Annotated in this window: 98 protein-coding genes and 1 tRNA gene (2 of these 99 cut by a window edge); 59 read left to right on the forward strand and 40 right to left on the reverse strand. The window is 66.1% G+C overall.

Annotation, left to right across the window (positions count from 1 at the left end):
• Both dbpA and EDF74_RS04985 read right to left on the reverse strand, forming a co-directional pair.
• Positions 1-1,242, reverse strand: the 5' portion of a protein-coding gene (gene dbpA, locus EDF74_RS04980; RefSeq protein WP_123729043.1) for an ATP-dependent RNA helicase DbpA. 141 nt of this gene lie to the left of the window's left edge; the window shows 1,242 of its 1,383 coding nt (coding positions 1-1,242); its start codon is at positions 1,240-1,242; the stop codon falls past the left edge of the window.
• Positions 1,243-1,275: 33 nt separating this feature from the next.
• On the reverse strand, positions 1,276-2,352 hold the full coding sequence (locus tag EDF74_RS04985) for a YeiH family protein (protein ID WP_123729044.1): 1,077 nt from the start codon (positions 2,350-2,352) through the stop codon (positions 1,276-1,278).
• 104 nt (positions 2,353-2,456) lie between these two features.
• Between EDF74_RS04985 and EDF74_RS04990 the strand changes: the two genes are divergently transcribed.
• Positions 2,457-3,353 (forward strand): LysR family transcriptional regulator, encoded by an 897-nt coding sequence (locus tag EDF74_RS04990; RefSeq protein ID WP_123729045.1) that lies wholly within the window; start codon positions 2,457-2,459, stop codon positions 3,351-3,353.
• 35 nt (positions 3,354-3,388) lie between these two features.
• The gene (locus EDF74_RS04995) at positions 3,389-5,272 is read left to right on the forward strand and encodes an ATP-binding cassette domain-containing protein (protein WP_123729046.1); all 1,884 of its coding nucleotides are present in this window, start codon (positions 3,389-3,391) and stop codon (positions 5,270-5,272) included.
• A 177-nt stretch (positions 5,273-5,449) separates the two neighbouring features.
• Here the strand turns inward: EDF74_RS04995 and EDF74_RS05000 are convergent, their stop codons facing one another.
• Positions 5,450-5,911 (reverse strand): c-type cytochrome, encoded by a 462-nt coding sequence (locus EDF74_RS05000; RefSeq protein ID WP_019183110.1) that lies wholly within the window; start codon positions 5,909-5,911, stop codon positions 5,450-5,452.
• Positions 5,912-5,919: 8 nt separating this feature from the next.
• Positions 5,920-6,312, reverse strand: a complete 393-nt coding sequence (locus tag EDF74_RS05005; protein ID WP_123729047.1) for a c-type cytochrome — start codon at positions 6,310-6,312, stop codon at positions 5,920-5,922.
• A gap of 204 nt (positions 6,313-6,516) precedes the next feature.
• Here EDF74_RS05005 and EDF74_RS05010 point away from each other — a divergent pair, with 204 nt between their 5' ends.
• The 3 genes from EDF74_RS05010 to EDF74_RS05020 are packed head-to-tail and all read left to right on the forward strand — an operon-like array spanning position 6,517 to position 14,266.
• On the forward strand, positions 6,517-7,662 hold the full coding sequence (locus tag EDF74_RS05010) for an efflux RND transporter periplasmic adaptor subunit (protein ID WP_123729048.1): 1,146 nt from the start codon (positions 6,517-6,519) through the stop codon (positions 7,660-7,662).
• Positions 7,659-11,168, forward strand: coding sequence for an efflux RND transporter permease subunit (locus EDF74_RS05015; RefSeq protein WP_123729049.1), 3,510 nt, complete (start codon positions 7,659-7,661; stop codon positions 11,166-11,168). Before EDF74_RS05010 ends, EDF74_RS05015 begins: the two co-directional genes overlap by 4 nt.
• The gene (locus tag EDF74_RS05020; RefSeq protein WP_123729050.1) at positions 11,165-14,266 is read left to right on the forward strand and encodes an efflux RND transporter permease subunit; all 3,102 of its coding nucleotides are present in this window, start codon (positions 11,165-11,167) and stop codon (positions 14,264-14,266) included. Before EDF74_RS05015 ends, EDF74_RS05020 begins: the two co-directional genes overlap by 4 nt.
• A gap of 161 nt (positions 14,267-14,427) precedes the next feature.
• Here EDF74_RS05020 and EDF74_RS05025 read toward each other — a convergent pair whose 3' ends face one another.
• The 6 genes from EDF74_RS05025 to ykgO all read right to left on the reverse strand — a co-directional run bounded on the left by EDF74_RS05025 (position 14,428) and on the right by ykgO (position 19,147).
• A complete protein-coding gene (locus EDF74_RS05025; protein ID WP_428999132.1) occupies positions 14,428-15,660 on the reverse strand; it encodes a TraB/GumN family protein in 1,233 nt (410 codons plus the stop codon).
• Positions 15,653-16,183 carry a GNAT family N-acetyltransferase gene (locus EDF74_RS05030; RefSeq protein ID WP_123729052.1) on the reverse strand — a complete coding sequence of 177 codons (531 nt, stop codon included), beginning with the start codon at positions 16,181-16,183 and terminating at the stop codon, positions 15,653-15,655. Before EDF74_RS05030 ends, EDF74_RS05025 begins: the two co-directional genes overlap by 8 nt.
• A 19-nt stretch (positions 16,184-16,202) precedes the next feature.
• Positions 16,203-17,090 (reverse strand): carbon-nitrogen hydrolase, encoded by an 888-nt coding sequence (locus EDF74_RS05035; protein WP_121042130.1) that lies wholly within the window; start codon positions 17,088-17,090, stop codon positions 16,203-16,205.
• A 342-nt stretch (positions 17,091-17,432) separates the two neighbouring features.
• Complete coding sequence (locus EDF74_RS05040; RefSeq protein ID WP_121042132.1) at positions 17,433-18,467, reverse strand: agmatine deiminase family protein; 1,035 nt, start codon at positions 18,465-18,467, stop codon at positions 17,433-17,435.
• A gap of 46 nt (positions 18,468-18,513) precedes the next feature.
• The gene (locus tag EDF74_RS05045) at positions 18,514-18,840 is read right to left on the reverse strand and encodes a hypothetical protein (RefSeq protein WP_123729053.1); all 327 of its coding nucleotides are present in this window, start codon (positions 18,838-18,840) and stop codon (positions 18,514-18,516) included.
• A 181-nt stretch (positions 18,841-19,021) separates the two neighbouring features.
• Positions 19,022-19,147 (reverse strand): type B 50S ribosomal protein L36, encoded by a 126-nt coding sequence (gene ykgO / locus EDF74_RS05050; RefSeq protein WP_057628212.1) that lies wholly within the window; start codon positions 19,145-19,147, stop codon positions 19,022-19,024.
• Positions 19,148-19,341: 194 nt separating this feature from the next.
• On the opposite strand from ykgO, the gene cmk reads away from it, so the two are divergent.
• The 8 genes from cmk to galU all read left to right on the forward strand — a co-directional run bounded on the left by cmk (position 19,342) and on the right by galU (position 27,650).
• Positions 19,342-20,022 carry a (d)CMP kinase gene (gene cmk / locus EDF74_RS05055; protein ID WP_046273768.1) on the forward strand — a complete coding sequence of 227 codons (681 nt, stop codon included), beginning with the start codon at positions 19,342-19,344 and terminating at the stop codon, positions 20,020-20,022.
• A 193-nt stretch (positions 20,023-20,215) separates the two neighbouring features.
• Positions 20,216-21,901, forward strand: a complete 1,686-nt coding sequence (gene rpsA, locus EDF74_RS05060; RefSeq protein ID WP_121042136.1) for a 30S ribosomal protein S1 — start codon at positions 20,216-20,218, stop codon at positions 21,899-21,901.
• An 87-nt stretch (positions 21,902-21,988) separates the two neighbouring features.
• Positions 21,989-22,294 carry an integration host factor subunit beta gene (locus EDF74_RS05065; protein ID WP_019183098.1) on the forward strand — a complete coding sequence of 102 codons (306 nt, stop codon included), beginning with the start codon at positions 21,989-21,991 and terminating at the stop codon, positions 22,292-22,294.
• A gap of 103 nt (positions 22,295-22,397) precedes the next feature.
• On the forward strand, positions 22,398-22,682 hold the full coding sequence (locus EDF74_RS05070; protein ID WP_123729054.1) for a LapA family protein: 285 nt from the start codon (positions 22,398-22,400) through the stop codon (positions 22,680-22,682).
• A 6-nt stretch (positions 22,683-22,688) separates the two neighbouring features.
• Positions 22,689-23,867 (forward strand): lipopolysaccharide assembly protein LapB, encoded by a 1,179-nt coding sequence (lapB, locus tag EDF74_RS05075; RefSeq protein WP_123729055.1) that lies wholly within the window; start codon positions 22,689-22,691, stop codon positions 23,865-23,867.
• 3 nt (positions 23,868-23,870) lie between these two features.
• Positions 23,871-24,845, forward strand: a complete 975-nt coding sequence (locus EDF74_RS05080; RefSeq protein WP_123729056.1) for an MraY family glycosyltransferase — start codon at positions 23,871-23,873, stop codon at positions 24,843-24,845.
• Positions 24,846-24,861: 16 nt separating this feature from the next.
• Positions 24,862-26,769: a polysaccharide biosynthesis protein gene (locus EDF74_RS05085; protein WP_184997066.1), complete on the forward strand. Its 1,908-nt coding sequence runs from the start codon at positions 24,862-24,864 to the stop codon at positions 26,767-26,769.
• On the forward strand, positions 26,769-27,650 hold the full coding sequence (galU, locus tag EDF74_RS05090; RefSeq protein WP_123729057.1) for a UTP--glucose-1-phosphate uridylyltransferase GalU: 882 nt from the start codon (positions 26,769-26,771) through the stop codon (positions 27,648-27,650). Before EDF74_RS05085 ends, galU begins: the two co-directional genes overlap by 1 nt.
• A 251-nt stretch (positions 27,651-27,901) precedes the next feature.
• On the opposite strand, the gene EDF74_RS05095 is transcribed toward galU, so the two are convergent.
• The 3 genes from EDF74_RS05095 to EDF74_RS05105 are packed head-to-tail and all read right to left on the reverse strand — an operon-like array spanning position 27,902 to position 32,211.
• Complete coding sequence (locus EDF74_RS05095; RefSeq protein ID WP_121042146.1) at positions 27,902-29,110, reverse strand: acetyl-CoA C-acyltransferase; 1,209 nt, start codon at positions 29,108-29,110, stop codon at positions 27,902-27,904.
• A gap of 22 nt (positions 29,111-29,132) precedes the next feature.
• Positions 29,133-31,505, reverse strand: a complete 2,373-nt coding sequence (locus EDF74_RS05100) for a 3-hydroxyacyl-CoA dehydrogenase/enoyl-CoA hydratase family protein (RefSeq protein WP_123729058.1) — start codon at positions 31,503-31,505, stop codon at positions 29,133-29,135.
• 43 nt (positions 31,506-31,548) lie between these two features.
• Positions 31,549-32,211 carry a TetR/AcrR family transcriptional regulator gene (locus tag EDF74_RS05105; RefSeq protein ID WP_123729059.1) on the reverse strand — a complete coding sequence of 221 codons (663 nt, stop codon included), beginning with the start codon at positions 32,209-32,211 and terminating at the stop codon, positions 31,549-31,551.
• Positions 32,212-32,532: 321 nt separating this feature from the next.
• Here EDF74_RS05105 and ndk point away from each other — a divergent pair, with 321 nt between their 5' ends.
• From ndk to EDF74_RS05185, 16 genes are all read left to right on the forward strand, one after another.
• Positions 32,533-32,958 carry a nucleoside-diphosphate kinase gene (ndk, locus tag EDF74_RS05110; RefSeq protein WP_008265389.1) on the forward strand — a complete coding sequence of 142 codons (426 nt, stop codon included), beginning with the start codon at positions 32,533-32,535 and terminating at the stop codon, positions 32,956-32,958.
• A gap of 10 nt (positions 32,959-32,968) precedes the next feature.
• Positions 32,969-34,174, forward strand: coding sequence for a 23S rRNA (adenine(2503)-C(2))-methyltransferase RlmN (gene rlmN / locus EDF74_RS05115; RefSeq protein WP_123729060.1), 1,206 nt, complete (start codon positions 32,969-32,971; stop codon positions 34,172-34,174).
• Positions 34,161-34,958, forward strand: coding sequence for a type IV pilus biogenesis/stability protein PilW (pilW, locus tag EDF74_RS05120; protein WP_123729061.1), 798 nt, complete (start codon positions 34,161-34,163; stop codon positions 34,956-34,958). The genes rlmN and pilW overlap by 14 nt, the downstream gene beginning before the upstream one ends.
• Before the next feature lie 6 nt (positions 34,959-34,964).
• Positions 34,965-35,828: a helix-turn-helix domain-containing protein gene (locus EDF74_RS05125; RefSeq protein ID WP_123729062.1), complete on the forward strand. Its 864-nt coding sequence runs from the start codon at positions 34,965-34,967 to the stop codon at positions 35,826-35,828.
• A gap of 59 nt (positions 35,829-35,887) precedes the next feature.
• Entirely contained in the window at positions 35,888-36,526 is a 639-nt protein-coding gene (locus tag EDF74_RS05130) for a YfgM family protein (protein WP_123729063.1), read from the forward strand.
• Complete coding sequence (gene bamB / locus EDF74_RS05135; protein WP_123729064.1) at positions 36,526-37,734, forward strand: outer membrane protein assembly factor BamB; 1,209 nt, start codon at positions 36,526-36,528, stop codon at positions 37,732-37,734. The genes EDF74_RS05130 and bamB overlap by 1 nt, the downstream gene beginning before the upstream one ends.
• Before the next feature lie 12 nt (positions 37,735-37,746).
• Complete coding sequence (gene der, locus EDF74_RS05140) at positions 37,747-39,138, forward strand: ribosome biogenesis GTPase Der (RefSeq protein ID WP_121042160.1); 1,392 nt, start codon at positions 37,747-37,749, stop codon at positions 39,136-39,138.
• A 137-nt stretch (positions 39,139-39,275) separates the two neighbouring features.
• Complete coding sequence (gene moeB, locus EDF74_RS05145; RefSeq protein WP_123729065.1) at positions 39,276-40,412, forward strand: molybdopterin-synthase adenylyltransferase MoeB; 1,137 nt, start codon at positions 39,276-39,278, stop codon at positions 40,410-40,412.
• Positions 40,413-40,652: 240 nt separating this feature from the next.
• Positions 40,653-42,479, forward strand: coding sequence for a monovalent cation:proton antiporter-2 (CPA2) family protein (locus EDF74_RS05150; protein WP_123729066.1), 1,827 nt, complete (start codon positions 40,653-40,655; stop codon positions 42,477-42,479).
• Between the two features lie 137 nt (positions 42,480-42,616).
• On the forward strand, positions 42,617-43,498 hold the full coding sequence (gene folD, locus EDF74_RS05155) for a bifunctional methylenetetrahydrofolate dehydrogenase/methenyltetrahydrofolate cyclohydrolase FolD (protein WP_123729067.1): 882 nt from the start codon (positions 42,617-42,619) through the stop codon (positions 43,496-43,498).
• Between the two features lie 268 nt (positions 43,499-43,766).
• Entirely contained in the window at positions 43,767-45,224 is a 1,458-nt protein-coding gene (gene guaB, locus EDF74_RS05160; protein WP_123729717.1) for an IMP dehydrogenase, read from the forward strand.
• Between the two features lie 111 nt (positions 45,225-45,335).
• Positions 45,336-46,901 carry a glutamine-hydrolyzing GMP synthase gene (gene guaA, locus EDF74_RS05165; protein WP_123729068.1) on the forward strand — a complete coding sequence of 522 codons (1,566 nt, stop codon included), beginning with the start codon at positions 45,336-45,338 and terminating at the stop codon, positions 46,899-46,901.
• Positions 46,902-47,104: 203 nt separating this feature from the next.
• A complete protein-coding gene (locus EDF74_RS05170) occupies positions 47,105-47,755 on the forward strand; it encodes a hypothetical protein (protein WP_123729069.1) in 651 nt (216 codons plus the stop codon).
• Between the two features lie 179 nt (positions 47,756-47,934).
• The gene (locus tag EDF74_RS05175; protein ID WP_221180326.1) at positions 47,935-49,149 is read left to right on the forward strand and encodes a DUF6361 family protein; all 1,215 of its coding nucleotides are present in this window, start codon (positions 47,935-47,937) and stop codon (positions 49,147-49,149) included.
• Positions 49,149-50,951, forward strand: coding sequence for a phospholipase D family protein (locus EDF74_RS05180; protein WP_123729071.1), 1,803 nt, complete (start codon positions 49,149-49,151; stop codon positions 50,949-50,951). The genes EDF74_RS05175 and EDF74_RS05180 overlap by 1 nt, the downstream gene beginning before the upstream one ends.
• A complete protein-coding gene (locus EDF74_RS05185; RefSeq protein ID WP_123729072.1) occupies positions 50,948-53,956 on the forward strand; it encodes a helicase in 3,009 nt (1,002 codons plus the stop codon). The genes EDF74_RS05180 and EDF74_RS05185 overlap by 4 nt, the downstream gene beginning before the upstream one ends.
• A gap of 268 nt (positions 53,957-54,224) precedes the next feature.
• Here the strand turns inward: EDF74_RS05185 and EDF74_RS05190 are convergent, their stop codons facing one another.
• A complete protein-coding gene (locus tag EDF74_RS05190; protein WP_123729073.1) occupies positions 54,225-55,112 on the reverse strand; it encodes a LysR family transcriptional regulator in 888 nt (295 codons plus the stop codon).
• Between the two features lie 97 nt (positions 55,113-55,209).
• On the opposite strand from EDF74_RS05190, the gene EDF74_RS05195 reads away from it, so the two are divergent.
• Both EDF74_RS05195 and EDF74_RS05200 read left to right on the forward strand, forming a co-directional pair.
• Entirely contained in the window at positions 55,210-55,632 is a 423-nt protein-coding gene (locus EDF74_RS05195) for a PACE efflux transporter (protein WP_123729718.1), read from the forward strand.
• Between the two features lie 174 nt (positions 55,633-55,806).
• Positions 55,807-58,272: a M20/M25/M40 family metallo-hydrolase gene (locus EDF74_RS05200; protein ID WP_123729074.1), complete on the forward strand. Its 2,466-nt coding sequence runs from the start codon at positions 55,807-55,809 to the stop codon at positions 58,270-58,272.
• A 195-nt stretch (positions 58,273-58,467) separates the two neighbouring features.
• On the opposite strand, the gene lpdA is transcribed toward EDF74_RS05200, so the two are convergent.
• Genes lpdA through EDF74_RS05220 form a run of 4 tightly spaced genes read right to left on the reverse strand, consistent with a single transcriptional unit; the run spans position 58,468 to position 63,502 of the window.
• Positions 58,468-59,874 carry a dihydrolipoyl dehydrogenase gene (lpdA, locus tag EDF74_RS05205; protein WP_046273751.1) on the reverse strand — a complete coding sequence of 469 codons (1,407 nt, stop codon included), beginning with the start codon at positions 59,872-59,874 and terminating at the stop codon, positions 58,468-58,470.
• Between the two features lie 3 nt (positions 59,875-59,877).
• Complete coding sequence (locus tag EDF74_RS05210) at positions 59,878-61,236, reverse strand: dihydrolipoamide acetyltransferase family protein (RefSeq protein ID WP_123729075.1); 1,359 nt, start codon at positions 61,234-61,236, stop codon at positions 59,878-59,880.
• Positions 61,237-61,239: 3 nt separating this feature from the next.
• Complete coding sequence (locus EDF74_RS05215) at positions 61,240-62,283, reverse strand: alpha-ketoacid dehydrogenase subunit beta (RefSeq protein WP_123729076.1); 1,044 nt, start codon at positions 62,281-62,283, stop codon at positions 61,240-61,242.
• A gap of 4 nt (positions 62,284-62,287) precedes the next feature.
• Positions 62,288-63,502: a 3-methyl-2-oxobutanoate dehydrogenase (2-methylpropanoyl-transferring) subunit alpha gene (locus tag EDF74_RS05220; RefSeq protein ID WP_260232183.1), complete on the reverse strand. Its 1,215-nt coding sequence runs from the start codon at positions 63,500-63,502 to the stop codon at positions 62,288-62,290.
• Between the two features lie 298 nt (positions 63,503-63,800).
• On the opposite strand from EDF74_RS05220, the gene EDF74_RS05225 reads away from it, so the two are divergent.
• Complete coding sequence (locus EDF74_RS05225; RefSeq protein ID WP_123729078.1) at positions 63,801-64,712, forward strand: LysR substrate-binding domain-containing protein; 912 nt, start codon at positions 63,801-63,803, stop codon at positions 64,710-64,712.
• Here EDF74_RS05225 and EDF74_RS05230 read toward each other — a convergent pair.
• The 8 genes from EDF74_RS05230 to EDF74_RS05265 form a co-directional block, all read right to left on the reverse strand.
• Positions 64,682-65,833, reverse strand: a complete 1,152-nt coding sequence (locus tag EDF74_RS05230) for a YkvI family membrane protein (RefSeq protein ID WP_123729079.1) — start codon at positions 65,831-65,833, stop codon at positions 64,682-64,684. The two genes, EDF74_RS05225 and EDF74_RS05230, sit on opposite strands and share 31 nt — an antisense overlap.
• A gap of 26 nt (positions 65,834-65,859) precedes the next feature.
• Complete coding sequence (gene bla / locus EDF74_RS05235; protein WP_123729080.1) at positions 65,860-66,834, reverse strand: class A beta-lactamase; 975 nt, start codon at positions 66,832-66,834, stop codon at positions 65,860-65,862.
• Complete coding sequence (locus EDF74_RS05240; protein WP_123729081.1) at positions 66,831-67,874, reverse strand: DUF1611 domain-containing protein; 1,044 nt, start codon at positions 67,872-67,874, stop codon at positions 66,831-66,833. The genes bla and EDF74_RS05240 overlap by 4 nt, the downstream gene beginning before the upstream one ends.
• Before the next feature lie 143 nt (positions 67,875-68,017).
• Entirely contained in the window at positions 68,018-70,225 is a 2,208-nt protein-coding gene (locus EDF74_RS05245; protein WP_123729082.1) for a TonB-dependent receptor, read from the reverse strand.
• A 513-nt stretch (positions 70,226-70,738) separates the two neighbouring features.
• Positions 70,739-72,070 (reverse strand): peptide MFS transporter, encoded by a 1,332-nt coding sequence (locus tag EDF74_RS05250; protein WP_123729083.1) that lies wholly within the window; start codon positions 72,068-72,070, stop codon positions 70,739-70,741.
• Positions 72,071-72,089: 19 nt separating this feature from the next.
• Complete coding sequence (locus EDF74_RS05255) at positions 72,090-74,096, reverse strand: serine hydrolase domain-containing protein (protein WP_184997068.1); 2,007 nt, start codon at positions 74,094-74,096, stop codon at positions 72,090-72,092.
• Positions 74,093-75,091, reverse strand: coding sequence for a dipeptide epimerase (locus EDF74_RS05260; protein WP_123729085.1), 999 nt, complete (start codon positions 75,089-75,091; stop codon positions 74,093-74,095). Before EDF74_RS05260 ends, EDF74_RS05255 begins: the two co-directional genes overlap by 4 nt.
• Positions 75,092-75,124: 33 nt before the next feature.
• A complete protein-coding gene (locus EDF74_RS05265; protein WP_123729086.1) occupies positions 75,125-77,107 on the reverse strand; it encodes a serine hydrolase domain-containing protein in 1,983 nt (660 codons plus the stop codon).
• A gap of 324 nt (positions 77,108-77,431) precedes the next feature.
• On the opposite strand from EDF74_RS05265, the gene EDF74_RS05270 reads away from it, so the two are divergent.
• Positions 77,432-78,067 carry a helix-turn-helix domain-containing protein gene (locus tag EDF74_RS05270; RefSeq protein ID WP_123729087.1) on the forward strand — a complete coding sequence of 212 codons (636 nt, stop codon included), beginning with the start codon at positions 77,432-77,434 and terminating at the stop codon, positions 78,065-78,067.
• Positions 78,068-78,070: 3 nt separating this feature from the next.
• Here the strand turns inward: EDF74_RS05270 and EDF74_RS05275 are convergent, their stop codons facing one another.
• From EDF74_RS05275 to EDF74_RS05285, 3 genes are all read right to left on the reverse strand, one after another.
• Positions 78,071-81,190 (reverse strand): discoidin domain-containing protein, encoded by a 3,120-nt coding sequence (locus EDF74_RS05275; RefSeq protein WP_123729088.1) that lies wholly within the window; start codon positions 81,188-81,190, stop codon positions 78,071-78,073.
• Positions 81,191-81,325: 135 nt separating this feature from the next.
• Entirely contained in the window at positions 81,326-82,633 is a 1,308-nt protein-coding gene (locus EDF74_RS05280) for a type II toxin-antitoxin system HipA family toxin (RefSeq protein WP_123729089.1), read from the reverse strand.
• A complete protein-coding gene (locus EDF74_RS05285; RefSeq protein ID WP_123729090.1) occupies positions 82,630-82,980 on the reverse strand; it encodes a helix-turn-helix domain-containing protein in 351 nt (116 codons plus the stop codon). The genes EDF74_RS05280 and EDF74_RS05285 overlap by 4 nt, the downstream gene beginning before the upstream one ends.
• Before the next feature lie 232 nt (positions 82,981-83,212).
• Between EDF74_RS05285 and EDF74_RS05290 the strand changes: the two genes are divergently transcribed.
• On the forward strand, positions 83,213-84,379 hold the full coding sequence (locus EDF74_RS05290) for a nucleotide sugar dehydrogenase (protein ID WP_123729091.1): 1,167 nt from the start codon (positions 83,213-83,215) through the stop codon (positions 84,377-84,379).
• 11 nt (positions 84,380-84,390) lie between these two features.
• Here EDF74_RS05290 and EDF74_RS05295 read toward each other — a convergent pair whose 3' ends face one another.
• The 9 genes from EDF74_RS05295 to EDF74_RS05335 all read right to left on the reverse strand — a co-directional run bounded on the left by EDF74_RS05295 (position 84,391) and on the right by EDF74_RS05335 (position 91,763).
• A complete protein-coding gene (locus EDF74_RS05295) occupies positions 84,391-85,278 on the reverse strand; it encodes a DMT family transporter (RefSeq protein WP_123729092.1) in 888 nt (295 codons plus the stop codon).
• Positions 85,279-85,310: 32 nt separating this feature from the next.
• Complete coding sequence (murB, locus tag EDF74_RS05300; RefSeq protein ID WP_123729719.1) at positions 85,311-86,348, reverse strand: UDP-N-acetylmuramate dehydrogenase; 1,038 nt, start codon at positions 86,346-86,348, stop codon at positions 85,311-85,313.
• A gap of 8 nt (positions 86,349-86,356) precedes the next feature.
• Positions 86,357-87,412, reverse strand: coding sequence for a quinone-dependent dihydroorotate dehydrogenase (locus EDF74_RS05305; RefSeq protein WP_123729093.1), 1,056 nt, complete (start codon positions 87,410-87,412; stop codon positions 86,357-86,359).
• A 9-nt stretch (positions 87,413-87,421) separates the two neighbouring features.
• On the reverse strand, positions 87,422-88,192 hold the full coding sequence (locus EDF74_RS05310; RefSeq protein ID WP_123729094.1) for a class I SAM-dependent methyltransferase: 771 nt from the start codon (positions 88,190-88,192) through the stop codon (positions 87,422-87,424).
• A gap of 7 nt (positions 88,193-88,199) precedes the next feature.
• Positions 88,200-88,484, reverse strand: a complete 285-nt coding sequence (locus EDF74_RS05315; RefSeq protein WP_123729095.1) for a DUF4190 domain-containing protein — start codon at positions 88,482-88,484, stop codon at positions 88,200-88,202.
• 50 nt (positions 88,485-88,534) lie between these two features.
• Positions 88,535-89,320 carry an SDR family NAD(P)-dependent oxidoreductase gene (locus tag EDF74_RS05320; RefSeq protein WP_123729096.1) on the reverse strand — a complete coding sequence of 262 codons (786 nt, stop codon included), beginning with the start codon at positions 89,318-89,320 and terminating at the stop codon, positions 88,535-88,537.
• The gene (gene amaB, locus EDF74_RS05325; protein WP_123729097.1) at positions 89,320-90,852 is read right to left on the reverse strand and encodes an L-piperidine-6-carboxylate dehydrogenase; all 1,533 of its coding nucleotides are present in this window, start codon (positions 90,850-90,852) and stop codon (positions 89,320-89,322) included. Before amaB ends, EDF74_RS05320 begins: the two co-directional genes overlap by 1 nt.
• A 183-nt stretch (positions 90,853-91,035) precedes the next feature.
• Positions 91,036-91,112: transfer RNA gene (locus EDF74_RS05330), tRNA-Arg, on the reverse strand.
• Positions 91,113-91,370: 258 nt separating this feature from the next.
• Positions 91,371-91,763, reverse strand: a complete 393-nt coding sequence (locus EDF74_RS05335; protein WP_123729098.1) for a hypothetical protein — start codon at positions 91,761-91,763, stop codon at positions 91,371-91,373.
• A 156-nt stretch (positions 91,764-91,919) separates the two neighbouring features.
• Here EDF74_RS05335 and EDF74_RS05340 point away from each other — a divergent pair, with 156 nt between their 5' ends.
• The 9 genes from EDF74_RS05340 to EDF74_RS05380 all read left to right on the forward strand — a co-directional run bounded on the left by EDF74_RS05340 (position 91,920) and on the right by EDF74_RS05380 (position 98,196).
• Entirely contained in the window at positions 91,920-92,408 is a 489-nt protein-coding gene (locus EDF74_RS05340; protein WP_123729099.1) for a DUF421 domain-containing protein, read from the forward strand.
• Positions 92,409-92,500: 92 nt separating this feature from the next.
• Positions 92,501-92,740 carry a hypothetical protein gene (locus tag EDF74_RS05345; RefSeq protein ID WP_184997070.1) on the forward strand — a complete coding sequence of 80 codons (240 nt, stop codon included), beginning with the start codon at positions 92,501-92,503 and terminating at the stop codon, positions 92,738-92,740.
• 183 nt (positions 92,741-92,923) lie between these two features.
• Positions 92,924-94,087 carry a zinc-dependent alcohol dehydrogenase gene (locus EDF74_RS05350; protein WP_123729100.1) on the forward strand — a complete coding sequence of 388 codons (1,164 nt, stop codon included), beginning with the start codon at positions 92,924-92,926 and terminating at the stop codon, positions 94,085-94,087.
• 1 nt (position 94,088) lies between these two features.
• Complete coding sequence (locus EDF74_RS05355) at positions 94,089-95,081, forward strand: acyl-CoA dehydrogenase (protein ID WP_123729101.1); 993 nt, start codon at positions 94,089-94,091, stop codon at positions 95,079-95,081.
• Entirely contained in the window at positions 95,078-95,827 is a 750-nt protein-coding gene (locus tag EDF74_RS05360; RefSeq protein WP_123729102.1) for a PIG-L deacetylase family protein, read from the forward strand. Before EDF74_RS05355 ends, EDF74_RS05360 begins: the two co-directional genes overlap by 4 nt.
• Entirely contained in the window at positions 95,824-96,411 is a 588-nt protein-coding gene (locus EDF74_RS05365; RefSeq protein ID WP_123729103.1) for an SAM-dependent methyltransferase, read from the forward strand. Before EDF74_RS05360 ends, EDF74_RS05365 begins: the two co-directional genes overlap by 4 nt.
• The gene (locus EDF74_RS05370) at positions 96,408-97,121 is read left to right on the forward strand and encodes a glycosyltransferase (protein ID WP_123729104.1); all 714 of its coding nucleotides are present in this window, start codon (positions 96,408-96,410) and stop codon (positions 97,119-97,121) included. The genes EDF74_RS05365 and EDF74_RS05370 overlap by 4 nt, the downstream gene beginning before the upstream one ends.
• Before the next feature lie 178 nt (positions 97,122-97,299).
• Positions 97,300-97,749 carry a PA2169 family four-helix-bundle protein gene (locus EDF74_RS05375; protein WP_019183020.1) on the forward strand — a complete coding sequence of 150 codons (450 nt, stop codon included), beginning with the start codon at positions 97,300-97,302 and terminating at the stop codon, positions 97,747-97,749.
• Between the two features lie 159 nt (positions 97,750-97,908).
• On the forward strand, positions 97,909-98,196 hold the full coding sequence (locus tag EDF74_RS05380) for a hypothetical protein (RefSeq protein ID WP_046272599.1): 288 nt from the start codon (positions 97,909-97,911) through the stop codon (positions 98,194-98,196).
• A 54-nt stretch (positions 98,197-98,250) separates the two neighbouring features.
• Here EDF74_RS05380 and EDF74_RS05385 read toward each other — a convergent pair whose 3' ends face one another.
• Positions 98,251-98,718 carry a GNAT family N-acetyltransferase gene (locus EDF74_RS05385; protein WP_260232184.1) on the reverse strand — a complete coding sequence of 156 codons (468 nt, stop codon included), beginning with the start codon at positions 98,716-98,718 and terminating at the stop codon, positions 98,251-98,253.
• Between the two features lie 110 nt (positions 98,719-98,828).
• On the opposite strand from EDF74_RS05385, the gene EDF74_RS05390 reads away from it, so the two are divergent.
• From EDF74_RS05390 to thrC, 5 genes are all read left to right on the forward strand, one after another.
• Positions 98,829-99,518, forward strand: a complete 690-nt coding sequence (locus EDF74_RS05390) for a helix-turn-helix domain-containing protein (protein WP_123729106.1) — start codon at positions 98,829-98,831, stop codon at positions 99,516-99,518.
• A gap of 66 nt (positions 99,519-99,584) precedes the next feature.
• Positions 99,585-100,532, forward strand: coding sequence for a DMT family transporter (locus tag EDF74_RS05395; RefSeq protein WP_123729107.1), 948 nt, complete (start codon positions 99,585-99,587; stop codon positions 100,530-100,532).
• 347 nt (positions 100,533-100,879) lie between these two features.
• Positions 100,880-103,402, forward strand: coding sequence for a bifunctional aspartate kinase/homoserine dehydrogenase I (gene thrA, locus EDF74_RS05400; RefSeq protein WP_184997072.1), 2,523 nt, complete (start codon positions 100,880-100,882; stop codon positions 103,400-103,402).
• Positions 103,403-103,413: 11 nt separating this feature from the next.
• Positions 103,414-104,331, forward strand: a complete 918-nt coding sequence (locus EDF74_RS05405; protein WP_123729720.1) for a homoserine kinase — start codon at positions 103,414-103,416, stop codon at positions 104,329-104,331.
• 31 nt (positions 104,332-104,362) lie between these two features.
• The gene (thrC, locus tag EDF74_RS05410; protein WP_123729109.1) at positions 104,363-105,655 is read left to right on the forward strand and encodes a threonine synthase; all 1,293 of its coding nucleotides are present in this window, start codon (positions 104,363-104,365) and stop codon (positions 105,653-105,655) included.
• Positions 105,656-105,662: 7 nt separating this feature from the next.
• Here thrC and EDF74_RS05415 read toward each other — a convergent pair whose 3' ends face one another.
• Positions 105,663-106,424 carry a Crp/Fnr family transcriptional regulator gene (locus EDF74_RS05415; RefSeq protein WP_019183011.1) on the reverse strand — a complete coding sequence of 254 codons (762 nt, stop codon included), beginning with the start codon at positions 106,422-106,424 and terminating at the stop codon, positions 105,663-105,665.
• 141 nt (positions 106,425-106,565) lie between these two features.
• On the opposite strand from EDF74_RS05415, the gene hisS reads away from it, so the two are divergent.
• From hisS to hisIE, 11 genes are all read left to right on the forward strand, one after another.
• The gene (gene hisS / locus EDF74_RS05420; protein ID WP_123729110.1) at positions 106,566-107,963 is read left to right on the forward strand and encodes a histidine--tRNA ligase; all 1,398 of its coding nucleotides are present in this window, start codon (positions 106,566-106,568) and stop codon (positions 107,961-107,963) included.
• A 23-nt stretch (positions 107,964-107,986) separates the two neighbouring features.
• Complete coding sequence (locus EDF74_RS05425) at positions 107,987-108,253, forward strand: hypothetical protein (RefSeq protein ID WP_260232185.1); 267 nt, start codon at positions 107,987-107,989, stop codon at positions 108,251-108,253.
• A gap of 168 nt (positions 108,254-108,421) precedes the next feature.
• Positions 108,422-108,742 (forward strand): YerC/YecD family TrpR-related protein, encoded by a 321-nt coding sequence (locus EDF74_RS05430; RefSeq protein WP_123729112.1) that lies wholly within the window; start codon positions 108,422-108,424, stop codon positions 108,740-108,742.
• Between the two features lie 11 nt (positions 108,743-108,753).
• Positions 108,754-109,665 (forward strand): ATP phosphoribosyltransferase, encoded by a 912-nt coding sequence (hisG, locus tag EDF74_RS05435; RefSeq protein ID WP_121036643.1) that lies wholly within the window; start codon positions 108,754-108,756, stop codon positions 109,663-109,665.
• On the forward strand, positions 109,662-110,957 hold the full coding sequence (hisD, locus tag EDF74_RS05440) for a histidinol dehydrogenase (protein WP_123729113.1): 1,296 nt from the start codon (positions 109,662-109,664) through the stop codon (positions 110,955-110,957). The genes hisG and hisD overlap by 4 nt, the downstream gene beginning before the upstream one ends.
• Positions 110,954-112,042 (forward strand): histidinol-phosphate transaminase, encoded by a 1,089-nt coding sequence (gene hisC / locus EDF74_RS05445; RefSeq protein ID WP_123729114.1) that lies wholly within the window; start codon positions 110,954-110,956, stop codon positions 112,040-112,042. The genes hisD and hisC overlap by 4 nt, the downstream gene beginning before the upstream one ends.
• A complete protein-coding gene (gene hisB, locus EDF74_RS05450; RefSeq protein WP_123729115.1) occupies positions 112,039-113,112 on the forward strand; it encodes a bifunctional histidinol-phosphatase/imidazoleglycerol-phosphate dehydratase HisB in 1,074 nt (357 codons plus the stop codon). Before hisC ends, hisB begins: the two co-directional genes overlap by 4 nt.
• Entirely contained in the window at positions 113,109-113,711 is a 603-nt protein-coding gene (hisH, locus tag EDF74_RS05455) for an imidazole glycerol phosphate synthase subunit HisH (RefSeq protein ID WP_123729116.1), read from the forward strand. Before hisB ends, hisH begins: the two co-directional genes overlap by 4 nt.
• On the forward strand, positions 113,708-114,442 hold the full coding sequence (hisA, locus tag EDF74_RS05460; RefSeq protein ID WP_123729117.1) for a 1-(5-phosphoribosyl)-5-[(5-phosphoribosylamino)methylideneamino]imidazole-4-carboxamide isomerase: 735 nt from the start codon (positions 113,708-113,710) through the stop codon (positions 114,440-114,442). Before hisH ends, hisA begins: the two co-directional genes overlap by 4 nt.
• Positions 114,436-115,212 (forward strand): imidazole glycerol phosphate synthase subunit HisF, encoded by a 777-nt coding sequence (gene hisF / locus EDF74_RS05465; RefSeq protein WP_123729118.1) that lies wholly within the window; start codon positions 114,436-114,438, stop codon positions 115,210-115,212. Before hisA ends, hisF begins: the two co-directional genes overlap by 7 nt.
• On the forward strand, positions 115,202-115,343 hold the start of the coding sequence (gene hisIE, locus EDF74_RS05470; RefSeq protein WP_123729119.1) for a bifunctional phosphoribosyl-AMP cyclohydrolase/phosphoribosyl-ATP diphosphatase HisIE. It continues 497 nt past the right edge of the window; the window shows 142 of its 639 coding nt (coding positions 1-142); its start codon is at positions 115,202-115,204; its stop codon lies beyond the right edge, outside the window. The genes hisF and hisIE overlap by 11 nt, the downstream gene beginning before the upstream one ends.

Consider the following 115,343-nt stretch of genomic DNA (forward strand, 5'->3'; position numbering starts at 1 on the left):
GGCCGCCAGCCCGGCATCGCCGGTCAGTGCGCCGAGGATGTCGCCCGGGCGCAGCTTGTCGGTCTTGCCGCCATCGATGCGCAGCGTGGTCATCGCGGCCTGCGGCAGCACCGGCGGGCGTGCGGTGGCCAGCGGCGTCTTCTGCCAGTCCAGCGGCTTGCCCTGTGCCAGTTCCAGCGCATCGGCGCGGTTGCGCTCGCGGTGCGTCACCAGGCTGATCGCCAGGCCCGTGGCACCGGCGCGGCCGGTACGACCAACGCGATGCTCGTAGGTTTCGATATCGGTCGGCAGCTCGTAATTGATCACCGCGGCCAGGTCCTGCACATCCAGGCCACGCGCGGCCACGTCGCTGGCAACCAGCACGTTGCAGCTGCGGTTGGCGAAACGCACCAGCACTTCGTCGCGGTCGCGCTGTTCCATCTCGCCGTGCAGCGGCAGCGCGGAGAACCCGAACTGCTGCAGCGAAATGGCGACATCGTCGACATCGCGGCGGGTGTTGCAGAACACCACGGCCGATTCCGGCGTGTACTTGAGCAGCAGGCCGGCCAGCGCCTTCTGCTTCAGCGCCAGCTCGGTCTCGCAGAACAGGTGGCGGATCGCCGGCGCATGATCGGCGCCTTCCACGGTCACTTCCACCGGATCGCGCAGCAGCACGCGGGCGATCTCGCGGATCTCATCCGGGAAGGTCGCCGAGAACAGCAGCGTCTGGCGGTCCTTGCTGGTACGCCCGGCGATCTCGCGGATCGGCTCTTCAAAGCCCATGTCGAGCATGCGGTCGGCTTCATCCAGCACCAGCGTGGTCACGCCGCCCAGATGCAGCACGCGCTTGCGGCCCAGTTCCTGGATGCGCCCGGGGGTACCGACGACGACCTGCGGGTCGTGTGCTTCCAGCGAGGCCAGCTGCGGGCCCAGCGGCATGCCGCCGGTCAGCACCAGCAGCTTCAGGTTCGGAATGCCGGTGGCCAGCTTGCGGATCTGCTTGCCGACCTGGTCGGCCAGCTCGCGGGTCGGGCACAGCACCAGCGCCTGGGCGCGGGTCACCGATGGGTCCAGCGCCTGCAGCAGGCCCAGCCCGAAGGCCGCGGTCTTGCCGCTGCCGGTCGGGGCCTGTGCGATGACATCGCGGCGCTCAAGGATGGCCGGCAGGCTCTGGGCCTGTACGGGGGTGAGCGAGGTATAGCCCATGGCATCGATGCCGGGCAGCAGCGCTGGTTTCAGCGGCAGGGAGGAGAATTCAGACATGCGGTAGTGTCGCAGAAGTCCGCCCGGCGTGCCTCAGCCGAGCAGCGCATGCACGCCCCGGTTGATCCCCAACCCACCCGCCAACAGCCAGCCGAACAGCAGCAGCGCCAGCAGCAGCGGCGTCATCCCGGCCTTGCGCAGCGCCGAGGCATGCGTGGTCAGACCGAGCGCGGCCATCGCCATCGCCAGCAGCACGGTGTCCAGATCGATCGCCGCGCTGACGACGGCCGCCGGCAGCACCTGCAGCGAATTGAGCCCGGCCACCGCGACGAAGCCGAACGCGAACCAGGGCACCACGATCCTGGCGCGCTGGCCGGGCGCCCCAGGCGCACCACCGCGCGCCAGCAGCATCGACAGCCCGATCAGGAACGGTGCCAGCATCATCACCCGCACCATCTTGGCGATCACGGCGGTGTCGGCCGCAGCTGCGCTCACGGCGCGGCCGGCCGCGACCACCTGCGCAACCTCGTGCACGGTCGAGCCGGTGAACACGCCGTAGGCCTGCACTGTCATCGGGATCCACCCGTGCGCGAGGTTGAGCTGGTACAGCAGCGGGTACACGAACATCGCGAGCGTGCCGAACACCACCACGGTGGACACGGCCACGGTCACCTGTTCGGCGCGGCCGCGCACCACCGGCTCGGCCGCCATCACCGCCGCCGCCCCGCAGATAGAGCTGCCCGCGCCGATCAGCAGGGCGCTCTCCTTGTCGAGGCCGAACCATCGCGTCCCGGCCCACCAGGCCAGCGCGAACGTGCTGGTCAGCACCAGCGCATCGATCAGCACCCCGCTGATACCGACCTGGCCGATGTCCTGGAAGGTCAGGCGCAGGCCGTACAGCACGATGCCCGCCCGCAGCAGCCAGTGCCTGGAAAAGCCGACCCCGGCGTTGGCATGGGCCGCCAGCCGCGGGTAAAGGGTATTGCCCACGGCGATGCCGAGCACGATGGCCAGGGTCAGCGCGCTGATGCCGTGTGCCTGCAGCCACGCCAGCGGCGCCAGTCCCATGGCCGCGGCCGCAACGGCGCCGGTCAGCAGCAGCCCCGGCAGGCGGTCGCGCCAGCGCTGCGCGGTGGTGGGTGAGGGCAAGGCGGCGGCAAAGATGTTCACAAGGGTCTCCAGTCAACGCACAGCCATAGCCTGCGCGTCGCCGACGAACCTGTAAAACGCATTGTTCGTGTCACTTCGACCTGTTTAGTGCGTTAATTGTCGTCATGCACCTCACCCTCCGCCAATGGCAGGTTTTCGTCTCCATTGCCGACGCCGGCACCACAGCTGCGGCGGGCGCGCAGCTGGCGCTGTCGCAGTCGGCCACCAGTGCCGCGCTCAACGAACTGGAAAGCCAGCTGGCCAGCCCGCTGTTCGACCGGATCGGGCGCCGGCTGGTGCTCAACCCGCAGGGGCGGGCGCTGCTGGATCCGGCCCGCGCGCTGCTGGTCGCCGCCGCCGATCTGGAGCGGCTGGCCGGCGCAGGGCAGTCCAACGCCGGCGCGCTGCCTCTGCTGCTGCGGCTCGGGGCCAGCACCACGATCGGCAACTACCTGCTGCCGCCCCGCGTCGCCGTGCTGCTGGCCGATAACTCGCAGGCGCAGGTGGACCTGCGGATCGGCAACAGCGCCGACGTGGTTGCAGCCGTACAGCGCCTGGAGGTCGACCTGGGCCTGATTGAAGGCCCGTGCCATGAAAGCGGCCTGCAGGTGCTGCCGTGGCAGCGCGATGATCTGGTCATCGTGGCCGCGCCGGGAACGGCGCCCATGAGCATGGATGTCGCGGCGCTGGCGCAGGCCCGCTGGCTGCTGCGTGAGCCGGGTTCGGGCACCCGCGAGGCGGTCGAGCAGGCGCTGCTGCCGCACCTGCATCACTTTGCCCGCGCCATGCAGCTGGGCAGCACCGAGGCGATCAAGCAGGCGGCTGCGGCCGGGCTTGGCCTGGCGTGCCTGTCGCGGCATGCGGTGGCCGATCTGCTGGCGCTGGGCAGCTTGAGCGTCGTGGAAACGCCGGTGCCGCCGATGTCGCGCCAGCTGTGGGTGGTACGCCATCCGGGCAAGCGGGTGCCCGCGGCGCTGTGGGCGCTGCTGGGGCTGCCTGCGGACGCGTTCGGTCAGGAGTAAGCGACGCGGTTGCCGCCAGACCGTACAATGGTCGGATGCCTCTGATTACTCTGCAAAACGTCGACTTCAGCGTCGGCGGCCCCCTGTTGCTGGAAAAAGCCGAACTGTCGATCGAGCCGGGCGAGCGTATCGCCCTGATCGGGCGCAACGGCGCCGGCAAATCGACCCTGCTCAAACTGCTGTCCGGCGATCACAAGCCCGATGATGGCGAAGTCCGCGTGCAGCAGGGGGTGCGCATCACCCGCCTGGAACAGGAGGTGCCGCACGGTGCCGCCGGCAGCGTGTTCGACGTGGTCGCCGATGGCCTGGGCGAACTGGGCCAGTGGCTGGCCGAGTTCCACCACCTGAGCATGGCCGACGATTTCGACGGCGATGCGCTCTCGGCCGTGCAGGCCAAGATCGATGCCGCCAACGGCTGGGGCCTGGATCAGCGCGTCAGCGAGACCCTGACCAAGCTGGACCTGGACGGCGATGCCGAATTCGCGCGCCTGTCCGGCGGCATGAAGCGCCGCGTGCTGCTGGGCCGCGCGCTGGTGTCCTCGCCGGATCTGCTGCTGCTCGACGAACCGACCAACCACCTGGACATCGAAGCCATCGACTGGCTCGAAATGTTCCTCAAGAACTGGAACGGCAGCGTGGTGTTCGTCACCCATGACCGTCGCTTCCTGCGTGCACTGGCTACCCGCATCGTCGAGATCGATCGCGGCCAGGTCACCAGCTGGCCGGGCGACTGGGCCAACTACGAACGCCGCCGCGAAGAGCGCATGAACGCGCAGGCGCAGGAGAACGCGCGCTTCGACAAACTGCTCGCGCAGGAAGAAATCTGGATCCGCCAAGGCATCAAGGCCCGCCGCACCCGCGACGAAGGCCGTGTGCGCCGCCTCAAGGCAATGCGCAACGATCGCTCGCAGCGCCGCGAACTTGGCGGCAACGTGCGCATGGAAGCTGCGCAGGCGGAGAACTCCGGCAAGAAGGTGATCGACGTCAAGGACATCTCGTTCGCCTTCGGCGAGCGCGTGATGGTCAAGGACTTCAGCACCGTCATCCTGCGTGGCGACCGCATCGGCCTGATCGGGCCGAACGGCAGCGGCAAGACCACGCTGCTCAAGCTGCTGCTGGGCGACCTGCAGCCGCAGAGTGGCGAAGTGCGTGCCGGTACCAACCTGCAGATCGCGTATTTCGACCAGTACCGTGCGGTGCTGCGCGAAGACTGGACCGCGATCGAGAACGTGGCCGAGGGCCGTGATTTCATCGAGTTCAACGGCAAGCGCAAGCACGTGCATGCCTACCTGCAGGACTTCCTGTTCTCGCCCGAGCGCGCCCGCGCGCCGATCACCCGGTTGTCCGGTGGTGAGCGCAACCGCCTGCTGCTGGCCAAGCTGTTCGCGCAGCCGTCCAACCTGCTGGTGATGGATGAACCGACCAACGATCTGGACGTGGAAACCCTCGAGCTGCTCGAAGAGCTGCTGAGCGATTACACCGGCACGTTGCTGCTGGTCAGCCATGACCGTGACTTCCTGGACAACGTGGTGACCTCCACGATGGTGATGGAAGGCGATGGCGTGGTCGGCGAGTACGTGGGCGGCTATACCGATTGGCAGCGCCACGCTGCACGCGTGGCCGCCGCGGCTGCGTCCGCGCCCGTGGTGTCCGCCAAGCCGGTTGCTGCGGCCGCTGCCGCTGCCGCGCCGGCCGAGCCCAAGCGCAAGCTGAGCTACAAGGACGCGCGCGAGCTGGAACAGCTGCCGCTGAAGATTGAAACGCTGGAGAAGGACGTCGAAGGCCTCACCGCCGCGATGAACGACCCGGCGTTCTATCAGCGCAGTGCGCCCGACATGGCCGCGCACAATGCGAAGCTCGCCAAGGTGCAGGCCGAGCTGGATGCCGCGTACGCGCGCTGGGAAGAGCTGGACGCCTGATCCAGCGATCGGGCAGGGGCAGCCACGCATGGCGTGGCTCTACCCCCCGAACACCGCAGCAAACGGTAGAGCCACGCCATGCGTGGCTGAACAACCGTCACGCACCGGTAGAGCCACGCCATGCGTGGCTGATGGCGGCCGACCAACGGTCGGCTCTACACGTGACGGCTCTCGCCGTCACTTCAACCCGTGCAGATCCCGAAGCTGGGTCGGCCGTGAGCCGAAATACGCGGCCAGATCGGCGATGTCCTGATCACTCAGGTCGGTCGCCTGCGGGGTCATCAGCGCGTGCTGGCGATCCCCCGCGCGGTAGGCCTGCAGGCTGTGCGCCAAGTAATCCCCGTACTGCCCACCCAGTTTCGGATAGGTCGGGTCGATCGGCTTGTTGCCGTCCGCCCCGTGGCAGTCGATGCAGCTTTGGCCGGTGGCTTTGCCCTTGACCTGGGCACGCGCCTCGCCGGCGGCGATGCGGCCGGCCGGCAGGCCGGCGGAGGAGCCGGACCCGTGTTCACCACTGGCGTGGCCCGGATCGGCGGCGGAATCTGCGCTGTTCTCCACCTGTGACTGCGAGCATGCAGTCATCAGCAGGGCAACGGACAGGGCGATGGCGTAACGCTGGAGTGGCGTGGCTTTCGACATGAGCGCGCTTATTTGACGGTGGACAGGTAAACAGCGAGATCGGCGATCTCCTGTTCGCTGAAACTCATCGACTGCGCCTGCATCGTCGGATGCTTGCGCTTGCCGTGGCGGTACTCGGTCAGCGCCTGGCTGAGGTACTCACGGGTCTGCCCGCCGATCTTGGGCACTTTGTAGCTGGGGTAGGCGTTCTTGTACCCGGTGATGCCGTGGCACCCCTGGCACGTGTAGGCCAAGACCCGGCCATTGTCGAACCGGCCGGTGACGGCGGCTGGCGCCGGCCCGGTGGCGGCCGGAGCGGTGGGGACGGGCACTGCTGGAGCAGGTGTTGCGGCCTGTGCGGCGGCCCCGAGGGGCAGGAGGACGGCCAGAACGAGACAAGCGGCGAGCGGCTGCGGGCGCATGATGTCCTTTTCCGATAAACGGGTCTGGTCGTTCCGGCGTGGGGTACGGAACTGGGCCGAGTATAGCCTGCCATTTCATCTAGCTGAAACCGGGCCCGGGAAGCCATCGCCGCAGGTCACCATGACCTTTGGGATATGGTGTAGTCGTGACGTGGTGCATTACTTTGCTACCACACCTGCCCACGCATCCTTAGGGACACGACGATGTCGCGACATTCTTTCCTGCTCGGCCGCACCGGACGCTGTGCCGCTGCATTGCTGATCACCTCCACCCTGCTGCTGAGCGGCTGCGGTGGCGCCGGCCCCGCCGAAGCCAACGCCGCTGAAAAGGACGGCAAGGCCGAGAAGAAGGTCGATGCGGTACCGGTCGAAGCCGTTGCCGCCAGCCATCGCGCCGTCGCCGCCAGCTACACCGGCACGGCCGCACTGGAGCCCAGGGGGGAGTCGCAGGTGGTCGCCAAGACCTCCGGCGTTGCGCTCGCGGTGCTTGTCGAGGAAGGGCAGCAGGTACGCGCCGGGCAGCCGCTGGTGCGGCTGGATCCGGACCGTGCGCGCCTGGCGGTCGCCCAGAGCGAGGCGCAGATGCGCAAGCTGGAGAACAATTACCAGCGCGCCCAGAAGCTGATCGGCCAGCAGATGGTCAGTGCCTCGGACGTCGACCAGATCAAGTACGACCTGGAGAACGCCCGCGCGCAGTACCGGCTGGCCACGCTGGAGCTCTCCTACACCACGGTGATCGCGCCGATCTCGGGGGTGATCGCCTCGCGTTCGATCAAGACCGGCAACTTCGTGCAGATCAACACACCGATCTTCCGCATCGTCGACAACTCGCGCCTGGAAGCCACGCTCAATGTCCCCGAGCGCGAGTTGGCCACGTTGCGTCCCGGCCAGCCGGTGACGCTGATCGCCGATGCGCTGCCGGGCAAGACCTTCCCGGGCACGGTGGATCGCATCTCGCCGGTGGTCGATGCCGGCAGCGGCACGTTCCGCGTGGTCAGCGGGTTCGGCGAAGATGCTGAAGGCCTGCAGCCGGGCATGTTCGGCCGCATCCGGATCGACTACGACCAACGCGCCGATGCCCTGGTCGTGCCGCGCATCGCATTGCTCGACGATGGCGAGCCGGCGGTGTTCCGCGTGCGCGAGGGCAAGGCCGCGCGCGTGCCGGTCAAGCTCGGCTATGCCGAAGGCCCGTGGGTGGAAATCCGCGAGGGTCTGGCCGCCGGTGACCAGGTGGTGACCGCCGGCAAGGTGGCGCTGCGTGACGGCACCGCGGTGCAGGTGATCGGTGCCAAGCCGGCCGCCACTGCCGTCGCCAAGCCGGCACCGGCCAAGGCGGAGAGCCGTCAATGACAGCGGCCGGCAACGACCACGGCAATGATCCGCACCAGGGCGATCGCCCGGGTACCCAAGGCGGCGGCCTGGTGGAATTCGCCACCCGCCGGCGCGTCACCATCGCGATGTTCACCGTCACGCTGATGCTGTTCGGGTTCATCGCGCTGGGCAACCTCAAGGTCAACCTGCTGCCCGACCTGAGCTACCCGACCCTGACCGTGCGCACCGAATACACCGGTGCGGCCCCGGCGGAAATCGAAACGCTGATCACCGAGCCGGTCGAGGAAGCCGTCGGCGTGGTCAAGAACCTGCGCAAGCTCAAATCCATTTCGCGTACCGGGCAGAGCGATGTGGTGCTCGAGTTCGCCTGGGGCACCAACATGGACCAGGCCAGCCTGGAAGTGCGCGACAAGATGGAAGCGCTGAACCTGCCGCTGGAGGCGAAGTCCCCGGTGCTGCTGCGCTTCAATCCGTCTACCGAGCCGATCATGCGCCTGGTGATCTCGGCGAAGACCGATCCATCCAGCGATGCCGAGGCCGTGCGCCAGCTCACCGAGCTGCGCCGCTATGCCGATGAAGATCTGAAGAAGAAACTGGAGCCGGTCACCGGCGTGGCGGCGGTCAAGGTTGGCGGCGGTCTGGAGGATGAAATCCAGGTCGACATCGACCAGCAGAAGCTGGCCCAGCTCAACCTGCCGATCGACAACGTCATCAAGCGGCTCAAGGAAGAGAACATCAACATCTCCGGCGGTCGCCTGGAGGAAGGCTCGCAGCGTTACCTGGTGCGTACCGTCAACCAGTTCGCTGATCTGGAGGACATCCGCAACCTGCTGGTGACCACCCAGAGCAGCAACGGCAGTGCCGCCGATGCAGCGATGCAGCAGATGTTCGCCATCGCCGCGTCGACCGGCTCGGATGCCGCCATCGCGGCTGCCTCGGCGGCACAGAGCGCGTCCAGCAGCAGCTCCACCAACATCGCCAATGGTGTGCCGGTGCGGCTGAAAGATGTCGCCACCGTGCGCCAGGGCTACAAGGAACGCGAAGCGATCATCCGTCTGGGCGGCAAGGAAGCGGTCGAGCTGGCGATCTACAAGGAGGGCGATGCCAACACGGTCTCGACCGCCGAGGCGCTGCGTGCGCGTCTGGAGCAGATCAAGGGCCAGGTGCCCGGCGATGCCGAACTGACTACGATCGAAGACCAGTCGCGCTTCATCGAACATGCCATCAGCGACGTCAAGAAAGACGCGGTGATCGGCGGCATCCTCGCCATCCTGATCATCTTCCTGTTCCTGCGCGATGGCTGGAGCACGTTCGTGATCAGCCTGTCGCTGCCGGTCTCGATCATCACCACGTTCTTCTTCATGGGCCAGCTCGGCCTCAGCTTGAACGTGATGTCGCTCGGCGGCCTGGCGCTGGCTACCGGTCTGGTGGTGGATGACTCGATCGTGGTGCTGGAGAGCATCGCCAAGGCGCGCGAGCGTGGCCTGAGCATTCTGCAGGCCGCGATTGAAGGCACCCGCGAAGTCAGCATGGCCGTGGTCGCCTCGACCCTGACCACCATCGCGGTGTTCCTGCCGCTGGTGTTCGTGGACGGCATCGCCGGCCAGCTGTTCCGCGACCAGGCGCTGACCGTGGCGATCGCGATCGCGATCTCGCTGCTGGTCTCGATGACCCTGATCCCGATGCTGAGCTCGCTCAAGGGTCGTCCGCCGCTGGCCTTCCCGGAAGAACCCACGCATCAGCCGTGGCAGCCGGACAGCCGCTGGCTGAAGCCGGTCGCCGGCAGCCGTCGTGGCGTGGGCACGCTGGTGCGCTGGATCTGCTTCGGGATGGCCTGGTCGGTGATCCGCGTCTGGCGCGGCCTGGTGGCCGTGGTGGGTCCGGTGATGCGCAAGGCCAGCGATGTGGCGATGAAGCCCTACGCCGGTGCCGAACGTGGCTACCTCAAGCTGCTGCCGGGCGCGCTGCATCACCCGGGCAAAGTGCTGGGTCTGGCCGCGCTGGCGTTCATCGGCACGATGGCGCTGGTGCCGATGCTGGGTGCGGATCTGATCCCGCAGCTTGCGCAGGACCGCTTCGAAATGACCGCCAAGCTGCCGGCCGGCACGCCGCTGAAGCAGACCGATGCGCTGGTGCGCGAGATGCAGCTGGCCCATGCCAAGGACGACAGCATCGCCTCGCTGTACGGCGTCAGTGGCAGCGGCACCCGCCTGGATGCCAGCCCGACCGAGAGCGGTGAAAACATCGGCAAGCTGACCGTGGTCATGGCCGGTGGCGGCAACGCGCGCACCGAAGCGGCGATCACCGAGCGTCTGCGCGAATCGATGCAGCAGCACCCTGGCGTGCAGGTCGACTTCGCCCGCCCGGCGCTCTTCAGCTTCTCCACCCCGCTGGAAGTGGAACTGCGCGGCCAGGACATGGCCACGCTGGAAACCGCCGGCAAGGCGCTGGCTGCGATGCTGCGCAACAACCCACACTACGCCGACGTCAAATCCACGGTGGAAGAGGGCTTCCCGGAGATCCAGATCCGCTTCGACCAGGAGCGCGCCGGTGCCCTCGGCCTGACCACGCGCCAGATCGCCGATGTGGTGGTCAAGAAGGTGCGCGGTGACGTGGCTACGCGCTACAGCTTCCGCGACCGCAAGATCGACGTGCTGGTGCGGGCCCAGGAAGGTGACCGGGCCAGCGTGGACAGCATCCGCCGCCTGATCGTCAATCCGGGCAGCAACCGGCCGGTGACGCTGGATTCGGTGGCCGAGGTGGTGGCCACCAACGGCCCGAGCGAGATCCATCGCGCCGACCAGACCCGCGTGGCGGTGGTCTCGGCCAACCTGCGCGACATCGACCTGGGCGGTGCGGTGCGCGAAGTGCAGGACATGGTCGCCAAGCAGCCGCTGGGTGCGGGTGTGGGCATGCACATCGGTGGGCAGGGTGAGGAGCTCGCCGATTCGGCGCGCTCGCTGATCTTCGCCTTCGGACTGGCGATCTTCCTGGTCTACCTGGTGATGGCCTCGCAGTTCGAATCGCTGCTGCACCCGTTCGTCATCCTGTTCACCATTCCGCTGGCCCTGGTCGGCGCGATCCTGGCGCTGATGCTGACCGGCAAGCCGATTTCGGTGGTGGTGTTCATCGGATTGATCCTGCTGGTGGGGTTGGTGACCAAGAACGCGATCATCCTGATCGACAAGGTCAACCAGCTGCGCGAGGCCGGTGTGCCCAAGCGCGAGGCGCTGGTGGAAGGCGCGCGTTCCCGCCTGCGCCCGATCATCATGACCACGCTGTGCACGCTGTTCGGCTTCCTGCCGCTGGCGGTGGCGATGGGCGAGGGCGCCGAAGTGCGCGCGCCGATGGCGATCACCGTGATCGGTGGTCTGCTGGTCTCCACGCTGCTGACGCTGGTGGTGATCCCGGTGGTGTACGACCTGCTGGATCGTCGTGGCGATGCCTACTACCGCGAGCGCGGGCGCCACCTCAAGACGCGCGTGTCCGGGACGGACCCTGACGCTGCACAGGAGCCGGCATGAGCATTGCCGAGTTCTCCATCCGCCGGCCCATCACCACGATCATGTGCTTTGTATCGTTGGCGGTGGTGGGCCTGATCGCCTCGTTCCGGCTGCCGCTGGAGGCGCTGCCGGACATCTCCGCACCGTTCCTGTTCGTGCAGGTGCCGTATACCGGCTCCACCCCGGAGGAGGTCGAGCGCAACATCATCCGGCCGACCGAAGAGGCGCTGGCGACGATGACCGGGATCAAGCGCATGCGCTCCTCGGCCACCTCCGAAGGCGCCAGCATTTTCATCGAGTTCACCGACTGGGACCGCGACATCGCCATCGCCGCCTCCGATGCCCGTGAGCGTATCGATGCGATCCGCAGCGACCTGCCTGACGACCTGCAGCGTTACAACGTGTTCAAGTGGTCCAGCAGCGACGACCCGGTGCTGAAGGTGCGCCTGGCCAGCGCCACCGACCTGACCGGCGCGTACGACATGCTCGACCGCGAGTTCAAGCGGCGGATCGAGCGCATCCCGGGCGTAGCGCGGGTCAACATCTCCGGCGCACCGCCGAACGAGGTGGAGATCGCGATCAGTCCGGACCGGTTGACCGCGCACAACCTGAGCATCAACGAGCTCAGCGACCGCCTGCGCACGCTGAACTTCTCGATCTCGGCCGGGCAGATCGACGACAATGGCCAGCGCGTGCGGATCCAGCCGGTGGGCGAGATCACCGACCTGCAGGAACTACGCGATCTGGTGATCGATACGAAGGGCCTGCGCCTGGGTGACATCGCCGAGATCCGGCTCAAGCCCACCCGCATGAACTACGGCCGCCGCCTGGACGGCAACCCGGCCGTGGGCCTGGACATCTTCAAGGAGCGCAGCGCCAACCTGGTGGAAGTCTCGCGTGCGGCGCTGGCTGAGGTGGAGGCGATCCGCAAGCAGCCTTCGATGCGCGATGTGCAGATCAAGGTGATCGACAACCAGGGCAAGATGGTCACGTCCTCGCTGCTGGAGCTGGCCGAGGCCGGCGCGGTGGGCCTGCTGTTATCGGTCACGGTGCTGTTCTTCTTCCTGCGCCACTGGCCGTCCACGCTGATGGTGACCCTGGCGATCCCGATCTGTTTCGTGATCACGCTGGGCTTCATGTACTTCGCCGGTGTCACCCTCAACATCCTGACCATGATGGGCCTGCTGCTGGCGGTCGGCATGCTGGTGGACAACGCCGTGGTGGTGGTGGAGAGCATCTACCAGGAACGCGAACGCATGCCCGACCAGCCACGGCTGGCCTCGATCATCGGCACCCGCAACGTGGCCATCGCGCTGAGCGCCGGCACCCTGTGCCATTGCATCGTGTTCGTGCCGAACCTGTTCGGCGAGACCAACAACATCAGCATCTTCATGTCGCAGATCGCGATCACGATCTCGGTCTCGCTGCTGGCCTCCTGGCTGGTCGCGGTGAGCCTGATCCCGATGCTGTCCGCGCGCATGCAGACGCCCAAGCTGGTGCATTCGGAGACGGGCGTGATCGCGCGCCTGCAGCGCCGCTATGCCAAGGTCCTGCAGTGGACCCTGGAGCACCGTGGCTGGAGCGTGTTCGGCATCGTGATGGTGGTGCTGATCAGCCTGGTGCCCATGAAGCTGACCAAGATCGACATGTTCGGTGGCGAGGGCGGCCACGAAGTGTTCATCGGCTACAACTGGAAGGGGGCTTACACCTTCGGGCAGATGTCCGATGAAGTGGCGCGCGTTGAACGCTACCTGGACGATAACCGCCAGGCCCTGCACATCACCCAGGTGTATTCCTGGTACAGCGAGCAGGAAGGCAGCAGCACGATCGTGACCTTCGATACCGCGCACGCCAAGAACATGCCGGCCGTGCAGGAAGCCCTGCGCAAGGGGCTGCCGCGCTCGGCGCGTGCCGATTACGTGGTGGGCAACTCGGGTGACGGCGGCGGCAGCGGCGGTGGCAACAACCAGGTGCAGGTGCAGCTGGTCGGTGACTCGACCAAGATGCTGCAGGAGATCGGCGAGGAAGTCGTGCCGTTGCTGGCCCAGCGCAAGGAACTGCGCGATGTGCGCATCGACAACGGCGAGAAGGGCAGCGAGCTGTCCATCCATGTGGACCGCGAGCGCGCGGCCGCCTTCGGCTTCAATGCCGAGCAGGTCGCCAGTTTTGTCGGCCTGGCCCTGCGGGGCGCGCCACTGCGCGAATTCCGCCGGGGTGACAGCGAGGTGCCGGTGTGGGTGCGTTTCGCCGGTGCCGAGCAGAGCAGCCCGGAAGATCTGGCCAGTTACACCGTGCGCACCGGTGACGGTCGTTCGGTGCCGCTGCTGAGCCTGGTGGACGTGGCGATCAAGCCCTCGGCCACGCAGATCGGTCGCACCAATCGGCAGACCACGCTGACCATCAAGGCCAACCTGGCCGAGAAGGTCACCGTGCCGGAAGGGCGCAAGGCCATGGAGGAGATGCTCAAGCCGATGAGTTTCCCGGCCGGCTACACCTTCAGCTTCGACGGCGGTGACTACGGCGACGACGACCAGGCGATGTCGCAGATGATGTTCAATCTGGTGATCGCGCTGGTGATGATCTACGTGGTGATGGCGGCCGTGTTCGAATCGCTGCTGTTCCCGGCGGCGATCATGAGCGGCGTGCTGTTCTCGATCTTCGGCGTGTTCTGGCTGTTCTGGATCACCGGCACCTCGTTCGGGATCATGTCCTTCATCGGCATCCTGGTGTTGATGGGCGTGGTGGTGAACAACGGCATCGTGATGATCGAGCACATCAACAACCTGCGCCGCCGTGGCATGGGCAGGACCCAGGCCCTGGTGGAGGGCTCACGCGAGCGCCTGCGCCCGATCATGATGACGATGGGCACCGCCATCCTGGCGATGATTCCGATCTCCCTGACCGACACCCAGCTGCTCGGCAATGGTCCGCCGTACTACCCGATGGCCCGCGCCATCGCCGGCGGCCTCGCGTTCTCCACGGTGGTCAGCCTGCTGTTCCTGCCGACCATCTACGCCATGCTCGATGACATGAGCACGGCGGTGTCACGGATCATCCGGCGCGCACGTGGCCGCGGCGTGGATGCTCCGGTGGTCGAGCCGGGTGCGGAATCGGTTTGAGGGTGCGGGGAGGCCCGTTGGGCGGGCCTCCCTTTTTTTGCGAACCGCATTCGACTGGACACAGGAGCCGGCCAGCGGCCGGCACTACCTGCGGTTCCCACATTCGTGCACAAAAAAGGCCACGCATTGCGTGGCCTTTCGATTCACAGCCGGCGCGGGAATCACCCCGCGACCTTGCCCCACACCTGGAACCCGGTCAGCCACAACCCGAGCATGCTGCCCAGGTTGGTGAGCATGAAGGTCAGCACCACGCGGGTCACCCGGTTGCGGTACCAGCCCTTGACGCTCTGCGCATCGTCGCGCAGCTTCAGGAAGTCTTCGTAGGCCGGCTTGCGCAGGCGCGCTTCCACCAGGGCCGAGAACGCGCCGGTCGGGATGCTCAGCCGGAACGGTTTGAACGGCGCGACCACGATCGCGGTCAGGATGCTCAGCGGGTGGCTGCCGGCCAACAGGCAGCCCAGGCCGGCCAGTCCGCCGGTGTACATCGCCCAGACCGCCAGCAGTTCGCTGCCGACACCCAGGCCACCGCGATAGAACCCGACGCCGATACCGGTCAGCACGATGGCGAGGATCGCCAGCGTGATCCAGGGAATGTTGCGCTTCTTCGGCACGTCTTCCAGCGACTCGCGCAGCGGGCCCGGCGCGTCGGTGTCGGTTTCAAGGTACCTGGCCAGACCGGCCAGATGACCGGCACCGACCACGGCCAGCACTTCGCGCTGGGCCGGATCGTGCACCTCACGCAGGCGCGTAGCCATGTAGCGGTCGCGCTCGCCGATGATGGTTTCGTACAGGGCAGGGCTCTCGCTGGCGAACTCGCCGAAGCTGGCTTCGAGCATGTCGCCCTGCTTGAGCTTCTCGATCTCGTCTTCGCCGACTTCCTCGGACGCGAACAGGCCAGCGCCCAGGCCCATCACCAGCTTGATCTTGCCGAAGAAGCCCAGGCGCTGCGAGGCTCGCCGGAAGGTCAGGCCGACCTCGCGGTCGATCAGATGCACGGGCAGGTTGCGTTCGTTGGCCAGGGTGACCGCGCGCTTGAGCTCGGCACCCGGCTCGATCTCGAGCTGTTCGGCCAGGCGGCGCTGGTAGGCGGCCAAGGCCAGGTTGGCGGCGAACAGGGCGACGCGGCCCTTGCGGATCACCTCGACCAGGTCCAGCTTGGCCAGCGCATCCGGATCGGTCAGTGCCTGCAGGCGCTGCGCGTCCAGTTCCACCGCGACCGCATCGAAGCGGCCACTTTCGATCGCACGTTCCACCGCTTCCACGCTGGCCTGCGAGACGTGCGCGGTGCCCAGCAGGGTGTAGCGCACGCCATCGCGTTCGACGATGCGGACGGGCTGGCCGGCGAACAAGGTGTCGCCGGCGTCAATCAGGGTATCGGTCATTGCATCATTCATTCGAAGGGGCGCTGTCGGCACCATCGCCGAGCGCGCGCTGCATCTGGACGGTATCCAGCCAGCGGCCATGCTTGCGGCCGAGGCCGCGGAAAACGCCGACGGTCTGGAAACCGAAACGCTCATGCAGTTTGATGGAGGCGGTGTTGGTGGGCTCGCCGATGACGGCCACCATCTGCCGGTAACCGCGCGCGACGCAGGCATCGATCAGGCCCTGCATCAGCGCCGTGCCGACGCCGCGGCCCTGGAATGCCGCATCCACATAGACCGAGTTCTCCACGGTCCACTGATAGGCGATCCGGCCGCGGTAGGTATTGGCGTAGGCATAGCCGGCCACCTGGCCATCGACCTCGGCCACGATGTACGGAAAGCCGCGGCCGACGATGTCCTGCATGCGGCGGCGCATTTCCGCCGCCTCCGGGATCTCGTACTCGTAGGTGTTGACGAAGTCGGTCACTTCCACCGCATAGATCGCGGTGATGGCCGCGATATCGGCATCGGTGGCATCGCGCAGGTGCACGGTCACGGTGGGGTGTCCTGGTCGGTCAGTCGATGTAGCGCTTGAGCAGATCGCCGTATGCATCGATGCGGCGGTCACGCAGGAACGGCCAGATGCGGCGGACGTGTTCGCTGCGCTGAAGGTCGACATCGCAGACCAGCACGGTCGGCTCGCCACCGGCTTCGGCGATGAACTCGCCCTGCGGGCCCAGCACGTGGCTGTTGCCCCAGAACTGGATGCCCGAGGCTCCCATCGGCGAGGCCTCATGGCCGACGCGGTTGCAGCTGAGCACCGGTACGCCGTTGGCCACCGCATGGCCGCGGTGACTGAGCACCCACGCATCACGCTGGCGGCCCTGTTCGTCGCGCTGGTCGTCCGGATCCCAGCCGATCGCGGTGGGGTAGAGCAGCAGCTCGGCACCGGCCAGCGCCATCAGGCGCGCCGCTTCCGGGTACCACTGGTCCCAGCACACGAGCACGCCGAGGCGACCCACGGAGGTATCGATCGGGGTGAAGCCCAGATCGCCCGGGGTGAAGTAGAACTTCTCATAGAAGCCCGGATCATCCGGGATGTGCATCTTGCGGTACTTGCCGAGCAGGGTGCCGTCTTTCTCGAAGACCACCGCGGTGTTGTGGTACAGCCCGGCAGCGCGACGCTCGAACAGCGACCCGACGATCACCACGCCATGCTTCTTGGCCAGCGCGCCCAGGCGCTCCGTGCTCGGGCCGGGGATCGGCTCGGCCAGATCGAATTCATCCACTGACTCGTGCTGGCAGAAGTACGCACCGTTGTGCAGTTCCTGCAGCAGGATCAGCTTGGCACCCTGCGCGGCCGCTTCAGCCACGCGCGCTTCGATGACGGCCAGATTGGCCTCGGCATCGCCGTGGTTGCGCTCCTGGATCAGGGCGACGGAAAGGGTGTGGCGTGAGCTCATCCGGAGACGGTCCTGCAAGGGGAAAAACGCAGTTTATCGCGGATGGGTGCACGCAGCGTGCTGGCTGCTAAATGGGCAACACCCGCACCGGTAGTGCCGGCCGCTGGCCGGCTCCGCAGGATGATCAGGGCATCAGAGGTCAGGTCACGCGCATCGGCGTGGCCTGTCGCTCTTCCGTTGGCCGCCAGTGCACTGTCGAAGGGATGGCGGGGGCGGAGGTGCGGGACCGTCAGGGCGCCATGGATGGCGCCCACGAGCCCCCAGGGATGGGTTTACGGCGCGTCCCGCACCTCCGCCCCCGCCAGCCCAGCCTCCGCAGCCTTGAGGCCACGTGCTTGGCTGTCAGGCCAGCAACCCCGCCGGCAGCTGCATCGTGATGCAGTGCAGGCTGCCGTTCTGCCAGATCAGCGAACGGCACGGCACCGGCACGATCTCGCGGTCCGGATAGGCCTGGGCCAACACCGCACGCGCAGCCTCGTCCGCCGCATCGCCATAGGCCGGCATCAGCACTGCGCCGTTGAGGATCAGGTAGTTCGCATACGAAGCAGCCAGGCGGCGGCCTTCGTCAATCACCGGCTGCGCCCACGGCAGCGGGAACAGGCGGTACGGCTGGCCGTCGGTGGTACGCAGCGCCGCCAGCTCGGCACCCATCGCCTGTAGTTCGGCGTAGTGCGAATCGCCGGCATCGTCGCAGGCCTGGTAGACGATGCTGTCGGTCGAGGCGAAGCGGGCCAGGGTATCGATGTGGGCGTCGGTATCGTCGCCTTCCAGATAACCATGATCCAGCCACAGCACACGGTCCTGAGCCAGCCACGTGGCCAGGTCGGCGCTGAGCGATTCGCGGCTGCGGTCCGGATGACGCTCGTGCAGGCACTGCCAGGTGGTCAGCAGGGTGCCGGCGCCGTCGGTCTCGATGCCGCCGCCTTCCAGCGCGAACGGAATGCTCTGCAGTTCGGCGTTTGCGAAGGTGCCGGCCGCGTGCAGCACGCCCACCAGCTGATCATCCAGGCTGGCGTCGAACTTGCCGCCCCAGCCGGTGAAGCGGAAGTCCAGCAGGCGGAAGCCGCCATCGGCACGCTTGAGCGTGATCGGGCCGGAGTCGCGCAGCCAGGTGTCGTCGTACTGGGCGGTCACGAACCGCACGCGGTCCGTGTCGATCCGGTTCGAACGCAGGCGCGCATCGGCGTACGCCTCCAGGTCGTCGTCGGCGACGATGATCACCACCGGCTGGAAGCGGGTGATGGCCGCGACGAGCGCGATGTAGGTGTCCTCGACGTCACCCAGGCGGTCGGCCCAGTCGGTGTCGGCGTGGGGCCAGGCGATCAGGATGGCGGACTGGGATTCCCATTCGGCCGGAAAGCGGAGCGTGTCGTTCATGATCTCGATGCGATGGCCCGCCGGCTGGCGGGCAAAGGGAAAGGGGTCAGCGGATCGGTGGTTTCGGTCCGATCTCGTTGGCGTCGGCGCGGTTGGCCACCACGTCGATCACCTTCTGCTTTTCGAAGTAGACGGTGAACTGCGGGTAGACCCAGCGGTTGATCGTCGGCCATTGGCGCTTCTGCCCGCCGCGCGGTTCCAGACGTTCGCCCGGGTCGCCGAACTGGGCCTGGACCTGCTGCATGCTCTGGCCGCGGACGGGCAGGGCGACAGCGGGCTTTTCACGGCTGCGGTCAATCAGCAGCGTGTCGGCGTGGGCACTGGAAACGGCCAGTACGGCCAGCAACGGCAAGGTGGTCAGGTAACGCTTCATCTCGATCTACTCCCCAGTGGTCAAGAATGCGGAAGGCCCCAGGGTCACAGGTCTGATGACCGACGGCCGTGGGCTACCCGGCGATTACAACAAAAATGGCAGCAAAAAGCCGCCCGTAGGCGGCTTCTTGTTCATCACCCGGCCCGGTGAGGGGCCGGTGGCGGCCGTGAGGCCGGCCGGCTCAGCGCTGGCGAGCCTTGAAGCGCGGGTTCGACTTGCAGATCACGAAGATCTTGCCGCGGCGACGGACGACCTTGCAGTCGCGGTGACGGGTCTTGGCCGACTTCAGGGAAGACAGGACTTTCATTGCATACCTCGGCGTAAACGTTGGATTCGGTTGGAGCGCGGCCGCGATATGCAGATGACAATCGGCAGGTGACGCCCGTTCAAGCCCGCCATTCTACCGGGCTTTTTCCCATCCTTTCAAGTGGTTGGGCCAAAAAAGTCTCAAGCCGCCCCGGGCAGGGGCTAGAATGGGCGGTCACATCTACCGGGAAACCCATGAATCAGCTTCCATCCGTGCTCACCATCGACGGTCCTTCCGGGGCCGGCAAAGGCACTGTCAGCCGCATTGTCGCACGCCGCCTGGGCTGGCATTACCTGGATTCGGGCGCCCTGTACCGGGCGGTGGGCGTGGCCGCCAGCTGGGCTGATATCGATACTTCCGACGCCTCGGCGCTGGTGCGCTGCACCTTCGACACCCACGTGCGCTTCGTGGAATCGGCCGATGGCGGGCTGCGGGTGCTGGTCAACGAGACCGATGCCACCGACGAGCTGCGCCTGGAGACCACCGGGGCGCTGGCCTCGGCCATTGCCGCCATCCCGGAGGTCCGGGCGGCGCTGAAAGAGCGCCAACGCGCATTCAGGATGGAGCCGGGCCTGGTCGCCGACGGACGGGACATGGGCACGGTCATCTTCCCGGACGCCCCATTCAAGGTGTTTTTGACCGCCAGCGCCGAGGAACGGGCCGAACGGCGGCATAAGCAGTTGAAAGACAAGGGTGTTTCGGTTAACTTTGACGACCTCCTGCGCGAGATCATGGCCCGCGACGCCCGTGATGCACAGCGCACAGTGGCGCCCCTGAAGCCGGCAGACGATGCCGTCGTCATCGACACCAGTGGTATTGGCATCGACGCTGTCGTTGCCAAGGTATTGGATCTGCTTCCGGTTTCGGGTGCCTGATCCGTTGTAAAGGAGGCCGTCAATCCATCGACGGTGTCGCACCATCGCAAGGCAACAAAAGCTCCGTCCCGCAATGATGCGTGGCGGTTTTCCTACTTAACACACGACCTGCGTTTCCGGGGTCGACCAACAGGCGGGCAGTAAGCGGTTCCCTTCGGGGGCCAATGCCCATGTGTCCAACAGAGTAAATCTAATGACCGAATCATTTGCAGAGCTGTTCGAAGCCAGTCAGGCCAATCTGGCCAAGCTGAAGCCGGGCTCGATCGTCAGCGGTGTCGTTGTTGAAGTCCGCGGCGATGTCGTGGTGATCAACGCCGGCCTGAAGTCCGAAGGCATCGTGCCGATCGAACAGTTCCGTAACGACGCTGGCGAGATCGATGTCGCTGAAGGCGACGTCGTCAAGGTTGCCCTCGATTCCATCGAGAACGGCTTCGGTGAAACCGTTCTGTCGCGTGAGAAAGCCAAGCGCGCGATGGTGTGGGACGAGCTGGAAGAAGCGTTGGAAAAGAACGAAACCATCACCGGCCGCATCAGCGGCAAGGTCAAGGGTGGTTTCACCGTGGACATCAAGGATGTCCGCGCGTTCCTGCCCGGTTCGCTGGTGGATGTGCGCCCGGTGCGCGACCCGGCCTACCTGGAAGGCAAGGAGCTGGAATTCAAGCTCATCAAGCTGGACCGCAAGCGTAACAACGTCGTTGTGTCCCGTCGTGCAGTCGTCGAAAGCGAGCATTCGGAAGAGCGCGAGCAGCTGATGGACAAGCTGCAGGAAGGCGCGATCCTGAAGGGTGTCGTCAAGAACCTGACCGATTACGGCGCATTCGTGGACCTGGGCGGTATCGACGGCCTGCTGCACATCACCGACATGGCCTGGAAGCGCGTGCGCCATCCGTCCGAAGTCGTGAACGTCGGCGACGAGCTGGACGTCCGCGTGCTGAAGTTCGACCGCGAGCGCAACCGCGTTTCGCTGGGTCTGAAGCAGCTGGGTGAAGATCCGTGGGACAACATCGCCCGTCGTTACCCGGCCAACAGCCGCGTCTTCGGCAAGGTCTCCAACGTCACCGATTACGGCGCATTCGTCGAGATCGAGCCGGGCGTCGAAGGTCTGGTGCACGTGTCCGAAATGGATTGGACCAACAAGAACGTCAACCCGTCCAAGGTTGTGCAGGTCGGTGACGAAGTTGAAGTCATGGTCCTGGACGTCGACGAGGAGCGTCGCCGCATCTCGCTGGGCATGAAGCAGGTTGCCGCCAATCCGTGGGAAACCTTCGCTGCCATCCACAAGAAGGGCGACAAGGTATCGGGCCAGATCAAGTCGATCACCGACTTCGGCATCTTCATCGGCCTGGACGGCGGTATCGATGGCCTGGTGCACCTGTCCGACATCAGCTGGAACACCACCGGCGAAGACGTGGTCCGCAACTACAAGAAGGGCGACAACCTGGACGCAGTGGTCCTGGCCGTCGATCCGGAGCGCGAGCGCATCAGCCTGGGCGTCAAGCAGCTGGAGCAGGATCCGTTCGGTCAGTACATGGCTGCCAACCCGAAGGGTTCCAAGGTCGAAGGCGTGGTCAAGGAAGTGGACGCCAAGGGCGCTACCATCGAACTGGCTGACGGCATCGAAGGCTACGTGGCCGCTCGCGACGTTGCGAACGAGCGCGTGGACGACGCGACCCAGTTCCTGAAGGTCGGCGACAAGGTTGAAGCCAAGTTCGTGGGCATGGATCGCAAGGGTCGTACCCTGCAGCTGTCGATCAAGGCCAAGGACGATGCGGAAATGCGCGAAGTGCTGGAGGAATACCAGTCCTCTTCGGCTTCGAGCGGCACCACCCAGCTCGGCGCGCTGCTGCGTGCACAGCTGAACGGCAACAAGTCCGAGTAATCGGTCTGTCGCTGTCGTAGTTTCCTGGGCGGCCCGGACATCAGTCCGGGCCGTTTCAGGGTCTGAGTTCCTCCCCAAGAGCCCGTAATGACCAAATCCGAGCTGATCGAAATCCTGGCGCGCCGACAGGCGCATTTGAAGTCGGACGATGTCGATCTGGCCGTGAAGTCGTTGCTGGAAATGATGGGTGGGGCGCTGGCCGGCGGGGATCGCATCGAGATCCGCGGGTTCGGCAGTTTTTCGTTGCACTACCGGCCTGCACGGCTGGGGCGCAATCCCAAGACCGGGGAATCGGTCGCATTGCCGGGCAAGCATGTCCCGCACTTCAAGCCGGGCAAGGAACTGCGTGAGCGCGTCAGCGCCGTGGTGCCGCTGGAAAGCGATCCTGCCTGAGTGTCCATCCGCCAAGGGGCGGATGCGTGATTTCCATGGAGTCGGCTGGTAGAGCGGAGTGTTAGTCCGCTACTCTTGAGCCCTACGGAACTGGAGCTGCTGCATGAACATCGTACGTCTGCTGATCCTGCTGGCGGTTCTGGTCGTGGGTCTGATCATCGGCGCCCTCAACTCGCAACCGATCATCATCAGCCTGGGCTTCACCCAGATCAATTCCACCACCGGCGTGGCGATCATCATCGCCTTGTTGTCCGGTGCGCTCATCGGCGGCGGCCTCGTGCTTGCCAGCATGGTGATCCCGCTGTACGCCAAACTGCGCCGCGCGCAGAAAGCCGCGCCTGCCGTGGTCGTGGCACCCCCTTCTTCTTCTACATTCGACGGACGCTGAGCGCCGATGGAATTTGTCTCCGAGTGGTTCTGGTTCTTCCTGTTCCTGCCCCTGGCCGCGCTGTCCGGTTGGGTGATCGGGCGTCGCGGCGGTCAACGCCATGGCGACAACCAGGTCAGTCATCTGTCCAGCACGTATTTCCGTGGCCTGAACTATCTGCTCAATGAGCAGCCGGACAAGGCGATCGAGCTGTTCCTGCACATCGCCGAGCTGGACAAGGAAACCTTCGAAACCCAGGTCGCGCTGGGCCATCTGTTCCGTCGCCGCGGTGAGGTCGATCGCGCGATCCGCCTGCACCAGGGCCTGGTCAACCGCGCCGATCTCACCGATCAGCAGCGCGTCCAGGCACTGCTGGCGCTGGGCGAGGACTACATGAAGTCCGGCCTGCTCGATCGCGCCGAAACCGTGTTCACCGAGCTGGCGCAGATCGATCAGCGCGCCCCGCAGGCGCTCAAGCACCTGATCGGCATCTACCAGGCCGAACGCGATTGGGAAAAGGCGATCGACAACGCCAGTCGCTTCGAAGAAGTCACCGGCGAGCCGATGGGCAAGCTGATCGGGCAGTTCGAATGCGAGCTGGCCGAGCGTTACCGCGGTGCCGGCAAGATCGACGAAGCGCGCGCCGCAATCGCGCGTGCCTACCAGGCAGATGCGATGTCGGTGCGTGCCGGCATCATCGAGGGGCGCCTGGAGAACGACGCCGGCAATGCCGAAGCGGCCGTGCGTGCCTACGAGCGTGCCGCGCGCAACGATCCCGAGTACCTGCCCGAAGTGCTGCAGTCGCTGATGCAGAACTACCGCAAGGTTGGTGACCTCGGTGGCGCGCGCGCGTTCCTGTCGGAGATGACCGAGCACTATCGCGGCATTGCCCCGGTACTGGCCTTGACCCAGTTGATGGAAGAACAGGAGGGCGTCGCTCCGGCACGCGCCTACCTCGGCCGTCAGCTCAAGGACCGCCCGTCGGTGCGTGGCGAATCGGCGCTGATCGACCTGACCCTGGCCGAAGGCGCGGATTCCACCGCGACCCTGCACGACCTCAAGCACATCACCGACCAGTTGCTGGTCCGCAACCCGGCCTACCGCTGCACCCGCTGTGGCTTCGGCGCGCGTACGCATCACTGGCAGTGCCCGAGCTGCAAGGAATGGGGCACCGTCAAGCCGCTGCTCAACTACGCGGTACTCTGACCCATGATGGTCGCCTGGATGGCGGGGCTGCTGGCAGTGCTGGCGGTATCGGCAGGGCTCACCTGGGGCGCACGCGCCTATGCGCTGCGTCGCAACCTGCTGGATGAGCCCGGCGAGCGCCGCAGCCACGGGGTGGCGACGCCCCGCGGCGGCGGCATCGCGATCGTGCTGACCCTGCTGCTGACGTGCGTGGTGGCCGCGGTCATCTGGCCCAAGGCAGGGATCACCCTGGCGGTATTCGCGCTGGGGCTGGTGCTGGTCGCGGGCATCGGTTGGTGGGACGACCATCGGCCGCTTCCAGCGATTCGCCGTCTGCTGGTCCATGTCCTGGCATCCGCGTTGCTGGCGGGCTTGGTCTGGCATGCCACGGGCAATGCCTGGCAGGCGCTGCTGGCACTGCTGTTCGCAACCTCGTTGATCAACATCTGGAACTTCATGGATGGGATCAACGGAATTGCCACCACCCAGGCGATCCTGGCCGGCATTGCGTTCGCCATGGTGCTGCCGCCTCCCTACGGGCTGGCCGGTGTGGTGCTGGGGCTGGCCTGTCTGGGCTTCCTGCCGTTCAACTACCCGCAGGCACGCATCTTCATGGGTGACGTGGGGAGCGGGGCGCTGGGCTATGCCATCGCGGCCCTGGTGTGTCTGGTCAGCGTGCGCACCGATGTCCACTGGTTGCTGCTTCTGGTGCCGCTTTCGGCGTTTCTTGTGGACGCGGGCTTCACATTGCTTTCGCGCATCCTGTCCGGACAGCGCTGGATGGAACCCCACACGCAGCATCTCTATCAGCGCGCGGTGAAAGGTGGCGCAAGCCACACTTTCGTCACCGCGGTGTATCTTGTTTTTGGAATATTCAGTGCGGCAGTGTTTAATGCATGCACGAATTTGCAGCCGAGGTGGGAGGCTGCCGTGGCCGTCGCGTGGTTGATCTTCGCGACCGGCCTTTGGCTGCTCCTGCGCAAGGGAATGCGCAACTAGAAGGATTACGCTGTTTATGACGCCTTGGCAGGACCGAATCACCGGCTTGATGCCGCGAGCGGCCATCGTCGCCCACGACCTGTTCATGGTCTGGGCGTGCTGGCAGCTCCTGCACGCCGGACGCTACTCGATGCTGGCCGATGCGCCGGCGTTGCCGCTCTGGAACATCGATACCTCGCTGGTCCTGGTCATCCAGGCCGTGGTGTTCTGGCGGGTCGGCCTGTATCGCGGCCTCTGGCGCTTTGCCAGCGTCGCCGATCTGCTCAACATCTTCAAAGCCAGTTTCATCGGCCTGCTCGCCATCGTGGTGGCCTTGGCGTACAAGCGCTTCGAAGGCGTGCCGATGTCGGTGCTGGTCATCTACCCGTTCGCGCTGTCGGCGCTGCTGGGCGCGCCGCGCCTGCTGTACCGCGCGTGGAAGGACTACCAGGCACTGCAATCGGACGTGACCGCCCGCCGCGTGCTGATCCTCGGTGCCGGCCAGGCGGCCGAAGCCCTGGTCCGCGATCTGCGCCGTTCCGGTGACTTCGAGCCAGTTGGCCTGCTTGACGACGCCCCGCACCTGCAGGGCGCCAAGCTGCAGGGGCTGCCGATTCTCGGCACGCTGGAAGATGCGCCTGCCGTGGTCCGTGAGACCGCCGCCAAACTTCTGGTGATTGCCATTCCGTCGCTGGATGCCGTCGGCATGCAGCGGGTGGTGGCCATCTGCGAAAGCACCGGCGTGCCGTTCCGCATGGTGCCCAAGCTCAACGACATCCTGCTCGGCCATTCGCTCCCGGGCGAACTCAAAGAGGTGGCGATCGAAGATCTGCTCGGTCGCAAGCCGATCCTGCCGGACTGGGCGCTGATCCGCGGTTGGCTGGGCGGGCGTACCGTGCTCGTCACTGGCGCCGGCGGTTCGATCGGTTCGGAACTGTGCCGCCAGTGTGCCCGTCATGGGGCAGGGCGCATCGTGCTGGTCGAAATGAGCGAACTGCTGCTGCTGACCATCGAGGCCGAACTGCAGCGCAGCTTCCCGGATCTGGAAGTGGAAGCGGTGCTCGGCGACTGCGGCGACCCTGCGGTGATCCGTCATGCGCTGTCGCTGTCGCGCGTGGACTCGGTCTTCCATGCCGCCGCCTACAAGCAGGTGCCGGTGCTGGAGCGCCAGCTGCGTGAAGCGGTGCGCAACAACATCCTCTCCACCGAGACTGTCGCCCGCGCCTGTGTCGAGGCGAAGATCGAGCACTTCGTCTTCATCTCCACCGACAAGGCGGTCGATCCGGTCAATGCACTGGGCGCCAGCAAGCGCTACGCGGAGATGATCTGCCAGAGCCTGGACCAGAAGACCAGCCACACCCGTTTCGTGACCGTGCGCTTCGGCAACGTGCTGGCCTCGGCTGGCAGCGTCGTGCCGGTGTTCCGCGAGCAGATCCTCAAGGGTGGCCCGGTCACCGTGACCGACCCGGAAGTGACCCGTTACTTCATGACGATCCCCGAGGCCTGCCAGTTGATCCTGCAGGCGGCCGCCTCGGCCTCGCACGGTGCCATCTACACGCTGGACATGGGCGAGCCGGTGCCGATCCGCGTGCTGGCCGAGCAGATGATCCGCCTGGCCGGCAAGCAGCCGTACAAGGACATCGCGATCGTCTATACGGGCCTGCGCCCGGGCGAGAAGCTGCACGAGACGCTGTTCTATTCGGATGAGGACTATCGCCCGACCGCGCATCCCAAGATTCTGGAAGCCGGCGTGCGTACCTTCGCCCGCGAGCAGGTGCTGGCCAATGTGCCGAAACTGCGTGAGGCGATCGCCACCTACGACACCGATGCGATCAACAGCATCCTGTTCTCGACCATGCCGGAGTTCTCGCCGCTGCAACAGGACGATCACGTCAGCTCTGCTAAAGTTCTCGCCTTTCCGGCGCGTGAGGCCAACAGGTTCTGATGAGCAAGCGTATTCGCAAGGCGGTATTTCCTGTCGCAGGGTTGGGAACGCGATTCCTTCCCGCCACCAAGACCGTTCCGAAGGAAATGCTGCCGATCATTGATCGGCCGCTGATCCAGTACGCCGTTGATGAGGCGATCGAAGCGGGCTGCGACACCCTGATCTTCATCACCAACCGCTACAAGCATGCCGTTGCCGATTACTTCGATAAGGCCTACGAGCTGGAACAGAAGCTCGAGCGCGCCGGCAAGACGGAACAGCTTGAGCTGGTTCGCCACGTCCTGCCCAATGGCGTTCGCGCGGTGTTCGTGACGCAGGCCGAAGCACTGGGCCTGGGCCATGCGGTGCTGTGCGCCAAAGCCATTGTCGGTGACGAGCCGTTTGCCGTGCTGCTGCCGGACGATCTGATCTGGAACCGTGGCAACGGTGCCTTGAAGCAGATGGCCGACGCCAACGAAGCCACCGGCGCCAGCATCATCGCGGTCGAAGATGTGCCGCATGACAAGACCGGCAGCTACGGCATCGTGGCCACCGAGGCTTTCGACGGCCGCCAGGGCAAGATCAGCGCCATCGTCGAGAAGCCCAAGCCGGAAGATGCCCCGAGCGATCTGGCGGTGGTCGGTCGCTACGTGCTGAGCCCGAAGATCTTCGAGCTGCTCGAAGCGACCGGGACCGGTGCAGGCGGCGAGATCCAGCTGACCGATGCGATCGCCGAGCTGCTCAAGAGCGAACGCGTGGACGCGTTCCGCTTCGAAGGACGTCGTTTCGACTGCGGTACCCATCTGGGTCTGGTCGAAGCCACGATCCGCTTCGCGCTCGACAACGAGAAGCTGGCGGGTCCGGCACGCGAAGTGCTGCGGAAGATGCTGGCCGAAGGCTGAGGACGGGCGGCCGCCGCGCGATGCAGCGGTGGTAGTGCCGGCCGCTGGCCGGCTCCTCAAGCAGCCAGGGTAGTGCCGGCCGCTGGCCGGCTCCCGACAGAACAGAAAAGGGCAGCCGTGAGGCTGCCCTTTTCGTTTCCCGCCGTGCACCGACCAACGGTCGGTGCCTACGTGTTGCATTGGTGCCACCGGTTGCACCGGTGATACCCGCTGCATCGGTGCCGGCCCGAGGGCCGGCACCGATCAGTGGCTTACAGCGATTCGAAGATACCCGCCGCGCCCATGCCGGTGCCGATGCACATGGTCACCATGCCGTACTTCTGCTGGCGGCGGCGCAGGCCGTGCAGCAGGGTGGCGGTACGGATAGCGCCGGTGGCACCCAGCGGATGGCCCAAGGCGATCGCGCCGCCCAGCGGGTTGACCTTGGACGGGTCCAGGCCGCAATCGCGGATGACGGCCAGCGACTGCGCGGCAAAGGCCTCGTTGAGCTCGATCCAGTCCAGCTGGTCCTGGGTCAGGCCGGCCTGCTTGAGTGCCTTCGGGATCGCAGCGATCGGGCCGATGCCCATCACTTCCGGGCGCACACCGGCGACCGAGAAGCTGACGAAGCGGGCCAGCGGGGTCAGGCCGTAATCCTTGATCGCCTGCTCGGAGGCCAGCAGCACCGCACCGGCACCATCGCTCATCTGCGAGGAATTGCCGGCAGTAACCGTGCCACCGAACTGACCATTGCGGAACACCGGGCGGAGCTTGGCCAGGCCTTCAGCGGACGAATCCAGGCGCGGGCCTTCGTCGGTATCCACGATCTTGTCGCGGGTGATGATGCGGCGGCCGTCGGCCAGGTCCGGCTGGCGGGTGCGCACGTCGTACGGGCTGATCTCGTCCTTGAACTCGCCGTTCTGGATCGCGGCGATGGCCTTCTGGTGCGAGGCGAGGGCGAAGGCGTCCTGCTCCTCACGCGAGACCTTCCATTCTTCGGCGACCTTCTCGGCGGTGATGCCCATGCCGTAGGCAATGGCGACGTGGTCGTTGTCGAACACGCTCGGCGCCATCGCGATCTTGTTGCCCATCATCGGCACCATCGACATCGACTCGGTACCACCGGCCAGCATCAGGTCCGAATTGCCCAGACGGATCTGGTCGGCGGCCATGGCCACGGCCTGCAGGCCGGAGGAGCAGAAGCGATTGACGGTCTGCGCGGCGATGGTGTCCGGCAGGCCGGCCAGCAGCACGCCGATGCGCGCCACGTTCATGCCCTGCTCGGCTTCCGGCATCGCGCAGCCGATGATCGCGTCATCGATGCGGTTGAGGTCGATGCCAGGCGCCTGTGCGACCACGGAGCGGAGCACATGGGCCAGCATGTCGTCGGGACGGGTATTGCGGAACACGCCCTTGGGCGCCTTGCCCACCGGGGTGCGGGTGGCGGCGACGATGTAGGCGTCCTGGATTTGCTTGGTCATTGCAGTGATCTCTCTAAAAGGGTCAGTTACGCAGCGGCTTGCCGGTCTTGAGCATGTGCGCGATGCGGGCCTGGGTCTTTTCCTGCTGGGCCAGTTCGACGAAGTGCTTGCGCTCCAGCGTCAGCAGCCACTCTTCGTCCACCAGCGTGCCGCGATCCACTTCGCCGCCGCACAGCACGGTGGCGATGCGCACGGCGATCTCGTAGTCGTACGGGCTGATGAAGCGTCCTTCCAGCATGTTGACCAGCATCATCTTGAACGTGGCGATGCCGACGTCACCGGCGACCTGGATGCGGCGGGCCGGCATCGGCGGACGGTAGCCGCCTTCGGCCAGCGCCAGCACTTCGGCCTTGGCGATGTGCAGCGTCTCGAAGCTGTTGAACACGACCTTGTCGGTCGCGCGCATCAGGCCCAGTTCCTTGGCGTTGACCGCGGAGTTGGAGACCTTGGCCATCGCGACGGTTTCGAAGGTCTTCTTGAGCTCGGCGAACACGTCACCGCCGGGGCCTGCGGCCTGCGAGGCGCGCACGGCCAGTTCCTTCAGGCCACCACCGGCCGGCAGCAGACCGACGCCGGCTTCGACCAGACCGATGTAGCTTTCCAGCGCGGCCACGCTCTTGGCACTGTGCATCTGGAACTCACAGCCACCCCCCAGGGCCAGGCCGCGCACGGCGGTCACCACCGGCACCAGCGAATACTTGATCGCCTGGCTGGTGCGCTGGAAGTTGTGCACCATCTCTTCGAACTGGTCGACCTTGCCGGCCTGCAGCAGGCCGAGCGCACCGGCCAGATCGGCACCGGCGGAGAAGGGCTCCTTCTGCTGCCAGATCACCAGGCCCTTGTAGTCCTGCTCGGCGCGCTTGATCGCTTCCTGCAGGCCGTTGAGCACGTGGTCGGACACGGTGTTCATCTTGGTCTTGAAGCTGACCACCGCGATGCCGTCGCCGTCGTGCCACATGCGCACGCCGTCGTTCTCGAACACCGTTTCGCCCGGGCTGAAGGTCTCGCCCAGCAGCGGATCCGGGAAGCGCTGGCGCTGGTACACCGGCAGCGCCGAACGCGGCAGCTTGGCGTTGCGCGACGGGCTGTAGCTGCCTTCGGCGGCGTGCACGCCGTCGCGGCCATCAAACACCCAGTCCGGCAGCGGGGCATTGCTCATGCTCTTGCCGGCGACGATGTCATCGGCGATCCACTGGGCGACCTGCTTCCAGCCGGCAGCCTGCCAGGTTTCGAACGGGCCCAGCGACCAGCCGTACCCCCAGCGGATGGCCAGATCCACGTCGCGCGCGGTCTCGGCGATGTCGGCCAGGTGGTAGGCGCTGTAATGGAACAGATCGCGGAAGGTCGCCCACAGGAACTGCGCCTGGGGGTGCTGGCTCTCGCGCAGCTTGGCGAACTTCTCGGCCGGGTTCTTGATCTTGAGGATCTCGACCACTTCCGGCGCGGCGGCGCGGTCGGCGGGGCGGTAATCCTGCTTGTCCAGGTCCAGCACCATGATGTCCTTGCCGACCTTGCGGAAGATGCCGGCACCGGTCTTCTGGCCCAGCGCGCCCTTGGAAATCAGCGCGTCCAGCCACGTCGGCGAGGTGAAGAATTCATGCCACGGATCGTTGGGCAGGGTGTCGCCCATCGTCTTGATCACGTGCGCCATGGTGTCCAGGCCGACCACGTCGGAGGTGCGGTAGGTCGCCGACTTCGGGCGGCCGACCAGCGGGCCGGTCAGGCCGTCGACTTCATCGAAGCCCAGGCCGAAGGCCTGCGTGTGGTGGATGGTGGACAGGATCGAGAACACGCCGATGCGGTTGCCGATGAAGTTCGGGGTGTCCTTGGCGTACACCACGCCCTTGCCCAGCGTGGTGACCAGGAACGCTTCCAGGCCTTCCAGCACGGCGGCATCGGTGGTGGTGGCCGGGATCAGCTCGGCCAAGTGCATGTAGCGCGGCGGATTGAAGAAGTGCACGCCGCAGAAGCGGTGGCGCAGCTGCTCCGGCAGCACGTCGGCGAGCTTGTTGATGCCCAGGCCCGAGGTGTTGGAGGCCAGCACGGCGTGATCGGCCACGAACGGGGCGATCTTCTTGTACAGGTCCTGCTTCCAGTCCATCCGTTCGGCGATGGCTTCGATGATCAGGTCGCAGTCCTTCAACTGCTCCAGGCCGGTCTCATAGTTGGCCGGCGTGATCGCCTCGGCGTAGGACTTGCTGGCGAGCGGGGCAGGGCTGAGCTTGCCCAGATTGGCGATGGCTTTGAGCACGATGCCATCGGCCGGACCTTCCTTGGCGGGCAGGTCGAACAGCACCGTGTCGACGCCGGCGTTGGTCAGGTGGGCGGCGATCTGGGCACCCATGACGCCGGCACCCAGCACGGCGGCACGGCGGACTAGCAGGGAATTGGACATGTCGATAAGCCTTTGTTGTCTGGAAGCCGGTCAGCGCCCGGCTCTACGGGGTGGAAAGGGAGGTCGTCGAAGCGCTCGAGGCCGCGCTGGCGCGGAATCCGGCTTCGGCGAAATGAATCAGTTCCTGGGCGGCATGGGCACGATGCGCCGCTTCGGTGACACCGGCGGGTCGCTTGATCAGGCCGAAGTCGGCCATCGCGTAGGTCAGCGAGCCGGCGAGGAAATCCAGGCGCCAGTACAGCTCTTCCTTGCTCAGCCCCGGCACGCAGGCGGAGATCGCCTTGCCGAAGTCGCGCAGGACGTGGCCGTAATGGTCGGAAAGGAACTTGCGCAGGTTGTCGTTCTTTTCGGCGTAGGCGCGGGCGATGACCCGCACGAACGCGCCGCCGGTCTGGCGGTCCTGGGCCATCGCCAGGGCCGGTTCGACGAAGGCGGCCAGCACCGGGCGCAGTTCACCGGGATGCTCGCGGCGGGCGGCCTCCAGCTGGGCGAGGCGGGCCGAGGTCATTTCATCCATCCGGCGGCGGAAGACCTCGTTGACCAGGTTCTCCTTGGAGCCGAAGTGGTAATTGACCGCGGCGATGTTCACATCGGCCTGGCTGGTGACCTGGCGCAGCGAGGTGCCCGCGAACCCGTGCAGGGCGAACAGTTCCTCGGCAGCGCCGAGGATGCGGTCCTTGGTGGAGAAGTGGGCAGGTTTGGCCATGGGGCAGGGCAGTTCAATCAAACGATTGTTTGATATTAGACCTGCGGCTGCGCCACCGCATTGTGCGGCGCAGCAGAAATGGGGGTTCGTTCATCCGCCGTCCCGGTAGTGCCGGCCGCTGGCCGGCCACCACGCCATTGCCTGAACAGGCCGATCACCCGCGGCACACAGGGCGTTGCCGGCCAGCGGCCGGCACTACCGTACGGCGGGGTTACACGTTAGAATTGGCGCACGTATATCAGGCTAAGCCCGCGTTTTGACGCGGGTTTTTTTCATGTTAACCTCGGGCCGATCAAGTGGCCCGCCCAACGGAGTATTCCCATGGCGCTGGAGCGCACCCTTTCCATCATCAAGCCGGACGCCGTCGCCAAGAACGTCATCGGTGAAATCTACGCCCGCTTCGAAAAGGCCGGCCTGAAGGTCGTCGCCGCCAAGTACAAGCAGCTGTCGCGTCGCGAAGCCGAAGGCTTCTACGCCGTGCACCGCGAGCGTCCGTTCTTCAACGCGCTGGTCGAGTTCATGATCTCCGGCCCGGTGATGATCCAGGCCCTGGAAGGCGAGAACGCCGTGCTGGCCCACCGCGACCTGCTGGGCGCCACCAACCCGAAGGAAGCCGCCGCAGGCACCATCCGCGCCGACTTCGCTGAATCCATCGATGCCAATGCCGCCCACGGCTCGGACTCGGTTGAGAATGCCGCGATCGAAATCGCCTACTTCTTCGCCGCGACTGAAGTCGTCTCGCGCTGAGAGTGATGCCGTGAACGAGGTCGTACAGCCAACCGCCATCCCATCCGTGCTCGTGTCGAGCCCGGTTGTGGCCAAGCAGAACCTGCTCGACCTCGATCGCGAGGGTCTGGAGCGCTTCTTCGCCGAGACACTCGGCGAAGCGCGCTACCGTGCCCATCAGGTGATGAAGTGGATCCACCATCACTACGTCACCGATTTCGATGACATGACCGACCTCGGCAAGGCGCTGCGCGCCAAGCTCAAGCAGCATGCCGAGGTGCTGGTCCCGAACATCGTGTTCGACAAACCCTCCACCGACGGCACCCACAAGTGGCTGCTGGCGATGGGGACCGATGGCAAGAACGCCATCGAAGCGGTCTATATCCCGGACAAGAACCGCGGCACGCTGTGCGTGTCCTCGCAGGTCGGCTGCGCGCTGAACTGCACGTTCTGTTCGACCGCCACCCAGGGCTTCAACCGCAACCTGTCCACCGCCGAGATCATCGGCCAGGTGTGGGTCGCGGCGCGCCATCTGGGCAACATCCCGCACAAGCAGCGTCGTCTCACCAACGTGGTGATGATGGGCATGGGCGAGCCGTTGATGAATTTCGACAACGTCGTGCGCGCCATGAGCGTGATGCGCGACGATCTGGGCTACGGCCTGGCCAACAAGCGCGTGACGCTGTCCACCTCCGGCCTGGTGCCGCAGATCGACCGCCTCTCCACCGAGAGCGACGTGTCGCTGGCGGTGTCGCTGCATGCGCCCAACGATGCACTGCGCGAGACCCTGGTCCCGCTCAACAAGAAGTACCCGATCGTCGAGCTGATGGCCTCGTGCGCACGCTATCTGCGCGCCAACAAGCGCCGCGAATCGGTGACCTTCGAATACACCCTGATGAAGGGGATCAACGACCAGCCCGAGCACGCCCGCCAGCTGGCGCGGCTGATGCGCCAGTTCGACAACGCCGTGCAGGCCTCGAACTCGGGCAAGGTCAACCTGATTCCGTTCAACCCGTTCCCCGGCACGCGCTATGAGCGCTCCGGCGAAACGGAGATCCGCGCCTTCCAGAAGATCCTGCTCGATGCGAAGGTGCTGACGATGGTGCGGCGTACCCGCGGCGACGATATCGATGCCGCCTGTGGCCAGCTCAAGGGCCAGGTCATGGATCGCACACGCCGCCAGGCCGAGTTCAACAAAACGCTGCAGGACGGGAAAGACCGGAATGCCGCTGCCTGATCGCCGATTGCCAGCCGTTGTCTTCTTCGCGCTGGCATTGGCCGGCTGTGGCAAACAAGGTGTCAAACCACCGTCAGGTCCGCTCGAGGTCGCGCCGACCTACGAGGCCCGTGACAACCCCGAGATCCGCAAGCGCGTGAACTACCAGGACCAGATGGTCCTGGCCGGCGAGTCGATGCGCGCCGGCGCACTGGACGCCGCCGAGAAGCGGGTCCGCGCGGCCACGAAGATCGACGCGCGACGTCCTGAGGCATACATGATGCTGGCGGCCATTGCCACGCAGCGTGGCAACGAGGCCGGTGCCGGCCCGCTGTATGCCAAGGCCGCCGAGCTGGCCCCGGATCGGGGTGATGTCCTCAATAATTATGGCGCTTGGCTATGTGCTCATGGCCGGCCGGCCGAGTCGCTGGTCTGGTTCGACCGGGCGCTGCAGGCGCCCGGGTACACCACACCGGCGTCCGCGCTGGCCAATGCCGGCGGCTGCGCCCTTGAGGCGGGCCAGTCCGAACGGGCCACGCCGGACCTGCGCCGGGCGCTTGAGATAGATCCCGTCAATGCCTACGCACTGGAGTCGATGGCCCGCAGCGAGTACGCCCAAGGGCGCTATTTCGAGGCCCGCGCCTTTGCGCAACGGCGTCTGGCGGCTGCACCGGCCACACGTTCCGTGTTACAACTTGCCTCTCAAATCGAGGCGCGGCTTGGCGACAACGTGGCATCCGGTCGCTATCTGCAGCGAATTCATGATGAATTTCCGCAGGATGCGGCACCTAATCCCCGGGGTTGAAGCACTGTGATTGATGACCAGACTGTGAACGCTTTTGATACTGCGGCCGGTTGCGGAGCCCGTCTTCGCCAGGCCCGTGAAGCGGCCGGCCTGACCCTGGAAGCGGTGGGGCAGCAGCTGCACATGCCCGTTCAGGTGGTCAAATCGCTGGAAGAAGAGCAGTGGCAGCGCCTTGGCGCGCCGGTCTTCGTCCGCGGCCAGCTACGCAGCTATGCCCGCCTGCTCAAGGTGGACATCGGTGAGATCCTCGAGCAGTCCCACATCGGCCCGATCGTGCCGCCGCAGCTGATCAGCCACACGCACACCCCGCGCGCGCGCCGCATCGCCGAGAGTCTCGGGCGCCGTGTGCTGTATGTCGGTATCACCGCCGTGCTGGCCGTGCCGGTCTGGTTTGCCACCCGCGGCCATTTCGATGGCACCGCCAACACCCCCAATACCGCGTCGCTGGATGTCATCCCGGCGGCGGTACCGGTGGCCGGTGGCGACACGCCACCCGCACCGGCGCCAGCGACGGCCGAAAGCGCCAAGCCTTCGGCACCGTCCGCACCGTATCTGGCGTCGCTGACGCCGGTCCCGCGTCCTGCCGCCGCACCGGCGGCCGTGGGCGGTGGTCTCACCCTGCAGTTCAATGGCGACAGCTGGATCGACATCACCGCGCCGGATGGCACGACGGTCGAGAAGGCATTGCTGAAGTCGGGCGAGACCCGCAGCTTCGCACCGGGGCAGGTGGCCCGCATGGTGCTGGGCAATGCATCGGCGGTCGAGGTTCAGCAGGGCGGCACTATCGTCGACCTTTCGCCGTACCAGCGAGCCAACGTGGCACGCTTTACGGTATCCTCTGACGGCTCCGTGGCCCCAGTTTCGCACTGAGCCGCGTTTCCCCAATCCAATTCAAATAGCTCCTCCTAATGGGCGGGGCGAGAGTACGCATGGCGATCGACGACCTGCTCGACGAGCACGAACAAAGTGAACGCGTCCGCGGCTGGCTGCGGAAGAACGGTGTCAGCATCCTGGCCGGTGTCGCGATCGCGATCGGCGGCATCTGGGGCTGGAAGGAATGGCAGACCCGGCACAGCAACAGCCTGGCCGGCGCCAACGTCCAGTATCAGGTCGTGCTCAAGAGCCTGGAAGACAAGGACCTGGAGCAGGCTGCCAAGGGCGTGAAGGAGCTGGAAAGCGGCAAGGCCAATATCTATGCCGATCTGGCTGCGCTGCAGCTGGCCAAGGCCCAGGTCGATGCCGGCAAGAATGACGACGCGCTGGCGACCCTGCGTGCGATCAAGGCCGACCCCGAATTCAAGCCGGTCATCGAGCAGCGTGTTGCACGCCTGCTGGTGGCTACCGGCAAGACCGAGGATGCGATCAAGCAGCTCGGCACCGCGACCGACAGCACCAGCCTGGAAATCCATGGCGATGCGCTGATGGCGCAGGGCAAGCGTGATGCGGCCCGCGAACAGTATGAGAAGGCGCTCAAGACGCTGGACGTGGCAGCGCCCCAGCGGCGGCTGCTGGAAACCAAGTTGACGGATGCCGGTGGCACCGTCACCGATCCTGCGGAGTCGGTGTAATGAATCAGATGGTCATGATCAAGCGCGTTGCCACGGTTGCCCTGTTGGGCATGGCCCTGACCGGCTGCAGCACGATGAAGGGCTGGTTCGCCGGCAAAGATGCGGCGGCCAAGAAGGCGCTGGAACCGGCCGAACTGGTCAAGTTCGATGCCACCACCAAGGTGGACCGGATCTGGTCGGCCAATGTGGGCAAGGGTGAAAAGCGCATCGGCGTCCGTCAGGGCCCGGTGGTTGCCGATGGCCGCGTCTATGCCGCCGCCATCTACGGTGGCGTGCACGCCATCGACCTGCAGACCGGCAAAAAGGTCTGGACCTACGAGCCGGCCAAGGAAAAGAAGAAGCCGAAGCTGCGCTTGTCCGGTGGCCCGGGCGTGGGTGAAGGCCTGGTCGTCATCGGCACGCTGGACGGTCAGGTCATCGCCCTGAACGCGGCGGACGGCACTGAAAAGTGGCGCGCCAAGGTGCCGGGTGAAGTGATTTCCGCCCCGGCCGTCGGCCAGGGCATGGTGTTCGTGCGCAGCAACGACGGTCGCGTGACCGGCCTGGATGTCGAGAACGGCACCCAGCGCTGGTTCAACCCGCGTGAGTTGCCGGCGCTGACCGTGCGTGGCAATGCCCCGGTCGTGACCGGCCCGGGCGTGCTGTTCATCGGCAACGATGACGGCTCGATCGCCGCGCTGGCCATGCAGGACGGCCGCACGCTGTGGGACCAGATGGTCGGCACCGGCGAAGGCCGCACCGAGCTGGAGCGCATGGCCGACATCGACGGCGCCCCGGTGCTGGAAGGCAACACGCTGTACGTCAGCAGTTTCAAGAACCAGACCATGGCGATCGAAGGCCCGACCGGCCGTCCGCTGTGGGCGCGTGATCATGGTGGCGCCGGTGGCGTGGCCCTGACCTCGAGCAATGTGTTCGTCACCGACAACAAGGGCGGCGTGTTCGGCCTGGACAAGACCAGCGGTTCGGCCATGTGGTCGCAGACGGGCCTGGCCCGTCGTTCGCTGACCGGTCCGGTCATCCACGGCGATTACGTTGTGGTCGGTGATTACAAGGGGTATCTGCACTGGTTGCGGACCGATAACGGTGAGTTCGCGGCGCGCGCCAAGAGTGGCGGCGACGCCCTCCTGGCACAGCCGGTGGTCGCTGATGGGATTCTGCTGGTGCAGAACGTTGATGGAAAGCTGACCGCATTCCGGTTGGCACAATAAGGAGTTACCGCGATGCTGCCCTTGGTCGCCCTGGTTGGACGGCCGAATGTCGGCAAGTCCACGCTGTTCAATGCGTTTACCCGTACGCGCGACGCGCTGGTCCATGACCAGCCCGGCGTGACCCGGGACCGTAATTACGGTGTTTGTCGTCTTGATGAAGATCACCCGTTCCTGGTGGTCGATACCGGTGGTATCGCCGGTGAAGAAGAAGGTCTGGCCGGCGCTACCGCTCGCCAGGCCCGCGCCGCCGCTGCAGAAGCGGATCTGATCCTGTTCGTGGTCGATGCCCGTGAGGGCCCGATGGACGACGAGATCCTGTCCTGGCTGCGCAGGCTGGCCCGTCCGACCCTGCTGCTGATCAACAAGATCGACGGCATGAACGAAGACACCGTGCGTTCGGAATTTGCCCGTTACGGCTTCAGCGAAATGCTGACCGTCTCGGCCGCGCACCGTCAGGGCCTGGATGATCTGCTGGACGAGGTCGTGGAACGGTTGCCGGAAGAGGGCACCACCGAGACCCTGGACACCGATCCGAACCGCATTCGCATCGCCTTCGTCGGCCGCCCCAACGTGGGCAAGTCGACGCTGGTCAATCGTCTGCTCGGCGAAGAGCGCATGATCGCCTCCGAAGTGCCCGGTACCACCCGTGATTCGATCGCGGTGGACATGGAGCGCGACGGGCGTGAGTACCGCCTGATCGACACCGCCGGCCTGCGTCGCAAGGCGCGTGTCGAGGAAGTGGTCGAGAAATTCAGCGTCATCAAGACCCTGCAGGCCATCGAGCAGTGCCAGGTTGCGGTGCTGATGCTCGATGCCTCTGAAGGCGTCACCGATCAGGACGCCAGCGTGCTGGGTGCGGTGCTCGATGCCGGCCGTGCATTGGTGGTGGCGATCAACAAGTGGGATGGCCTGACCGATTACCAGCGCGAGCAGGCTGAAGCGCTGGTGTCGCGCAAGCTCGGCTTCGTGCCGTGGGCGGAAGTGGTGCGCATCTCGGCCAAGCATGGCTCGGGCCTGCGTGAGCTGTTCCGCTGCATCCACGCCGCGCACGCCTCGGCAACGCATGAGTTCAGCACCAGCGAAGTCAACAAGGCGCTGGAAACGGCCTACGAGACCAACCCGCCGCCGGCGATCCGTGGTCACGTGTCCAAGCTGCGCTATGTGCATCCGGGCGGCTCCAACCCGCCGACCTTCATCGTCCACGGCACCCGTCTGAAAGACCTGCCGGAGTCGTACAAGCGCTATCTGGAGAACTTCTTCCGCAAGCGCTTCAAGCTGGTCGGCACGCCCGTGCAGTTCATCTTCCGCGAGGGTGTGAACCCGTACGAGGGCAAGAAGAACGTGCTCACCGAACGTCAGCTCAAGCGCAAGCGCCGCTTGATCAAGCACGTCAAGGGCAAGTGATCCAAGGAAGAGCCGGCGAAAGCCGGCTCTTTTCATTGGCGCTGCCGGCCAGTGGCCGCACGCAGCGGTAGTGCCGGCCGCTGGCCGGCAACCCGGACAAACCGACCGCCGCCACGCCCGTGCGCGATAATCCCCGCATGAGCACGATCCCCGAACTCACTCCGGCGCAGGCCCGCGAGCGCCTCGCCCATGGCGCGCTGCTGATCGACGTCCGTGAGGCACACGAACGTGCCACCGGCATGGCTGAAGGCGCCCTCGGCATTGCCAGGGGCGATCTCCAGGCCGGACCCGGCACGCACCTGCCGGTAGCCGACCGCGAGGTCGTCCTGATCTGCCAGAGCGGCAGGCGTTCGATGGAGGCCGCGGTGTTCCTGTCTGACCTGGGCTACACGAATATTGCCTCCGTGAGCGGCGGCACCACCGCTTGGCGCGCTGACGGCCTGGCGCTGGTGCAGCCGATGCAGAGCGACGCCGAGCGTGACTTCAACGAGCGTTACTCGCGCCACCTGCTTTTGCCGCAGGTCGGTGTCGAAGGCCAGAAGACGCTGCTCGCCTCACGCGTGCTGGTGCTCGGCGCTGGTGGTCTGGGCGCACCTGCCAGCTTCTACCTGGCCGCGGCCGGGGTAGGGCACCTGCGCATCGCCGATGATGACGTCGTCGACCGCAGCAATCTGCATCGGCAGATCATCCACACCGACGCCAGCGTCGGCGAGCCCAAGGTGCTCTCCGCCCGCGCGCGCCTGCTCGCGCTCAATCCTTCGCTGGACGTGGAGGCCGTGCAGGCACGGGTCACCTCGGACAACATCGATGCGCTGCTCGACGGTGTCGACGTGGTTCTGGATGGCTCGGACAACTTCCCGCTGCGTTACCTGCTCAACGATGCCTGCCTCCAGCACGGCATCCCGCTGGTGTATGGCGCGGTGGAGCGCTTTACCGGCCAGGTCAGCGTATTCGATGCCGGTCGCCAGCGTGGCACTGCGCCGTGCTACCGCTGCCTGTTCCCCGAGCCGCCGCCGCCCGAGTTCGCGCCCAACTGCTCGGAGGCGGGTGTCCTCGGCGTGTTGCCGGGCATGGTCGGCCTGCTGCAGGCCACCGAAGTGCTCAAGCTGCTGCTCGGCATCGGCGAGCCACTGATCGGCCGCCTGCTGACCTTCGATGCGCTGGGCATGCGCTTCCGCGAGACGCGGCTGCGTCCGGATCCTGCCTGCCCGCTCTGTGCCCCCGGGCGCGAGTTCCCGGGGTACATCGATTACGCCGCCTTCTGCAGCGCCTGAGAGGTGGGGCGTAGATCCACGCCATGCGTGGATGCCGTTCGCGAGGGGGGGGGGGCGGGTGAGGGCAGCCACGCATGGCGTGGCTCTACCGCCGGGATCGGCTGGGATTTCAGGACGATCTGGCACCCAGGTTCAATATCGTTCTGAATTCAGCACGATAAAACGCATCATCCGCGCTACTGCCCTTCAACGCTTTGCCCTATCGTTGACGCATCTTTTGTAGTCCGGGGAAACAACCGCATGGCGGTGGAAGCAGGTGCCAGTGAACTGGTGAAAGTGGTCGCCCTGCTGGGTGCGGCAGTGGTCATGGTGCCGCTGTTCCGCCGGCTCGGGTTGGGCTCGGTGCTGGGCTATTTCGCCGCGGGCCTGGCCATCGGCCCGTTCGGGTTCGGCTGGTTCTCCGATCCACAGGCCATCCTGCATACCGCCGAGCTTGGCGTGGTGATGTTCCTGTTCGTGATCGGCCTGGAGATGCGGCCCTCGCATCTGTGGAGCCTGCGCAACGAGATCTTCGGTCTGGGCACGCTGCAGATCGTGGTCTGCGGCACGGTGCTGACCGGCGTGTGCATGCTGCTCGGCTTCCCGCTGCCGGTAGCCTTCATCGGCGCCGCCGGGTTCGTGCTGACCTCCACCGCTGTGGTGATGCAGTTGCTGGCCGAGCGCGGCGACATCGCGCTGCCGACCGGCCAGAAGATCGTCTCGATCCTGCTGTTCGAAGATCTGCTGATCGTGCCGCTGCTGGCGGTGGTGGCGTTCATGGCGCCGGTGCACAGCGATGCCGGCGAGACGTCGCGCTGGGTCACCGTCGGCGTCGCCGCCGGTGCCATCGTCGGGCTGGTGCTGGTCGGCCGCTTCCTGCTCAATCCGCTGTTCCGCATCCTCGCCGCCGCCAAGGCGCGCGAGGTGATGACGGCCGCTGCCCTGCTGGTCGTGCTCGGCGCCGCGCTGCTGATGCAGCTGGGCGGACTGTCGATGGCGATGGGCGCGTTCCTGGCGGGCGTGCTGCTCAGCGAATCCACCTTCCGCCACCAGATCGAAGCGGACATCGAGCCGTTCCGCGGCATCCTGCTCGGCCTGTTCTTCCTCAGTGTCGGCATGGCGCTGGACCTCACCGTCGTCGCCAACAACTGGCCGCTGATCGTCTCCGGCGTGTTCGCGCTGATGCTGGCCAAGGCGGTCTGCATCTACGTGGTCGCGCGCATCCTCGGCAGTGATCATCGCCAGGCGCTGGATCGCGGCGTGGTGATGGCGCAGGGCGGCGAGTTCGCCTTCGTGCTGTTCTCCGCTGCGGCGGTGGCCGGCGTGATCGATGTGCAGGTCAACGCCAACCTCACCGCGATCGTGGTGCTTTCGATGGCGCTGACCCCGCTGTTCGTACTGCTGCACGACAAGCTGATGCCGGATCGTGAAGTCTCGCTCGATGGCGTCGAAGAAGCCGACGGTCTGTCCGGCAGCGTGCTGCTGATCGGCTTCGGCCGCTTCGGCCAAGTGGCCAGCCAGTCGCTGCTGGCGCGCGATGTGGATGTGACCATCATCGACAACGACGTGGACATGATCCACAACGCCGAGCGCTTCGGGTTCAAGATCTACTACGGCGACGGTACCCGCCTGGATGTGCTGCATGCCTCCGGCGCAGCGACCGCCCGTGCGATCGCGGTGTGCGTCAACAGCGACCAGGATGCCGATCGCATCGTGGAGCTGGTCACCCACCAGTTCCCGCAGGCCAAGCTGCTGGTGCGGTCGTTCGACCGCGAGCATTCGTTGCGCCTGATCCATGCCGGCGTCGATTTCCAGATTCGAGAAACCTTCGAATCCGCACTGCAGTTCGGCCAGGCGGCGCTGATGGAGCTGGGTGCCGATCCGGATGATGCGCGGGAGATCGCCGAGCAGATCCGCGAACGCGACGCCGAACGCTTCGAGCTGGAGATGGCAGGCGGAGACCTGCGCGCCGGTGCGCACATGGTGTTCGGCAGCGCGCTGCCGGGCGTGCCCACGCCGACCCCGTTCACCGCGCCGAAGCGGAAGGCGCGCACGCTCAACGCCGACCAGGTGCCCGAAGAAGAATGAGGCTGGTAGTGCCGGCCGCTGGCCGGCACCCAGGTGGGCCCATCCCACGTGCCGGCCAGCGGCCGGCACTACCGGTGTCCGCCGCCGGCTGAATCGGGGACAATAGACAACCGTCGCCCCCACGCCTGCTGCCCTCGATGAGCTCACCGACTTCCGACACCGCTTCTTCCGCCCGCATTCTCGACGGCCGCCGCATCGCCGAAGACCTGCTGGACAGCCTCAAGGTCCGGGTCGATGCCCGCCTGGCTGCCGGCGGCAGCCGTCCGGGCCTGGCCGTGGTGCTGGTCGGTGGCGACCCGGCCTCGACCGTGTACGTGCGCAACAAGCGCCGCGCGGCCGAGAAAGTGGGTATCGAAGCCTTTGATTACGATCTCCCGGCCGGCACCACCGAGGCCGAGCTGCTGATCCTGATCGACCAGCTCAACGCCGATCCCAAGATCCACGGTATCCTGGTCCAGCTGCCGCTGCCGGGTATCCCGGACGCCAACCGCCTGATCCACCGCATCGACCCGCGCAAGGACGTGGACGGCTTCCACCCGGAAAACGTCGGCCATCTGGCCCTGCGTGAGTTCGGTCTGCGCCCGTGCACCCCGCGCGGCATCGTGACCCTGCTGGGCCACACCGACCAGCCGGTCCGTGGCCGCAACGCCACCATCGTCGGCGTCAGCAACCACGTCGGCCGCCCGATGGGGCTGGAGCTGCTGATCGCCGGCTGCACCGTCACCAGCTGCCACAAGTTCACCCCCAAGGACGTGCTGGAGCAGTCGGTGCGCAACGCCGACATCCTGGTGGTCGCCGTCGGGCGCCCGGGCATCGTCCCCGGTGAATGGGTCAAGCCGGGCGCCGTGGTGATCGACGTGGGCATCAACCGCCTGGATGACGGCCGCCTGGTCGGCGATGTCGGCTTCGAGGCCGCCGCCCAGCGCGCCAGCTGGATCACCCCGGTCCCGGGCGGGGTAGGGCCGATGACCGTGGCCACCCTGATGCAGAACACCATCGAGGCGGCGGAAGCGTTCTGACCCGGGTAGTGCCGATCGCTGGTCGGCAGCCCGTAAAGCTGCCCTGTAGTGCCGGCCGCTGGCCGGCAACCCCGTAGCGCCGCCGAAGGGTCATGAGGAGCCGGCCAGCGGCCGGCACTACCGCGGGTGGGCTTTGGCGGCATTCTCGGCTGCCTGCCACCGTCCTGAACCGGTCTTTGCCCACGCGACACAGCGTCGCATCCGACCCCTGCCAAAGACGCCCGAATCAGGGTAAAATGTCGCGCTTCCCCACATCTCGGGTATGCCGATGCTGCGCATCCAGGCTGAAGCTCTCACCTACGACGACGTCTCTCTCGTCCCCGCTCATTCCATCATCCTGCCCAAGGATGTCAGTCTGGAAACGCGCCTGACGCGCGACCTGCGGCTGAAGCTTCCGATCCTCTCGGCTGCCATGGATACCGTCACCGAAGCCCGCCTGGCCATCGCCATGGCCCAGCTCGGCGGCATGGGCATCATCCACAAGAATCTGAGCGTCGAGCAGCAGGCTGCCGAAGTGGCCAAGGTCAAGAAGTTCGAGGCCGGCGTCATCCGCGACCCGATCACCGTCGGCCCGGAAACCACCATCCGCGACGTGCTGGCCCTGACCCAGGCGCGCAACATCTCCGGCGTGCCGGTGGTGGACGGCGGCGGCCAGCTGGTCGGCATCGTCACCCACCGTGACATGCGCTTCGAGACCGAGCTGGACGATCCGGTCCGCCACATCATGACCAAGAAGGATCGCCTGATCACGGTCAAGGAAGGCGCGGCCTCCGATGAAGTGCTGCAGCTGCTGCACCGCAACCGCATCGAGAAGATCCTGGTCGTCAACGATGAGTTCGCCCTGCGCGGCCTGATCACCGTCAAGGACATCCAGAAGAACACCGATTACCCCAACGCCGCCAAGGACACCGCCACCCGCCTGCTGGTCGGCGCGGCCGTCGGCGTCGGTGGCGATACCGACCGCCGGGTCGAGGCGCTGGTCGCCGCCGGGGTGGACGTGCTGGTGGTCGACACCGCGCACGGCCACTCGCAGGGCGTGCTGGATCGCGTCAGCTGGGTCAAGAAGCACTTCCCGCAGGTGCAGGTCGTCGGTGGCAACATCTGCACCGGTGAAGCCGCACTGGCGCTGCTGGACAGCGGCGCGGACGCGGTCAAGGTCGGCATCGGCCCGGGCTCGATCTGCACCACGCGCGTTGTCGCCGGTGTCGGCGTGCCGCAGATCACCGCGATCGACCTGGTCGCCGAGGCGCTGCAGGACCGCATCCCGCTGATCGCGGATGGTGGTATCCGTTACTCCGGCGACATCGGCAAGGCGCTGGCCGCCGGTGCCTCCACCATCATGATCGGTGGCTTGCTGGCCGGTACCGAGGAATCGCCCGGCGAGACCGAGCTGTTCCAGGGCCGCTCCTATAAGAGCTACCGCGGCATGGGCTCGCTGGCCGCGATGGAAAAGGGGTCCAAGGACCGCTACTTCCAGGACGCCTCCAGCGCCGACAAGCTGGTGCCCGAAGGCATCGAAGGCCGCGTGCCGTACCGCGGCCCGGTCGGCGGCATCATCCACCAGCTGATGGGCGGCCTGCGCGCCACCATGGGTTACGTGGGCTGCGGCACCGTCGAAGACATGCGCAGCAAGCCGAAGTTCGTCAAGATCAGCGGCGCCGGCCAACGTGAGAGCCACGTCCACGACGTGCAGATCACCAAAGAGCCGCCGAACTACCGCGCCTGATGCGGCATGAGCAAAGAGGAACGAGGAAGCTGATTCCCGTTCCTCTTTCTCTATCCGCCGCCGGTAACGACGCTGTGTTTCCCGTATTTACTCCTGCATTGCCCGGGCACCATGACCAACATCCATAACGACAAGATCCTCATCCTCGATTTCGGCGCCCAGTACACCCAGCTGATCGCGCGCCGCATCCGCGAGCTCGGCGTGTACTGCGAGATCTGGGCATGGGACCACAACCCGGCCGACATCGCCGCGTTCGGCGCCAAGGGCATCATCCTGTCCGGTGGCCCGGAATCGACCACGCTGCCGGGCGCGCCTGCCGCGCCGCAGGAAGTGTTCGACAGCGGCCTGCCGATCTTCGGCATCTGCTACGGCATGCAGACCCTGGCCGCCCAGCTCGGTGGTGCCACCGAAGCGGCTGACCAGCGTGAGTTCGGCCATGCTGAAGTCAACGTCATCGCCCCGGATGCGCTGTTCAAGGGCCTGAGCGACCATGGTGGCGAGCCGAAGTTGAATGTCTGGATGAGCCATGGCGACCACGTCTCCGTCGCGCCCCCGGGCTTCACCGTCACCGCCGTGACCGATCGCATCCCGGTGGCCGCGATGGCCAACGAAGAGAAGCGCTGGTACGGCGTGCAGTTCCACCCGGAAGTGACCCACACCCTGCAGGGCCAGGCGCTGCTGCGCCGCTTCGTGGTGGACGTGTGCGGCTGCGAGACCCTGTGGACCGCGGCCAACATCATCGACGACCAGATCGCCCGCGTGCGCGAACTGGTCGGCGATGACGAAGTGATCCTGGGCCTGTCCGGCGGCGTCGATTCGTCGGTCGTGGCCGCGCTGCTGCACAAGGCGATCGGCGACAAGCTGACCTGCGTGTTCGTCGATACCGGCCTGCTGCGCTGGCAGGAAGGCGACCAGGTGATGGCTATGTTCGCCGAGCACATGGGCGTCAAGGTGATCCGCGTCAACGCGGCGGACCGCTACTTCAGCAAGCTGGAAGGCGTCAGCGACCCGGAAGCCAAGCGCAAGATCATCGGCAACCTGTTCGTGGACATCTTCGATGAAGAATCCACCAAGCTGAAGAACGCCAAGTGGCTGGCGCAGGGCACCATCTACCCCGACGTGATCGAGTCGGCCGGCAGCAAGACCGGCAAAGCGCATGTGATCAAGAGCCACCACAACGTCGGCGGCCTGCCCGAGCACATGAAGCTGGGCCTGGTCGAGCCGCTGCGCGAGCTGTTCAAGGACGAAGTGCGTCGCCTCGGCGTCGAACTCGGCCTGCCGCGCAGCATGGTCTACCGCCATCCGTTCCCGGGCCCGGGCCTGGGCGTGCGCATCCTCGGCGAAGTGAAGCGCGAATACGCCGAACTGCTGGCCAAGGCCGATGCGATCTTCATCGACGAACTGCGCAAGGCCGATCTGTACGACAAGACCAGCCAGGCGTTCGCGGTGTTCCTGCCGGTGAAGTCGGTGGGCGTGGTGGGGGATGCGCGTGCGTATGAGTGGGTGATTGCGCTGCGTGCGGTGGAGACGATTGACTTCATGACGGCGCATTGGGCGCATCTGCCGTATGAGTTCCTGGGTACGGTGAGCAACCGGATCATCAATGAGTTGCGGGGGGTTTCAAGGGTTGTCTATGACATCTCGGGGAAGCCGCCGGCTACTATTGAGTGGGAGTGATTCCAAGTCCCGCACTGTCTGGCAAAATCTAGCAAAAAATGCCTCGGAGCCCGCGTAAATGCGGGCTTTTGCTTTCTAGGTGTGGCAAATCCAGATATCGTTGTGCATTGTCAGGCACGGCATTTCGGTGGCACTGGCGTCCGCGAGCTGGTGACGCACGCTCGCTAAAATACAATGACGCCGCTAACTCCAAGAGGCTCCAAATGCTGATGGATTTGTGGAAGTTCATGAACGACCGGCGGTTTGCCGGCAGTGTCATGCCAATTGCCCGCAATCCACAACAGGGCTTCGGTTCATGGTCGGATGGGGAGACTCTGATCGACTTGTTTTGTAGTCTAAGAGACAGGGACTACTGCCAACCGTTCATTTACGAATCCGAATTACTAGGGCTCCTTGAAAAGGCGCTCATGGACTCGATACGTTGGGGTTCATGTGACATGCTCTCCACGTTTGTCGATTCGGTGGACGCAGCGAATGGGCTGCCCCCTAGCATCATTAGTGCATTGCACGCTGCTGTGCTGGAAGATTTCGAGCAGAATACCAGCCGCATTCGCGAGGATGATATCGAATCCTCCTTGTCGGACCGGATCGATGCTCTGGAGAAGCTCGGGTCGCGTTTCGTTGTGTCGGATTCTGTGTTGGATAGTGCCGTTTCAGCAATCGAGAATTGCATAGGGGAGTTGAAGAGCGAAGTAGTCGCGCCTCCTCTCCGAGTTTTCCATCTCCGAATAAGTGTGATCGAGAGACGTTTGATGACAGAGCTCTTCGAGACCTTTTCATCCCTCTCCTTGATCGCTGGGAAGACTTGGAGAACGGTGCGCAGCCCTTCGTTCAGATGTGCTGGGCAGTTATGAAAATTCCTCGGATTGTGAGGTATATCGCTGCTTTCGGATCACCGTAATCAGCCGCGGAACGCGTGGATAATGTGGTTGATCACGGCGCTGCGCTGGTCAATACTGTGAGCCTGGGAACTGGTGCTCTATTTGGGTATAAAAGATCTAGCTAATTTGTGGAATTCATAGGGAACAGGCTCTTGTCATCTTTTGGCTTTACGTTTCTTTCGAGAAAGGCACTTGGGCAGGCAGAGCAGGTGATGTTTGGCGCCAGCTCCGGCGTCCGCGATGAGGTTGGCTTCCTAATTGTTCACCAACGTTACGCAGACCATTTCTTCCCGGGTACCTCAGTCTTGCACACCCGACTCCGATACGCGCTTCTCATCCCTTGGATATATCAGAGCCTTAGGGCGAAGCGCTCGGCCCCCAGAGATTTTGCAAATGCATTTATTGATCTAGAGCATAGGCTGACTGGCCGCCTTCAGTTCAAAGACAATGAAGGCGAGCCCGATGGAGTTATTGGTGGTGAGGTCTATCCGCGCGCCATAAGTCAGCCGCCTGCCTATGTCTACTGGACGGCGCTCACGAAATGGGGGCTGATCGGCGCCAGCCCCGACGGACGTCCTTGGAGCCGCCCGGACATGGCGCGACTGCTCGCAGCCGGGAGCAGGCGGTCGATGCACGATGACGACGGCAAGCCCATCGAAACGGTCGCATGGCCGATCACGGGATTAATTGAAGCACCGACGGGATGGGATGGAGACAGCAAGTTGACGCTCGAACTCTCTGCACGTGAACAGGAATTTTTGGCACGCAAGCTCCGCGCTGTCCGTTCACCGAGCAACCCGAGTGAGCCATCCCTTCTTGCCAAACTCGTGGGGCGCTCTCTGGACCATATTGTGCATTGCTGGGGCGACGAGATCCTTAGCTTTGCGGGTAAGGACGCCGCCCCCATAAAGCGAGCCGGACAAGCCGCCGCACTCTCGGCGATTGGTAGGGCTGTCTACGCTGCACTCGTCGAATCGTTGAAGGAAACTCGTGACAAGCGTCCCCAGGAGAAGTTGCACCGCGCGGGGCTCGGTGACGTCGTTGATGAATGGGGCGCGCAGGCGGTGGGGCTCGATTTCGCTAAGTTCCTCCAAGATGTCGGCCACCTCCCCGCGGCCGTCGAAGCCGTGCTTCGCGAGACGCTCGCCTGGATCCGTTCGAGGACGAAGAATCCGGCTTCCCTGCTCGATGTCTATAGTAGGGCCGAGTACAGCCGAAAAGGTGATCGGTCGCGCCTCGCTAACAACCAGTTCGGTGTGGATCGGCGCATGGAGTGGCAGGCCGAGAATCATGGCTTTGCGCATCCGCTTCACTACCGCTGGGGCAATGTAAAACGACTTCTACGGGACTTGGAGGGCGTCGTGTAATGGAGCGCCCGCCAGCATGGGACGGACAGCCCTATCTTGACGAGCTTCGCCCAGAGCGCGGCGAGACCGTCCGTCTGGCGCTGTTCGCGACCTATTCGGTGGACCTTTCGGCCATCGCAGCGATGCTGCTGGCGCTGATCGGTCGTAATAACGAGAAGGGCTCGGGCGCGGCGATCGATTTCGCAGAAGCGGTTGATCAGTTGCGGCACCGTGTGCGGATCATAGTTCAGCGCGGGAGAATCGTGCGGCCGGTTGCGCTACCGAGGGTCGCGGGTATTCTCGACCAATTCGTGATTGAGCAGGCGCATGACGAGCGTGTCCGCAGTTGGCATCCAAAGATCGCACTCGTGGAATACGAAGGCGAGAAGGGGCCGACCCACTGGAAGCTATGGATTGGGAGCCGGAACCTCACCCGGTCACAGGACCTTGAGGTGGGCGTGCTTCTCGACGGGTATGGAAAGCGTGGAAAAGGTCGAATGCGCCTCGACGGCATTGGTGATCTTGGCGCTAACCTTGCCAGAGCGGCCGGTCGGGCGGATGCCTCGGCCATAAGTGAGCAACTCGACTCTGTCTGGTGGGAGGCACCGGAGGGCTTTCGACTGCGGGGTCTTCTCGACGGTCTCGAAGACGGTGTCGCTCTTGCCGTCGAGCCTCCCGCGGGCACTATCGATGGCATCACGATCGTTAGCCCGTTCCTCTCCCCGAATTTTCTGAAAGCAGCGGGGCGCTGGGGCCCGACCGGCGCGCGAACCTTGGTCTCCTCGATGCCGGCGCTAGTCGACATTGCGAACCGGTCGAGGTCGTCGCTCGCGGCCTTCTCACGTGTCCTCGCCTATGCGGCACCAGATGAGACCATTGAGGAGAAGGCTCCGGAGGTACCCAAGACCTCGATGTCGGACGACGAAGCCGAGCCGCAGCCTCTTGCGCTTCATGCCAAGCTCGTCGCTTTTCATCAGGGTGACACCACAATCGTCCGCGTTGGCAGCGCCAACGCCACTGACCGCGCTTGGGCTGGCAGGAATTCCGAAGTAATGGTCGAGCTCGAAGCGGGCGACGCGTTCAATGCCGGCCTCGATTTCTTGATCGGCAAGGCCACCCCCGTCACGATCGAGGCACTTGCGCAGACCAATCCCGCCGACACCAGCCAGGCGGATGCGCTAGAAGAATCACGCAAGGCGCTCATGGCATCGTGGGATCCGATCCTCCGCCGCGATGACGATCGCTTCGTCCTCGATGCGAGGGCAGAGCCGCAACTCACGGATGCGAGCCACCGCCTGTCCGCCGGGCATGCCAATGGCGATCTTCTCGAGTGGCCCCAGGACGGTGTCCGGCTCGATCTCGGGGCTATTCCGCTGTCGATCCAATCAGCGTTCATCCAAGTCCGGATATCCTCAGCCGGGGAATCAGCGCGGTGGATGCAGCGCGTGACGATCGATCCTCCGCTCGATGAAAAGCGCGACCTCGCCGCTCTCGCCAGTCATATGGGGCTGCGGGCTTTCCACGATTGGATGCGGGCGATGCTAGGCGGAGAAACCATTCCGATCCGCGACGTTGCCTGGGACGAAGAAATGGAAGCGCCGGCCAGTGGGCGCAAGGCGCTAAGCTACAGCCGTTTGACGCTCGAAGACATTCTCACCGCTTGGGCTCGCGATGAGAGGGCGTTCACAAGGGTTGATAAACACTTCGGGCCCTATGTCGAAGCGCTACTTGCCCATGACGAGAACCTTACCACTGCGGAGAAGAAAGATTTGCACGAGCTCGCGCAAATTTGGGCGATCGCCCGCATGCAACTCGCCTCATGAGTGCCAGGTCCAAGCCGTTCCAGCAAGCGACGGTCGCAGCGGCTACAAAAGCTCTTGTCGGTGGAAATCCGCTTCGCCGGTACCTCGTTGCTGACGAGGTTGGCCTCGGCAAGACCGTCGTCGCTCGCGACACGCTCGCGGCGCTCGCGTACAAGGCCCGCAAGTTCACGGTCTATTACATCTCGAGCGGTCACAAGGTCGCTGATCAGAACAAGGTCGAACTGCTGCGCTTCCTAGACGAGGATGCCGCCGACGCGGCGCTCTCGAAGATTGATCGCGTCGGCCTCATCCCTATCGAGGAGAAACGTACCGGCAGCCTGCGGCTCTACGCGTTCACGCCCCACACTTCCTTCTCCAGCAAGAAGCGCCTCTACGGCGGCAAAGCGGTCGAACGTGCCTTTATCAAACTGTTGCTCGATGAGATCTATCCTGGGCTGACAAGCACGTTCCCGGAAAAATTCATTGAGCACGGCGCGACGACAGGCTGGGACTGGGCTCTCGCCGAAGCCCAACGAAAGTTCGAATACGCCTCAGTTGCCTTCAAGACCGCCTATGGCCGGGCGCTCAGAGGAGAATTTGGCAGGGCTGCGCGCAAGACCATCTCGCAGGCGGCCAATGACGAGATGATCTCGGACGGCCACACGATCGGTCTAATGCGCAAGGCTCTGGCGCAAGCGGCGCTCGACTCCGCGAGGCCGGATCTTTTGATCCTCGACGAGTTCCAGTGCTACCGCGAGCTGCTCGATGCGCGCGCGGACAATCCACTCGCGCGCCAGATGCTCCAAGGCAAGGACGGCGCCTCGCCACCGCCAATCCTGTTGATCTCGGCCACGCCATACCGCTTTTATGCGGAGCGTTGGGAGACCGGCGCGGGCGGGTCGCCGCACGTCGAACTGTTCGATCTCATCGCGTTTCTGGGCGGTGCTGATGTTCGCTCCAAGGCTGAGACCCAATTCCGCCGATTCGGAGATCTGCTGCACGCGATCGGCCGCCTGCCGGTCGAGAGCCGTGGGGCGGCGATCGGCGAGGCTGAGACGATCAAGCATCGGTTAGAGAGACTGCTGACGCCGCTCATGTCTCGGACGGAACGTCCCGCCGTTCGAGAAAGCAGCGAACCACCGCCCAAGCCCGTGCGGATCGAACCGCATGACCTAGACGTGTATCGCCACTTCACCGCTGGAGTGCCCAAGAACATGAAGACAGCCACGATTGCCTATTGGCTGTCGGTCCCTTTGCCTGCACAGACTCTCGGCGACCGCTATCAAATTACACGGGGTGTGGAATTCCCCGCGAAGCGCAGCGTCCCGCGTCTTGGCGTCACGACTTGGTCCAAGCCACCGAAAGATGCCTGGGGGAGTGCCAAGCTTCGGGCGCTCGGCGAGATCTTGCCAACCGATGCGCTCGCTCTACCTTGGATGCTGCCGTCACTGAGTTGGTGGGATCCTGCAGGCCCTTGGGCTAAGGTGGGACGGCCCCAGAAGATGATGATCTTCAGCCGATTTAGGGCAACGCCGCAAAGCGTAGCGGCGCTGGTCAGCCTGGAGGTAGAGCGCAAGTTCGTAGGGAGAAACTCTCTGGCCTATGCGAACGCTTGGAAGAAGCGCCACCTCAATCCTAAGCCTAATCAGGGGCCGACCTTCGCGCTCTTTCACCCGAGCCCGTTCCTGATTCGCGCTGTCGATCCGCTCGACGTCCGCGACGGCGCTTCTATCAAGCAGGTTCGTGCTCGGGTAAAGCAGCAGATAATTCGGGCGCTTCCGGTATCCGTTGCGCCCGGGGCGCCGAACAAGCGTGATGGTCGTCGTCGCAAGCCAGCTTGGGCGGTGCTCGCATCAATCGAAGCTGCGAAGTTGCAGCCACACTTTCGCGATTTTGCAGCGGTCCAAAAGGAGTGGGGACGTGTGGCGCCAAAGGACGCGGTTCTCCAATCCCTCCTCGAACAGCGTCAGCAGGCGGAGTCGATTAGCTGGATTAGCAAGTGGGAGCTCGACGCGCTGGTCGACATGGCGCTCGGCGCACCGGGTATTGTCGCTGGCCGCGCGCTCTATCGCCACCTCCCGGAGCTCTTCGACTATAAGGGTCAGCATTATCGTAAGTTGGCGCGGTTCTGCTGGACCAAGCTACGCACCTACCTTGATCGTCCGGTCTTTTGGTCGGTATTGCCGGGAGACGACGCGACGGCCAAATATCAGCGCGCCTGCGTCGAGGGTTGTCTCGAAGCGGTGCTCGACGAGCATTTCTGGCTGCGCAAATCTAAGGTAGGAGGTATCGGCCTCATCGACGACCTGTCTGGAGCGCTTTCCGCAAGTGTTGGGACGTTTGGCTTCAAAGGGCGGACGAAGAAAGAGAAGATCCGCATCCGTTGCCATGCAGCTGTGCCGTTCGGCGGCACTGAGAGCGAGACGCAGCGTCAGGATCTGGGCGACGACAACCAGACGCCCGCGCGCTCGGAGGAGATTCGTCGCGCGTTCAATACTCCGTTCTGGCCCTATGTTCTCGCGACCACCTCAGTTGGCCAGGAAGGTCTCGATTTCCATAGCTGGTGCGACCGTCTCGGGCATTGGGACCTTTGCTCAAGCCCGGTTGATCTCGAACAGCGCGAGGGTCGCGTTCAGCGTTTTGGTGGCCTCACCGTCCGCCGTCCGCTCGCAGACAAGCTCGGAAAGGACGCCTTGACCACGGCCCGGCGCGACCTGACCTCTCCTTGGGACGCGATAGCAAAAGGTGCCGACGAGGCTTTCAAAGATGACGAAACCGGCCTCACACCTTGGTGGACGCTTCCCGGTGCCGACCTCAAACGCCACCTGTTCGCCCTGCCGCAGAGCCGCGACATCGATCGATTCGCCAGGCTTAAGACGCAACGCCTCCTATATCGCGTGGCGCTTGGGCAGCCTGACCAAGAGGATCTTGTCGAGCTTCTCACGGACAACGATCCAGAGGTCCTGCGGGTACTGCAGGGCTTGGCGTTGAATCTGTCAGCCTTCGCACATCGACGGCTTGGTTAGGTCTTGCATGCGATCAGCAAGGGAATTGCTCCTGCGTGCGACGGCATAGTCTGCGACAGATAAAGAACAATGCGCTGATGTGTAAAGTGTTGTTTTTCTTGGTCTCGTGCGATTTACTTCTGCAGAAGCGCCGTTTTCACTGAAATCTAGCTGCTTGTTTATAACTAAGTGGGAATTAGTCTGTGGCCAGCCCTGGGTGGTATCTGGCCGTACGGATGTACAAGTAAGTCCACGAAAATGCGGGCTTTTTTGTTTCTTCGGGTATTGGTCAGCGGTGGTCCTGACGCATCAGCGCAATGATGTCCCCAGCGGCCAGTCGCACCGGCTTTCTGCGCAGCCACACCAGATGCACTGGCATCGTGACGCCGTTGGTCAGGTTGTCGAACGCGAGCACTCTCACGCGGCCAGCAGCGGTGGCTACCTCAACAACATCCACAGGCAGGTTGGCCCAGCCGGCGCCGCGCTCTACCAGGCCCAACGCCGCTTCCACCGAGTCCACGTGCCATCGGGCATCGGAGACCAGAAGCCGCCGGTCTGCGACGGCGTCATCGGGTCCAGCAATGACGATCTGGCGGCTGCCGCTGAGATCTTCCAGACGCCGAAGGTCCGCCGGGAGACCGGGCGTGTCCGCCGTGGCCGAAGCGACGGCGACGAAAAGCACGTTGGTGACATAGGTGAAGGCCTCTTCTCGATCCACCTCCGTGGAGACAGGCAGCAGGACCAGATCGGCCCGCTCCTGGTGCAGCATCTCGCGAACCTGGTCCTGGGGCAGTCGAAGCAGGTTCACCCGCAGCAGAGGGTACCGACAGCCCACCCGGGCCAGCGCCTCCAGCAACGTCTGGTCCGGAACGCCGGCGGCGACAGCGACGGTCAGAGTGCTCTCCAGATTCTGCGAAAGCTCCACGGCATGGTTCTGCAACAGCCGCAGCCTGCTGGCGACGGATCGCGCGTGCGGCAGCAGGGCCAGTGCTTGTGCTGTCGGTAACGCCTCGCGGCGCGAGCGGTCAAACAGTGGATAGCCCAATCCGGCCTCGATGTTGGCGATACCCATGCTTACTGCGGAGGGCACCCGACGCAGCGCGCGGGCCGCGCCGGAGAAGGAGCCGTGGTCGACCACAGCGAGGAAGAGATCGATGTCATCGCTGGAGAGGGACATATATCTTTCAATATTTCTGAAAGGAGGTGACTTTTTCAGTCAGTGATTCTGAATATAGCATCCATACCCTTCGCCAGTGACCAAGCAGGAGGATGTGATGCAGGGCGTAAAACGCAAGGTGATCTACGTCGGGGGCTATGAGCTTCTGGGACTCGCGGTGGGAACGATGGTCATGACGGTGCTGACCGGCAAGTCACCGGCCACCACCGGACTGCTGGCGCTGATGATCACGGGGATAGCCACGGTATGGAACGTGAGCTTCAACTACCTGTTCGAGGCATGGGAGCGGCGCCAGCGCGACCGCACCCGCACGGTACGCCGACGCGTGCTGCATGCCGTGGCGTTCCAGCTGACCCTAGTGTGCTTTCTGGTCCCGCTCATCGCATGGTGGCTGGGCATCACGTTGACGCAGGCGTTCGTACTGGACCTGGTGTTCATCGTCTACATCCCTTTCTATACGTTCGCCTACAACTGGGCGTTCGACAGATTCTTCGGCGTTCCCAGTTCGGCGGTGAACTAACGCGGCTTCAGGTATCGCGTCAGCCGGGACAATCTCTTCGCTGATCCGAAAATTGTTTGACAGAACGGAAATGCCCTTGTAATCCTGCGAAGGTCATCCTTTCTGGATTCCCGCCGTGCTCGTCATCCCGGTCCTCTGCAGCTTGGCGAACCACGTCTGCCGCAAGCTGCAGGCATGAGCGCGCGGCGTTCATCCAGTGGCGTCGCACGCTACACGCTGCCACTGCTGCTCCTCAGCATCGTCATCGCCGCTTGGTCCGCCTGGAGCGCGCAGAAAACCCCGCCGCCACAGCCCGCCAGCATCGCCACCGCTGAGTTCTCGGCCGTACGCGCGATGCAGCACCTGAGCTGGATCGCAACCGAGCCACATCCCACCGGCTCAGCGGCTGCGGCAAGGGTTCGCGACCAACTGGTAAACCACCTGCAGCAGGCCGGGCTCCAGGTATCCGTGCAGCGTGGCCAGGCGGCTGCCGAGTACGGCAAGGGCGACGGTCGCGGTGTGCGGGCGGCCAATGTCGGGAACGTGGTCGCGGTACTGCCGGGCCGCGATCGCAGCCTGCCGGCGGTGCTGTTGATGGCGCACTACGATACCGTTCCCCATTCACCCGGCGCAGCCGACGATGGCCTCGGCGTGGCGGTGATGCTGGAGATCTCGCGTGCGCTGCAGAACGATCTGCGGCAGCGTGACGTGGTCTTCCTGTTCACCGATGCGGAGGAGGCCGGCCTGCTCGGCGCGCGTGCGTTCTTCGCCTCGCATCCGCTGTCGTCGCGTATCGGCACAGTCATCAATCTGGAAGCCCGCGGCAGCAGCGGCCGTGCGGTGCTGTTTGAAACCGGGCCGGGCAACGCGGCGCTGCTCAGCACGTTCGCCAAACTCGCGCAGCAGCCGCTGGGCAACTCGCTGACCGGTTTCGTCTACCGCTACATGCCCAACGGCACCGACTTCACGGTGCCGGCGCAGAAAGGTATTCCCGGCCTCAATTTCGCGATCATCGGCAGCCAGATCGACTATCACGCCGCGACCGCGAGCGTGGCGAATCTCGACCCGGGCAGCGTGCAGCACATGGGCGCGCAGGTGCTGCCGCTGGTGCGCCAGTTGGCCAGCTCGGCCACCCTGCCGACTGCTACCCACGATGCAATCTACAGCGATCTTCCCGGCGGCTGGATGATCAGTGTGCCGACGTGGTCAGGCTGGTGCGTGCTGGCGTTCGGGTTGCTGGTCATTGTCGTGGTCGCACGCCGTGCCACGTTCAACCATGGCGGATGGCGCGGCGTGGTCAGTGGCGTGGCGGGGTGGCCGCTGGCGCTGTTGTCCGTTGCGCTGGCCGTACGTGTGTCGTACCGGTTGCTGGGCGGCGGCGATGCCACGCTGGTGAACAACCGGGATCTGCTGGCGGCATTCTCCATGCTGGCGTCAGGCGAGGGGCTGTTGGCAATCGGCGTGGTGCTGGCGTTGGGCGCACTGCTGGCCTGCAAGGCGGCACGCAAACCGGCTGCCGCGCTGGCGCTGGTGGCCGGTGCGTGCGCTTCGCTGCGGGGTGGGTTCGATGTGATCGGGCTGGTGCTGGGCGTGCTGGTGGCGCTGCTGGCCTGGACCAGCGCGGGGACCGCTGCGCGCGGTGAAAGCGTGCGATTGGGGGCCTTGCTGGTGGCCTGGATCATCGGCGCGGTCGTGCAGGTGCTCGCGCCGGAGCTGGCGCCGTTGCTGCTGTGGCCGCTGTTGGCGGTGGCCGCGGTGGTCTGGCTGCTGCCGGCGCACGCGCCCCCGACCGCGGTGCGTGTCATCGCCGCGGCGGTGATCACCGCATTCGCGTTGGCCCATGTCTTCCACTTCGCGCTGCAGCTGTTCGAGGCCATCGGCTTCGGAACGCCGGAAGTGTTGGCATTGCCGTTCGCGTCGCTGGCCGCACTGCTGCTGCCGTGGGTACGTGTGGCCGAGGGTGGGCGCTGGCTTGCGATTGCTGCGTTGGTCACGGTGCTGCCGGCTGCAGGGGTATTGGCTGCCGCGTCGTTCACCCAGGCGGACCGCACGCGCTACCCCGAGCTGTCCCAGGTGCTGTTCGTTGCGGATCCAGACAACCAGCACTACTACCGCGTCAGTTCACTGCCGCAGCTGTCTGACTGGAGCCGGCAGGCCTTGGGCGGCGTGCAGGCTGAGCCCACTCGCATTCCAATACCCGCGATGGATTTGACAGCGGTCTGGGCAACGAAGGCCGACGCCATTGCGGTGCCAGAGCCGGTGCGTTTCGAGCGTTCCTACGATGCCGATACCGGCCAGTCGATACTGCGCGTGCTGGCACCGGCAGGCACACGCGAACTCCGCGTACGGCTCAAGAGCGAGGCCGTCGTACGCAATGTGCAGCTGCAGGGCGAGGACGCGCCCCTGCTGGACGAGGCGGACCGCTGGTCGCGGTTGCGTTGGCAGGCGCCGGGCCCGGACGGGATCGAGCTGCGCTGGCCGTCAGACAGTGGCCCGGTCGAGGTGCAGGCCGCAGCCGGGATCGATGGCTGGCCCAAGGATGCGGCACCATTGCCTGCGCGGTCTGCGCACATCGTGCCGTGGTCGACCTCGGACATGACTTGGATTCTTGGCGCGACGCGCGTAAGCCAGGAGGGCGGAGCGCCCCAGGACGGGCGGTAACAGCGACGGCAGCCTGGCCAGCAACACGCCCGACGGGAAGGAGGGCCGGTGGCCGATCCGCCACAGCCAACGGCCACGGCCGCTCATTGCGGCGTACCGCAAGCAACACAAAGAAACGGCCCGCAGTGCGGGCCGTTTCTTTTACTGACTGGACATCCAGCGCTGCCGATTCCTCAGCAGCGCCGTGCAGATGCCTTAGATATGCAACGCATGCCCCAGCGCACGCAGCGCCGCTTCCTGCACCGCCTCGCCCAACGTCGGGTGCGGGTGGATCGTCCCGGCGATATCTTCCAGCGTGGCGCCCATCTCGATGGACTGCACGAAGGCGATCGACAGCTCCGACACCTGCACGCCCACGGCCTGCCAGCCGAGGATGCGGTGGTCGCTGCTGCGCGCGACAACGCGCACGAAGCCATCGGTGGATTCCAGCGACATCGCACGGCCGTTGGCCGCGAACGGGAACAGCGCGGCCTTGGTCTCGATGCCCTGTGCCTTGGCTTCGTCCGGCGACAGCCCGACCACCACGATTTCCGGATCGGTGAAGCACACCGCCGGAATCGCGGCCGGCACGAAGTGGCGCTTCTTGCCGCTGACGATCTCGGCCACCAGTTCGCCCTGTGCCATCGCGCGGTGCGCGAGCATCGGCTCACCGGCGACATCACCGATCGCCCACACGTTGCGCATCGAGGTCTTGCACTGGTCGTCGATCTTGATCGCCTTGCCGGTCAGATCCAGCTGCAGCGATTCGAGATTGAAGCCGTCGGTCTTCGGGCGACGACCCACCGCGACCAGGATCTGGTCGGCGTCCAGTGCGATTTCGTTACCGTCCTTGTCACGCACGCGCAGCTGGCCGTTGTCGGCCAGGCCGAGCACGCTGTGGCCGGTCAGCAGCTTCACGCCGGACTTCTCCAGGTGCGTGGCGACCGGCTTGGTCAGCTCGGCGTCGTAGGCCGGCAGGATGCGTTCCTGGGCCTCGACTACCGTGACTTCGCAGCCGAGCTTGCGATAGACCGTGCCCAGTTCCAGGCCGATGTAGCCGCCACCGACGACGATCAGCTGCTTGGGCAGCGAGGTCGGCGAGAGGGCTTCGGTCGAGGAAATGACCTTGCCGCCGAACGGCAGGAACGGCAGTTCCACCGGCACCGAGCCGGTGGCCAGCAGCAGGTGCTCGCAGGTGATGCGCAGCGTGCCGCCGTCTTCCGCCGCGCCGGCGATCTCGACGGTCTTGCCGTCGACGATCGTGGCCCAGCCCTTGATCAGCTGCGCGCCGTTCTTCTTCAGCAGTGCGCTGACGCCACCGGTGAGCTTCTTGACGATGCCGGCCTTCCACGCGACGGTCTTGGCCAGGTCCAGCGAGGGGGCCTGCACGCTGATGCCCAGCGGCGAGGTGCCTGCCGCATAGGCGGTGACCTTGGCGAATTCCTCGGCGGCATGGATCAGCGCCTTGGACGGAATGCAGCCGATGTTGAGGCAGGTGCCACCCGGATTGACGCCCTCGACCACGATGGTCTTGACGCCGAGCTGGCCGGCGCGGATGCCGGCGATGTAACCGCCCGGACCGCCGCCGATGATCAGCAACTGGGTTTGAAGGGTATTGGACATCGCTTACTCCACGAACAGCAGGGCCGGGGTTTCCAGGCGCGTACGGATCGCCTGCACGAACTCGGCCGCATCCATGCCATCGACGATGCGATGGTCGAACGAGGACGACAGATTCATCAGCTTGCGGGCAACGACCTGGCCCTCGCGGAACATCGGGCGTTCGATGATGCGGTTCACACCGACGATCGCGACTTCCGGATGGTTGATGATCGGGGTCGACACCACACCGCCAACGGCACCGAGGCTGCTGATGGTGATGGTCGAGCCGGACAGCTCCTCACGGGTCGCCTTGCCCACGCGCACGGCGTTGGCCAGGCGCGCGATCTCGGTGGCGGTCTGCCACAGGTCCAGCGACTCGGCATGCGCGACCACCGGGACCGACAGGCCGACCTCGCTCTGGGTTGCGATGCCCAGCTGCACACCCTCGTAGCGGGTCACGATGTTGGCCTGGTCGTCGAAGCGGGCGTTCATCTGCGGGAAGTCGCGTGCGGCCAGCACCACCGCGCGTGCCAGCAGCGGCAGCAGGGTCAGCTTGCCGCGCTCCTTGGCCCAGCGCTCGTTGAGCTTGGCGCGCAGGGCCTCCACTTCCGTGACGTCGATTTCTTCCACATAGGTGATGTGCGGAATGGTCGTCCAGGACTGCTGCATCTTCTGCGCGATCTTGCGGCGCAGGCCGATGATCGGCACCTGCTGCTCGCCGGTACGGCGCGCGTAGCTGCTGCCGCCGGCACTGCCACCGACCGGCTGCGCCTTGCCACCGGCGGCGGCGTAGGCATCCAGATCGGCCTGCAGGATGCGACCGCCCGGGCCGGTGGCCGGCACGTAGCGCAGCTCGACACCCAGATCCCAGGCGCGGCGGCGCACGGCAGGTGAGGCCAGCGGGGCTTCACCGGCGGTGAGCACGCCGTTGGTGACCGCGCCACGCGCGTCCTGCTTGGCGGCACAGGCGGGTGCGGATGCAGCGGCGGCCTTGGCCGGCGTCGCAGCCGGTGCAGCCTCGGCGGCTGCCGCAGGTGCAGCTGCCGCAGGCGCAGCAGCAGGCGCAGCAGCCTTGGGCGCAGCCACCGGTTCGGCCGGCGCGGCAGCGGCCGGTGCACTGGCGGCGCTGGCATTGCCGGCGCCGTCCACTTCCAGGCGGATCAGCTCGCTGCCGACGGCCATCATCTGGCCGGGCGTGCCGCCCAGCGAGACCACGGTGCCTGACACAGGGGAGGGGATCTCGACCATGGCCTTGTCGGTCATGACCTCGGCCACGACCTGGTCTTCGGCGACCGGGCCACCGACCTCGACCTTCCAGGTGATCAGTTCGACTTCGGCGATACCTTCACCGATGTCCGGCATCTTGATGACGTGATGTCCCATGGTTCAGTCCTCCAGCACGCGCTGCATTGCATCGATGACCCGGGACGGACCCGGGAAGTAGTCCCATTCCTGCGCGTGCGGATACGGGGTGTCCCAGCCGGTAACGCGTTCCACCGGTGCCTGCAGGTGGTAGAAGCAATGCTCCTGCACCAGCGCGACCAGTTCGGCGCCGAAGCCGCAGGTGCGGGTGGCTTCGTGCAGCACGATGCAGCGGCCGGTCTTCTTGACCGAATTGACGATGGCCTCCAGGTCCAGCGGCCACAGGCTGCGCAGGTCGATCACTTCGGCATCGATCCCGGCATCTTCAGCGGCGGCCTTGGCCACCCACACGGTGGTGCCGTAGGTGATGATCGTCAGTGCCTTGCCTTCGCGGGCGATGGCGGCCTTGTCCAGGGGCACGTTGTAGTAGCCCTCCGGCACCAGGTTGTCCGGGTATTTGGACCACGCGGTGACCGGGCGGTCGTGGTGACCGTCGAACGGGCCGTTGTACAGGCGCTTGGGCTCCAGGAAGATCACCGGATCGTCGTTCTCGATCGAGGCGATGAGCAGGCCCTTGGCGTCGTACGGGTTGGACGGCATGACCGTGCGCAGGCCGGTGGCGTGGGCGAAGATCGCTTCCGGGCTCTGGCTGTGGGTCTGGCCGCCGTAGATGCCACCACCGCACGGGGTGCGGAACACCAGCGAAGAGGTGAAGCTGCCGCCGGAGCGATAGCGCATGCGCGCCGCTTCGGACACGATCTGGTCGTAGGCCGGGTAGATGTAATCGGCGAACTGGATCTCGGCGACCGGGCGCAGGCCGTAAGCGGCCATGCCGATCGCCGCACCGGCGATGCCGTTCTCGGAAATCGGCGCATCGAACACGCGCTGCTTGCCGTACTTGGTCTGCAGGCCGTCGGTGCAGCGGAACACGCCGCCGAAGTAGCCCACGTCCTGGCCGAAGACCACCACGTTGTCGTCGCGTTCCAGCATCACGTCCATCGCCGAGCGCAGCGCCTGGATCATGGTCATCGGCGTACCGCCGGTGTTGTTCTGTTCAATCCCGCTCATGTGTTCAGACTCCCAACTGCTGACGCTGGCGACGGAGATGTTCGGGCATGTCCTTGTAGACGTCTTCGAACATGAGGGCCGCGCCGGGACGGTTGTCGCTGCCGAGCAACCCGTGGGTCTCGGCTTCCTTGAGGGCACGCAGGATCTCGGCATCCAGTTCGGTGCGCAGTTCGTCGTGCTGCTGCTCGCTCCACAGGCCGCGCTTGATCAGGTGCTGTTTCAGGCGGTCGATCGGATCGCCGAGCGGGAACTGCTGGGCATCATCGGCGGGGCGGTACTTGGACGGATCATCCGAGGTCGAATGCGGCCCGGCGCGGTAGGTCACCCACTCGATCAGGGTCGGGCCGAGATTGCTGCGGGCGCGTTCGGCGGCCCAGCGCGAGGCGGCGTACACCGCCAGAAGATCGTTGCCGTCCACACGCAGCGACGGAATGCCGTAGCCCACGCCGCGCGCGGCGAAGGTGGTGTTCTCACCGCCGGCGATGGCCTGGAAGGTGGAAATCGCCCACTGGTTGTTGACCACGTTGAGCACGACCGGTGCGCGGTACACGTGCGCGAAGGTCAGCGCGGCGTGGAAGTCGCCTTCGGCGGTCGCGCCATCACCCACCCATGCGGTGGCGATGCGGGTGTCGCCCTTGATCGCCGAGGCCATCGCCCAGCCCACGGCCTGGATGTACTGGGTGGTCAGGTTGCCGGAGATCGAGAAGAAGCCGTAGTCCTTGTACGAATACATGATCGGCAGCTGGCGGCCCTTCAGCGGGTCGGCCGCGTTGGACAGCACCTGGCAGATCATGTCGACCAGCGAGACCTGCTTGGTGATCAGGATGCCCTGCTGGCGGTAGGTCGGGAACTGCATGTCGTCATCGCGCAGCGCCAGGGTCTGGCCGACGGCGATGGCTTCTTCACCCAGGCACTGGATGTAGAACGAGGTCTTCTTCTGGCGCTGGGCGATCAGCAGGCGGGCGTCGTAGGCGCGCGTCTTGAGCATGGCGTGCATCGCACGCAGCAGGACCGCGTCGTCGATGTCGGCAGCCCAGGGGCCCACGGCGTCGCCGTTGTCATCCAGCACGCGGATCAGCTGGCCGGTCATCGGCGCGGTCTGGCTGGCGCTCACGTCCACGGGCGGCTTGTCGACCGCGCCGGCGGGGCTCAGCTTCAGATAGGAAAAGTCGGTGGCCTGGCCGGGACGGGCGCTGGGCTCGGGCACGTGCAAACGCAACGGTTCACTCGTGGCGGGAATCTGGGGTGATGACATGTCAGGGGCCTCGCTGGGCTTGGGTCATGAAGCTACAGGCATACCGCCGGCGGGGGGCAACGGTAATGGCGATGTTGACGCGCCGATATCCGGGCTGGATCTCGTCGCGAAGCGGGTAAGGACCAGCGCTTGCAAGGCGGCTGGGGCCATGGCGCATTGCACCCGATGTGAAGTCTAGAGGCACAGCGGCTTATCGTAAATTTGTTTAATTGCGTATGAGGTATTGTTTATTCAGATATCTTCGTTCCGTGGGAGCCCGTGCATGCAAATCCCCGCCAACATGACCCTGCGCCAGCTCCGTTACTTTGCCGAAGCGGCCGAATTGGGGCAGTTCTCGCAGGCCGCGCGCAAGCTGCACGTCTCCCAATCGGTCATCACCACCGCTGTCGCCCAGCTGGAAACCTCGCTGGGCCTGAAGCTGTTCGACCGCATGCCTCACGGGGTGGGGCTGACCGCCGAGGGGCACCGTTTCCACCAGCATGTGCGGCACATCCTGGACACGCTGCAGGACGCGCTCAGTGAGCCCATGTTCCTGGCCAACACCTTGCCGGGCCGGGTGCGGATCGGCGCGTCCTATACGGTGCTGGGCTACTTCCTGCCGAGCCTGCTGGCCCGCTTCAAGCGCTCCTACCCGCAGGTGGAAGTGGATCTGGTCGACATGGACCGCGCCGCGATCGAGCAGGGCGTCAGCAGCGGCGACCTCGACTTCGGCTTGTGCATCATTTCCAACATGGCCGAGCCCTACGTGCTGCGGCGCCAGGTGCTGATCCGCTCGCGCCGCCAGCTGTGGCTGGCCGAGTCGCATCCGCTGCTGCAGCTGCCGGTGATCAGCCCGGCCGACGTCGAGCCGTATCCGTACATCATGCTGATGGTCGACGAAGGGCAGGAGTCGGCGATGCGCTACTGGCGCTCGGTCGGGCGCGAACCGAACGTCGTGTTCAGGACCTCGTCGCTGGAGGCGCTGCGGGGCATGGTCGCCTACGGGTTCGGGGTCAGCATCCTGTCGGACATGGTCTACCGCCCCTGGTCGCTGGAGGGGCGCCGGATCGACGTGCGCACCCTCACCGATGCGGTGCCGCCGATGGAGGTCGGCCTGGTCTGGCGCCCGGACGAAGACCTGTCCGCGCCGGCACGCGCCCTGCATCAGTTCCTGGTCTTCGCCTGTGGCGGCTGAGTGGCGATGACCTCGAACGCCTGCCCGCGGCGTGACCAGATCTGCCACGCCGAGTACGCCAGCAGCGGCACCACGTAGGTGGCCAGGATGGCGTAGGCCAGCAGCCGGTAGCCCTTGGCGATAAGCGCCACCAGGCCGATGCCATCGGCCATGAACACGGCCATCAGCAGGATCGCCACGATGATCGCCACGCGGACCCCGCGCTTCGGTGCGGCACCGGTGCGTTCTGTCCAGTTGACGCTGATGCGGCCATCCACCGAGGCCATCAGCGTCACCCCGGTTTCCACCAGCGCCACCATGATCATCAAGCGGAACAGCCACTGGAACCACGGCAGGCCGAGCTGGCCGAGCATGAGGTCGGACGGGAGCGGGGCATCGGCGATGTCCGGCAGGAACGCGATCATGCAGACGTAGAACACGATCGCCGGCAGGATCGCCAACGGGCCGGCCAGGGCGCCGGCGATGACCGCATCGCGACGGCACAGCAGGTGCCGCACGACCAGCAGGATCGAGACCGCCGCGAACATGTTGTAGCCGGCGTAGGTCACGCCGTTGAGGACCCAGTCCGGGCCGAGTTCATGGGTGTTGGACAACTGCGCCATCGCGCCGCCGCCGAAGCGGTACAGGATCAGGCAGGCGGCAATCGCGTAGACCAGGTACATGAAGGCCGACATCAGCTTGAACATGCGCTCGACGGCATTGGTGCCGGCCTGCACCACGCCGGTGATGATCGCCACCAGCAGCAGGGTGCCGACGATCCGCGGCCAGCCGAACATGGTCGCGGCCAGTTCGCCGGCGGCCGCGCCGAACACGGCCAGCACCACCACGATCAGCGCCAGGTAGGCCACTTCGAACGTCCACCAGCCACGGCCGAGCAGATGCCGGAAGAAGGTGCGGTAGTCGTTGGCACGGATCGCCCGTGCCAACAGGAACGTCAGGATGCAGATCACGCTCCAGATCAGCATCGACAACACCATCGCCGCCAGGCCGCCCCAGGGGCCCGAGGGCAGGAAAAACTCCGCCAGCTCACGGCCGGTGGCGTATCCGCCGCCGATCACGGCGGACTTGAACGCCAGACCGGGCAACAGATACCGCTGGAACCGGCTGGCGGCGGCGGTCACTTGCGGGCGGCCGTGGGCTGCAGCAGTTAGAAGTCGCGCACGGTGCGCGCGATCTCGGCGATCACCCGCTCACGTTCGCTGCGCGGGGCATTGCTGGCTTTGACGAACACGGAGATCGCGAACTGGCTGCCATCGGGCAGGGTGACCACGCCCACATCGTTGACGGTGCCGGCCACGGTGCCGCTCTTGTCGGCCACCTTGGTGCCCGGCGGCAGGCTGCCACGCAGGCGTGCACTGCAGGTGCGGCAGCGTTCCATGATCTGCACCAGCACCTCGGTGCTGGCCGGGCTCAGCGCCTTGCCGGTGAACAGTCGGGTCAGCAGGGTCGACATTGCGCGCGGCGTGGAGGTGTCGCGCGGATCCTTGTCGAAGGCTTCGTTGCCGGATTTCGTGCGCTTGACCACCTCGGGGTCGAGGGTCAGTTCGGCGACGCGCTCCTTGGTCAGCGGTTCATCGCCGAGGCCGAAGATATCGCTCAGCAGTTGCCGAGTGTTGCGATCCAGGCGCTGGCCCTCGATGCCCTGCGCACGCAGCCAGGCGGTGACCGCGGCTGGTCCGCCGGCCTGCGCCACCAGCACGTCGGTGGCGGTGTTGTCGCTCTGGGTCAGCATGACCTCCAGCAGGTTGTGCACCGACAGGCTCACACCGTCGTGGATGAAGCGGTCCGCAATCACTTCCGAATCGACATAGAACGCTTTCGGCACCGGCACCATCGTGGTCAGTGCCAGCTCGCCGGCATCCACCTTGCTCAGGATCACTGCCGCGACGGCGACCTTGAACGTGCTGGCCATCGGGAAGCCTTCGTCCGGATTCAGATGGACCTGCGCACCCTTGCCATCCAGGCGCCACGCCGAGACACCGACCTTGCCGTCGACCAGCGTGGCCAGCCGTGCGACTTCGGTTTCAACCGGACTGGCCTTGCTGGCGCTGAAGGCGGCCAGCGGGCTCAGGCCCAGCAGTGCCACGATGCACAGGCTCAAGGTACGGGATGTCATCTTCATGCGATGCAGGCCTCCAGCAGACGATTGAATTCCCCATCTTGCCGCATCGGGTCGGCCGCAGGCAGACCAAGACGCGCGCTGACCTCGGCACAGGCGGCCGATGCCGCTTCGGCGGTCATGCCGTGGGTGTTGAGGCTGACGCCGACACAGCGGATATCCGGATTGGTGCGGCGGCCCAGCTGCACGGTCAACGCGATCACGTCTTCGATGGAGGGCAGCGGGTAGTCGGGGTAACCGAGCACATGCTGGCGCCCCGGCTGGTGGCAGACCACGAACACGTCCGGCTGGCTGCCATGCAGCAGGCCGAGGCTGACGCCCGCGTAGGCAGGGTGGAACAGTGAGCCCTGGCCTTCGATGACATCCCAGTGATCGGCGGCCGCATCCGGGCTGAGCAGTTCAGCGGCGCCGGCCGAGAAGTCGGCCACCACCGCGTCCATCGGAATACCGCTGCCGGCGATCAGGATGCCGGTCTGGCCGCTGGCGCGGAAGTCGGCATCCACACCACGTTCGCGAAGGCCGCGGACCAGGGCCAGCGCGGTGTACTTCTTGCCCAGCGCACAGTCGGTGCCGACGGTCAGCACACGCTTGCCGGTACGCTTGCGGCCATTGCCGACCGGAATGCCGCGTGGCGGCACGCGCACGTTGATCAGCTGGCGACCGGTGCGTTCGGCGGCGGCGGCCAGTTCCGGGATATCACCGAGCTTGTGGTGCATGCCGCTGATCAGATCCAGGCCTTCCTCCAGCGCCTCGACCAGCGCCGGCAGCCACTGCGCAGGAATCACGCCGCCCCCGTTGGCCACGCCGATCACCATCGCACGCGCACCCGCGGCACGCGCCTGTGCCGGCGTCATCGTCGGCAGGCCCGTGGTGATCGGGCAGCCGGGCAGGCTCCACTCGGCCACGCAGACCTCCGGCGCCCAGTCTTTCAGGCCGATCGCGGTCTTGGCGAAGCCCGCTTCGGTGGTGTCGCCCAGGAACAGCAGGTAGGGCTGGGGGAGAGCGGCAAGTGCGAGCACTTCAGCGGTCGGGGTCGACGTCATGACGGAATCCAATAGGCGAGCGGCAGAGGGTGAGCACCCACGACGGCGACGGTGGCAGTCGTTGGCCTCGTTGGACCTGTATAAGTCCTAATCAGAGAATATGCAACCCAATCAGGATAATTGCGGTTCTCTTGGCGCTGGCCTCAGTACCGGTAGTCGATCGACATGCCGATGGTGCGCGGCTGCAGCGGCACGCCGGTCACGGCCACGTAGCGGTTGAGCGCGTCGCGGACGGAGCCGGTGGAGACATAAGCACGCTCATCGGTGGCATTGCGGGCATACAGGCGGACCGTCCACGTCATGTTGGTCAGCTCGGCATGCAGGTCCAACGCGTTGTAGCTGTCGATCTCGTACGCGCCGGCCACGCGTTCGCCGGTGACGCGGTAACCCGCACCGACCCGGCCCTGCCACTGGTCGCTCACATCGAAGTCGTAATCGATGGTGCTCGACCAGCTCAGGCGTGGGGTCATGGGCATGCGGCCACCTGCGACCAGGCCGCTCGACGTCGGCACGTCGCCGATCTTCGAATCGATGTAGGCCGCGTTGAGGCCCACGGTCAGGCGCTCGGCCGGGCGCACCATCATGCTCAGCTCCGCCCCTTGGCTGCGCGCGCTGCCGGCGTTGCCCATCCAGCTCAGGCCGTTCTCGGACACACGCACCTGGATGTCGTCCCAGTTGATCCGGAACAAGGCCAGATCAATCATCGCGCGGCGATCCCAGAAGTGCGATTTGAAGCCGAACTCGAGGTTGTCCAGCGTGTCGGCCTTGGTCATCGGCACCACGCCGGAGGTCGATACGTTTGGTCCACCCGGGCGATAGCCGGTGGCGTAGCGGGCGTAGATCATCGAGGTGTCGTTGAGGTGCCAGCGCGAGGCCAGCTTCCAGGTGGTGACGCTGTCATCGGACGAGTCGCTCAGATCGATCGGCCGTGGGCCGTACAGCAGGCCGATGCTGTGCTGCTCGAAGTCCTGCTGGTTGCGCGCATGCCGCACACCGGCGGAGACATCGAAGCGGGGGCTGAACTTGTACGTGACGTCGGCGAAGATCGCCTGCTCGTCATAGGTGCCCGGCAGGCTCGCGGTGCCGGGATTGAACGGCAGCGGGATGCCGTTGGCATCGTAGGCGCTGACCTGCTGGCGGTTGGCGTTCTTCTCGCCGGTGAAGAAAGTACCGAGCAGCCACTCGACGCGCTCGCTTTCCTTGGAGCTGAGGCGGAACTCCTGCGTCCATTTTCGCGTACCGAGGAAGACGTCGAACTGCGCCTGGCCGGCGGGGTAGGTGGTCAGATACGGCCATGCCACGCCATAGACAAGCGAGGAGTCCTGCACTTCGTCCATGCGGGTTTCGGAGAAGCTGGTGGCGGAGACGAAATCCACATTGCCCAGGTCCCAGTCCAGGATTGCCGAGTAGTAGTCCGTTTCCATCCGGTACGGCGTCGCGCGCTGCAGGATGCCTTCGAGCGGACCGCGGATCGGCTCCAGCGTGGGGTAGGTCAGCCCCACCGCGCTCGAGTTGTCGGCATCCACGATCTGCGAGAGCGCCTGCACGCGCAGGTTCGCGGTGTCGCTGATGCGCCAGGTCAGGGCCAGGCGTGAGGCCAGTTGGTAGTAGCCGTTGCTGTCCTTGGCATCCTCGCCGGTGAGGTCGGGCTGGTCGACGTACCCGGGCGTGCTCTGACGCGAGAGGCTGGCGCGCATGGCCAGCTTGCCTTCAATGAGCGGCACGTTGAACGCAGTGCGCACGCCGATGCCGGTATCGCCAGCTTCTTTTGTCGCGTTCACGTCCGTACCGGCGCGAAACTCGAACGCATCCGGATCGGCCGCCTTGGTGATGTACTTGAACAGCCCGCCCATCGAACTGGCGCCGTACAGCGTGCCCTGCGGGCCACGAAGCACTTCCACGCTCTGGATGTCGTACGGCAACAGATCCAGCGCGTAGGTGGTCGCGCGCTGTTTGTTGCTGCTCGGGCCGATCGGCGTGTCATCGATGTAGGTACCGATGATCGAGCCGCCCCCGAGAGGCGCTACGCCGCGCAATGCCATCGTGGTCTGCCCGGGGGCGCCGCCGCTGTCCACCTGGAAGCCCGGCACGTAGGCGGCGAAGTCGTTCAGGCGGGTGGCGCCGAAGGCCTCGAGACGCTCTTCGCTGATCACGCTGACGCCGGCGGCCACCTCCATCACGTTCTCGGCGCGCTTCTGTGCGGTAGCCACCACGCGATCAAGCTCCACCACATCGGGTGTGCTGCGGCTGCCATCGGCGTCGGCATCCTGGGCCATCGCTGCGGTGGCAAGGCTCATGCAGCACAGGCTGACGGTGGCGGCGAGGATCGAGCGTTTCATCGTCTTGCGCATGCGGCGGACTCTCCGGAATCAGGAACGGGGTCAGGCAGGAAAAACGACGGCCGTGCACGGCGGTAACAGCCGTGCAGGGGTGTGGAGGCGCGCGCTGTCGAAGCCGCGCCGGGTAGGCACGTCGCTAGGGGGAGGGGGCGTGGGGGAAGGAAGCGGCAGACGACGGGCATTGCCAGGTGCAAGGCCGTGTTGCTGACCAGCGGCGCGTGGGAGCGGAGGCTGGCGGTCAGTGCGGGCGCGCGGGCATACCGGCGGCTGGGGTCGTACGGAAACTGATCGGGCATTTCGACATCCCTACAAATCCTATGTAAGGAATATTTAGTCTGATCAGGAATATGTCAAGCGCAATCAGAAAACATAATCCCAAGTAGGACTATTGCGCTGCAGCAATTCAGCGGAGGCCGAACGGCGTTGTCGGGTGTTGTGATCTGTCCCGGGGGCGTACGCCGGGAAACCGGATGCTATCGACCGCGATCTCCGCCGCGGCCAATGGCCATGCTCAACGCTGCGGGCTCAACCCGATGTCACCGCACCGTCGGCCGGGGCGGCATTCTGTGGTGCAGGTGCAGCATTGCCGGCGAGCAGCGGTCGGGCGCGTCGCTCCAGGCGCAGCAGCAGCACCGCCACGAGCATGCAGGTGCCCCCCATCAGCGAGAAGAACACGGTGCTGGACAGTGTCGACCACAGCATGCCGACCGCGCCGGCCAGCAGGTTGCCGCCGAAGGAGGCGAGGAACCAGAACGCGATGATCGTCGCGCCGAAGCCCACGGGGGCGAGACGTGCGAAAAGACCCAGCCCCACCGGCAGGATGAACAGCTCGCCGAAGGTGAAGATCGCAAAGAACAGCGCGGCCCACAGCCAGCCGACCTTGGCCGACGGTTCGCCGCCGAGGATCGCCACCAGCACGAACGACAGGCCGACCACGGCGGCGCCGATCGCCATCTTGGTCAGCGCCGCAGGTTCACGACCGCCGCGCGCCTGCCGCGTCCAGCGGCGCACCAGCAGCGGGGTGATCAGGAACACCAGCAGCGGATTGAGTGAGAAGAACCAGGTCATCGGAATCGTGAAGTCCGCAGTGAGCACGCGGTCCACACCGGTGTCGAGCCAGATCGCGATGGTGTTGCCGATCTGCTCGTAAGCCAGCCGGAACACCACGATGAGCCCGGCAATCATCGCCATCAGCTGCAGCAGGGGCCGGTAGGCCGGTTGCCAGAGCGCCGAGAAGGGCAGCGTCGCCCGCTCGCTGCGCGGCGGGTCCGGCGGCAGGTGGCGGCGGCCGGTGATGTAGATCACCAGCCCCAGCAGCATGCCGATGCCGGCGGCGGAGAAACCGACATGCCAGCCGTAGACCTCACCCAGCGTGCCGCAGATCAGCGGGGCGAGAAACGCGCCGAGGTTGATGCCCACGTAGTACACGTTGAACGCCGAGCCACGACGCGGATCATCGCGCTGGTACAGATCGCCGACCTGGCCGGGCAGGGTCGGCAGGAACAGGCCGTTGCCGAGCACGATCGCCAGCAGGGCCGGATACAGCAGCGCATCGAAGGCCATCAGGAAATGGCCGAACGCCATGATCGCCCCGCCCAGGATCACCGCACGCCGCTTGCCCAGCCAGCGGTCGGCGAGCATGCCGCCGAACACCGGGCTGAGGTAGGCCAGCGCCGTGTACAGGCCATAGACCATCGAGGCCTGTTCCTGCGAGAACAGCAGCTGCTTGGTCATGTAATAGACCAGCAGCGCGCGCATGCCGTAGTAGGAGAACTTCTCCCACATCTCGGTGAGGAACAGGATGGTCAGGCCTGGCGGTTGCCCGAACCAGGCCTTGCGCGGTGCATCGATCATCATCGGGCGGGGCGTCCGTCGGTCAGAGCTGCAGGCCGGTACTGATCAGGCGCTGGGTGATGGCGACGAACGCCACCACCACGCCGGCCAGTGCGACCACCCAAGCACCGTAGCGGCGCACACGGGGCCAGCTGGCCGGCGCACGGAGCGCCACCCACACCAGGGCCACGGCTGCCAACACGCTCAGCCACGACAGCGCCTGCACCAGGATCAAGGGGCCGTTGGTGTAGGACGAGATCGCGCCCGGGCCCGCGATCGATTTCACGTACAGCGCCCAGGCAACGACGGTGCCCAGCTGCGTGGTGATCGACAACGTCTGCAGCCAGCGCAGGCCGTGGCCTTCTGCCGGTGCGCTGACCCGGTAGTAACGACGTACGAACACGCCACCGATGCGCAGCACGGCCGACAGCGTCAGCAACCCCAGTGCGACAAACAGCGCAGGGCGCAGCCACGCCGGTGAACGCCACGCGGGAATCGGCTCGAAACCGAACACCGAGGCGAACGGGCCGCCGGAGAAGTACACCGGCCGGCCATCCTCGACCTTCACTTCCAACAGGCCGCGGCCGTTTTCCTGCTGCCACAACCAGGGCGACACCTCGCGCCAGCGCAGCAGTTGACCGTTCAGGCCCTTCTGGCCATCGACGGTGATCGTGCCGTCGTCCTGCGGGTGCACGCGCGTCGGCGCAAACAGCGAGAGCATGCGCAGATACGAACTGTCCGAGCGACGCGTGCTCTGCCAGGTGATGCCTGCCAGCGCTGCCGCATGTTCGCGCGCGATCGCGGCATCCACGCCCGGACCCGCCGCTTCGATCGGCAACGTTGGCAGGAAGTTCTCCACGAAGCGTTCCCAGACCTGGGCACGCAGGGCCGAGCCGGCCGCGTCACGGCCGACGCTGTTGGTCGACACGAACACGCCGATGTTCCGCTCCGGGATCATCCACAGCCACGAGTAGAAGAACAGCATTGTGCCGCCGTGTGAGCGCGTGTCGTAGCCGCCGGTGTCCGAGGCCATCCAGCCCAGTGTCATGCGCGGCAGATGCGGCAGGATCGCTGCCTGGGGGGTCAGCATCTGCGCGTTGGTCTCGGCACGCATGATGCGCTGCCCATCAAGCTCACCATGATTGAGCGCGGCCATCATGAAACGTGACATCGCCGCGCCGGAGGCATACAGCCCACCCACGCCTGGCGCGGTGTTCTTCTCGGCCGGGTAGCTCTTGCCCGAGCCCAGCAGGTAGCCCTTGGCGGCGTGCGGCAGCAGTTCGGCCGGCAGCTTCTGTTCGAAGCTGGCGTACTGCATGTCCAGCGGCTGCAGGATGTGCTGCTGGGCGTACTCCTCGAAGCGCTGCCCGCTGACGCGCTCGACGATGTACGAGGCGATGCCGGTGGCGTAGTTGGAGTATGCCGGCTTGGTGCCCGGCGCCGAGATCTGGTTCGGCACCCAGTCCTTGAGGTAGTTGTCGCGGTTGGCCGGATGGTCCGGACCCAGCACGATCAGGTAGCGCATGCGCTCTTCCAGACCGCTGGTGTGGGTCATGATCTGGCGCAGCGTGATCGGCTCACCCTTGGCCGGGACCTTGATGTCCAGGTAGGTGTTGATGTCGGTGTCCAGGTCCAGCTTGCCCTGTTCGACCAGCTGCATCACCGCGGTCCAGACGAACAGCTTGGAGATCGAGCCCGGACGGAACAGGGTGGTCTTGGGATCCACCGGCGTGCGCTTTTCCACATCGGAGAAGCCAAAGCCGCGCTCGGTGACGACCTTGCCGTTCTCGACCACCGTCACCACGGCGCCAGCAAGATCGCCCTGCGCCATCAGGTAGGGCACCAGGCCATCGAGGAAGGTGTCCACGCGCGCCGCATCCAGCGTGCCGGTGGGGGACTGCGCAGGTGTGATGCTGTCAGGCGACTCGACCGTCGCGGTCGCCGGCACCGCCGGAGCGGCGACGGGGACGGGTGCCTGCGCATGCAGCGGTGAGAACGCCGCGGTTGATGCCAGCAGCAGGCCCGAAGCCAGTGTGCGCAACGTGCTCATGCGTGCACTCCCTTGCCCCATACGGCATCGTCGCAATGCACCAGTCCGTCGTCATAGCGCAGGCCTGGGACGCGGTCGTCGCTCAGGAACAGCGGGCCATCCAGATCCACCACGTCGCAATGCTGGCCCACGATGAACGCCGGGCCCATCGCCCAGCTGCTGCCGATCATGTTGCCGACCATCACCTGCATGCCCAGCGAGCGGGCCTTGCCGACCATCGCCAGGCTTTCGGTGAGCCCGCCGGCCTTGTCGAGCTTGATGTTGATGACGTCGAACAGGCCTGCCAGCGCTTCGATCTCTGAGACGTCCTGCACACTCTCGTCGGCGGCGAACGGCAGCGGTCGCGCGAAGCCCTTGAGCTCGGCTTCGCGACCGCGCGGCAAGGGTTGTTCCAGCAGCTTGATGTCGTTCTCCAGCAGCACCGGAATCAGCGCATCGAGCACATCCACGCTGTAGCCCTGGTTGGCGTCCACGCCCATCCACACATCCGGGCGCACCTTGCGCACGGCGCGCACACGTTCGATGTCGATATCCAGGTCACCGCTGAGCTTGAGCTTGAGTGCCTTGGCCGGCGCATAGCGTCCGGTGGCGATCGACTGCATCGTCGCCGGGTCATCGGCGCCCAGCGTCCAGGTGGTCAGCAGCGGCCGGGTCTGCGACAGGCCAGCCAGCGCCCAGGCGTGCTTGCCGGTGCGGCTGGCTTCCAGATCCCACAGGGCGCAGTCCAGTGCGTTGCGCGCACCGCCGCGGGGCAGCAGCTGCTGCAGCTCGGCGCGGGTGATGCCGGCTTCGATCCGCGCACGCAGCAGTTCCAGCGTGGCCAGCATCTGCTCGGGCGTGTCATCGAAGTAGTACACGCCGCTGGCTTCGCCACGGCCGCGATGGCCGCCGTCTTCCAGTTCCACGCGCAGTACCGGGGCGTGTTCGAACACGTAGCCGCTGATCCGGAACGGGGCCAGCAACGCAAGCGAGTCGATCTGCAGGGTCAGTTTCACAGGATGTCTCCAGCCCCGTGGTGGGGCTACGGGTCAGTAGTTGAGTGCGAAGTCGGCCAGGCCCATCAGGACCAGGGCGTAAGCGAGCACGCAGGCGGCGATCAGCAGCAGCACCGCCCATACGCGCGCCAACCAGCCGCGCCCGGCGCGGAAGGTCTGCACCAGATTCCAGGCCGTCGCGCCGATGCCGCCGACGATGGCGATCACCGAGCCGATGCCCAACCCGATCACCGCCGGATCCAGACGATCGTCGAGGCGGGCGAAATCCGCCGACGCCCAGGCCATCACGGCGATGGCCACGGCCGGCACCAGCAGCATGAACCAGCAGGCGGCGCGGCTCAGGCGATAGGCCAGCAGGGTGCTGCGCGGCCAGCCGAGCACACGGCCATGACGACGCCGCGCGAACGCCGCGATCGGCCAGGCCAGTGCGGACAGCGCCAGCACGGTCACGGCAGCTGTCAGCAACGGCTTGAGCCACAGCGCCGAGCGGTAGCCTTCCGCGGCCAGGAACACGTTGAACGGGGAGGACGAATCCACTGCGAAGCCGACCGGCTTGCCGTCCTTGAGGATGGCGGCCAGGCGCAGCTCGCTGTTGCTCGCCTGCCACAGCCACGGTCCAATCGGCTTGAAGGTGGTCGGCTGCCCGTTGGGCTGCTTCAGGCGCGGCAGACGCAGGCTGCCATCGTCGAGGGCTTCCAGGCGCGTCTGGGTGAGGATGCCGGTGCGGCCGATGCCGGTTTCGGCACGGCGCGAATCGAGATAGCTCGGCGCGGCCAGCAGGCGTGCCTGCTGCTTGGCCAGTGCGCCGTCGGCAGCCACGGCCGGGGCCGGAGCGGCGGCCGGGAAATAGCGATCGGCGAAGTTCTCCAGCAGCTCACGCCGGATCGGGCCGGTGATCCCATTGGCGCCGGCGCTGTTGAGCGAGACGAACAGGCCGACATCGTGGTCGCGGAACAGGAACAGCTGCGAGTGGAAGGAGTACGTGTCACCGGCGTGGGACACCACGCGCTGGCCGTTGACGTCGATCTCATAGAACCCGAGCGCCATGGTGTTGAGCGGCGGCGCGAAGCGCGTCTGCGGCGTCAGCATGAGCTGGCTGGTCGCCGCCTTCAGGATGGCCGTGTCATGACCGCCCGCCGCGCTCAGGTGCGCGATCATGAAGCGCGCCATGTCGCTGCCGGTGGCCGACAGCGCACCCGCCGGGGCGGACGGGGTGACTTCGAACGCACGCGGCTTGCCCGAGCCCAGTGCATAGCCCTGGGTGACCAGGGCACGCAACGCCGGCGGCAGCGGCTGGCGGAAGCTGGCGTGCTGCATCTGCAGCGGCACGAAGATGTGCTGCTCGACATACTCGGCGAAGGGCTGGCCCGACACGCGCTCGACGATGTAGCCGGCCAGGCTGGTGCCGTAGTTCGAATACGCCGGCACGGTGCCCGGCGGGAAGATCTGCGCCGGCACGCGGCGCTTGAGGTACGGCCCCAGTGCAATGCCACCGGCTTCGGCAACCGCCTCGCTGGTCCACATGTACTTGATGTTGGCCTCGAAGCCACCGGTATGCGTCATCAGCTGGCGCAGCGTGATCGGCAGGCCGCGTTCGGGCACCTTGAAATCCAGGTACTGGTTGATGTCCGCGTCCAGATCCAGCTTGCCCGCTTCCACCAGCTGCATCACCGCGGTCCAGGTCATCAGCTTGGAAACCGAGGCCATCCGGAACAGGGTGCGGTCCGGGTCCACCGGCGTCTGCTTGGCCACATCGGAGACGCCGTAGCCGCGACGGACCAGGATCTGGCCGTCCTTGACCACGGTGACCACCGCACCGGCGATATCGCCACGTGCGATCGCATACGGCATGAAGCCATCCAGCCAGGTGGTCGCATCGTCGGCGGTCAGCCGGGCAGCGGAATCGGCCTGCGGTACCGGCGCGGCCGGGGGAGAGGGCGGCGGCTGCTGGGCATCCGCCTGGACGGTCAACAACAGCCCACAACACAACGCGACAAAGCCTGACAACGCACGCATGTGACGATCCCCTTGCGAACTGGAAGACGGGTCACCCGAGGCAATCGCGTCAGATGGCCCAAAACAATCTCAATCAGACAACAATATTCCTGATCAGAGAAATGTCAAATGCGCGTGATCCTTCCGGGGCCACCGCCTTGTGCGCACATTGGGGGATTGCGGGGCCTACAGGCGGCGTTCCTCCGCCATTGAGAACGTTTTCAGTGCCTGAAACAGCGAAATGAGAGACGAACGCGACAAGAAACCATCCTGATCAGGATGGCATTCATCTCTACGTAGTATCGTATCCACTACTTCACCAGCAATAGCCCAAAGGTCCTGTCGATGAGCCCCAAAAGCCCGACGCTCGGAACCCTGCTGCGCGGTCTGCGCACGCGCCAGGGTTGGACGCTCAAGGAAATGAGCGAGCACACCGAAATCCCCCTGTCCACGCTGTCCAAGATCGAGCACGATCGCTTGACCTTGACCTACGACAAGCTCCAGCACCTGGCGCAGCGCTTGAACCTGCGCATGTCCGAGCTGTTTTCCGAGCCGGACAGCGACAGCGCGCCCAAGCCGGTCACCGCCCGGCGCAGCCTCGGCTCGCTGGACAAGGCGCTGCGGGTCCAGACTGACAACTACGACTACTACTATCTGTGCACCGAATTGCGGCGCAAGCGGATGATTCCGATCCTGACCAAGGTGCGCGCCAAGACCACCGCCGAATTCGGTGAACTGGTCCGTCACCCGGGCGAGGAATACGTGCACGTGCTGGAAGGCCGCATCCAGGTCCACACCGAGTTCTACGATCCGGTGGTGCTGGAGACCGGGCAGGGCATCTATATCGACAGCCAGATGGGCCATGGCTACATCGTCGACACCGGCTGCGAGGAAGCGGTGCTGCTGGCCGTGTGCGCGAGTGCGGACGAGGACCTGATGGAGTCGTTGATCACCCTGCATGAGCACGAGGGGAGTGTCTGACACTCACCACGTCGCCTCCAACCTGCGGAACGGCTTCTTGAGCAGCACACCGCGTGCGTCGTAGTCACTCACGCTGCGCCCATCCACCGTGACGGCGGTCGGGCGCGTGCGGCTTGGCCACCACACGCGTACCGCAGTGTCCTTGCGCAGCCCCTTGCCCAGCGTGACCTGCAGCGTGCCATCGCGCTGCATCGCCTGCATCGCCAGGGTGCCGTAGGCGGTCGGCAGCCGATCCACCGCCAACCCGTCGCCGGCCACCCATGACGGTGGGGCACCCGGCAGCAGCGACAGCGCGTCATCGTCTTCGCGCATCAGCATTCCGAACAGCGTGCGCCCGTACTCCGCACCGATCCAGGTATGCGGCATGTCGCCGAGATAGCGAGGGAAGCGCAAGCGCGAATGCACGACCTCGGCCAGCACCTGCCACTCCAGCGGGCGGCGGTCATGCAGCAGTCCCTGCAGCAGTTCATCGGCCGCCTCGGGCTGGTCCAGATGCACGTAGCTCAGCACATTGCGGATTTCGTACGGCGTATAGGCGTACAGGGCGTCCGGCGCGTTGCGCTTGCGGACATCGTCCAGATAGCGGGCGAACGTGGTGCGCAGTGCCTCGGCCGGCAGCACATCCTGTGCGCCGGTCGGGTCGAGCGCGATCGAAACACCGGTCGGGTCGCCATCGCCAAGGTCGGCCGAAGAGGGAATGAAGTCGATGCCCTTCCACGCCATCGTGGCGCGGATCGAGGCAGCCAGCGCATCGTGCAGGGCGGTGTACTGTCCGCGCGCCCATGCAGCGGTTTCGTGATCGCCCAGTGACTCGGCCAACCATGCACCGTCATGCCAGCCCTTCAGGCCCCAGTAGTCGTCCCAGTAGCTGTGCGTGGGCGAGGGATAGCCTTCATGGCTGATCGACGGTGCCAGGATGCCGGCGAAGCGCTCGGGGGCGGGCTGGGTGGCCATGTAGCCGGGCACCAGCGTGCGCTCGCGCAGTTCCTGCAGGAAGCGCATCGCCGCCTTCACCTTGGGCAGATACGCGCGCACCGACTCGGGCCCGCCATCCAGCCGCGCGACGTCGGCGACCAGACTGATGTACTGGCCTTGGCTGTCGTATTCGATATCCGAGCCGAAGCCGGTGTTGACGCTGCCGTCGTCGTTGAGGATCGGCGAGACCAGGCCGTTGGCGTGCACGCCGTGCTCGCTGTACCAGGCCAGGTAGTCGCGCGCGACCTTGGATTCGCCCATGCGCAGCAGCACCGCCGAGGTAGCCATGCCGTCGCGGATGAAGGAGCGGTTGTAGTTGCGCGGGCCGGGCTGCATCGCAGGGCCGGTCTGGTTGATCAGCATGTAGGCGGCCTGCGCGCGCAGCATGTCCACGAGGGACGGATCGGACAGACGCAGCCCGACCTGGCCCAGGCGTGCCTGCCAATCGTCCGATGCACGTTTGGCCAGGGCGTCGTAGGCCGCATCGGCTGCACGGGGTGTGCCGGACAGATCCAGCGCGGGCGCATCCGGCAGGGAGCCGTCTTTGGCTGTTGCCGCGGTGCCGAGCGGGAAGGCGACCACCACCGAGCAGCTGGCACCGGGTGCGAGCTGCACGCGGTAGGCCAGCGCCGCCGAAGCCAGGCCGTCACCATCGCTTGCCTGTGTGGCGGCGGGCAAGGTGCCGCTGGCGATCGCCGCGGTGATCTCGCTGCTGCCGTCCGGGCCGAACGGTGCTGCACCGGCAGCATCCACTGGCGTCAGCGACTGCAGCAGGGCGCGACCATTGATGCGTACGCGTTGACCCTCGATGGCGACCTCGCGGATCGGTGACAGGCCACCGTTCTGCCACGGCGGATTCATCTGCATCGGCCGCACCGCCAGGGTCAAGGTGCCGTCGACGGGCGCGCTCCCGGTGTTGCGCAGGCGGTGACGCACGAAGGTCACCGGCTGACCACCGAGCTCGACGGCGAACGCTTCGCTCTGCAGTTCAAGCCCGGGTTGTGGCGACCACGTCGCCGAGGGCATCGGCTTCCAGCCGTCGCGCAGTGCGTGCTGCACCGTCTGGTCGGCGGCGCCTGCGGCAACACCGTTGGCAGTGCGCCAGATCGGCTGCACCAGCGGCGCGCCCTTGAAGGCCTCGAGGTTGCCGTACTCGTCGAAGATCGATTTCTGCCGGCCAGCGTGGATGCCGACCGCAGTCCAGTAGGTCTGCTGCAGGTGCAGCGAGGCCGGGAACAACGCGCGCTGCGCGCCACTGGCGGTGATCTGATAGCGCTTCATCGGCGTCATCACGGCCTTTGGCCCCAGCAGGCGCAGGCGGTCGACCTGCGGTGCATCTCCCTCCACCGTCAGCCGCAGCGCCGTGGCGGTCACGGCCGCAGTGCCGGCCAGCCAACTCTGCTGGCGTGCACCGGCCTGCGGATCGCGCGCAAGCTCCATCCAATGGCCCTGCGCATCGCGCGCCTGCAGCCGTGCAGCGCCATGCGCGCCTGTCCAGTCTACGGCCAGCCCGGTGGTGGCGACCGCGCGTGGCAGCGTGATCTCAAGCATGTGCGTACCGTCCTTGCCACGCGGAATCGTGACCGCGCTGCCGCCTTGCCACAGCGCCGCCGCGTGGGCTGCATCCACACCGGCTACGCGCGCACTGGTGGTGCTGTCCAATGGCTCCAGTTCGAAGATCGACACGCCCCAGTCCGACGTGCGCTCCGGGCTGGCCAGGCGAAGGTAGCGGGCGTTGCGCGGCGCAAAGAACAGCGTCTCGATACCGCCGAGCGAATCGCGCATGGTGTAGGCCGGCTGCCATTGCTGCCCGTCCAGCGAGGTCTGCAGGGTGTAGCCCTCGGGATTGGAGACATCCCAGGTGATCTGCGCGCCGCTGAGCGTGCTCGGCTTGCCCAGGTCCACCTGGAACCAGTGGCCGGGGCTGAAGGCTCCGCCGGTGACCGTCTTCGGGTCGCCGTCGATCAGGTGGCTGACCGCCATCGCCGGGACCTGCTGCGAGGAGCTGCTGGCCTGCCATTGGTTGCGCGGCGGCAGGGTCTGGGCAGCCGCGGACAGGCCCAGCGCGAGGGTGGTGACAAGCAGGGTGGCGGCCAGGACGCGGCGGGGCCGGTGCACAACAGTCGAACGGTCAGCATGCAGCCCCATCAACGTGCTCCTGATCTGGAACCACCCCGACATCGGGATGGAGCCCACGCTAGCAGGGGCTGTAATCGTTTACATGACGCGTCGCAATATCAAGCGCACCCTCAGGTGGCCGCGTTGGCCATCTAAATGCGCAGCTCAGCGAATGTCCGTGCGCAGGCTGCCGCGGATCTGGTCGCGCCATACCTCGGCGACGCCGGCCTGATCGGCAAACTGCGGCCAGCGCTGCACGCTTTGCCGGACCTGCTCAATGATGTCGCGGGCGCGGCGGGCATTGATCGAGGCCGTCGCAGCACAGGCGGCCAGGTCGGCCAAATCGAACCCCTCGCGTTTTCCGTTGATCGACATCTGGTGCCGGGCCGTCCAGTCGCCGTCCGGGTTGTACGCCCAGGTGATGTCGAACGCAGGCGACAGCGACCACTGACCCTGCCGATCCATCAGGTAGGCGATGTTCTTGACGTGGTCGTCCTGGTTGCGTGCGATCACGTTGAACACCATCCGCCGGAACTGTTCCTCCAGCTGCGCCATGGGCAGGCGCAACTGGCGCATGACCAGGAGGGCCTGCTCGTAGGAGTAGGCCGTAGGATCATTGAAGTCGACGTGGGCCATCGCCGCCAACGATTGCATATGCCGCTTGCCCCCTGCATCGGTGCGGTCGAAGCGTTGGGTCATGAAGTGGCGGCGGCCGCCTTCCTCGAGCAGCCGGCACTCGCTGATCTGGATGCCCGCATCACGCGCCATCAGCGCGTACGCGTACTCGACCACGCCGTAGCCCTTGGGGTCAGCCAGTTCCTTGTCGCGGTTGTTCTGGACGCCATCGAACTTGAGCAGCCAGTAGCTGAAGTCTGGCGCTGCCGCGGCCTGGCCCGATCGGACCTCGCCGGTGCCCTCGTTCCAGGCGATCACGGCTTTGGCCCGTGCGCCACCGGCCGAGGTACCCACGCGCAGAATGTCGCGCAGCGCATCGGCGCGTTCTTCATCGCCGAATGAGGCACGCAGGTTGTCGCGGTTGCTCAGGACCTCCGTGGCCAGCGCGACCAGGGTATCGATCTGAATTTTGTGTGCCGTGCGGACGCGCGGACCATGCACAGGCGAGAACTCCAGCGCGCCCATGCCGCGTGTGCCGGTGTAGCAGAGCCGCTCCACCGCATTGAAGCTGTCCGGCGTGCGGCCCTGGGTGGCCAGCCACGCGTTGATCAGGGTATTGCCGTACTTGTCCGGCAGGGCGTCGGCGAGCAGGCCGGGCAGGCCATGGAAGCTTGCCGGGTTGAGGGAGGGGAAGCTGTAGATCCGATCCGCCGCGAGCGGCAGGGTCAGCGGCGCGACCTCGATGCTGGACCGTGCGAAGGCCGGGTCGTAGGCAAATTGTGCGATCCGCTCGCCGTCGGCCAGCGTCACCGCACCTATCCGGCTGCCCCACAGGCGCACTTCGGCCGTCGTGCTCATTGCTCATCGCCCCAGGTCCAGGGCTTGGCCGGTGCGGGCTCTGCCACCCCCGGTCGCGCGCGCTGGCGCGGGTGGCCGCGGCGCTCCAGCAGATCGATCGGATTGGGGCCGTCGCTGGGCAGCATCACGTCCAGCGCATCCAGCCTGCCGAGGGCGCGCAGGCAACGGATCAGATTCGCCAGCTGGGCGGGTGTGCCGTCTTCCAGCCGCTGCACGGTGCGCTTGGAGACGCCCGCAGCTTCGGCCAGCTGCTCCTGAGTCATGCCCTGTGAAAGCCGCACGCGGGCGAGACGTTGCCCCAGCTCAGCCAGGACAGCATCGTCCGTCATCAGATGTGTGATCGTCATAAGGTGACCCTCCTGACGCCTTGTATCGCATTATTGCCATAAAGCGTCAAGTTTGGCGGTTTACGACATTTATGTTGTATTTTATTAAAGCGCCACATATGGCGCTTTATATCGATTTATAGGAGTAAAGTGCCAAAAATGACGCTTAATGAAATGCGTTTGTGGCACTAACTCCGCAGCGTTTGCTAACATTCGCCCTTCGACTCTGGACGATGTACGCAGAGGATCCTGAATGAAGATTGCCATCGCCGGTACCGGCTACGTGGGCCTCTCCAACGCGGTGCTGCTCGCGCAGCATCACGAGGTGGTCGCGCTGGACATCGACCCGGCCAAGGTGGCGATGATCAATGCCCGGCAGTCGCCCATCGAGGATGCCGAGATCGAGGACTTCCTCGCCCATCGCGCGCTGAACCTCACCGCCACGCTGGATCCTGCGCAGGCCTATGAAGGTGCGGACTTCGTCATCGTCGCCACGCCGACGGATTACGACCCTACGTCGAATTACTTCAACACCGGCTCCGTTGAGGCAGTGATCGCCGATGTGGTGCGGATCCATCCATCGTCCGTCATCGTGATCAAGTCGACCGTGCCGGTCGGCTGCACGGCCGCGTTGCGGGCCAAGTTCAACACCGACGCCATTCTGTTCTCGCCGGAGTTCCTCCGCGAAGGCCGCGCGCTGCATGACAACCTGCACCCGAGCCGGATCATCGTGGGCGAGCGTTCGGAACGCGCGGCGGTGTTTGCCGAGCTGCTGAAGGAAGGCGCGATCAAAAAGGACGTGCCGGTGCTGTTCACCGACGCGACCGAGGCGGAGGCGATCAAGCTGTTCTCCAACACCTATCTGGCAATGCGGGTGGCGTACTTCAACGAACTGGATACCTACGCCAGTTCGCACGGGCTGGATACGCGCCAGATGATCGAAGGCGTCAGCCTGGATCCGCGCATCGGCGGCCATTACAACAACCCTTCCTTCGGTTACGGCGGTTACTGCCTGCCGAAGGATACGAAGCAGTTGTTGGCCAATTACAGCAAGGTACCGCAGAACCTGATCCACGCCATCGTCGAGTCCAACCGCACGCGCAAGGATTTCATCGCCGATGACATCGTGGCCCGCAACCCGAAGGTGGTGGGCATCTACCGGCTGGTGATGAAGGCCGGCTCGGACAACTTCCGCGCCTCGGCGGTGCAGGGCGTGATGAAGCGGATCAAGGCCAAGGGCATCGAGGTCATCGTGTACGAGCCGGTGCTGACCGAGCCGACCTTCTACCGCTCCCGCGTGGTCAATGATTTCGTGGCGTTCCTGGACGAGGCGGACATCATCGTCGCCAACCGGCTGACGCCGGAGCTGGAGGGCGTGGCAAACAAGGTCTACACGCGGGATCTGTTCGGGTCGGATTGATTCCCGCGGGTCTATTCCCCCGGCTTGGCGGCCGCGGTGACGGCCTGCGACTTCGCCCGGCGTGCCAGTACCGCTTCGCGGTGGGCGATGTAGGCATTGGCGCCGAGGATGATGCCGGCGCCGATCACGGTCCAGCGGTCCAGCGCCTCATTGAACAGCAGCCAGCCGAGCACGCTCACCAGCGGCAGCTGCATGAAGCTGATCGGGGTCAACGCGGAGACCTCGCCCAGGCGCAGGGCGCGTGTCCACAGCAGCTGGCCCAACGTGCCGAGCACGCCGGTCGCGATCAGCCAGACCCACGCCACGCCGGTGGGCCAGACCCACACGAACAGCGCTGGCACCAGCGACAGCGGCACCCAGAACACATAGGTGTAGAACACCACGGTATCGGCGCTGTCCACGCGGGTGAGCTGCTTGATCTGGATCGCCACCAGCGAACTCAGTACCGCGGCGCCCACGGCGACCAGGGTGCCGGGGGTGAAGCTGGTCGAGCCAGGGCGCACGATGATCAGCACGCCGATGAAGCCGATGATCACCGCCGCCCAGCGCCGCATGCGCACCGTTTCGCCCAGCCACAGCACGGCAGCGATGGTGACGAACAGCGGCGTGGAGTAGGAGAGCGAGATCGCCTGGGAGATCGGCAGATGCCCGATCGCCCAGAACGCGCACAGCATCGAGGCCAGCCCGATCGCACTGCGCAGGAAGTAGCGCGGCAGTTGCTGTGTCCTCAGCGGTGCGCTGCCCGGGCGGATCAGCATCGGCAGCAGCGCCAGCAGGCCGAAGGCGTTGCGGAAGAACGCCACTTCCTGGGTGGGCACGTAACGGGTGGCGTAGCGGATCGCGATCGCCATCAGGCCAAAGGCCAAGGTACTGCCGAGCATGAGCAGGGCGGCCCGCAACGGCGTGGCCACCGGTAACGCGGGGGCGGGGGTCACCACTGTGCGCCGATCAGCCTGGGCTCCGGTTCGATCGGCACGCCGAACTTCTCCAGGACCGAGGCGGAGATCCGCCGCGCCAACGCGAGCAGTTCTTCACCGGTGGCCTGACCGTGGTTGACCAGCACCAGCGCATGGCTCGGCGCCACCCCCGCATCGCCATCGCGATAGCCCTTCCAGCCGCAGCTCTCGATCATCCAGGCGGCGGAAATCTTGCGGCGGCTGTCGTCGTCGGCCGGGAACACCGGCAGCTCGGGGAAGTGCTGCAGCAGCACCTCTACCTGTTCCAACGGCAGGATCGGGTTCTTGAAGAAGCTGCCCGCATTGCCGAGCACCTCCGGATCCGGCAGCTTGCGACGGCGGATGTTGATCACCGCATTGGCCACATCGGCGGCCACCGGCAGCTCCACACCCATCGCCTCCATCTCCTCGGCGATCCCGGCATAGCCCAGGCGCAGGCCATGCAGCAACGGCAGACGCAGTTCGATCGCGGTGATCAGGTAACGGTCCGGGTCGTGCTTGAAGATGCTGTCGCGGTAGGCGAACTGGCAGCCTTCCGCATCGAAGCGCACCCAGTCGTTTTCGTGTCGGTCCCAGGCATCCACAGCCTGGATGAACTCGCCGACCTGCGCGCCATAGGCGCCGATGTTCTGGATCGGCGAGGCCCCGGCGGTGCCTGGGATCAAGGCCAGGTTTTCCAGCCCGGACAGCCCGTTCTGCAGCGACCACATCACCAGCCCATGCCAGTTCACGCCGGCACCGGCACGTACGATGGTGTGGTCGGCGCGGTGCTCGAGGATCTCGATGCCGCGGTTGGCGAACACCAGTACGGTGCCGTCCACGTTGTCGGCGATCAGCACATTGCTGCCGCTGCCCAGCACCAGCAGCGGCTGGTCGGCGACGCGCGGGAGGGCAAGTACTTCGGGCAGTACGGAAGGATCGAACACCTCCAGAAGCTGCGCGGCGGTGGCGTCGACGTGGAAGGTGTTGAGCGCCTTCAGCGAGGCGTTTTCAGTGATGGCCCAGGCAGTCATGGCGTCGTTCACAGCGGTGCCACCGCGCCGCGGCTGGGCGCCTCTCTGCGGCGGCGGATCGCCTCCACGCAGTCATGCACCAGCTCGGGGCCACGGAAGATCAGGCCGCTGTAGCACTGCACCAGTGCTGCACCGGCCGCCATCTTGGCTACCGCGTCCGCACCGGATTGAATACCGCCCACGCCGATCAACGGCATCGATTCGGGCAAGCGCGCACGCAGGCGGCGCAGCACCAGGGTCGACTGGCCCAGCAGCGGCGCACCGGACAGGCCGCCAGCCTCGTTCGCACGCGGGTCACCGGCCACGGCACTGCGGTCGATGGTGGTGTTGGTGGCGATCACGCCGTCCACCTTGAGCTCACCGAGCACGCGGGCAGCGGCGTCGATATCGCGGTCGCTCAGGTCCGGAGCGACCTTGACCAGCATCGGCACGCGCTTGCCGTGCTTGGCCGCCAGGCTTTCCTGGCTCTCGCGCAGCTGCGAAATCAGCTGGCGCAGCGCGGTCTCTTCCTGCAGCTCGCGCAGGCCGGCGGTGTTCGGCGAGGAGATGTTGACGGTGATGTAGTCGGCCAGCGGATACACCTTCTGCAGGCAGTGCTGGTAATCGTCGAACGCCTGCTCGTTGGGGGTGTCCTTGTTCTTGCCGATGTTGATGCCGAGCAGGCCAGTGCGGCGCTTGGCGCGCTCGACATTGCGGACCAGCGCATCCACGCCCAGATTGTTGAAGCCCATGCGGTTGATGATGGCCTGGTGGTCCGGCAGCCGGAACAGGCGCGGCTTCGGGTTGCCCGCCTGCGGGCGCGGGGTGATCGTGCCGATCTCCACGAAGCCGAAGCCCAGGGCCAGCAGCGCATCGATGTGCTCGCCGTTCTTGTCCAGGCCGGCGGCCAGGCCCACCGGATTCGGGAAAGTCACTCCGAACGCGTTGGTCGGCAGCGGGTCGATGCGGCGGCCCATCAGCGGCGTGGTGCCGGTGCGATAGGCCAGGTCCAGCGCGCTCAGGCCAAGGCCGTGGGCGCGTTCTGCATCGAGGGCGAACAGGAAGGGGCGGGCAAACGAGTACATGGCGTTCAATCAGTCCAGCGTGCCGACAAAGGCACGGGTTTGGTATTCAAAAGCGATCTGGCCGTCCACCGCATGGGCGTCGAACAGCTGTTGCAGCGCGGCCAGCATCGGCGCGTGGCGCGGGTGACCGGCCTGCGGTGCATACGAAGAGGAGAGCAGGCGGCCACGCAGGCCATCCAGGTCCATGCGCTGCACGTTCGGCAGCCGGGCCATGCCACGCAGGCCCTCGCCGAACCATGCGCGCATGGTGTCATCGTCCTGGTAGCGCTCGGCCACCTCGGTGTAGTCGGTACCGAACTCGAGCAGCAACTGCTCATAGCCGATCAGGAACGGCGAGGCATCGAGCAGGCGCGAGTTCCAGAAGACCAGCGCCATCCCTTCGGGTTGCAGGATGCGCGCCCATTCGTGGCGCACCGCAGCGGTGTCAAACCAGTGGAAGGCCTGCGCCGCAGCGACCAGACCCACGCTGTTGTCGGCCAGGCCGGTTGCTTCGGCGGTGCCATCGGCGACTTTCAGGCGCAGGTAGTCCGGTGCGAGCAGCTGCTCGGCCGCCTCACGCATGGCCGCATTCGGCTCCACCGCGATGACCGGGTGGCCGGCGGCCAGGAACAGCCGGGTGGAAATGCCGGTGCCGGCGCCGATATCGGCGACCAGGGTTTCGGTGGGTACACCGATGTCCTGGTGCAGCCAATCCAGCAATGCCGGGGGATAGTCGGGACGGTAGCGGACGTAGTCGGCAACCCGACTGCTGAAGCGTTCGGTCGAATCCGAGCGGCTCATGTGCACCTCACGATTGGGTAGCGGCAAACCAGGCCAGTCCGCCGAAGAACAACAGCACCACCACCAGCGCGAGCAGGCTGCCGATCACGATGATCCAGCCCAGGATCAGGCCGGCCAAGGCCATGCCGTCGCCTTCCAGCTCCAGCGGGCGGCGCCGGATCTCGGCGCGGGCCAGGTGGCCGGTGACGATCGCGGCGATGCTGCCGATGAAGGGCAGGGCGGTCCAGCCGAGGATGCCCATGATCAGGCTGACCACGGCCATGGCACTGGTTTGTCGGGGCGGAAGGCTCATGCAGGTCCTGGTCGCGGTGGGGTGGTTCGATGATAGGGCCAGCGGCGGGTTTATCCCATCAGGACCTGGCCACCATCCACATTCAAGGTATGCCCGGTGATCCAGCCCGCCAGCGGCGAGCACAGGAACAGCGCGGCGTTGGCGACGGCCGCGGGCTCGCCGAAGCGGCCGAACGGGATCTTCGCCAGGGTGTTTCGATACAGCTCCGGGTCCTGCTCGCGCCGGCGTGCCCACAAACCATCCTCGAACTCGATCGAGCCCGGGGCGATGGCATTGACGCGGATCCGCTGCGGCGCCAGGGCCAGGGCCTGCGAGGTGGTGTAGTGCATCAGCGCCGCTTTGGCCGCCGCGTATGGCGCGCCACCCGGGCGCGGCTGCTGGGCAGCGATCGAGGCCAGGTTGAGAATGCAGGCATCACTGGACTGTGTCAGCCAGGGCAGGGCCAGTCGCGAGGCGCGCACGGCCGACATCAGGTCGACGTTCAAGCTGGCTTCCCAGCCCGCCTCATCGTCGGCCATGCCGTAGCCGGTCGCATTGTTGACCAGCACATCGATACCGCCCAAGGCCTGAGCGGCATCGGCCAGCCAGCGGCCGATGTCGTCCAGCCGGGAGAGGTCGGCGCTGGCGGTATGCACGGCCAGGCCGAGCGCTCCGGCATCCGCACGCAGTGCGGCCAGACCGGCCTCACCGCGTGCGCAGACAGAGACGCGGGCGCCTGCCGAAGCAAACGCCAGCGCCATCGCGCGCCCGATGCCCTTGCTGCCGCCGGCAATCAGCACCCGGCGCCCGGTGAACTCCAGGCGCGGGCCGGCCGACAGGTGGGACGCGGGGTCCATCACAGGTCGAACTTGATGCCCTGGGCCAGCGGCAGCGAATCGGAGTAGTTGATGGTGTTGGTCTGGCGGCGCATGTAGACCTTCCAGGCATCCGAGCCGGACTCACGGCCACCGCCGGTGTCCTTCTCGCCACCGAACGCACCACCGATCTCCGCACCCGAGGTGCCGATGTTGATGTTGGCGATGCCACAGTCCGAACCGGCTGCCGAGAGGAAGCGCTCGGCGGTCTTCAGGTTGGTGGTGAAGATCGAGGAGGACAGGCCCTGCGGCACGCCGTTCTGCATGTCGATCGCCTCGTCCAGCGTGCTGTACTTCATCACGTACAGGATCGGGGCGAAGGTTTCGTGCTGGACGACCTCGTCGCTGTTCTTCAGGCCGGTCACGATGGCCGGCAGCACGAAGTTGCCGGCGCGGTCGATGCGGGTGCCACCGGTCTGCACGGTGCCGCCGCTGGCCTTGGCCTTCTCGATCGAGGCCAGGAACTGCTGCACGGCGCCGTCGCTGTTGAGCGGGCCCATCAGGTTGGCCGGGTCGGTCGGATCGCCGATCTTGCCTTCCACCTGCTTGTACGCCTTGATCAGCGTGGCCAGCACGTCGTCATGGATGGATTCGTGCACGATCAGGCGGCGCGTGGTGGTGCAGCGCTGGCCGGCAGTACCGACGGCGCCGAACACGATGCCCGGGATCGCCAGCTTCAGATCAGCGGTTTCATCCAGGATGATGGCGTTGTTGCCGCCCAGTTCCAGCAGGCAGCGGCCCAGGCGGTGCGCGACCTTCTCGGCGACCTGGCGGCCGACCTGGGTCGAACCGGTGAAGCTGATCAGCGGCACGCGCTTGTCGGCCACCATCTTCTGCGACAGCTCGGTGCCGGCATCGTTGATCAGGAAGAACAGGTCCGGGAACCCGCCGTCGCGCAGCGCTTCATTGCAGATGCGCATGGAGGCGATCGCGGTCAGCGGGGTCTTGTTGGACGGCTTCCACAGGCAGATATCGCCGCAGATCGTGGCCAGGAACGAGTTCCAAGCCCACACCGCGACCGGGAAGTTGAACGCACTGATGATGCCGACCAGGCCCAGCGGCTGGTACTGCTCATACATGCGGTGGCCCGGGCGCTCGGAATGCATCGTGTAGCCGTAGAGCATGCGGCTCTGGCCCACGGCGAAATCGGCGATGTCGATCATCTCCTGCACTTCGCCATCGCCCTCGGGCTTGCTCTTGCCCATTTCCAGGGCGACCAGGGAGCCCAGGGCGTCCTTGTTGGCGCGCAGGGCTTCGCCACACAGGCGCACGGCTTCGCCACGGCGCGGGGCCGGGGTGGTGCGCCAGACCTTGAAGGCCTCCTGGGCGCGGGCCACGATGGTTTCGTAGTCGGCGTCGGTGGTCGCGTAGACCTGGGCGATGGCTTCGCCGGTGGTCGGGTTCACCGGGGTGATCACACCGGCATCGGTGGCCGAAGACCACTCGCCGTTGCCAAGGTAGGTGCCAGCGTTGGTCGCGTCGAGGCCGAGGGCCTTCAGCAGGTCAGAGGACATGCAAACTCCTGTTGCGTTGCGTTTGTAAGGCGCTGGCCGCTGGCAGGGTGGGGGGCGGCAAGCTCAGCCCCGAATGGTAACAGAGGGGCGCAATGCCTCATCTGGCGATGCAGCGCACAACTCGGCACATCCCGCGGCGGCAGTAATCCACCCGGCAGGCAATGGCGCGAAAGCATCCGATGTTGGTGACCCCGGCCCGATTCGAACGGGCGACCTTCCCCTTAGGAGGGGGACGCTCTATCCAGCTGAGCTACGGGGCCAAAACGGCCTGCAAGGATACAGGCAAACAGGCTGGTTCTGCAGCCGGACATCCTTCCAGAGCATATCGGCAGCCCAGCTGGGGAGGCGCCGCGCAAACTACGTTGCTGGCGGTCGCTCATAATCCTCAGGCGTCGCCCCGTGCTCCGCCTCTGGCATGTCCCTGTCCTTCCACCGGGCGTCATCGTTCCTCAGCTTGTCCGGGGTATGGCTCTTCTGCTGGTCATCTTCTTTGGTAGCAGGTGCTCGCGGCGCAGTAGTCATGACATTTCCTCGTCTGATTGGCGATCCAGCGTCTGTTTGCCGGCCGTGCCGTGCTGGCCGAAGTTTGGCTGGGTAATGCCGTCGTCCTCGCGCACGCCGTCCGGCTCACCTTCACCGGCTTTGCCTCCCTTGCCGTGTCCGTGCTGGTTGTAGCCCTCGTTCTCGGTCTTCAGGTGCTCCGCATCCGGATCTTTCGGGTCCTTGTCGTCCTTTGGTGGCTTGGCCGCGACGAACGGGGAAATCGGGTCACTGGCCGGGAAGGTCTCTTCCAGCGCCTCATCGTGGTTCTCCGACGTGCGCTCCTTGTCGACGGCGCCTTCTGCCGGCGGGCAGTTGTGCGTGGCGTGGGCGTCTTCGGCGGAGGCGGGCGGGGTCTTGTCGTGCTGCATGGCGTGTCTCCTGCGCGAACGGGTAGGGCGGTAATGGCTCGACGCTAGCCCTGCCGCTGTTACGGAGGAGCGGGGGTGCCGTGAAGGGCGGGTGCTCCCACCGGCTTCACCTGGTAATTCCTATCGTCCAGGCCTCGCCACACGGAGGCTGCCGCGATGCATGAGATGTTCGAGTTGGGGATGGAATGGTGGGAGTTCGTGTTCCGCGCGGTCGCGGTCTACGTCGTGGTCCTGTTGCTGAGCCGGTTGAGTGGCAAGCGGTCCATGGGCCAGTCCACGCCGTTCGACATCCTGGTGATCGTGCTGCTGGGCACGGCCGTGCAGAACTCGCTGATCGGTGAAGACACGTCACTGCCGGGCGGCCTGATCCTGGCGGCCACATTGATCGGCCTGAACTGGTTCGTCGGCTTCCTGGGTGCGCGCAGCAAACGCCTGAATGAGATCGTGGAGGGCGTTCCCGTGGTGCTGGCACGGCACGGCACCATCTACTGGGAGCAGGTAAAACGCTGCAATGTCAGTCCGGCGGATCTGGAGGTGGCGATGCGCGCGAACGGCTGTGAGGGCTTCGGACAGGTCGAGCTGGCCGTGCTGGAAACCTCGGGCGAGATCACGGTGCATAAACGCCGTTCCGAAGGCCACGGCTGATCCGCGGCTCGCGCCCGGCGGCGCCGCCCATCGCTGGATGTTGACGGGAGGCCGCGTAGCGTCGAAGCCGCCCCACAACAGGAAAACGTGCGATGTACATGCCACTGGACAGTGAAGCGATGACCCCACGCGATGATGCGATCGCCCAGGTGCCGGACCCGACCCCGGACCCCATGCCGCCCCCGCCGCCGGTGGAAGAGCCCGGCCGAGGCGATCCACCGGCGCAGGAGCCGCCGCAGGAGGTACCGCCGGAGGGTGATCCCGCGCCTGCATCGCCGCCGCAGGAGCTGCCGCCGGATCCGGAGACGCCTTCGGCGCCTTCAGTGGAGTAACACGCTGCCGGCCGACAGCGCACCGGCAGAATGAATGCTTCATGCCTCACGCGAGGGCAAGCGCTCCGCGTGGCGGGAGTATCAGCCTGCAAAGTGGCGGGGTGAACGCCCCGCACACGGTGCGGTCACGACGCTGCCACGCCGTACCACGTACCACGGAGGTACTTGGACACGGAGTTTGCTATGCGCGCACTGACTTACCACGGCAGCAAGGACGTACGGGTCGATACCGTGCCGGATCCCGCACTGGCCGCCCCGGACGACATCATTCTGCGGGTCACCGCCACGGCGATCTGTGGCTCGGATCTGCATCTGTACCGCGGCAAGATCCCCGACCTGCACACCGGCGACGTGCTCGGCCATGAGTTCATGGGCGTGGTGGAGGAGGTGGGTGCAGGCGTGATGGATCTGCGCCCGGGCGATCGCGTGGTGATTCCGTTCGTGATCGCGTGCGGTGAGTGCTTCCATTGCCGGCTCACCGAGTTCGCGGCCTGCGAGACCACCAATACCGGCAAGGGCGCGGCAGTGAATCAGAAAGGCATCCGCCCGCCGGCGGCACTGTTCGGTTACAGCCATCTCTATGGTGGCGTATCCGGCGGGCAGGCGGAGTTCGTGCGCGTGCCCAAGGCCAATGTCGGGCCGCTGCGTATTCCGGATGCGCTCTCCGATGAGCAGGTGCTGTTCCTCTCCGACATCCTGCCGACCGGCTACCAGGCCGCGCTCAATGCAGGCGTCAAACCGGGCTCCACGGTGGCGATCTTCGGTGCTGGCCCGGTCGGGTTGATGAGTGCCGCGTGCTGTCGCCTGCTCGGTGCGGAGACGATTTTCATGGTCGATCACCTGCCGTATCGCCTGGCGTTCGCGCAGCAGACCTACGGCGTGACGCCGATCGACTTCACCAAGGTGGAGGATCCGGCGGAGTACATCATCACCCAGACCAATGGCCGCGGTGTGGATGCCACGATCGAGGCCGTCGGGTTCGAAGCGGAGGGCAGTGCGCTGGAGTCGGCGCTGACCACGCTCAAGGTGGAAGGCAGCAGCGGCGTGGCGATCCGCCAGTGCATCGCCGCGACGCGTCGCGGCGGCACGGTGAGCATCCCGGGTGTGTATGCGGGCTTCATCCACGGCTTCCTGCTCGGCGATGCGTTCGACAAGGGCCTGACCTTCAAGATGGGCCAGACCCACGTGCAGAAGCTGATGCCCGAGCTGCTCGACCATATCGGCGAAGGCCGGCTGGTTCCGGGTGTGATCGTGACTCACCGGCTGTCGCTGGAAGACGCGGTGCGTGGCTATGAGATCTTCGACCGCAAAGAGGAGGATTGCCGCAAGGTGATCCTGACGCCCTGACATGAATGCCGTGGCTTCTCTGGTACCGTCGACGGCACCGCAGCCGGTGACCGATGGCGACGACCTGCAGGCGCAGGCCCGCGCGTGGATCGAACATCACCCCACGTTGCCGCGTCCCGGCAGCGGGGATACGTTGCTGCGCTGGCAGGCGCTGGCACACATGGCGGCGCGCGATCTCTGCCTGGCCAAGGTGCTTGAAGCGCATTACGACGCGCAGGCGATCCTGGAGGAACTGGGCGCCGCCAGGCCGGATCGCGATCGGCTGGGTGCGGTATGGGCAGCCGAAGGGCCGGCAGCAACCCTGCGCTTCGATCGGGCCAGCGGCACGCTCTCCGGTGACAAGCCGTGGTGCTCCGGCGCCAGCTGGGTTGACCATGCGCTGGTGACGGTGCGCGACGACGACCGCTCGCGGCTGTTCCTGGTGCCGGTGCGCCGCGCCAGCGTGAGTTTCCTGCCGCAGACGTGGCAGGCGACGGGCATGGGGCGGGTCCCGAGTGGCACGGCACGCTTCGACCAGGTGCCGGCCGTCGAAATCGGTGCGGCCGACGCCTATCTGCAGCGCCCCGGTTTCTGGCATGGCGGCGCGGGCATTGCGGCCTGTTGGTTTGGCGGGGCCAGTGCCTTGGCCGAGCCGCTGCTGCGCAGCGCGCGTGCCGATGAACCGGGCACGGCATCCGGCCTGCTCGGTGAGATTGATCTGGCGCTGTCGCCGTGCGCCTCCCTGCTGCGCGAGTTGGCCGCGCTGATCGATGCGCAGCCCGACGAACCCCATCAGCGCGAGATCGTGCGGGCGCGCAGCGCCGTGGAGCGCGCCGCCACCCTGACGCTGGACCGGGTGGGCAGGGCGCTTGGGCCAGGGCCGATGTGCATGGACCCGGCACACGCCCTGCGCTGGGCAGACCTGACCGTCTTCATCCGCCAGAGCCACGCCGACCGCGATTGGCAGCACCTCGGCAATCTGATGCACCGCGAGGGACGCACGTGGACACTGTGAATCGTCAGATTGAAGGCGGCGGCGTGACCGAGGCGCAGTGGGCGGCATCGCCGTGGTTGCAGACACTGCCGCTCGTGTCCCCTGCAACGCTGTTCGGCGATGCGCGACGGCTGGTGGTGGTGTCGCCGCATCCCGACGATGAAGTGCTGGCCTGCGGTGGCCTGATGGCGCTTGCGCACCAGGCGGGGCTGCCCGTCACGGTGATCTCGGTGACGGACGGCGAGGCCTGCTATCCCGATCACCCTGCGTGGTCGCCCGAGCGGCTGCGCGTGGCCCGTGCCGCTGAGCTGGACGAGGCGCTGCGTTGCCTGGGCTTGGCGAGTGCAGCGCGGATCGCCTGGCACATCGGCGATGGCGCGGTGACAGCCAGTGAGGCATGGATTGGCGAGCAGTTGGTGAGCCTGCTGCAGCCGGATGATCTGGTGTTGGCACCGTGGCGCTTGGACGGGCATCCGGACCATGAAGCGGTCGCGCGTGCCTGCGTGCAGGCCTGCACCGCACGCGGCGCCGCAGTGAAGGAATACCCCGTGTGGGGCTGGCATTGGCTGGATCCGGCGGCGGCAGCGACGGTCTGGGCGTCGGCCACACGCTATGCGCTGGATGACGAGCTGGTGGGCAGCAAGCGCGATGCGATCCAGCAATTCGTGACCCAGACCGGTGCGGTGGAGGGCTTGGAGTGCGAGCCCATCCTGCCTGCCGATGTGCTGCAGCGGTTCGAACGCAACTACGAGGTAGTGATCGGATGAGTGATGTCGCCTACTTCAACGCGTTGTACGAGGAGGAGGACCCCTTCCAGTACCGCACGCGCTGGTACGAACAGCGCAAGCGTGCGCTCACCCTGGCCAGCCTGCCGCGCGAGCGCTTTGCCCGTGGCTGGGAGCTGGGGTGTGCCAATGGCGTACTGACCGCAGCCTTGGCCGAGCGCTGCGATCAACTGCTTGCCACCGACCTGAGCAAGGGGGCGGTGCTGGCCGCCCGGGCGATGACGCGGGGGCAGACCCACGTCAGCATCGAACAGGCCCGTCATCCGCAGGCATGGCCAGCGGGACGGTTCGATCTGATCGTTCTCGGCGAGATGGGCTATTACCTGGCACCTGAAGACATGCATCAGACGGCCGCGCAGGTCGTGACCTCGCTTGCACCGCAGGGCGTGGTGATTGCCTGCCACTGGCGCGTGCCGTTCGAGCAGGCGCGCTGCAGCGCTGCATTCGTTCACGGGCAACTGGATGCCTGCCTGCCCCGTGTTTTTTCCTATCGTGACGAGGACATGCTGCTGGAGGGGTGGTCCACCGATACCACCTCGGTGGCCGCACGTGAGGGGCTGCGATGATCGCTGTGACCCTTCCCGCGCACAACGAAGAACAGCTTATTGCCGTGTGTCTGCAATCACTGCAGGTGGCGGCCCTGCATCCCGCGCTGCGCGACGAACCGGTGGTGATCGTGGTGGCACTCGATCGCTGCAGTGACGCCACCGAGTGGATCTGCCAGCGCATGGGGGTGGAGGTGGTCAACGTGGACGCCGGCTGCGTCGGCATTGCCCGGGCAGCCGCCAGTGAACGTGCGTTGGCGCTCGGTGCCCGCTGGATCGGCTGCACCGACGCCGACAGCGTGGTGCCGCCGGACTGGCTGGCGCGCCAGCTGCAGTGTGGTGCGCATGCGTTCTGCGGCGTGGTAGCCGTCGGCGACTGGCTGGACTATCCGCAGGCGGTGCGCGAGCAGTTCCTGCAGGGCGAGCAGGCGGTGGATGGCCACCCGCATGTACACGGTGCCAACATGGGCTTCAGCGCTGCGGCGTATCGTCAGTCCGGTGGCTTCGCGCCACTGACGACCGGAGAGGACGTCGCCCTGATCCAGACGATGCACGGCGCAGGCATGCGCGTCGCGCGGCTGGCCAGCCCCCGGGTGATGACCAGCGCCCGCCGTCATGCACGTGCGCCGCACGGTTTCAGTGACTTCCTGCGCCGCCTTGAGCAGCGTGTGGGCTTCGTGACGGACGATGTTGTGAGCGAGGTCGTCCCCATTTCGTTGCAGGCGCGCTGAAGGAAGTAACACGCATTTCGCGCTTCGACGACGCGCCGTGCACATCTGTCGCGCAGCACGTTGAGGTCGCTGAACACTCGCATTTCAGTGTCACGCCGACTTCATGGCCGATGCGGAAAAGTCGACTCACCCCGACAACAACACACGGGTCAAACCGGACCAACAGGAGTACATCGCAGTGAATACCGAATCGAAGACCGCGCATAACTTGAACGACCTGATCGAAATCGCCCGCGATGGCCAGGAGTTCTACACCGAGGCCGCAGGCAAGGTCGAAGATGCCGAGTTGGCGGCGCTCTTCACCCGTATCGCCGGCGTCAAGAATGAGATCGTCCGCTCGCTGAGCGCCACCGTTGTCGCCGCCGGCGGCAAGCCGGCCGACCATGGCACCTTCGTCGGTTCCATGCAGCAGTTCTACGGCAAGGTGCGCGCCACCCTGGGCGACAAGCAGTATGGCTACGTGGCCGAGCTGGAAGAATCCGAAGATCGCCTGCTCAAGGCGTTCAAGGACACCCTGACCGACGCCGACACCTCGCCGGCCGCGCGCCAGGAAGTCCAGCGTCTGCTGCCGCAGGTGCAGGAATGCCATGCCGTGATGCGCGACCGCAAGCACGCCATGAAGCACTGAGTTTCAGTCGCTTCCTGAAGCAGTATCCAGACAGCCCCGGCACTGCCGGGGTTGTCTGTTTGTGTCCGGCAGGACGGGTGAGGACCACGCCCCGCACGGGGCCGAACGGTAGTGGGGGATTTGGTGCATACTCGGGACAAAGAGCCGCTTGGATTTGACATGGAACACATGCGTTGGCTGACGCTTCGTCTCAGCAACAATCAATCCATCGGCCCGAAGGTGCTGATGGACCTGTGGGCCAACGCGTGCGAGACCAATCAGTCCTCGGTGACGCGCGAAACGCTGCCCGGCAAGTCCACCTCCTACGCACTGCATGCACCGACCTCGCTGGCCTATCCCAAGCGTGCGGAACTGCGCATGCGCAAGCTGCTGGAAGAGGCTGGCTACACCTTCACCCTGGGATCGCTGGCCGACCGCCCGGCGCCGCAGCCGGTGCGCTTCCGCTGACGCCGGTCAACGGCGTCGCATTCATTCTCGATCCAACATCCCGCGACCGCGTGTTCAGTCGACGCGGTCGGCGGCCACGCTGCGGACCATGATCCGGACCGGCATGCCCGCGGCATGCCGCAGCGATTCCAGCGGTGCCCAACCCAGCCGGCGGTACAGGCCGCCATCATCGGCTTCGGTCTGCAGGTAGATGTCCCGCACGCCAAGGGTCCTGCCACGCGCCAGCAGTTCCGCAATGACCGCCTCGGCCAGGCCGCGGCCGCGATGGTCCGGGTGGACATAGACGCCCCCCAGCCAGTGCAGCCGTTCGGGGCGCTCCGTGCGTTCATGGAATTTGAGCTGCGCGGCAGCGACCGGGACCTCGCCCTCCAGTACCACCAGCAGCAGGGGCAGCTCGTCGTCCTGCAGGAAGACTTCCAATCGCTGCTGCTCGTCCAGCACGGTGACTCCGGCAACGTGGCTGCCCCATTCCTGGAAATACCATGCGGCGATGACCGGCAACAGCTCGGGGCGATCACTCAAGGGGACGATGCTGCAGGCCACGGCGAACGCTCCATGTTGTACGGGTCGGCTGCCATGGTACTCGTAGCCGCGGCTTGCGGTGCTCTTCGCTCTGCGCGCAGACTATCGCCATGCACGCCAGCGCCTGCCACCTGCGGTGTTACGGAAGGTCCAGTGATGTGGACCGGCATGACTTTGCGCAGTGGGTGCTGCCGCTGCGAGGGGATCTGGATTTCGACGTGGATGCGTTTGGCGGTCGGCTGGATGTCATGCAGGGGGCGTTTGTTGCACCCGGGGAAGGACACGCGCAGACCGGCGATGGCGATCATCTGATGCTGATCGTCGATTGCCCGGCCGGGCTGATCGATGACCACACCCTTGAGCATCTGCGCCGCCAGCGGTGGCTGGCACTGCCGAAGAAACTGCGGCAACGCTTGGCCGGCGCGTCCGCGCACGCCAGCGACGATCTGCTCGCAACCTTGCTTCAGCAGTACGCACCTGCCGGCAGCGCGGCACGCCTGCATGCGCTGTGCACGCAGCTTTCGGCCAACCCCGGCGCGGACTGGAACGTGGCCCGCATGGCGGCACGGGTCGGTATCAGCGGCAGCCGCCTGCACGCGGCGTTCGTCCAGGAATTCGGGGTGCCGCCGCAGGCCTGGTTGAGTGCCTGCCGGCTGCGCTGGGCCAAGCATCGGCTGCTCACCAGCACCGACAGCATCGCTGCCATCGCGCTGGATGCCGGGTACTCCGAGCACAGTGCGTTGACCCGTGCCCTGCGCCGGGAAACCGGGCTGACCCCGCAGGCCTTCCGCAGGCAGTAGTCTGGGTCAAGACGCCGTGGCACGCTGCTCCTACACTGCGCGGCCAATGCACACGCACGAGCCGCAATGAAACGATCAATGGGAGTGGGCATCGCCAACGGCATTGCCGCCGGCGCGCTGTGGGGCGTGGTGTTCCTGGCCCCGGCGATGCTGCACACCTTCACTGCGGTGCAACTCTCAGCGGGCCGTTATCTGATCTACGGCCTGATTGCCGTGATTCTGCTCGCGCCGCGCTGGCGCCAGCTCAAGGACCGGCTCAGCTGGCCCGAGTGGCGAGGCCTGTTATGGCTGAGCCTGGCCGGCAACCTGGTCTACTTCCTGCTGCTGGCCAATGCCGTGCAGTGGGCCGGTGGTGCGGCCGCCTCGCTGATCGTGGGATTGATTCCGGTCGTGGTGACACTGGCGGGTGTACGCGAGGAGGGTGCCGTGCCGCTTCGGCGCCTGGCCCCGGCGCTGCTGTTGTGCCTGCTGGGTGTGGCGCTGGTGGGCTATGAGGCCCTGATGGCGGAACACGCGCAGGGCTCGGCGGGGCGTAGACTGCTCGGGCTGCTGTGCGCGGTCGGGGCGCTGTTGTCGTGGGCGGTGTATTCCATCGGCAACAGCCGCTGGCTGGCGCGCCGCCCGGATCTGTCCGGCCATGACTGGTCGCTGCTGACCGGCATCACCACCGGCGGACTCGCCCTGGTGCTGGTGCCGAGTGCGTTTCTGACCAGCGCGACGGTGCATCCGTCCGGTGAGTGGCTCAACTTCTGGCTGATCAGTGCGGGCGTGGCGGTGGTCGCCTCGGTGCTCGGCAATGCCTGCTGGAACCGCGCCAGCCGCAACCTGCCGCTGACCCTCACCGGGCAGATGATCGTTTTCGAAACGTTGTTTGCGCTGTTGTATGGCTTCGCCTGGCAGCAGCGCTGGCCGACGCTGATGGAAACGGTCGCCATTGTCTGCCTGGTGTCTGGCGTGCTGATGTGCGCGCACGCGCATCGGCCACCTGCGGCGGTGGCGGAGCATGTGGGGTAGGGCAGGCCCTGCTGCGCTTGAATGGTCACATTCGCAACTTTTTGGCCGACGTTCGCAGCGGTTTACGTGCCGCCATCTTTTGCAGCGCAGCACTTGACAAGCAGGGCGGTGGCGTAGTTTTCTTGCCCCATGGTCATCCCCGCCGCCCACGTCAGCCTGCTCCTTCCCGCCTCCGCGGGCGGCCAGGCCGTGTCGACCGGTACCACCATCATTACCACCGCCACCACTCGCCCGGTGCGGCCCGTCGTCTTCGCGTAATTTCCGAAAACCACGGCCCCGCACCCAGATCAGGTGGCGGGGGAAACTCTCACATCTGATATGACGCGGGGCCTCCCATCGAGGTCAGCATGTCTTCTGTCGCCGCTTCCGCTCCCCCCTCCGCCCAGCCGGCCGTCTCCGTTGCATCGCGGGCCGGCGTGACCACTGTGGTCCACAAGTTCGGTGGGACCTCGGTGGCCGATGCCGAGCGCTATCGCCACGTCGCCCAGTTGCTGCTGGCGCGCGAGGAAGCGATGCAGGTCACCGTGGTCTCGGCCATGAAGGGCGTCACCGATGCGCTGATCGGCGTCGCCACCTTGGCAGCGGAAGATGGCTCGGCCTGGCGCGAACAGTGGCACGGGTTGCGCGCACGCCACCGCGGTGCGGCGGTTGCCTTGTTGGGCGAACACGCCGGGGCAACGGTGGAGTGGTTGGACCAGCGCTTCGACCAGTTGGCCGAGGTGCTGGGCGCGCTGGCGGTGATCGGTGGTCTGCCCACCGAAGTGCTGGATCGCGTGCAGGGCATGGGGGAGGTGTATTCGGCCCAGCTGCTCGGCAAGTACCTGCAGACGCTGGGCGAAGACTGCGCGGTGCTGGATGCGCGCGATGTGCTGGTGATCGAGCGCGGTGAACTGGGCGTGGATGTGGACTGGGTGCGCAGCGCCGAGCGACTGGCCCAGTGGCGCCTGCAGCATCCGCAATCGCGCATCGTGGCAACGGGTTTTGTCGCCCGCGACCGCCAGGACCGCATCACCACGCTGGGCCGCAACGGCAGCGACTACTCCGGCGCGATCTTCGCCGCCTTGTTCAATGCCGACGAACTGCACATCTGGACCGACGTGGACGGCGTACTCTCGGCCGACCCGCGGGTAGTGCCCGAGGCGGTCCAGCTGGAAGCGCTGAGCTACGACGAAGCCTGCGAGCTGGCCTATTTCGGCGCCAAAGTGGTGCACCCCCAGACGATGTCGCCAGCGATCGAGCGCGGCCTGCCGATCATCATCCGCAACACCTTCCATCCGGACCATCCGGGCACGCGTATCACCGCCGAGCGCACCGTTTCGGGTCCGATCAAGGGTCTGACCCTGAGCCCGGACCTGGCGGTGATCAACCTGGAAGGCACCGGCCTGATCGGTGTGCCCGGCACGGCCGAGCGGGTGTTCGCGGCGCTGCGCAATGCGCATGTGTCGGTGGTGATGATCTCGCAGGGCTCCTCCGAGCACTCGATCTGCTGCGTGGTGAAGCAGGCCGAGGCCGTGCGGGCGCGTGAATCGCTGCTGCAGGCGTTCGCGCATGAGTTGAGCCTGGGCCAGGTGCAGCGCGTGCAGTTGACCGACAACGTGAGCGTGTTGGCCGCCGTGGGCGATGGCATGGCCGGCCAGCCCGGCGTGGCCGCGCGCCTGTTCGAGTCGCTGGGCCGCGCGCAGGTGAATATCCTGGCGATCGCGCAGGGCTCGTCGGAGCGCAACATCTCGGTGGCGGTGGACAGCCGCCATGCGACCAAGGCCCTGCGCGCGGCGCACGCCGGGTTCTGGCTGTCGCCGCAGACATTCTCGGTCGGTGTGATCGGCCCGGGCAACGTCGGTGCGGCGTTGCTCGATCAGCTGCAGGCGGCCCAGGTGCAGCTGCTCGGCCGCGCGAATGTGGATCTGCGTCTGCGTGCGGTGGCCTCGCGCACGCGCATGGTGCTGGACGAGCGCGGCCTGAAAGGTGACTGGCGCGCGGCGCTGTCCGGCCCGGCGCAGCCGAGTGATCTGGAGGCATTCACCGAGCATCTGCTCTCCGCCCATCTGCCGCACGCGTTGATCATCGACTGCAGTGGCAGCGCCGACGTAGCCGACCGCTACGCCGGCTGGCTGGCGGCGGGCATCCATGTGGTCACCCCGAACAAACAGGCCGGTGCCGGTCCGCTGGAGCGCTATCACGCGATCCGCGAGGCAGCGGCTGGCAGTGGCGCGCGCTTCCGCTACGAAGCCACGGTGGGTGCCGGGCTGCCGGTGATCACCACGCTGCGCGACCTGGTCGATACCGGCGACGAGGTGCTGGCGATCGACGGCATTTTCTCCGGCACGCTGGCGTGGCTGTTCAACAAGTACGACGGCCAGGTGCCGTTCTCCGAGCTGGTCAGCCAGGCACGTGGCATGGGCTACACCGAGCCGGACCCGCGTGATGACCTCTCCGGCGTGGATGTCGCGCGCAAGCTGGTGATCCTGGCGCGTGAGGCGGGCCGGGAGCTCAGCCTGGAGCAGGTGCGCGTGGAAAGCCTGGTGCCTGAGGCGCTGCGCCAGGCCAGCGTGGACGACTTCATGGCGGGCCTGCCCCAGATCGATGCGGTGTTTGCAGAGCGCCTGGCGGTCGCCAAGGCTGACGGCGCAGTTCTGCGTTACGTCGCGCGCCTGACCTCTGACGGTGCCGAAGTCGGTCTGGTCGCACTGCCGGCCGGGCATGCCTTCGCCAACCTGCGCCTGACCGACAACGTGGTGCAGTTCACCACGCGCCGCTACTGCGACAACCCGCTGGTGGTGCAGGGGCCGGGCGCCGGGCCGGAGGTGACCGCCGCCGGTGTCTTCGCCGATGTGCTGCGCGTGGCGGTGGGTGAAGGAGCACGTCTGTGAGTGAGGGCAGCATGACGGAAGCACGCGCGTTTGCGCCGGCCTCGGTCGGCAACGTGGGGGTCGGGTTCGACATCCTGGGCCACGCCATCGAGGGCGTTGGCGATACCGTGACGGTGCGGCGCATTGAAGCGCGCGTGGTGCGCATCCAGGCGATCCGCGGCACCACGGTGGACCTGCCGTTGGTGGCCGAGGACAACACCGCCGGCGCGGCGTTGATCGCGCTGCATACCGCGCTGGATCTGCCGTTCGGCTTCGAGGTGGAGATCGACAAGGGCATCGCGCTGGGCTCGGGCATGGGCGGCTCGGCCGCGTCGTGCGTGGCGGCGCTGGTCGCGGCCAATGCGCTGTTGCCGCAGCCGTTGTCGCGCGAGGCGCTGTATCCGTTCGCGTTGACCGGCGAGGCGGTGGCCAGCGGTGGCCGCCATGGCGACAACCTCGGGCCGATGCTGCTGGGTGGCTTGGTACTGAGTACCGCGGACCGGCTGGTGCCGGTGCCGGTCCCCGCGGCCTGGCACAGCTTGCTGGTGCATCCCGAGGCGGTATTGGAGACCCGCCGCGCGCGCGCCGCGCTGCAGGGGCATTACGCCTTGGGCGAGTTCGTCGCGCAGAGCGCGAATCTGGCGCTGGTGCTCAGTGGCTGCTACACCGCTGATGCCGCGTTGGTCCGTGCCGGGCTGCGTGATGTGCTGGTCGAGCCGCGCCGTGCGGGTCTGATCACCGGGTTCGCCGCCGCGCGCGACGCGGCGCTGGCGGCCGGGGCGATGGGCGCCAGTATTTCCGGCGCAGGGCCGAGCGTGTTTGCCTGGTTCGAGCAGCGTGATGCCGCCCTTGCCGCGCAGGCAGCCGTGCAACAGGCATTTGCCGAGGCCGGCTTTGACAGCCAGGGCTGGGTGTCGCCCTTGAATGCGCCCGCCGCGCGCTTGCTGTGACGCGTCCACTCTTTCTACTTTGGGATGTCCGATGAAGTTCGTTTCCACGCGTCACGCTGCACCCGCCGTTTCACTGAGCCAGGCGCTCGCCGCTGGCCTCGCCCCGGACGGTGGCCTGTATGTCCCCGAACATCGCCCGCGCCTGCAGCACTGGTCGGCGCAGGGTTCTTTCGCGCAGACGGCTGCAGCCGTGCTGGCACCGTATTTCCATGACGATGCCCTGGAGAAGGCGCTGCCCGACGTGTGCGAGCAGGCCTTCAACTTCGATGCGCCACTGCGCCCCCTGGCGACCGCCGATGACCATGTGCTGGAACTGTTCCATGGACCGACGGCCGCGTTCAAGGACTTCGGTGCGCGCTTCCTCGCGGCGTGTCTTGCCCGTCTGCAGGAAGGCCGGGAGCGTCCGCTGACGATCGTGGTCGCCACCTCCGGCGATACCGGGGCGGCCGTCGCCGCGGCCTTCCACCGGCAGCCGGGAATCCGGGTGGTGGTGCTGTACCCGGACGGCCGGGTTTCGCCACGTCAGGCGCATCAGCTGGGGTGCTTCGGCGACAACATCCACACGCTGCGCGTCGCCGGGTCGTTCGACGATTGCCAGGCGATGGTGAAGCAGGCGCTGGGCGATCGCGAGCTGCAGGACGCGGTGCCGCTGAGCTCGGCCAACAGCATCAGCCTGGGGCGTTGGCTGCCCCAGATGAGCTACTACGCACACGCCGCGCTGGTCCATCAGGCACAGACCGGGCACGTGCTCAATCTGGTGATCCCGACCGGCAACCTCGGCAATGCGATGGCGGCGATCCTGGCCCGTACGATGGGCCTGCCGTTGGGGCAGATCGCGCTGGCAACCAATGCCAACGATGTATTGCCGCGCTACTTCCACGGCGAGGTCTACAAGGCACAGACCAGCGTCGCCACCATCGCCAATGCGATGGACGTAGGTGCGCCGAGCAACTTCGAGCGGCTGCGCTGGCTCTACAACGACGACGACGCGGCACTGCGGGGCGCGTTCACTGCCGAAGCGGTGGATGACGCAGCCATCCGCGAACTCATCAAGCGGCGCCATGATCTGCATGGCGAGGTGTTCTGTCCGCATACGGCGACGGCGGTGGCGCGCCTGGAGCACCTGCGGGCCGCGGGTGCGCAGGGTCACTGGGCAGTCGCGGCGACGGCGCACCCGGCCAAGTTCGAGTCGGTGGTGGAACCGCTGATCGGGCAGGCGCTGGACGTACCGCCGGCCTTGGCCGCGCTGCTGGAGCGGCCGGCGCAGGCCGAAGCCTGCGCACCGGCGTATGGGGCGCTGCGTGAGGTGCTGTTGCGCGGGTGAGGCGGGGTCAGTACGACTCGTCGGCCGAGAGCTTCTGCAGGCCGGCTTCGTCCAGGATCTCGACGGTGTTCAGATGGGGCAGGGCGATCAGGCCCTGCTGGCGCAGCTTGGTGAAGGTGCGGCTGACAGTCTCCATGGTCAGGCCGAGATGGTCGGCGATGTCGCCACGGCCCATCGGCAGGGTCACGCGCAGCCCCGGCTCACCGAGCAGCGCTTCGCGCGCGGCCAGGCGCAGCAGGAAATCGGCGACCTTCTCGGCCGGCTGCAGCCGGCCCAGCGCCATCGCGGCATCCTGCGCGGCATCCAGCTCCTGGCAGGCGCGCTGCAGCAGCTTGCGCTCCAGATGCGGGAAGCGCGAGCGCAGGTCCTTCATCTGCGGCAGGGCCACGCGGCAGACCCGGCTGTCGGCGATGGCCTCGATGTCGTAGCGGTGATGATCGCTGCCGCTCAAGCCCAGGAAGTCGCCAGGCAGCACGAACCCGCTGATCTGGCGGCGGCCATCTGCCAGCGTGCGGACCAGGCGCAGCGCACCGGCGGTAATCGTATAGACATGTTGGCGCGGCTCACCGGCACGGGCCAGGGTGGACCCCAGCGGCAGTGCCTGGGACACGGTGACGCGTTCCAGCGCCTGCACTTCATCCGGCGAGAGCGCCGAGCAGACCGCCAGATGCCGTACCGAGCAATGCAGGCAGTCGCGCAGCGGCGAGCAACCGGGGGCGGCGGGGTCTTCAACAGCGGAAAGCGCGGTACCGGAGTGGGGCCGGGTCATGTCAGGTCAGCAAGCGGGACCTGCCTATGATACGTCATGCCGCCATTGGCCCGGTCCCGATGCCCGGATGCGGCTCGTTGCGCTGGCTGCGGCTAGAATATGCCGCTCGCTCATCCCCCCGTTTCCGCAGGAGTCCCGCAAGTGATCAAGCCCCGTACGCCGCCCGGCATCATGGAACTGCTGCCGCGTGAGCAGATCGCGTTCCAGCGCATGCTGGACGTCATCCGCCGCAACTACGAGCGGTTCGGGTTCCTGCCGGTGGAAACCCCGGTGTTCGAGCTGTCCGATGTGCTGCTGACCAAATCCGGTGGCGAGACCGAGCGCCAGGTGTATTTCGTGCAGTCCACCGGCGCGCTGGCCAATGCCGCCGAAGCCGAAGAAAAAGCGCTGCCCGAGCTGGCACTGCGCTTCGATCTGACCGTGCCGCTGGCGCGCTACGTCGCCGAGCACGAGCACGACCTGACCTTCCCGTTCCGCCGTTACCAGATGCAGCGCGTGTACCGCGGTGAGCGCGCCCAGCGGGGCCGTTTCCGCGAGTTCTACCAGTGCGACATCGATGTGATCGGCAAGGACGCGCTGAGCACCCGCTATGACGCCGAAGTGCTGGCGGTCATCCACGCGGTGTTCGCGGAGCTGCGCATCGGTGATTTCTCGGTGCAGCTCAACAACCGCAAGCTGATGCGTGGGTTCTTCGAAAGCCTGGGCGTGGCCGATGGCGAGCGCCAGCTGGCCGTGCTGCGCGAAGTGGACAAGCTGGACAAGCGCGGCGCCGATTACGTGCGCGAGACGCTGGTGGGCGAGGGCTTTGCGATTCCGGCCGAGCAGGTCGAGCGCATCCTGGCTTTCGTGGCCGTGCGTTCGAGCAGCCATGCCGACGCGCTGGCGCAGCTGGACGCGCTGTTGGTCGACGGCGGCGCCAGCGAGACGCTCAAGCAGGGCGTGGCCGAACTGCGCGAAGTGCTGCAGCTGGTCAAGGCGCTGGGCGTGCCGGAAACCGCGTACTGCCTGAACTTCTCGATCGCACGCGGCCTGGATTACTACACCGGCACCGTCTACGAGACCACGCTGACCGACCACCCGCAGATCGGCTCGATCTGCTCGGGTGGCCGTTACGAAGACCTGGCCAGCCACTACAGCAAGTCCAAGCTGCCGGGCGTGGGCATCTCCATCGGCTTGACCCGCCTGTTCTGGCAGCTGCGCGAAGCGGGCCTGATCGCCGGTATCGAGGACAGCAGCGTGCATGCGCTGGTGGCCCTGATGGATGACAACGGCCTGCCCGAGTCGCTGGATATCGCCCGTCGCCTGCGCGTGGGCGGCATCAATGCTGAAGTACAGATGGAGCCGAAGAAGATCGGCAAGCAGTTCCAGTACGCGGCCAAGGCCGGCATCCGTTTCGTCGTGCTGGCCGGTGAAGATGAGCTGGCGCGTGGCGTGGTGGCGGTCAAGGATCTGCTGCGCGAGCAGCAGTTCGAGGTCGCCCGCGACGAGCTGGCCAGCGCGCTGCAGGTCGAGCTGGAGCAGGCCAAGGCCATGGCATGAAGCGGCCTGGGGCAGGGGCGCTGATGGTGCTCCTGCTCGCGGCCTGCCAGAGTGATCCGGCGCTGCGCAGCCAGCAGATCGGCCCGGGGCACTACCAGCTCTCGGTCGATCGCTGCCATGTGATCGATCGGGAACAGCTTGAGCACGACCTGCGCGAGCTGGCCGGGAACCAGTGTCCCGGCGGCGCCGGACCCCTGGAGGCCGTTGAGTCACTCGCCAGTCGCCAGGGCAGCCTGCTCGGCGAATGCCTTCGCAGTGGCGCACTGCGTGCCGAGGTCCGCTGCCGGTAGGTGCCGACCGTGGGTTGGCACGCCTCCTTGTGGATACGCATCACAACGCCCGCCAATGCGGGCGTTGCGCGTTTCCAGACCCTGAACCGACCCAGTCTGCCTGCGGCGGCGGTTTGACCGTATGCCTTCATTTGCGCTAATGTAATAGCACGCTATTACATTGATACGATGAAACTACGTCCCGTCCCCCGCGAGAAAGACGCCCTGGCCGATCTGGCCTCGCTGGCGCGTGCCTTTGCTGCCCTGTCCGATCCCGTCGCGGTGACCGCGTTCCTGCGCGACCTGTGCACCCCCGCCGAGCTGGAAGCGCTGTCCGATCGCTGGAAGGTGGTGCCGCTGCTGCAGCAAAGCGTGCCGTATCGCGAGATCCATGAGCTGACCGGGGTCAGCGTGACCACCACCGGGCGCGTGGCGCGCTCGCTGGACCACGGCCACGGCGGTTACGCCGCCGCCATCGCCGCCACGCCGACCTCCCCCGAATCCGAGTAGAGACCTCCCCCATGAGTGCAACCCAGACCGCCCCGGCACGTGACCGGCTGCGTATCGCCATCCAGAAGAACGGGCGGCTGGCCGAGCCCGCCCGCAGCCTGTTGACCGCCTGCGGGCTGAGCTGGCGGCAGAGCCGCGACAAGCTGTTCTGCTACGGCGAATCGCTGCCGGTGGATCTGCTGCTGGTCCGCGACGACGATATCCCCGGCCTGATCGCCGATGGCGTGTGCGACTTCGGTATCGTCGGCCGCAACGAGCTCGACGAGCAGGGCGCCGCCCGCCGCCGGATCGGCCTGCCGGATGCCTACCAGGCGCTGCGCGGGCTCAACTTCGGCCAGTGCCGGCTGATGCTGGCGGTGCCGGAGGAGTGGGAGTGGACGGGCGTGGAGCAGCTGGCCGGCAAGCGCATCGCCACCAGCTACCCCGCGATCCTGGCCGATTGGCTGGCCGAGCGCGGCGTGGATGCCCAGGTGGTCGAGCTGTCGGGCTCGGTCGAAATCGCCCCACGCCTGGGCACCGCCGATCTGATCTGCGATCTGGTCTCCAGCGGCGCCACCCTGGCTGCCAACCAGCTCAAGCCGGTCGAAACCCTGCTGGAAAGCGAAGCGGTGCTGGCCGGCCCGGTCCGTACCCCCGATGACGCCCGCGCCGGTCTGATGGCCATGCTGCTGCGTCGTCTTGATGGGGTGGTGAAGGTGCAGGACAGCAAGCTGCTGATGTTCCGCGCCGCGCTGGACCGCGTCTCCGAGTTGACCCGCCTGCTGCCCGATGCCGATCCGCTGGTGCAGTTGCCCGATGATGGCGGCCACCTGCGTTTGCAGACCATGTGCCACGGTGCGTTGACCTGGCAGCGGCTGGAGGACCTGGAGCGCGCGGGCGCGCAGGGATTGATGGTATTGAGTGTGGAGCGGTCGCTGGCATGAATCGTTTGACGTGGTCCCAGTTGGATGCCGGCGCCCAGGCGCAGGCGCTGCAACGCCCGGTCCAGGCCGTGGCGGCGCGTACCCGTGAGTCCGTTGCCGCGTTGATCGCGGCGGTGCGCGAAGGCGGCGATGCCGCACTGCGCGAGATCACCCTGCGCTTCGACGGGGTGGCACCGGAGACCTTCGAGGTCAGCGAGGCGGAGTTCGCCGCCGCCGAGCAGGCCGTCTCCGCCGAACTGCGTCAGGCGATGATCGATGCCGCCGCGCGCATCCGTACCTTCCACCAGGCCGGCATGAGCCAGGGCTATGCGGTCGAGACCGCGCCCGGCGTGCGTTGCGAGCGCGTGGTGCGCCCGATCGGTCGGGTGGGTCTGTATGTGCCGGCTGGCAGCGCGCCGTTGCCGTCCACCGCGTTGATGCTGGGCGTGCCCGCACAGCTGGCCGGCTGTCGTGAAGTCGTGTTGTGCACGCCGCCGCGCAAGGACGGTAGTGCCGATCCTGCGGTGCTGGTGGCCGCGCGCCTGACCGGCGTGCACCGCGTGTTCAAGCTGGGCGGCGCGCAGGCGATCGCTGCGATGGCGTATGGCACCGACAGCGTTCCCGCCTGCGACAAGCTGTACGGCCCGGGCAATAGTTACGTGACCGAAGCCAAGCAGCAGGTCGCCCAGGACGGCGCTGCGGCGATCGACATGCCGGCCGGGCCGTCCGAAGTGTTGGTGATTGCCGATGCCGGCGCCAATCCCGCGTTCGTGGCCGCCGATCTACTCTCGCAGGCCGAGCACGGTCCGGACTCGCAGGTGCTGCTGCTGACCGACGATGCGGGAATGGTGGATCAGGTTGAAGCGGCCGTGGAGGCGCAGTTGGCGCAGCTGTCGCGTGCGCAGATCGCCGCGCAGGCGCTGGCATCCTCGCGGCTGATCCTGGTTGATTCGCTGGACGACGCCTTCGCGATCAGCAACCGGTATGCCCCGGAGCACTTGATCCTGGCGCTGCGCGAGCCGCGCGCCTGGTTGGACAAGGTGGAAGCGGCCGGTTCGGTGTTCCTCGGCGACTACACCCCCGAAGCGCTGGGCGATTACTGCAGTGGCACCAACCATGTGCTGCCCACTGCCGGTGCCGCGCGTGCCTACAGCGGCGTCAGCGTCGCCAGCTTCCAGAACCTGATCAGCGTGCAGTCGGCCACCGCCGCCGGCATCGCGGCCATCGGCGAGTGTGCCCGTGTGCTGGCCCGCGCTGAAGGCCTGGATGCCCACGAGAACGCGGTGACCCTGCGCATGGAGGCGGCCGCATGAGCACTGGCTCCCTCCTGTCCCTGGTCCGTGCCGACCTGCAGGCGTTTGCCGGCTATTCCTCAGCGCGCAGCAGTGCGCTGGTCGGGGATGTCTGGCTCAACGCGAATGAATCGGCGTGGGCCAATCCGGCCGACGTCGCTGGCGGCGCGCGGCGCTATCCCGACCCGCAGCCGGCAGCATTGCGCGATCGGCTGGCCGAACTGTACGGCTGCTCCGCCGAACAATTGTTGATCGGCCGTGGCAGTGACGAGGCCATCGATCTGCTGGTGCGCGCGCTGTGCGAGCCGGGCCGCGATGCAGTGGTGACCACGCCGCCGGTGTTCGGCATGTATGCCGTCTGCGCCCGCCTGCAGAACGCGCCGCTGATCGAGGTGCCCCTGGTCGATCAGGGCGATGCGCTGGTCGCCGATATCGATGCGGTGATCGCCGCGGCGCTGGGCGGTAACGCCAAGCTGGTGTTCCTGTGCTCGCCGTCCAATCCCGCCGGCAGTGTGATCCCGTTGGCTGAGATCGAGCGTGTGGCCGCGGCGTTGCAGGGCAGGGCGCTGGTGGTGGTGGATGAGGCCTATGGGGAGTACGCCGAGCAGCCGTCCGCGACCACGCTGTTGAGCCGTTACGAGAACATCGCGGTGCTGCGCACGCTGTCCAAGGCGCATGCGCTGGCAGCCGCGCGCATTGGCAGCCTGATCGCCGATGCTGCGCTGATCCAGCTGCTGCGCCGCTGCCAGGCGCCGTATCCGGTACCCGCGCCCTGTGCCGAGCTGGCGTTGGCCGGTCTCGGCGCCGAGAGCCTGGCCATCACCACCCAGCGCATCGCGCAGGTCAAGGTTGAACGTACCCGCCTGCAGTCCGGCCTGGCCGCGCTGCCCGGTGTGGTGCGTGTCTATCCCTCGCAGGGCAACTACCTGCTGGCCCGCTTTGCCGACCCACAGGGCGCGTTCGATGCGCTGCTCGCCGCTGGTGTGGTGGTGCGTGACCAGCGTGCCGCGCCGCAGCTGGGCGATGCACTGCGCATCACTATCGGCAGCCCGGAACAGAACGACCGTGTACTCGCCGCCCTGATGGCCCGGAGGGCTGCCGCATGACCCCGATTCTGTTCGTCGACCGCGACGGCACCCTGATCGAAGAGCCCGCCGATTTCCAGATCGACGCGTACGAGAAGCTGCGCTTCGTGCGCGATGTGATCCCGGCGATGCTCAAGCTGCGCGACGCGGGTTACCAGTTCGTGATCGTCAGCAACCAGGATGGCCTGGGCAGCGAAGGCTATCCGCAGGCGAGCTTCGATGGCCCCAACGACCTGATGCTGCAGATCTTCGCCAGTCAGGGCATCACCTTCCGTGACGTGCTGATCGACGGCACCTGGCCGCAGGACAACGCACCGACCCGCAAGCCGGGTATCGGCCTGATGCTGCCCTACCTGCAGGACCGCAGCATCGACTGGTCGCGCTCGGCGATGGTGGGTGACCGCCTGACCGATATCCAGTTCGCCGAGAACATGAAGATCCGTGGCTTCCAGCTGCGCACCGAGCAGTTTGGCGGCGACTGGGACTGGACCTCGATCGCGCATGAGCTGGCCGATGCGCCGCGCCGGGCCACCGTGCAGCGCAATACCAAAGAAACGAAGATCCGTGTCGAGGTCGATCTGGATCGCACCGCCGAGCCGCAGACCCACACCGGGCTGCCGTTCTTCGATCATATGCTGGAGCAGATCGGCAAGCACGGCGGCTTCGCGCTCAGCGTGCAGGCCGAGGGCGACCTGCACATCGACGAGCACCATACCATTGAAGATACCGGTCTGGCGCTGGGCCAGGCCCTGCGTGAGGCGCTCGGCGACAAGCGCGGCATCGGTCGCTACGGCTTTACCCTGCCGATGGATGAAACCCTGGCCAGTGCCGCGCTGGATTTCAGCGGCCGCCCGTACTTCGTCTTCGAAGGCGAGTTCAAGCGCGAGCGGGTGGGCGACATGCCGACCGAGCTGGTGCCGCACTTCTTCCGCTCCCTGTGCGATGCGGCCGGGTTGAACCTGCACCTGAGCGTGCGCGGCGACAACGACCACCACAAGGTCGAGGCCTGCTTCAAGGCGCTGGCGCGCGCGCTGCGCCAGGCCTTGCCGCGGCAGGGCACTGCGCTGCCGAGCACCAAGGGGGCACTGTGACCGAGGTTGCGCTGATCGATGCGGGTGGCGCCAACCTCGGCTCGGTCCGCTATGCGCTGGAACGTCTGGGCGTGCAGGTGCGGCTGGTGCGCGATGCGCAGGGTCTGGAAGGTGTCTCGCGGGTGATCCTGCCCGGCGTCGGCGCGGCGCCGCACGGGATGGCGCGTCTGCATGCGCAGGGTCTGGTGCAGCCGTTGCGCGAGCTGCAGGTTCCGCTGCTCGGGATCTGCCTGGGCATGCAGCTGCTGTTCGATGGCTCCGAGGAAGGCCACGTCGAGTGCCTGGGCCTGTTGCCCGGGGTCGTGCGCCACCTGCGTCCTGCCACCGGCATCCGTGTGCCGCACATGGGCTGGAACCGGCTGTTGCCCCTGCGCGAGTCAGCGCTGCTGGCCGGCGTGCCGGCGCGGGCCAGCGCGTATTTCGTCCACAGCTACGCCGCGCCCCTGGGCGAAGACACGGTCGCGGCCTGCGATCACGGCGGGCTGTTCGCGGCCGTCGTGCAGCGCGGCCGGCACAGTGGCGCCCAGTTCCACCCGGAGCGCTCGGCCGATACCGGCGCGCGCATCCTGCGCAATTTCATCGAGAACGAACCGACATGAGTTTCATCGTCTATCCCGCCCTGGATATCCGCGAAGGCCGCGTGGTGCGGCTGCTGCAGGGTGACTACGCGCAGCAGACCACCTACGGCGATGACCCGCTGCCGCGCGCGCAGGCCTTTGCCGCGGCGGGCGCAAGCTGGATGCACCTGGTGGATCTGGATGCGGCCCGTGCCGGTGGTTACACGCTGGCACCGCTGCTGTCCTCGATCGCATCGCAGACCGGCCTGAAGGTGCAGACCGGCGGCGGTGTGCGCTCGCGCGATGACGTGGCGCGCATCCTCGATGCCGGTGCCGCCCGCGTGGTGGTCGGCTCGGTCTCGGTCCGTGAGCCCGACACCGTGATCGGCTGGCTGCGCGAGTTCGGTCCGGAACGGCTGACCATCGCGCTGGACGCGCGCCAGGCCGAGGATGGCCGCTGGCTGTTGCCGGTGCATGGCTGGACCGAGACCGCCGAGGACACCCTGGACGTGTTGGCCCAGCGCTACGCCGAGGCGGGCATGCAGCACCTGCTGTGCACGGATATCGCGCGCGACGGCATGCTGTCCGGGCCGAACATCGATCTCTACCAGCATCTGGCCGCGCTGCTTCCCGGCGTGGCGGTGCAGGCCTCTGGCGGCGTGCGCGATGCCGACGATGTCGCCCAGGCCAAGGCAGTCGGCTGCGGCGGGGCGATCCTCGGCAAGGCATTGCTGGAAGGGCGCATGACCCTGGAAGGCGCGCTGGCATGTTGAGCCGCCGCCTGATTCCGTGCCTGGATGTGCGCGATGGTCGCGTGGTCAAGGGCGTGCGTTTCCGCGATCACGTGGACATGGGCGATATCGCCGAACTGGCGATGCGCTACCGCGACCACGGCGCGGATGAACTCGTGTTCTACGACATCGGCGCCAGCCCGGAAGGTCGCGCGGTGGACGTGGCCTGGATCGAGCGCATCGCGCGCCTCATCGACATTCCGTTCTGCGTGGCCGGCGGGATCAGCGATGTGGAGACCGCGCGGCGCGTGCTGCATGCCGGTGCCGACAAAATCTCGATCAACTCGCCGGCTCTCGGTCGGCCCGAACTGATCGAAGAACTGGCCGATGCCTTCGGCGTCCAGTGCGTGGTGGTCGGTATCGATTCGGTGCGCGAGGCGGACGGCGAATGGCGCGTGCGCCGCTTCAGCGGCGATCCGGACAAGACCCAGGCGGTGGCGGTCCGTACCTTGGACTGGGTAGTGGAGGCACAGCGTCGGGGTGCCGGTGAGATCGTGCTCAACTGCATGGACAGCGATGGCGTGCGCCGCGGCTACGATGTGGCCCAGCTGCGCCAGGCCCGTGCGCTGTGCCAGGTACCACTGATCGCCTCCGGCGGCGCTGGCGAGATGCAGCACTTCGCCGATGTGTTCGACCAGGCCGATGTTGACGGCGCACTGGCCGCCAGCGTGTTCCACAGTGGCGCCATTGCCATTCCCGCGCTCAAGCAGTTCCTGCGCGAGCAGCAGATCGAGGTTCGAGATGTCTATTGAGGTGGATTCCATTGACGTGCAGCCGTCGCGCGAGGCGCTGGCGCAGCTGGACTGGGGCAAGGGCGATGGCCTGTTGCCGGTGGTGGTGCAGGACACCGACACGTTGCGCGTGCTGATGCTCGGCTATGCCA

This window comes from Stenotrophomonas rhizophila, from assembly GCF_003751305.1.
Lineage (GTDB): Bacteria > Pseudomonadota > Gammaproteobacteria > Xanthomonadales > Xanthomonadaceae > Stenotrophomonas > Stenotrophomonas rhizophila_B.

Bases quoted from the DNA above. Each gene is read 5' to 3' on its own strand.
- EDF74_RS05310 (WP_123729094.1), bottom strand. From the start codon at position 88,192: ATGAGCCGCTCGGATTCGACCGAACGCTTCAGCAGTCGGGTTGCCGAC.
- EDF74_RS05170 (WP_123729069.1), top strand. From the start codon at position 47,105: ATGCTGATGGATTTGTGGAAGTTCATGAACGACCGGCGGTTTGCCGGC.
- EDF74_RS05390 (WP_123729106.1), top strand. From the start codon at position 98,829: ATGCACGCCAGCGCCTGCCACCTGCGGTGTTACGGAAGGTCCAGTGAT.
- lpdA (WP_046273751.1), bottom strand. From the start codon at position 59,874: ATGTCCAATACCCTTCAAACCCAGTTGCTGATCATCGGCGGCGGTCCG.
- EDF74_RS05210 (WP_123729075.1), bottom strand. From the start codon at position 61,236: ATGGGACATCACGTCATCAAGATGCCGGACATCGGTGAAGGTATCGCC.
- EDF74_RS05035 (WP_121042130.1), bottom strand. From the start codon at position 17,090: ATGAGCTCACGCCACACCCTTTCCGTCGCCCTGATCCAGGAGCGCAAC.
- hisG (WP_121036643.1), top strand. From the start codon at position 108,754: ATGAGTGCAACCCAGACCGCCCCGGCACGTGACCGGCTGCGTATCGCC.
- EDF74_RS05405 (WP_123729720.1), top strand. From the start codon at position 103,414: ATGACGGAAGCACGCGCGTTTGCGCCGGCCTCGGTCGGCAACGTGGGG.
- lapB (WP_123729055.1), top strand. From the start codon at position 22,689: ATGGAATTTGTCTCCGAGTGGTTCTGGTTCTTCCTGTTCCTGCCCCTG.
- EDF74_RS05340 (WP_123729099.1), top strand. From the start codon at position 91,920: ATGCATGAGATGTTCGAGTTGGGGATGGAATGGTGGGAGTTCGTGTTC.
- hisB (WP_123729115.1), top strand. From the start codon at position 112,039: ATGACCCCGATTCTGTTCGTCGACCGCGACGGCACCCTGATCGAAGAG.
- EDF74_RS05275 (WP_123729088.1), bottom strand. From the start codon at position 81,190: ATGGGGCTGCATGCTGACCGTTCGACTGTTGTGCACCGGCCCCGCCGC.
- EDF74_RS05225 (WP_123729078.1), top strand. From the start codon at position 63,801: ATGCAAATCCCCGCCAACATGACCCTGCGCCAGCTCCGTTACTTTGCC.
- der (WP_121042160.1), top strand. From the start codon at position 37,747: ATGCTGCCCTTGGTCGCCCTGGTTGGACGGCCGAATGTCGGCAAGTCC.
- folD (WP_123729067.1), top strand. From the start codon at position 42,617: ATGAGCTCACCGACTTCCGACACCGCTTCTTCCGCCCGCATTCTCGAC.
- EDF74_RS05195 (WP_123729718.1), top strand. From the start codon at position 55,210: ATGCAGGGCGTAAAACGCAAGGTGATCTACGTCGGGGGCTATGAGCTT.
- EDF74_RS05245 (WP_123729082.1), bottom strand. From the start codon at position 70,225: ATGCGCAAGACGATGAAACGCTCGATCCTCGCCGCCACCGTCAGCCTG.
- ndk (WP_008265389.1), top strand. From the start codon at position 32,533: ATGGCGCTGGAGCGCACCCTTTCCATCATCAAGCCGGACGCCGTCGCC.
- EDF74_RS05180 (WP_123729071.1), top strand. From the start codon at position 49,149: ATGGAGCGCCCGCCAGCATGGGACGGACAGCCCTATCTTGACGAGCTT.
- EDF74_RS05000 (WP_019183110.1), bottom strand. From the start codon at position 5,911: ATGTCGAAAGCCACGCCACTCCAGCGTTACGCCATCGCCCTGTCCGTT.
- EDF74_RS05130 (WP_123729063.1), top strand. From the start codon at position 35,888: ATGGCGATCGACGACCTGCTCGACGAGCACGAACAAAGTGAACGCGTC.
- murB (WP_123729719.1), bottom strand. From the start codon at position 86,348: ATGACTGCCTGGGCCATCACTGAAAACGCCTCGCTGAAGGCGCTCAAC.
- EDF74_RS04995 (WP_123729046.1), top strand. From the start codon at position 3,389: ATGCCTCTGATTACTCTGCAAAACGTCGACTTCAGCGTCGGCGGCCCC.
- EDF74_RS05070 (WP_123729054.1), top strand. From the start codon at position 22,398: ATGAACATCGTACGTCTGCTGATCCTGCTGGCGGTTCTGGTCGTGGGT.
- hisC (WP_123729114.1), top strand. From the start codon at position 110,954: ATGAGCACTGGCTCCCTCCTGTCCCTGGTCCGTGCCGACCTGCAGGCG.
- EDF74_RS05285 (WP_123729090.1), bottom strand. From the start codon at position 82,980: ATGACGATCACACATCTGATGACGGACGATGCTGTCCTGGCTGAGCTG.
- EDF74_RS05040 (WP_121042132.1), bottom strand. From the start codon at position 18,467: ATGAACGACACGCTCCGCTTTCCGGCCGAATGGGAATCCCAGTCCGCC.
- EDF74_RS05365 (WP_123729103.1), top strand. From the start codon at position 95,824: ATGAGTGATGTCGCCTACTTCAACGCGTTGTACGAGGAGGAGGACCCC.
- EDF74_RS05240 (WP_123729081.1), bottom strand. From the start codon at position 67,874: ATGACGTCGACCCCGACCGCTGAAGTGCTCGCACTTGCCGCTCTCCCC.
- pilW (WP_123729061.1), top strand. From the start codon at position 34,161: ATGCCGCTGCCTGATCGCCGATTGCCAGCCGTTGTCTTCTTCGCGCTG.
- EDF74_RS05335 (WP_123729098.1), bottom strand. From the start codon at position 91,763: ATGCAGCACGACAAGACCCCGCCCGCCTCCGCCGAAGACGCCCACGCC.
- EDF74_RS05190 (WP_123729073.1), bottom strand. From the start codon at position 55,112: ATGTCCCTCTCCAGCGATGACATCGATCTCTTCCTCGCTGTGGTCGAC.
- EDF74_RS05380 (WP_046272599.1), top strand. From the start codon at position 97,909: ATGGAACACATGCGTTGGCTGACGCTTCGTCTCAGCAACAATCAATCC.
- hisD (WP_123729113.1), top strand. From the start codon at position 109,662: ATGAATCGTTTGACGTGGTCCCAGTTGGATGCCGGCGCCCAGGCGCAG.
- hisF (WP_123729118.1), top strand. From the start codon at position 114,436: ATGTTGAGCCGCCGCCTGATTCCGTGCCTGGATGTGCGCGATGGTCGC.
- EDF74_RS05105 (WP_123729059.1), bottom strand. From the start codon at position 32,211: ATGGCCAAACCTGCCCACTTCTCCACCAAGGACCGCATCCTCGGCGCT.
- EDF74_RS05080 (WP_123729056.1), top strand. From the start codon at position 23,871: ATGATGGTCGCCTGGATGGCGGGGCTGCTGGCAGTGCTGGCGGTATCG.
- amaB (WP_123729097.1), bottom strand. From the start codon at position 90,852: ATGTCCTCTGACCTGCTGAAGGCCCTCGGCCTCGACGCGACCAACGCT.
- EDF74_RS05215 (WP_123729076.1), bottom strand. From the start codon at position 62,283: ATGAGCGGGATTGAACAGAACAACACCGGCGGTACGCCGATGACCATG.
- EDF74_RS05265 (WP_123729086.1), bottom strand. From the start codon at position 77,107: ATGCGTGCGTTGTCAGGCTTTGTCGCGTTGTGTTGTGGGCTGTTGTTG.
- EDF74_RS04990 (WP_123729045.1), top strand. From the start codon at position 2,457: ATGCACCTCACCCTCCGCCAATGGCAGGTTTTCGTCTCCATTGCCGAC.
- guaA (WP_123729068.1), top strand. From the start codon at position 45,336: ATGACCAACATCCATAACGACAAGATCCTCATCCTCGATTTCGGCGCC.
- cmk (WP_046273768.1), top strand. From the start codon at position 19,342: ATGAATCAGCTTCCATCCGTGCTCACCATCGACGGTCCTTCCGGGGCC.
- EDF74_RS05350 (WP_123729100.1), top strand. From the start codon at position 92,924: ATGCGCGCACTGACTTACCACGGCAGCAAGGACGTACGGGTCGATACC.
- EDF74_RS05085 (WP_184997066.1), top strand. From the start codon at position 24,862: ATGACGCCTTGGCAGGACCGAATCACCGGCTTGATGCCGCGAGCGGCC.
- EDF74_RS05290 (WP_123729091.1), top strand. From the start codon at position 83,213: ATGAAGATTGCCATCGCCGGTACCGGCTACGTGGGCCTCTCCAACGCG.
- moeB (WP_123729065.1), top strand. From the start codon at position 39,276: ATGAGCACGATCCCCGAACTCACTCCGGCGCAGGCCCGCGAGCGCCTC.
- EDF74_RS05395 (WP_123729107.1), top strand. From the start codon at position 99,585: ATGAAACGATCAATGGGAGTGGGCATCGCCAACGGCATTGCCGCCGGC.
- EDF74_RS05100 (WP_123729058.1), bottom strand. From the start codon at position 31,505: ATGTCCAATTCCCTGCTAGTCCGCCGTGCCGCCGTGCTGGGTGCCGGC.
- EDF74_RS05005 (WP_123729047.1), bottom strand. From the start codon at position 6,312: ATGCGCCCGCAGCCGCTCGCCGCTTGTCTCGTTCTGGCCGTCCTCCTG.
- EDF74_RS05020 (WP_123729050.1), top strand. From the start codon at position 11,165: ATGAGCATTGCCGAGTTCTCCATCCGCCGGCCCATCACCACGATCATG.
- bla (WP_123729080.1), bottom strand. From the start codon at position 66,834: ATGAAGATGACATCCCGTACCTTGAGCCTGTGCATCGTGGCACTGCTG.
- EDF74_RS05345 (WP_184997070.1), top strand. From the start codon at position 92,501: ATGTACATGCCACTGGACAGTGAAGCGATGACCCCACGCGATGATGCG.
- EDF74_RS05425 (WP_260232185.1), top strand. From the start codon at position 107,987: ATGGTGCTCCTGCTCGCGGCCTGCCAGAGTGATCCGGCGCTGCGCAGC.
- bamB (WP_123729064.1), top strand. From the start codon at position 36,526: ATGAATCAGATGGTCATGATCAAGCGCGTTGCCACGGTTGCCCTGTTG.
- ykgO (WP_057628212.1), bottom strand. From the start codon at position 19,147: ATGAAAGTCCTGTCTTCCCTGAAGTCGGCCAAGACCCGTCACCGCGAC.
- EDF74_RS05150 (WP_123729066.1), top strand. From the start codon at position 40,653: ATGGCGGTGGAAGCAGGTGCCAGTGAACTGGTGAAAGTGGTCGCCCTG.
- rpsA (WP_121042136.1), top strand. From the start codon at position 20,216: ATGACCGAATCATTTGCAGAGCTGTTCGAAGCCAGTCAGGCCAATCTG.
- EDF74_RS05320 (WP_123729096.1), bottom strand. From the start codon at position 89,320: ATGGACCCCGCGTCCCACCTGTCGGCCGGCCCGCGCCTGGAGTTCACC.
- thrA (WP_184997072.1), top strand. From the start codon at position 100,880: ATGTCTTCTGTCGCCGCTTCCGCTCCCCCCTCCGCCCAGCCGGCCGTC.
- EDF74_RS05250 (WP_123729083.1), bottom strand. From the start codon at position 72,070: ATGATGATCGATGCACCGCGCAAGGCCTGGTTCGGGCAACCGCCAGGC.
- EDF74_RS05355 (WP_123729101.1), top strand. From the start codon at position 94,089: ATGAATGCCGTGGCTTCTCTGGTACCGTCGACGGCACCGCAGCCGGTG.
- EDF74_RS05280 (WP_123729089.1), bottom strand. From the start codon at position 82,633: ATGAGCACGACGGCCGAAGTGCGCCTGTGGGGCAGCCGGATAGGTGCG.
- EDF74_RS05045 (WP_123729053.1), bottom strand. From the start codon at position 18,840: ATGAAGCGTTACCTGACCACCTTGCCGTTGCTGGCCGTACTGGCCGTT.
- EDF74_RS05200 (WP_123729074.1), top strand. From the start codon at position 55,807: ATGAGCGCGCGGCGTTCATCCAGTGGCGTCGCACGCTACACGCTGCCA.
- EDF74_RS05065 (WP_019183098.1), top strand. From the start codon at position 21,989: ATGACCAAATCCGAGCTGATCGAAATCCTGGCGCGCCGACAGGCGCAT.
- EDF74_RS05270 (WP_123729087.1), top strand. From the start codon at position 77,432: ATGAGCCCCAAAAGCCCGACGCTCGGAACCCTGCTGCGCGGTCTGCGC.
- EDF74_RS05305 (WP_123729093.1), bottom strand. From the start codon at position 87,412: ATGTACTCGTTTGCCCGCCCCTTCCTGTTCGCCCTCGATGCAGAACGC.
- EDF74_RS05255 (WP_184997068.1), bottom strand. From the start codon at position 74,096: ATGAGCACGTTGCGCACACTGGCTTCGGGCCTGCTGCTGGCATCAACC.
- galU (WP_123729057.1), top strand. From the start codon at position 26,769: ATGAGCAAGCGTATTCGCAAGGCGGTATTTCCTGTCGCAGGGTTGGGA.
- EDF74_RS05095 (WP_121042146.1), bottom strand. From the start codon at position 29,110: ATGACCAAGCAAATCCAGGACGCCTACATCGTCGCCGCCACCCGCACC.
- EDF74_RS05415 (WP_019183011.1), bottom strand. From the start codon at position 106,424: ATGACCCGGCCCCACTCCGGTACCGCGCTTTCCGCTGTTGAAGACCCC.
- thrC (WP_123729109.1), top strand. From the start codon at position 104,363: ATGAAGTTCGTTTCCACGCGTCACGCTGCACCCGCCGTTTCACTGAGC.
- EDF74_RS05015 (WP_123729049.1), top strand. From the start codon at position 7,659: ATGACAGCGGCCGGCAACGACCACGGCAATGATCCGCACCAGGGCGAT.
- EDF74_RS05315 (WP_123729095.1), bottom strand. From the start codon at position 88,484: ATGAGCCTTCCGCCCCGACAAACCAGTGCCATGGCCGTGGTCAGCCTG.
- EDF74_RS05185 (WP_123729072.1), top strand. From the start codon at position 50,948: ATGAGTGCCAGGTCCAAGCCGTTCCAGCAAGCGACGGTCGCAGCGGCT.
- EDF74_RS05430 (WP_123729112.1), top strand. From the start codon at position 108,422: ATGAAACTACGTCCCGTCCCCCGCGAGAAAGACGCCCTGGCCGATCTG.
- EDF74_RS05370 (WP_123729104.1), top strand. From the start codon at position 96,408: ATGATCGCTGTGACCCTTCCCGCGCACAACGAAGAACAGCTTATTGCC.
- guaB (WP_123729717.1), top strand. From the start codon at position 43,767: ATGCTGCGCATCCAGGCTGAAGCTCTCACCTACGACGACGTCTCTCTC.
- hisA (WP_123729117.1), top strand. From the start codon at position 113,708: ATGAGTTTCATCGTCTATCCCGCCCTGGATATCCGCGAAGGCCGCGTG.
- EDF74_RS05010 (WP_123729048.1), top strand. From the start codon at position 6,517: ATGTCGCGACATTCTTTCCTGCTCGGCCGCACCGGACGCTGTGCCGCT.
- EDF74_RS05025 (WP_428999132.1), bottom strand. From the start codon at position 15,660: ATGAATGATGCAATGACCGATACCCTGATTGACGCCGGCGACACCTTG.